Source organism: Nocardioides yefusunii (assembly GCF_004014875.1).
GTDB classification, from domain to species: Bacteria; Actinomycetota; Actinomycetes; order Propionibacteriales; family Nocardioidaceae; genus Nocardioides; species Nocardioides yefusunii.
Genome location: NZ_CP034929.1, coordinates 1374640 through 1488361, shown reverse-complemented (window position 1 = coordinate 1488361; position 113722 = coordinate 1374640). Strand labels below are relative to the sequence as shown.

The following is a 113722-nucleotide window of genomic DNA, read 5'->3' as shown; positions in this document are numbered from 1 at the left end:
CCTCAGGTCCGGCGAGACCCACGTGCACGGTGCCCACCGCCTTGCCCTCCTGGCGGTCAGGACCGGCCACTCCGGTGGTGGAGAGGGCCCAGTCGCTGCCCACCAGTTCCCTGACCCGCTCGGCCATCTGCACCGCGCACTCGGCGGAGACGACACCGTGGCGCGACACCACCAGGGCGTCCACCCCGAGCACGTCTGTCTTCACGTCGGTGGCGTAGGAGACCACCCCGCCCCGGTAGGACTGCGACGCCCCCGGAATCGCGGTGATCGCAGCAGCGAGCTGTCCGCCGGTCAAGGACTCGGCCGTCGCGAGCGTCGCCCGACGCGCTGCGAGGGAATGAACGAGGTCGCACGCGCCGTGATGCATGACATCGACACTAAACGTCGTCGTGCCCGGTGACCAGAGCGGTCACCAGTCCCGGGCCTCACGCGAGGCCGGGACGCACGACACCCCGCTCCGGCGAACCGGGAGCGGGGTGTCGAGAAGGCAGGTGGCGTGGGATCAGCCCTGGAGCTGCTTCCGCTGACGCCAGACCTCGCGGTAGAACTCGAAGCCGGACCACAGCGTCATCACCACAGCGGCGGCGAGCGCGGCCTGACCGACGTAGAAGATGCCTTCACCGACGACACCGAACCCGTCGAAGTTGCCGCCGTGGGCGTCGCCGTGGGGCAACGGCCACACGAGGAGGCCGAGCGCAACTGCCTGCAGGGCCGTCTTGACCTTGCCCGACTGGGCAGCCGGCATGACGACCTTCTTGAGGATCGAGAGACGCAGCAGCGTCACGCTCCACTCACGCAGCAGCACCACGATCGTGACCCACCACCAGATGTCGCCGGTGATCGACAGAGCGATGAACGCCATGCCCGTGATCGCCTTGTCGGCGATCGGGTCGGCGATCTTGCCGAAGTCGGTGACCAAGTTGTACTTGCGCGCCAGGTCACCGTCGATCTTGTCGGTGATCATGGCGACGGCGAAGATCGCGAAGGCGATCCAGCGCCACAGGGTGGAGTCGCCACCGTCCTGGAGCAGTGCCCAACCGAAGACGGGCACCAGGAGGATCCGCAGCGTGGTCAGTGCGTTCGGCACGTTCCAGTTGCTGGGCTTGGCAACGGTCTCGCTCACGGGTGGCTCTCCTCGACCTGGGCCACGAGGTCGACACCGGCGGAGTCGATCACCTCGGCCCAGAACATGTCGCCGATCTTCGCATCCTCAGGTGCGCCGACCAGTTCGGTGGTGCCGTCGACCTCGGGCCCCTGGAACGAAGCGCGCCCCTCGACGACGCCGTCCTCGACACGCTCGACGAGCACCTGGACGCGCTCACCGATGCGCTCCTCGGCACGCTGGGAGGTGAGTTCCTCCACGAGTGCGCTGAGGTGGGCGACGCGGGCGTCGATCTCGTCCTGGTCGAGCTTGGCCTCGTAAGTCGCAGCCTCGGTGCCGTCCTCGTCGGAGTAGCCGAAGACACCGGTGACGTCGAGGCGGGCCTCCTCGAGGAAGTCGCACAGAGCCTGGAAGTCCTCCTCGGTCTCGCCGGGGAAGCCGACGATGACGTTGGAGCGGATGCCAGCGGTGGGAGCCGCGGCCCGGACCTGCTCCAGCAGGTTCAGGAAGGACTGCGGGTCGCCGAAGCGACGCATGCGACGCAGCACCGAGGCGCTGGCGTGCTGGAAGGAGAGGTCGAAGTACGGGACCACACCGGGGGTGTTGGCCACGGCCTTGATCAGCGACTCGCGGGTCTCGGCGGGCTGCATGTAGGAGACACGCACCCACTCGATGCCCTCGATCGCGGTGAGCTCGGGCAGCAGCGTCTCGAGGAGACGCAGGTCGCCGAGGTCCTTGCCGTAGGAGGTGGAGTTCTCCGAGACGAGGAACAGCTCCTTGACACCCTGCGAGGCCAGCCACTGGGCCTCGTGGATCACGTCGGAGGGGCGACGGCTGACGAACGAGCCGCGGAAGCTGGGGATCGCGCAGAACGAACAACGACGGTCGCAGCCCGAGGCCAGCTTGAGCGGAGCCATCGGGCCGCCGTCGAGTCGACGACGCATGGCGCGGGGACCGCTGGCCGGGGTCTCGCCCTCGGCGAGGTCGGGGGCGGAGATGACCGGCTCGGACTCCTGGGCGTGCCCGGGCACCGAGATGGTGCTGGCGTCGCGCGAGGTCGGGGAGATCGGCAGCAGGCGGCGGCGGTCGGCCGGCACGTGCGGCTGGTGCTTCTCACCGGCGACGATGCGACGCAGGCGGTCGGCGATGTCGGGGTAGTCGTCGAAGCCGAGGACCGCGTCCGCCTCGGGCAGCGAGTCCTGCAGTTCCTTGCCGTAGCGCTCGGCCATGCAACCGACGGCGACGACGGCCTGGGTCTTGCCGGTCTCCTTCAGGTCGGAGGCCTGCAGCAGCGTGTCGACGGAGTCCTTCTTGGCGGACTCGACGAAGCCACACGTGTTGACGACGACGGTGTCGGCGTCCTCGGGGTCCTCGACCAGGCGGAAACCGTCGGCCTCGAGGCGCCCTGCGAGTTCTTCGGAGTCGACCTCGTTGCGGGCACAGCCGAGGGTCACGACGGCGACGCTCAGCAGCGTCTTCTGGTCGGGGGAAGTCTCAATGGTCATCAGGAACGAGTATGCCCGCCCCGGCTGCGAACCTCCGCATCACGCTCCGGAGGGAGTGCGTGCGGTGGGTCACGGCCCGGGCGGGCACATGGGGCTCGTCGTGGGAGCCACTCGGAGGGGGTGTGGGAGTCAGTTCCCAGCGTAGGTTCCCTGGGCGGGGTCGCCGGGCTGGCCGACCGCGCCGCGTTCCTTGCCGTCGACGCTCACCGTCACCGAACCGTCGGTGCTCTGCACACGGACGGGCGACTTGGCCTTGACCTCGATCTTCTCACCGATCGCGAGCGACCCGCTGTGCACGACCGTGCCGACGCCGTCACGGACGACGATCTCGGCGCCGGACTCGGGCGCGGTCACCACGACGGTGACGGGCTCGGGCTCCCCGACGCCACCGCTGACGCCACCGGAGCCGTTGAGCACCGGGGTGTCGGGCACCTCGGCCGGGGAGTCGGTGACGACCTGGACGACGGACCACACCAGGACCAGGCCCATGACGCCGGCGAGCAACAGGGACCAGTTGGGGCCTCCACGAGCGCCACGGATCGCACCGTGCGACCCCTTGGCCAGTTCGGCCTCGAAGACCTTGCGAGCTGCGACCGGAGCGTGGCCGTACCGTTCGTCGTAGGTGCGCAGCAGGGCTGCACCGTCAGCACCGAGGACCTTGGCGAGGGTCTGCAGGTGGCCCCGGGCGTAGAAGTCGCCGCCGCAGGGCGCGAAGTCGTCGACCTCGATCGCCTCGATCACGTGCGGACGGATCCGGGTGCGCTCGGCCAGCTGGTCGACGCTCATGCCCAGACGGGTGCGGGCCGCGACGAGTTCGGCACCGATGACGGGGTCGCGGGCAGGTTCCACGGCGAAGTCGTCGATGACGACGGGCTGCACGCCGAGCGGCTCCGCGGGCGCGAGATCGAGCATCCGCTCATCGGTGGCCTGCACGCTCGGCGTCACGCCGCCCTCACGCAAGACGTCGGCGCGGGCGGCCTCGGGGACCTCGCGGACCGGTGCCGGGGTCGGGCTGGGCTGACGGGCCGCCTCGATGGCGGCCTCCTCGGCCAGGCGCTCGGCCCGCATCCGCTCCAGCTCGGCTGCTTCTTCGGCGGCCTCCTCGGCGGCGATCCGCTGCTCCTCGGCGAGACGAGCGCGTTCGGCGGCACGTTCGGCACGCTCGGCGGAACGGAGCTCCCGGGCCTGGGCGGCACGGTCGAGGAAGCCCTTGAAGTGCTCGCCCCACGTGACCTTGGCCGGCGCGGTGACACGATCACCCGCGGGGGCAGCATCGAGAACGGGGTCGAGTGCGGTGACGTCGGCCGTTGCGTCCGCGACACCCGCCGCGCCCGGGGCCTCGGCCACGCTGACGACCTGGGGACGGACGACGACGGACGTCTCCGCCGCGGCCAGTTCGGCCAGGTCGGCACCGACCCTGACCTCGTCGCTGTGGACGACCTTGGTGCCCAGCCCCAGCGGCATCGCGAGCGGGCCGCCGTGCAACCGGGTGGCAAGGCGGGCCTGTCGCGCTGCCGCGGGGTCGAGCCCGGCGAGCAGCCGCTCAGGGTTGTGCGCCACGACCTCGAGCCGGCCGTCGCTGAAGAAACCGCGTCGTTCGGTGTGCTCGACCGCCGCGACGGCGGACCACGGCAGACCGATCCAGTTGCGGCCCAGGCGCAGCCGCACGCCCTGGGTGTCGGCCACGAAGAGCGGGGTGCGGGCGTCGAGGAACGCAGCGAGCCAGACGACTCCCAGCGCCCCGGTGATGAGCACCAGGACCCAGTCGAGGACGGAGGCGGTGGCGATCGCACGGCCGAACCACGCGATCGCGACCGCCGACGACGCAGCACCGATCGCTCCCGAGACGCCACCGTTGCGGCGGACCTCGACCACGTCGGGACGGGCCTCCGTGAGGAGGTCGGCGTCGGTCGCTGCTGTCGGAGCGACGTCGGGGTGGATCGGTTCGGGCTGCGTCGGATCCGGGTGGGGGACGAAGTCCTCGGCAGTGCTCATCGCTCTCCCTCCAGGACGGCGATGATGCCGTCGAGTTCGTCGGGCTTCACGAGCACGTCACGCGCCTTGGAACCCTCACTCGGTCCCACGACGCCGCGGCTCTCCATGATGTCCATGAGTCGTCCGGCCTTGGCGAACCCGACGCGCAGCTTGCGCTGCAGCATCGAGGTCGAGCCGAACTGGGTGGAGACGACCAGTTCGATCGCCTGGATGACCAGGTCGAGGTCGTCACCGATGTCGTCGTCGAGGTCCTTCTTCGCCGTGGCCGAGACGGTGACGTCCTCGACGTAGGTGGGCTCCAGCTGTCCCTTGCAGGCCGCGACGACCTGGTGGATCTCGGCCTCCGAGACCCAGGCACCCTGGATACGGATCGGCTTCGAGGAGCCCATCGGCAGGAACAGACCGTCACCCTGGCCGACGAGCTTCTCCGCTCCCGGCTGGTCGAGGATGACGCGGGAGTCACCGAGGCTGGAGGTCGCGAACGCCAGACGGGACGGGACGTTGGCCTTGATCAGACCGGTCACGACGTCGACCGACGGGCGCTGGGTGGCGAGCACCAGGTGGATACCGGCGGCACGGGCCAGCTGGGTGATGCGGACGATCGCGTCCTCGACGTCGCGGGGCGCGACCATCATCAGGTCGGCGAGCTCGTCGACGATCACCAGCAGGTACGGGTAGGCGGAGAGCTCACGCTCGGAGCCCGGGGGAACCTCGACCTTGCCCGCACGCACGGCCTTGTTGAAGTCGTCGACATGACGGAAGCCGAAGTTGGCGAGGTCGTCGTAGCGCATGTCCATCTCGCGCACGACCCACTGCAGCGCCTCGGCGGCCTTCTTGGGGTTGGTGATGATCGGGGTGATGAGGTGCGGGATGCCCTCGTAGGCGTTCAGCTCGACGCGCTTGGGGTCGACCATGATCATCCGGACCTCGTCCGGGGTGGAACGCATCATGATCGAGGTGATCATCGAGTTGATGAACGACGACTTTCCCGAACCGGTGGCACCGGCCACCAGCAGGTGCGGCATCTTCGCCAGGTTGGTGATCACGAAGCCACCCTCGACGTCCTTGCCGAGTCCGGCGATCATCGGGTGGTGGTTGTTTCGTGCCGTCTCCGAGCGGAGCACGTCACCCAGGGTGACGATCTCCTTGTCGGTGTTGGGGATCTCGATGCCGATCGCGGACTTGCCGGGGATCGGACTGAGGATGCGAACGTCGGCCGACGCGACGGCGTAGGCGATGTTCTTGCTGAGCGCGGTGACCTTCTCGACCTTGACCGCGGGGCCGACCTCGACCTCGTAGCGCGTGACGGTCGGGCCACGGGTGTAGCCGGTGACCTGGGCGTCGATGCCGAACTCGTCCATCACCTGGGTCAGGCGTCCCACGACGTCGTCGGAGGCCTTGGTGCGGGCCTTGGCGACCGTGCCGAACTTGAGCAGGTCGCTGCTGGGCAGGGTGTAGGCGATGTCGCCCGAGAGCGCCAACTGCTCCACGCGGGGCGGGATCGGGGTGTGCGGCGGCGGCTCGGGAGCGGTCTCCTCGGGCGGCACGAACGACGCAGGCAGCGGGGACGCCACGGTCGGGGCGGCCGGGACGGCGACACCGGCAGTGGTGGTTCCGGTGAGGGAGGCACGCTCCTCGTCCTCGACGTAGGGGTCGAAGATGTCGACGCCGGCGTCCTCGAACGGGTCGACGGCCTCGAGTTCGCCGGTGGCACCGAACGGGTCCTCGGCGTCCTCGGCGATCGCGACGTCGATCGGGTCCGGCTTCGAGCGGCTGCGCTTGCGCGGGGCGGGTTCGTCGACGACCGGGGTGTCGTAGGCGGGGTCGCCCATGTCCTCGTCGATGTCGTCGGGGTCGAACGCACGACGACCGCGGACGAGCGGCTGACCGTCCTCGTCGTACTCACGGCCGAAGAGTCGGTCGCGGGCGTCGGCCAGACGCGTGGGCACCTGGTAGATCGGGGTGGCAGTCACCACGAGGGTGCCGAAGACGACCACCAGGACCAGCAGCGGAGCGACCACGAAGGACGAACGCAGCAGGTCGAGGAGGAGGTCGCAGACCACGTAGCCGACCACGCCACCGGCGCTCTCCAGCGAGGCGGCGTCACCCATCTCAGGGCGCGGGTTGCCGTTGGCCATGTGGATCAGGCCGAGCACGCCGAAGGCGATCGCTCCCCACCCGATGGCACTGCGTCCGGCAGGCGCCTGGTGGTCCGGGTCGCGCAGGGTGCGCCAGCCCAGCAGGGCGAACCAGATCGGGACCAGCCAGGCGACCTTGCCGACCGTGCCGGCCACGCCGTCGCGGACGAAGCCGAGGACTCCCCCGTCGACGGGGAACCAGACGGCGCCCGCCACCAGGAACCCCAAGGCGAGCAGGAACAGGCCGATGCCGTCACGACGGACCTCGGGGTCGATGTCGCGGGCACCGTGACCGATCGAGCGGGCCACCGCACCGATGCCGTGGGCGATCCCGAGCCAGACCGCTGCGAGCGCACGTCCCAGGGCCACGAACATGCGCTGGACCGGACCGGGTCCGGTGCGCACGGCACGCGGGGCGGGACGCGCAGAAGCGCCCGCCGACTTCGCAGCAGGGCGCTTGGTGGTCGCAGAGGATGAAGCAGTCTTGGATCGCGCAGTGGAAGCAGGCTTCTTGGAGCCGCTTCCGGAGCGCGAACCCGGTGGGGAAGACGTACGGGTCGCCATGATTCGACAGTAGTTGAGCCACTGCGCGACTCACCGGACCGACACGGTGCGTGTCGACATCCGTCACAACTCACACCCACTCCCCCACCGGTGTCCGTCCGGACGAACCGAACCCGGGGCAGGCGTCAGAGCGAGATCAGCCAAGGCGCGACGACGAGAGCCGTCGGCACCACGACGACGGCCCACGCGGCACCCAGCAGGGCCGCTGCCTGGACGCGGCGCGGCCGGAGGTCGGCCAGCAGCCGGACTCTGACGACGAGGTCGCCGTGGGCGGCGGCGTGCGCGGCCCCCATGGCACCTTCGGGCGCACGCCCTTGGGCCATGGCGAGCAGCGCCCGGCCCAGTTCGGCGGGCGAGCCGACCTTGAGGGCGGCACGGTCGGCGAGCACCTCGACCAGGAGCTTCACCTCCCGCAGGGCCGCATCGCTGGAGACCCAGTGCGGGAAGGCGCGGTGCAGGACCGTGAACGCCTCGAGGACGAGGTCGTGGCGGGCGTTGAGGTGGGCCCGCTCGTGGGCGAAGACGGCATTCAGTTCGCCCGGAGCCAAGGTCTGGACGGCAGCTGCGGAGAGCACCACCCGCGGCTGGGCCATGCTCGGCAGGCAGTAGGCGACAGGGACATCGTGCTCCACCACCAGCACCCGGCCCGAGTCAGAGCGAGTGGAGACGAGGTCGAGGGTCTCGCGCTGACGTCGCCGTTGAGCACGCAGCTTGACGCCGACCAGGTGCCCGCTCAGCAGCAGGCGTCCCACGACCACGCCGGTCAGGGTGAGGGCGAGCAGTGCGACCACGAACGCAGCAGGGCCGTGGTCGTCGCCGTGGGTCCACCGGGTCACGGTGGCCAGCCCTGCTCCCACGGCCGCCAGCACCGCGGCCGCAGCGACGGCCTGCCACAGCAGGATCGCGGCGAACGGGGTGCGTCGCAGCCAGGTCATCCGCGCCATCAGGGCAGGGACGGGCCCTGCGAGGAGGACGGCCAGGACGGCCAGCAGGTACGGGGTCATGTCAGACCATCATGACGCGGGAGTCGTCTCAGCCTGCGTCCAGGGCGGCCAGCGCCTGGCGCAGGGCGGCGATCTCCTCGGCCGAGGCGTCCTCGACGAACGCCACCAGGGCGGGGCCGCGGTCGAACGAACCGAGGTCGTCGAGGGTGCCGCGCATGAGGTCTGCAGTCATCTCCGCACGAGTACTTGCGGCCTGGTAGCGGTAGGCACGCCCTTCCTTGTGCTGGACGGTCATGCCCTTGCGCGCCAGTCTGTCCATGACGGTCATCACCGTCGTGTAGGCCACGTCGCGGCTCTCTGCAAGGACGGCGTGAACCTCACGGACGGTCATCTCATCCGCAGGAGGGAGGTCCCAGAGGACGTCCATCACTGCGCGCTCGAGGTCTCCGAGGGCGTTCTTGGTGTTGCGCACTCCTCAAGTCTACCTGCGAGCGGTCGAAGTACTACAACGTGAAGTACTACACAGATTCGTACTACTTTGGAGAGTACTACGGCACGTAGTAGGTTCGCGGCAGTAGGCGCCCGGGTTCCGACCAGCGGCGCACCCACTCTCACGTGACGGTCACACCGGCCGCCCTCTCACACCCGGAGGAACAAGGTGGAAGTCCTCGACATCGCTCGGTGGCAGTTCGGCATCATCACCGTCTACCACTTCCTCTTCGTGCCGCTGACGATCGGACTCACGTTCCTGATCGCCGTCATGGAGACCGTCTGGATCAGGACCAAGAAGGAGGAGTACCTCCGACTGGTCAAGTTCTTCAGCAAGCTCTTCCTGATCAACTTCGCACTCGGCCTCGTCACCGGCATCGTGCAGGAGTTCCAGTTCGGCATGAACTGGTCCGACTACTCCCGCTTCGTCGGTGACGTCTTCGGAGCCCCGCTGGCCGTGGAGGGACTGCTCGCGTTCTTCCTCGAGTCGACCTTCCTGGGACTGTGGATCTTCGGTTGGGACAAGCTCCCCCGCGCCCTGCACGCGGGCTGCATGTGGCTCGTCCACCTCGGCACGCTCGCGTCGTCGTGGTTCATCCTGGCCGCGAACAGCTGGATGCAGCACCCTGTGGGACACACCTACAACCCCGAGACCGGCCGCGCAGAGATGGTCGACTTCGCCGCCGTCATGTTCAACAAGGTCCAGTTGGTGACGTTCCCCCACGTCATCATGGCTGCCTACATGACTGCCGGCGCGTTCATGCTCGGCGTCGGTGCCTGGCTCTACAAGAGCCGTCGTCCCCAGCACCGCAAGGACCGCGACCTGCACCGCCTCACCATCCGGATCGGGGCGTGGGCCTGTCTGCTGGCCGGCATCGGCGTGGCGATCTCCGGTGACTTCCAGGGCAAGGTGATGACCGAGGTCCAGCCGATGAAGATGGCCGCCGCCGAGGGCCTGTACGAGACCACCTCCACCGCGCCCTTCAGCGTCCTGAGCATCGGCAAGCTCGACGGCTCCGAAGCCACCGAGATCATCCAGATCCACGGACTGCTCTCGTTCCTGGGCACCGGAGACTTCAACGGCACCGTCGAGGGCATCAACCCGCTGCGCGAGAAGTACATCGCCGAGTACGGACAGGACCCGGGTGCGGCCTACTTCAGCGCCGGCGACTACACCCCCGTCATCCCGATCACGTACTGGTCGTTCCGCTTCATGATGGGCCTGGGCATGGCCACCGCCTTCGGCGCCGCCGTGATCCTCTTCGTCACCCGACGCGGACGCCGCGTGCAGCCCGGCCGTTGGGTCGCCTGGGCCGGCATCGCAGTGCCACTGTTCGCGATCTTCGCCAACTCCTTCGGCTGGATCTTCACCGAGATGGGCCGGCAGCCGTGGGTCGTCTACGGACTGATGACCACCGAGAACGCCGTCTCGCCGGGCGTCAGCACCACCGAGGCGTGGATCTCACTGATCACCCTCACCCTGCTCTACGCCGTGCTCGCCGTGGTCGAGGTCGGCCTGCTGATGAAGTACATCAAGAAGGGTCCTGAGGCGTTCCACGAGCCACCGGACGTCAAGGTCGGCGGCAACGACGACGACAAGCCACTGGCCTTCGCCTACTGAGAGAGGAGCAACGATCATGGAACTCACCACCGTCTGGTTCTCCCTCATCGCGATCCTGTGGATCGGGTACTTCGTGCTCGAGGGATTCGACTTCGGCGTCGGCATGCTGCTGCCGTTCCTGGCGCGCAGCGAGAAGGAACGCCGCGTCATGTACAACACCGTCGGCCCCGTCTGGGACGGCAACGAGGTGTGGCTGCTGGTGGCCGGCGGAGCGACCTTCGCCGCCTTCCCCGAGTGGTACGCCACCCTCTTCAGCGGCTTCTACCTCCCGCTGTTGCTGATCCTGGTGGCGCTGATCATCCGCAACCTGGCCTTCGAGTACCGCGGCAAGAAGGACGACGACGCCTGGCGCCGCCGCTGGGACATCTGCCTGGTCATCGGTTCGTGGCTCCCCGCCGTGCTGTGGGGCGTCGCGTTCGCCAACATCGTCGCCGGTGTCCCGATCGACGCCGACAAGGAGTTCACCGGCAACCTGTTCACCCTGCTGAACCCGCTCGGTCTGCTGGGCGGCCTCACCACCGCGGCCCTGTTCGCCACCCACGGCGCGATCTTCGTGGCGCTGAAGACCGACGGCGACATCCGGCACCGGGCCCGCGCCACGGCCACCCAACTGGGTCTGGTCGCGGCCGTCCTCGCCGTCGCCTTCATGGTCTGGATGCAGGTCAAGACCGGCGACGTCGCCTCCGCGGTCGCGTTCGCCGTCGCCGCAGTGGCCCTGCTCGGCGGTCTGGCCGCCAATCGTGCCGGACGTGAGGGGTGGGCCTTCGTGGGCACCTTCATGGCCATCGCACTGGCTGTCGGCGGTCTCTTCCTCGCGTTGTTCCCCGACGTGATGCCCTCGACCACCGACACAGCGTTCTCGCTCACCACCACCAACGCCGCAGCCACTGCGTACACGTTGAAGGTGATGACGTGGGTGGCGGTCGTCTTCACCCCGATCGTCCTGATGTACCAGGCCTGGACGTACTGGATCTTCCGCAAGCGCATCACCGTGGCTCACATCCCCGAGCCCACCGGTCTGCGCCCCGAAGACTTCGTCGACGCCCCCGCAACCGCTCGGGAGGACTGAGCACCGTGAAGCCACTGGACCCTGCACTGCTCCCCCACCTCGCTCCCGCGAGGCGACCTCTCGTCCTCGGGCTGGTCGCCGGAGCGGTGCAGGGTCTGCTGGCCGTCGCGCAGGCGTTCGCGATCGGGGCACTGATCGTCGCTCTGGTCACCGACCCCGCCTCGCAGGCCTGGCACACCCCCGCCCGGTGGTTCGTCCTCGTCCTGGCGGGCCGGGCCGTGACCACGTGGCTGGTCACCGTCACCGGCGCCGCCGCTGCGTCCCGGGTCTCCACGGTGCTGCGCCGTCGTCTCCTGGAGGCAGCCGCACAGCTCGACCCGCTCGAACTCTCCGGGCGACGCACGGGTGAACTCACCACGCTTGCGACCCGCGGCGTCACCGCAGTCGAGCCCTACCTGACCCGCTACCTGCCCTCGCTGGTGCTGGCCGTCGTGCTGCCGGTCGCCACCCTGGGGGCAGTCTTCGCGCTCGACTGGATCGCGGGTCTCGTCATCCTGTGCACACTGCCACTGGTGCCGGTCTTCGCGATCCTGATCGGTGTCAGCACCCGGGAGAAGGCCGACGAGCAGTGGCAGGCGATGTCAGCCCTGGCCGGCCACTTCCTCGACGTCGTGCGTGGTCTCCCCACCCTCGTCGCCCATCGGCGGGCCACCGCCCAGTCGGCGCGCGTACGTGAGGTCACCGACCGACACCGGCGCGCCACCCTCGACACCCTCAAGGTCGCGTTCGCCTCCAGCGTCGCTCTCGAACTCATCGCGACCATCTCGGTCGCACTGGTCGCGGTCACGGTCGGCCTGCGCCTCGCGGCCGGCGGGATCGGATTCGAGACCGCCCTCGTCGTGCTGCTGCTCGCACCCGAGGCGTACTGGCCCCTGCGCCGGGTGGGTGCTGAGTTCCACTCCGCAGCCGAGGGAACCACCACCTTCGTCGCCGCCACCGCGCTGCTGGCCGATGCCACCGCCCACGCCACCCACGTGCCCGCCGACGTCCGCCGGCCCGCGGCGCTCTGCCCCGGCAACGCCGTCAGCGCGCGTCCACGGATCGTGCTGCACGACGTCAGCCTCACCTACCGCGGACGCTCCACGGCGGCGCTCGCCCCGATCTCGGCCGCCCTCCCCGAGCGTGGACTCGTGGCGGTCGCAGGGCCCTCGGGCGCCGGGAAGTCGACCCTGCTCGCGGTGATCGCCGGCGAACTCACGCCCAGCACCGGCATGGTGACCGTCGACGGCACCCCGCTGGAGTTCGTCGACCCGGCTTCCTGGCGACGCCGCGTCGCGACCGCGCCCCAGCGGCCGTGGCTGACGGCGGCGACGATCAGCGAGAACCTGCTGATCGGGCGGCCTGACGCTGCGCCTGCGGACCTGTACGCGGCTCTGGCCACGGTCGACCTCGACACCGTGGTCCGTGCCCTCCCCCTGGGTCTGGACACCCCACTCGGTGAGGACGGCGCAGGGCTCTCCGCCGGTCAGCGTGCCCGCCTCGGGCTGGCCCGCGTGGTGCTCTCCGAGCGCCCCGTCGTCCTGCTCGACGAGCCCAGCGCGCACCTCGACACCGCGTCCGAGTCAGTGCTGCTGCGCACCCTCGCCCGACTCGCGCAGGACCGCCTCGTCGTCGTGGTCGCCCATCGCGACAGCGTCGTGGACGCGGCCGACGTGGTGATGCGAGTTGCGGCGCCGATCCACCGCAAGGACCTCCCGGCCGCCGTCACACCGCCCCTCGCGGACCTCCGCACAGCCGCTCAGGCTCCGGCGCCCGCCAGCGACATCCCTGACCTCGTGCCGTCGCGCTTCGGGCTCCGCACCGGCATCGTCCTCGGTGCCCTCTCCACCCTCTCGGGAACTGCACTGACCGCCACCGCCGCGTGGTTGATCACCCGCTCCTCAGAGCACCCGCCGGTGCTGATGCTGATGGTGGCGATCGTCGCGGTCCGTACCTTCGGGCTGGCTCGTCCGGTGCTGCGCTACGCGGAACGCCTGGTCTCCCACGACGCCGCGTTCCGCCAGCTCGCGGAGCGCCGCGCCCGGATCTACGACGTCCTCGTGCCGCTGGCTCCGGGCCGTCTGGGTGTGCGACGCGGTGACGTGCTGACGCAGGTCGTCGACGACGTCGACCTGCTGGTCGACGAACAGCTCCGGGTCCGTCAGCCGCTGTGGACTGCGCTGCTCGTGTGTGCGGTGGCTGCCACGTTGGCCGCGATCCTCGACCCCACGACCGGACTGGTCGTTCTCGGTGTCTGCGTCGTGGCAGCCACCGCCTTCCTGCTGACGCGGCGCGGCGTGGCTGCTGCCGAGACCGAGTTCGTCACCGCCCGGGCCGAGGTGTCGGTGCAGAGCGAGGACTGGTTCTCCTCGGTCCGCCAGTACGTGGCCTGGGGCGCCCAGGACCACGCTCTCGACCGGGTCGACGTGGCCGCCCGTCGGTTGGGATCCGCCGCGGCCCGCTCAGCCCGGGCCGTGGGCCTGGGACACGCGGTCGTGGTGCTCGCCACCGGCCTGGGGGTCGTCCTCGCGGCCCTCACCACGCAGGACGCCCTGGCTGCAGGCACTCTGTCGGGCCCTCTGGCAGCGCTGCTGGTGATGCTGCCGCTGGCGCTGGCCGACGCCCTCGCTCCGCTCGTCGACGCCGCCGCGGTGCAGGTCCGGACCCGCACCGCGCGGGCCCGTCTCGACGCCGTGGAGCAGATGGCCCCGACCGTCGCTCCCGACGCCCCGGGAGCAGTGGACGTCCTCGGACAGCACCCTTCGCTCGCCGTGACCGACCTGACGGCCGGGTGGGGCACCACGCCTGCGCTGTCTGGCGTTTCTCTCGATCTCACACCCGGCGCCCGGGTCGGACTGGTCGGCCCGAGCGGCTGCGGAAAGTCCACCCTCGCCGCTGTGCTGATGCGCTTCCTCGACCCCGCCGAAGGTCAGGTGACCTGGGACGACGCACCCGTGCAGACGCTCACCGCCGACGCGGTCCGGAGCCGGGTCGGTCTGGTCGACGACGACCCCTACGTCTTCACCTCCAGCGTCGTCGAGAACGTCCGTCTGGCACGCCCGACCGCGAGTGACGCGGAGGTCGAGACCGCTCTGCGTCAGGTCGCCCTGGGCGACTGGATCGACGCGCTCCCCCACGGCATCCACACCCTCGTCGGCGAAGGGAACGCGCACGTCTCCGGTGGCGAACGGGCCCGGATCGCGCTGGCCCGTGCCGTGCTCGCCGACCAGCCCGTGCTGGTGCTCGACGAACCCACCGCACATCTGGACACCGACACCGCGCGCGCCGTCACCGCCCAACTCCTGGGTGACGACGTCGCCGGAACCCGGCGTTCGGTGCTCTGGATCACTCACGGCACGGTGGGGCTGGACCAGATGGACCACGTCCTGCGGCTGGGGCCAGTGGCCGAACCGGTCGCCTGATCGCTCGTCACGGCCGAGAACGGCGAAGGGCCCGTCCCCGGAGAACTCTCCGAGGACGGGCCCTTCGCGTCACGTCAGGCGCGGATCAGCCGCAACGCTCGTGACCGATCTCCATCACGACGGGGACGATCATCGGGCGACGACGGTGTGCCTTGTTGACCCAACGACCGATCACGCGACGAGTGTTCTGCTGGAGCGTGTAGGCGTCGGTGACGCCGTCGGCCAGCGCAGCCTCGAGACCCTTGATGATCTGCGGCTTCACCTGGTCGAAGGTCGACTCCTCCTCGGCGAAACCGCGCGCAACGATCTCGGGACCCTTGACGACCTGCTTGGTCTCGAAGTCGACCACCGTGATGATCGAGATGAAGCCCTCCTCGGCGAGGATGCGGCGGTCCTTGAGCGAGGACTCCGATGCGCCACCGACGGTGCGACCGTCGACGAAGACGTGTCCGCACTCGACCTTGCCGACCACGGAGGCCTTGCCGTCGACGAGGTCGACGACGTAACCGTCCTCGGTCAGGACGACGTTCTCGGCCGGGACGCCGGTCTCGATCGCGAGGTCGGCGTTGGCGCGCAGGTGGCGCACCTCGCCGTGGACCGGCATGACGTTGCGCGGCTTGACGATGTTGTAGCAGTACAGGAGCTCACCGGCGCTGGCGTGGCCGGAGACGTGCACCAGGGCGTTGCCCTTGTGGACGACGTTGGCTCCGAGCTTCTGCAGGCCGTTGATGACGCGGTAGACCGACGTCTCGTTGCCCGGGATCAGAGAGCTGGCGAGGATGACGGTGTCGCCCTCCTCCAGGTCCACGAAGGAGTGGGTGCGCTGGGCGATGCGGGACAGCGCGGAGAGCGGCTCGCCCTGAGAACCGGTGGAGATCAGGACCTGACGCTCCGGGGGGAGCTTGGCGAGTTCCTTGGCGTCGACCAGCACGCCGTCGGGGACGGTCAGGTAGCCGAGGTCCTTGGCGATCTGCATGTTGCGGACCATCGAGCGACCGACGTAGGCGACCTTGCGGTTGTGCGTGACGGCCGCGTCGAGGATCTGCTGGACGCGGTGGACGTGGGATGCGAAGCAGGCCGCGATGATGCGCTGCTCGGACTTGTAGAACGCACGGTCCAGGACCGGGCCGATGCTCTTCTCGTGGGTGGTGAACCCGGGCACCTCGGCGTTGGTGGAGTCGGTGAGGAACAGGTCCACACCCTCCTCGCCGAGGCGGGCGAAGGCACGCAGGTCGGTGATGCGACCGTCCAGCGGGAGCTGGTCCATCTTGAAGTCACCGGTGTGCAGCACCATGCCGGCGCCGGTGCGGATCGCGACCGCGAGGGCGTCCGGGATGGAGTGGTTGACCGCGACGAACTCGAGGTCGAAGGGACCGAACGCGATGCGGTCGCCCTCCTTGACCTCGTGGTGGACGGTCTGCTTGAGGCGGTGCTCACGCAGTTTGGAGTCCAGGAGCGCGAGGGTCAGCTTGGAACCGACCAACGGGATGTCCTGACGCTCACGCAGCAGGTACGGGGAGGCACCGATGTGGTCCTCGTGACCGTGGGTGAGGACGAGCGCCTCGACGTCGTCGAGGCGGTCACGGATCGCCTCGAAGTCGGGGAGGATCAGGTCGACGCCGGGGTGGTGCTCCTCGGGGAAGAGCACGCCGCAGTCGACGATCAGCAGGCGACCGCCGTACTCGAAGACGGTCATGTTGCGACCGACCTCGCCCAGACCACCCAGCGGGATGATGCGGAGCGCGCCCTCGGCGAGCGGCGGCGGGGTGGTCAGGTCAGTACGGGCGTAGGTCATGCAGTTCCTCAGATCAGGCCTGCGGCCGCGAGGCCTTCACGCAGGGCTTCGTGTTCGGCATCGTCCAGTGCGACCAGCGGTCCACGGACGGTGCGGTTGTCGAGGACCCCCAGCAGCTGCAGGGCGGCCTTGGCGGTGGTTGCGCCGTAGTTCGGGACGCCCATGACGGCGTCAAATGCCGGCATCAGCCGGCGGAAGATCGTGAGCGCGCCGACGTGGTCGCCAGCGAGGAAGGTCTCCATCATCTGCTTGATCTCGGTGCCGGCGACGTGGCCGACGACGGAGACCAGGCCCACGGCACCGTGGGCGAGGAAGGAGAGCGTGGCCGGGTCGTCGCCGGAGTAGACGGCGTAACCCATGTCGGTGAGGCGGGTGGCGCGGACCATGTCACCGTACGCGTCCTTGACGGCGACCACGCGCTCATCCTGGATCGCCTTGGCGTAGGTCTCCTCCGAGATGGTGATCCCGGCGCGGCCGGGCACGTCGTACAGCATCACCCGGAGGTCGGAGGACGCGGTGACCTGGGCGAAGTGCTGCTGCACGCCCGCCTGCGACGGCTTGTTGTAGTACGGGGTGACCAGCAGGATGCCGTCCACGCCGATCTTGGCGGCGTTCTGCGCCAGCTCGATCGAGTGGGCGGTGGAGTTGGTGCCGACACCCGCGATGACGCTGGCGCGGTCACCGACCGCGTCCTTGACGGCGGCCAGGATCTGGGCGTCCTCAGCGACGGTGGTGGTGGGTGCCTCGCCGGTGGTGCCGGAGACGACGACTCCGTCGTTGCCGTTGTCGACCAGGTGGGCCGCGATCCGGGCGGTGGCGTCGAGGTCTACCGAGCCGTCCTCTTTGAACGCGGTGGCCATGGCGGTCAGCAGACGTCCGAAGGGGGCAGCGGGTGCAGTGCTCATGAAGGACAGGTTATCGCTCCTTCCCCCGTCCGCTGCGACCGCCACCGCGCTTGGGCCACGTCGTGCACGAGTCGTTACCCCGTCCGGGGGCCCGACAGGTGCCCGTCGGGCCCCGGCCGGGTCGCGTCCGGACGAGGTCGGCGACCTCAGTCGAGGTGAGCCATGACCTCCGCAGCCACCAGACGGAGGTGGTCGAGGTCGCCCAGGTCGAGCACCTGGAGGTAGATCCGGTCGGTGCCGATCGAGCGGTACGTCCCGATCTTCGCGAGCACCTCCTCCGGCGTGCCGGCCAGACCGTTGAGGCGCAGTTCGTCGACCTCGCGGCCGATCGCGGCGGCGCGACGGGCGATCTCGGCCTCGTCCCGACCGACGCAGAGCACCAGCGCGGCAGAGCGCACCAGCGTCGCCGGGTCACGCTCGATCTCCTCGCAGGCGCGGTCGACTCGGGCGTAGGCCGCAGCGGTGTCGGTGACGGAGGCGAAGGGGACGTTGAACTCGTCCGCGTACCGCGCTGCCAGCGCCGGGGTGCGCTTCTTGCCGTGGCCGCCGACGAGCACGGGCACCCGCTCCTGGGTGGGCTTGGGCAGGGCCGGGGAGTCGGTGAGCGTGTAGTGCTCGCCGACATGGGTGAACGTCTCCCCCGCCGGCGTGGCCCACAGACCGGTCACGATCGCGAGCTGCTCGGCGTAGCGGTCGAACCGCTCACGGGTGTCGGGGAACGGGATGCCGTAGGCGGAGTGTTCCTCGCCGAACCAGCCGGCACCCAGACCGAGCTCGACCCGGCCGTTGCTCATCTGGTCGACCTGGGCCACCTGGATGGCCAGGACGCCGGGGTGGCGGAAGGTCGCCGAGGTCATCAGGGTGCCGAGGCGAATGCTGGTGGTGTCACGCGAGAGACCTGCGAGGGTCGTCCAGGCGTCGGTCGGACCGGGCAGGCCGTCGCCGCCCATCGTCAGGTAGTGGTCGGACCGGAAGAAGGCTCCGTAGCCGAGTTCCTCGGCGGTGCGGGCGACCGCGAGGAGGTCGTCGTAGGTGGCGCCCTGCTGGGGTTCGGTGAAGATGCGCAGTTCCATGGCCCAAGCCTGCACGGTGCCGGGGACGGGGCCAAGCCTGCGCGGACAGAACCGTCCCCCTGAGCACCGAGGACCGAGGACCGAAGAGCACACACGCCGCAGCCCCGGTCGGTACGGACCGGGGCTGCGGTGTTGCTGGGGTGTTGCCGGGTGCTGCTGGAGTGCTGCGCCGCTAGCGGACGCACACGCCAGACATCACTTGGTGGCCTTGCGCCAGGCGACCGCCACCGAGCGGTGGGTGTTGGCGGTGCTCGGGGTGAAGACAGCCTCGACACCCACGGTGCCGGCCTTGGAGCGCGCCGGGAGCGTCGTGGTGACGCGCCCCTTGGCAGTGGCCTTGAGGGCGACGGTCTTCTTCTTGGCGCCGTTGACCTTGAGAGTCACCTTGCCGACGGGAGCCTTGCCGTCGGTGCCCTTGACGACGACGGTGACGTTCATCTTCTTGCCGACCTTGACGGCACCGGTGACCTTGACGGTCGTGGTGGTGACGACGGGGACGGGCTTGGCCGGAGTGGTCGGCGTCGGCTTCGTGGTCGGAGTCGGAGTCGCGCTCGGCTCCGGGGTCGGCGTCGGCTCCGGAGTCGGCTCGGGGGTCGGCTCGGGGGTCGGCTCTGCGGCCGGCTTCCAGACCGCGGGCGAGTTGCCGATGGTGTCGAACCAGGTGCGAGCCTGGGCAATGTCGTCGGTGGCCGCGCGGGAGAGCAGCAGCAGGAGACGCGCCTTGGGACCCTGCAGGTCTCCGGCGGAGATCATGCCCTTGGCGCTGGAGCCGGACGCGGTGCCGGTGCCGGTGCGCGACGTCGTCGTGAACCAGACGTCCTTGGCGATCGCCGCGGTGCGCGAGGCGCCCATCGTGCCGCTCAGGCCACCGGTGCCGGTGCCCATGGTGACGATGCCCTTGGCTCCGTCGGCCACGAAGCCGTCGATCATCGAGCCGGAGGCTTCCTGGTAGACGTAGGCGATCTCGACCTTGGGCAGATCGGCCGCGGCGATCTTCGCCATGTCGAACGGCGTGAACCACGCGTCGGTGTCACAGTCAGCGGCACGCGAGGGAGCGTGGTTGATGACCGTGGCCTTCTCGTCGACGTAGCCGAGTGCGCCACCGGACGGGGACTCGAAGGTGTCCATGCGGGTCGTGCTGCCCTTGCGGACCTCACGGGCGGCGTGGATGGTGTCGTTCAGCATCAGGACGGTGCCGAAGCAGTAGGTCTCCTGACCTGCTGCGAGCTTCACGGCGTTGAAGAGGTTGGCCGGGCCGTCGGTGCCGAGCACGATCGAGTCGGCCGGCGTGGCGCCAGCAGCCCAGGGGCGCATGGCACCAGTGATGACGACGGGCTTCTTCGACTGCACGGTGAGGTCGAGCCAGTAGGCGAACTCCTCCATCGTGTCGGTGCCGGTGGTGACCACGACACCGTCAGCGGTCTCCAGGGCCTTCTCCACCGCGATGGTCAGTTCGCGGTACTTCTCGATGGTGTACGAGGACGAACCACCGTTGCCGAACTGCACGGAGTCGACGTCGGCGACGCCGTCGAGATCGGGCTTGAGGACGTCAAGCATGTCGCCGATGCCGTAGGTGCCGGCGGCGTAGGAGCCGAAGCTGGCGCGGTCGCCGCGGGCCTTGCCGGCCAGGGTGCCGCCAGTGGCGACGACGGTGACCTTGGGCTTGACCTGCGGGTCGGCGGCCATGAGGACGGCCTGCTGGTAGCTGGTGGAGGGCAGCGTGATGCCGGCGCTGACGCCTGCCTGCGCGCTCTGGGTGAGCAGCGCCGGGAGAGCTGCGGCGACGAGGCCTGCGGTCACGACGCCCGCGGCGAAGGTGCGGGTGCGGCCACGGCCGATGCGGAGGGTGGTGTTCATGTCATTCACCGTTCGTCTCGTCCCGCTCACTCGGCGGAGTAGGTGGACTGGGGGTTGCCGATGGTGTTGAACCAGGTGCGGGCCTGGGCGATGTCGGCGGTGGCAGCACGCGAGAGCAGCAGCAGGAGACGAGCCTTGGGCCCCTGCAGGTCGCCGGCGGAGATCATTCCCTTCGACGACGACGCCGAGGCGGTGCCGGTTCCGGTGCGGGACGTCGTCGTGAACCAGACGTCCTTGGCGATCGCAGCAGTGCGGGCTGCGCCCATGGTGCCGCTCAGGCCACCGGTGCCGGTGCCCATGGTGACGATGCCCTTCGCTCCGGCATCGACCGCAGCGGTGATGCCGGCGCCGCTGGCGCCCTGGTAGGCGTAGGCGATCTCGACCTTGGGCAGGTCGGCGGCAGAGATCTCGTCCATGTCGAACGGCGTGAACCACGCCTTGCTGTCGCAGTTCTCCATCCGGGCCGGGGCCCGACGCAGGGTGGTGGCGCTCTGGTCGATCCAGCCCGCGGGGCCCAGCAGCGGGGTCTCGAAGGTGTTCATCCGGGTCGTGTTGCCCTTGCGGACCTCACGGGCGGTGTGGATCTCGTCGTTGAGCATCAGCACGGTGCCGAAGCAGTAGGTCTGCTGACCTGCTGCGAGCTTCACGGCGTTGAAGAGGTTGGCGGGACCGTCCGTCCCGATCACCGGGTCCTTGTCCGGGGTCGCGCCGGCAGCCCAGGGACGCATCGCACCAGTGATCACGACCGGCTTCTTCGACTGCACGGTGAGGTCGAGCCAGTAGGCGAACTCCTCCATCGTGTCGGTGCCGGTGGTCACCACGACACCGTCAGCGGTCTCGAGAGCCTTTTCCACCGCGATGGTCAGTTCGCGGTACTTCTCGATCGTGTACGACGACGAACCGCCGTTGCCGAACTGCACGGAGTCGACGTCGGCCACTGCATCGACCTCGGGACGCATGACGTCGAGCATGTCCGCGATGGCGTAGGTACCCGCACGGTAGGAGCCGTAGGCGGTCCGGCCGTTCGCCTTGCCGGCCAACGTCCCGCCGGTGGCGACGACGGTGACCTTGGGCTTGACCTGCGGGTCGGCGGCCTTGAGGACGGCCTGCTGGTAGGCGACGCTGCGGATCTGCAGTGCCTCCCCCGCCGGGGGCTCGCCGTGGTCGGCCACGTCGCTGTTGCTCACCAACGCCACCGCACAGGTCGCGCCGACTGCGGCGGCCGCGGTGGCGGCGCAGGCGCGACGCACCAGACGTGCTGCCCTCGTCTTCTTCACATCCATGCGAACTCCATCCTCGATCGACGAAGTCCCGTGTGCCGGGACCTCGTTGGTCCCCCCACGGATGAAGGTAGGCAGCCGCCATGACACCTCGACGTCATTCCTGATTCATTGATGTTTCAAAAAGACTGGGTTTGTTTCAGGAGATCGTTCCCACCCGGAACCACACGGAACAGCCTCCGGAAACAGCAGTGACGGCGCGGATCCGGCCCGTGAACGGCACGCCGGTAGCGTGGTCACCGTGATCCAGCTCGAGCACCGTTACGTCGACGACGTCCCCGAACTCACCGTTCCGGCGACCGCCGCCCCTGCCCCCGCACCGCGTCTCCTCGTCCTCAACGAGGCCCTGGCCGTCGAGCTCGGACTCGACGTCACGTTCCTGCGCAGCGACGCAGGACTGCAGTTCCTCCTGGGCCTGGCTCCCGTCGAAGGCTCCAAGCCCGTCGCGATGCGCTACGCCGGCCACCAGTTCGGCGGCTACTCCCCCGCCCTCGGCGACGGTCGCGCGATGCTGCTCGGCGAACTCCGCACCGACACCGGACTCCGCGACCTCCACCTCAAGGGCTCGGGCCCCACCGAACTCTCCCGTGGCGGCGACGGACTCGCCGCCGTCGGCCCGATGCTGCGCGAGTACCTCCTCAGCGAGTCCATGCACGCCATGGGCATCCCCACCACCCGCGCACTGGCCGTCGTGGCCACCGGCGAGCAGGTCGTCCGCGAGGACGGCACCCACCCGGGCGCCGTCCTGGTCCGGGTCGCCGCGAGCCACATCCGGGTCGGCACCTTCCAGTTCGCCCGCGCCTCCAACCAGATGCGCGTCCTGGTCAAGCTCACCCGCCACGCCTTGGAGCGACACCTGCCCGATGCCGTCCAGGCCGACAACCCGCCGGTGGAGCTCTTCGACCACGTCGTCCAGGCCCAGGCCGCCCTGATCGCGAAGTGGATCAGCGTCGGCTTCGTCCACGGCGTCATGAACACCGACAACATGACCGTCTCGGGCGAGACCATCGACTACGGCCCGTGCGCCTTCCTCGACGGCTACGACCCCGCAGCCGTCTTCTCCTCCATCGACACCGGCTCGCGCTACGCCTTCGGGGGCCAGCCCAGCGTCGCCCAGTGGAACCTCGCCCGATTCGCCGAGGCGCTGCTCCCGATCGTCACCGACAACGAGGCCGACGCCGTCGAGGCACTGACCCCGATCCTGGAGAACTACCCGGTCCACTTCAACGCCGCATGGCTGGCCGAGATGGCTGCCAAGCTCGGCGTCGAGCTGGGTCGCGACGGCCTCGACGAGGACGCCCTCACCACGCTGGTCACCGACCTGCACGGCTACCTCGAGGCCTCCGGCGTCGACTTCACGTCGTTCTTCCGTCAGCTCTCCGGCGTGGCTCGCGGCGACCGTTCGTCGCTGATCGTCTCCGACGGCAACCGTGAGCGGATGGACCTCTGGCTCGACGCCTGGCTCACCTTCGCCCCCGACGCCGACGCGATGGACGCCAAGAACCCGCTCCACATCCCCCGCAACCACCTCCTCGACGCCGCCCTGCTGGCCGCCGAGGACGGCGACCTGACCCAGTTCGAAGCACTGCTGGGCGCGGTCACCGCCCCGTTCACCGCGATCGAGGGCGGCGAGCACTTCGCCCAGCCCGCACCGGCGGAGTTCACGGCGAACTTCCGCACCTACTGCGGCACCTGAGCAACGGACGATGCGATGACGAAGGGCCCCGCCGTGGTTGCGGTGGGGCCCTTCGTCGTCAGCTCACGCGCGGTCGCGCACTCCATCCATCACGCGCGGTCGCGCAGCAACGGCAGCACGTTGAACTCCAGCATCGGTGCGAGGTCGTCGTAGGTCTCGTCGAACGACGTCCAGCGCATCTCCTCGATCTCGGCCGCGATCACGGGCTCGGCGTCGAAGGCCGCGGTGTAGACGGTGGAGTTCAGCAGGTGGCCCGGCTCGTTGGCGGCGTCGGAGGTGAACTCGCCGAGCAGCTCGACGTCGGTGAGCTCGAGCCCGGTCTCCTCACGCGTCTCCCGCAGGATGCACTCCAGCGGGGTCTCCCCCACCTCGGGCTTGCCACCCACCAGCATGAACCGGCTGGTGTTGCGCTTGCGGACGGTGAGGACACTGCGGTCGCGGACGAGGGCTACGGCGGAGACGACGATCGTGGGCACCTGCCCATTCTCCCCCGCGACATGTGCGTGGCCACGGGCGGTGCTCAGGTCCGGTAGGCCTGGGTGAGCAGTCCCACTGCGTCGGCCTCGCTGAGCCCCAGGGTGCGCACGGTCCGGGCGTAGACGGCGGCAGCCTCGCGCGCCGCTCGGTCCGCACCCGCACCGAGCACGGTGGTCCCGGCACGTCCACGGGTCGCGACGACTCCCCGCGCCTCGAGTTCCTTGTACGCCTTGGCGACGGTGTTGGCCGCCAGCCCGAGGTCCTCGGCCAGACGTCGCACCGGCGGCAACTTCTCGCCCGGGGCAAGGCCACCGGAGTCGATCACCTCGGTGATCTGGCGGCGCAGTTGCTCATACGGCGGCTCGGCGGCGTCGTGGTCGACGATCAGGAAGTTCAGGTTCATCGGCGCTCCCACCAGACCCAGTCCAGGGCCGGCTCCAACTCAGGGTGGTGCTCGCGGCGGGTCTCGGCCCACGCGTCGAGCTCGAAGGTGGGGTACAGGGCGTCACCCTCGACCTCCAGGTGCATCTCGGTGAGCACCTGGTGGGTCGCGAACGGCAGTGCGGCGGCGTACACCTGTGCACCACCGGCGACGAAGACCTCCCCGTCGCTCAGCGTGGACGGCTGAGCAGCGAGGGCGAGGGCCTCGGGGAGGGAATGGGCGACCTCGACGCCGTCGGCGACCCAGTCGGCGTCGCGGGTCAGGACGATCGTGCGGCGTCCGGGCAGGGGCCGTCCGATCGACTCGTGCGTCACGCGACCCATGAGCAGGGTGTGGCCCACGGTGTGGGCCTTGAAGTGGGCGAAGTCCTCGCGGCTGCGCCACGGAATGTCGGGGCCGTCACCGATCACCCGGTTGCGTGCGTACGCCGCGATCAGGGTGAGGCGGGCAGGATTCTCCCCCGCATGCGTCTGAGGCTGGGTCTGCGTCATCACTCAGACCGCGATCGGGGCCTTGATCACCGGGTGCGGGTCGTAGCCCTCCACGGCGATGTCGGTGAGTTCGAAGGCATCGATCTCGGTGACGTCGGGGTTGAGCACCAGCCTCGGCAGCGGGCGCGGCTCACGGGTGAGCTGCAGCTCGGCCTGATCGAAGTGGTTGGAGTACAGGTGAGCGTCACCGATGGAATGGACGAAGTCGCCCACGCGCAGGCCGGTCACCTGCGCCACCATGTGCGTCAGCAGGGCGTAGGAGGCGATGTTGAACGGCACCCCGAGGAACACGTCGGCCGAACGCTGGTACAGCTGGCAGGACAGCTTCGCAGGCCCGCCGTCAGCAGCCGGGGCCACGTAGAACTGGAACAGCGAGTGGCACGGAGGCAGGGCCATGTCGTCAACGTCGGCAACGTTCCATGCCGAGACGATGTGACGACGCGAGTCCGGGTTGTTCTGGATCCCGTCGACGAGCTTCGCAATCTGGTCGACGGTTCCACCGTCCGGGGTCGGCCAGGAGCGCCACTGGTGGCCGTAGACGGGACCGAGGTCGCCGTTCTCGTCGGCCCACTCGTCCCAGATCGAGATGCCACGCTCCTGGAGCCAGGCGACGTTGGTGTCACCGCGCAGGAACCACAACAGCTCCCCGAAGACGCTACGGGTGTGGATCTTCTTGGTGGTGACGAGCGGGAAGCCAGCGGAGAGGTCGAAACGCATCTGGTGGCCGAACACCGATCGGGTGCCGGTACCGGTGCGGTCGGACTTGTCCACGCCCTCAGTGAGGATGCGCTGGACGAGGTCGAGGTACTGCTGCATGAGCCGACCTTATCCGTCGACCCGCGAGGCTCAGCTCGCGACCACACGCCCTGAGATGCGGGTGCGGGTCGAGCCGCCCACCCAGACCTGGCCTTCGACGCTGCTGACCTGCACCCGACCTGTGCGCCCCAGCACAGTGCCCTGGCGCGCGACGTACGACGTCGGCACCAGCCCCTCCCTGATCAGCCACTGGCCCAGGGAGGCGTTCAGGGATCCGGTGACCGGGTCCTCGATCCGTCCGAAGATGCCACGGACCTCGATCGTGCAGCCGTGCTCGGCGACGTCGGCGGGCGTGTGCTCACCCACCAGACCGATGTTGAGTTCGCGGTGTCCGGCCCAGGGCAGGGTCATCAGGTCGAGGTCGACCTCCACGTCCAGCACCGCGGCGGCGTCACGCAGACGAACCCCGATCCAGCCCGGCCCGTTGTCGACCCACTGCACGTCGAGGAGGTCGTCCGGCGTCAGGCAGACCGCGCGGGCCACGTGGTCGCGGGTGCCGAGGTCGACCGGGCCGCTGCGGAGCAACGGCGGGGCTGCGAACGACAGAGCGCCCTCCGCATCACGACGCACCGTCACCAGACCGACCGTGCACTCCTGGACGACGTCGTCCCCACGCGGCACTCCCCCGGCAGCGAGCCACGCGTGGGCGGTGCCCAGCGTCGGGTGCCCGGCGAACGGGAGTTCCGCCTCAGGGGTGAAGATCCGCACCCGGTAGTCGGCCTCGGGTGAGGTGGGGGCGAGCAGGAACGTCGTCTCGCTCAGGTTGGTCCAGTTCGCGATGCGCTGCATCTCGGCGTCGCTCAACGCGTCGGCGTCGTGCACGACGGCGACGGGGTTTCCGCCGAAGGGCTCCGTGGAGAACACGTCCACCTGGGTGAAGGGCAGGCCTTGGGGCTCGTTCATGGGGTTCTCAGTCCTGGGTGGAGGTGTGTCGCGACGTGCGTCCGAGGGCGAGCAGGGCGTCTCCGTGGAGACGTTGGGTGGTCCACTCGTCCATCGGCTCGGCGCCGATCGCACGGTAGAAGGCGATGGAGGGCGCGTTCCAGTCCAGGACCGTCCATTCCAGACGCGTGTACCCTCGCTCGACGCAGAGCGCGGCCAGCCGGGACAGCAGCGCCTTCCCCAGGCCGGTCCCTCGGTGTTCGGGCAGGACGAAGAGGTCCTCCAACCAGATGCCGTGCTTCCCGGTCCAGGTGGAGAAGTTCAGGAACCACAGCGCGATCCCGACGACCTCCCCGTCCACCTCGGCGACGTGGCAGAACGCTGCGGGTGCGGTGTCGGCCGGGAAGAGTGCGGCCATGAAGTCGGCCTCGGTGGCGACGGCTGCGTCGGGCTCCTTCTCGTAGTCGGCCAGGGCCTGCACGAGACGCAGCACGGCGGGCACGTCCGCGAGGGTGGCCTCGCGGACCGTGCCCGCCGTGTCAGAGATGTTCATGACGGAGAGTGTCCCGTACGCCGGGACGCCGTCACTCCGCAGGGTGCAGCGACATCGGTCCGTAGACCTTCGTCTCACCTCGATAGAGATGGATGTCGTCGACGCCCTCGGCCAGCAGGTCGGAGAACACGTCACCGATCCACGACTCGGCCTCGGCCTGGTCGAGGAAGAACTCCTCGGCGAAGTCCGCCGAGACCGCGACGTCGTCACCGGCGGCGTTGGTGTACGCCCACCGGAACATCTCGGCCATCAGGACTCCCGCACCGCGGTGTCGACGAAGGGAGGCTTGACGACGGTGAAGATCTCACGGCGTCCGCGGACATCGACGCCGACCTCGACGCCGAGGTCGATCGTGGCCGGAAGGAGCGCCAGGCCGACGCCCTTCTTCAGCGTCGGGGAGAACGTGCCGGAGGTGACGTCGCCGAGCGGGACGTCGGAGACCAGGGTGACGGCCATGCCGGGACGCGGGATGCCGCGGCCGACGGCGAGCAGACCACGCAGGACGCGCTTGGGGCCGTCCTCCTTGGCCTTGAGCAGTGCGTCGCGACCCCAGAAGGAGTCCTTCTTCCAGCCGACGGCCCAGGAGACACCACCTTCGAGCGGGGTGATCTCGGGGCTGAGGTCCTGGCCATGGAGCGGGTAGCCCATCTCCGTGCGCAGGGTGTCACGGGCGCCGAGGCCGCACGGCGCGACGCCGAACTCCTCGCCGTGCGTCATCAGGGCGTCCCAGACCTCGCCGGCCTTGTCGTTGCGGACGATCAGCTCGTAGCCGCGCTCGCCGGTGTACCCCGAACGGCACACGACGACGGCTGCGGACTCGTCACCCTGCCAGGGCGCCTCGACGAAGCTCATGTACTCGTGGCCGGCGGGCAGGTCCAGCTTCGCGAGGAGCTCGTCGGACTTCGTGCCCTGGACGGCCAGCACGGCGTAGTCGTCGTGGTGGTCGGTGATCTTGACGCCATCGGGGGCGGCGGCCACGAGACGGCGCACGACCTCCGCGCTGTTCGCGGCGTTCGGGACCAGCAGGACGTGCTCGTCGTCGGAGTAGTAGGCGATGAGGTCGTCGACGACGCCACCGGTGGTCTCGTCGAGGCAGAGCGTGTACTGCGCCTGGCCCGCGGAGACGCGACGCAGGTCGTTGCTCAGGGTGGCGTTGACGAACTCGGCGGCACCGGGGCCGCTGACGAGCACCTTGCCGAGGTGCGAGACGTCGAAGACTCCGACGGCCTGACGCACGGCGGTGTGCTCCTTGACGATGCCACCGCGGTACTCCAGCGGCATCGACCAGCCACCGAACTCGGAGAACTTGGCACCGAGCTCTTCGTGACGCGTGTGCAGCGGGGACTGCTTGAGATCCTGGGTGTCGGACATGGCCATGAGAGTAACCCAGCACACGTTCGCGGCCGCGCGCCAGCACGTGAACCCACGAACCCGTGGCCCGGCGGATATCCTGCCGAGGTGACGACGACGTACACCCTCAGCAGCGCCAATCCCGCCAAGACCCGAGCCGACGCCGTGGTCGTCGGTGTCCTGCGCACCGCGGAGGGCCCCGTGCTCGCCGAAGGCGGCGCAGAGGTCGAGGAGGCCTACGGCCGCAAGCTGCGCCCGATCCTGACCACCCTGGGCCTCACCGGCCGTGCCGGCGAGAGCGCCAAGCTGCCCACCGCCGGTGCCCTGACCTCCCCGTTGCTCGTCCTCGTGGGTCTGGGCGACGAGGCCACCGCAGTCACCGTGCGTCGTGCCGCCGGCACCGCTGCCCGCGTGGTCGCCGACGCCACCTCGGTCGCGCTGGCCCTGCCCGCGGACTCCGACGACCTGCTCGACGCAGCCCTGAGCGGCTTCGTCCTGGGCGGCTACACCTTCACCGCCTACAAGTCTGGCGCCAAGGAGGAGACGAGCCGCGAGGTGACCGTCCTGTCCTCGGTGGCCCGCACCGAGTCCGCCAAGCGCACCTTCGCCGAGACGCAGGTGCTGTTGGAGGCCGTGACCACCGTGCGCGACTGGGTCAACGAGCCGCCCGGCGAGTTCACCCCTGCCCTCTTCGCCGCCGCGGCCGTGGACGCCCATGCCGAGGCCACCTCGGGCGAGAACGCTCCCGAGATCGCGATCGAGGTCCACGACGAGATCAGCCTGGCCGAGCTCGGCTGCGGCGGCATCCTGAGCGTCGGCAAGGCCTCGGACGCTCCCCCGCGTCTGGTCAAGGTCTCCTGGAACCCCGAGGGCGCCACCCAGCACCTCGCTCTGGTCGGCAAGGGCATCACCTTCGACTCCGGCGGCCTCACCATCAAGCCGGCCGGCTCGATGACCACGATGAAGTCCGACATGGCCGGCGCTGCCGCCGTCATCCAGGCCACCATCGCGATCGCCCGCCTCGGCCTGCCGATCAAGGTGACCGCCTGGGCCCCGATGTCGGAGAACATGGTCTCCGGTTCCGCGACCCGCCCCGGTGACGTCGTCCGGATCCGCAACGGCAAGACCGTCGAGATCTCCAACACCGACGCCGAGGGCCGCATGGTCCTGGCCGACGCGCTCTCCCTGGCCGTCGAGGAGGAGCCCGACGTCATCCTCGACGTCGCCACCCTCACCGGCGCGATGATGGTCGCCCTGGGCGACAAGATCACCGGTGTCGTCGGTTCCGACGACGTCGTCGCCAAGGTCGTCGAGGCAGGCGAGCGTGCCGGTGAGGCGCACTGGCCGATGCCGATCCCCGAGGAGATGTCCGAGCGCATCCGTTCCTCCAAGATCGCCGACCTCGCCCAGCACGACTGGGTCCGTTGGGGTGGCGGTCTGTACGCGTCCGCGTTCCTGCGCGAGTTCACCGGCGGCCTGCCGTGGGCACACCTCGACATCGCAGGTCCCTCGTTCCACTCCGGTGGCCCGACCGGTGAGATCACCACCGGTGGCACCGGCGTCGCGGTCCGCACCATGGTCGAGTTCGCCCGCGACATGGTCGCCGACGACGCCCCGGCCGAGGACGAGGCGGACGCCGAGGCCTGAGGCCCGGACCACGTAGCCAGAACCACGTCCCCAGAACAGACAGAGGCCCCTGCACCGAACCGGTGCGGGGGCCTCTGCCGTTGTCCCCGCTACGTCAGATCTCGCCGGCCTTCTTGCGACGGTTCCAGTCACGCATCCGCTGCGGGACGCCCACGACCGCTGCGTCGTAGGACGGGATCTGGTGGTGGTTGCAGAACTCGTGGGCCCACTTCGCCGACGGCACCCGACGACGGGTCCATTCGCCGTCGTGAGCGACCAGGAGAACCGTGACGTCGTTGACCGCGGTGCGCGGCTCCACGAACCCTTCGATGCCGCGTCGGGTCGCCACCCAGTCGTTGAGGTGCTTCGCGTCAGCGGCGTCGGCAGCCCGCACCGTGGTCGATCCGGTGCGCGCTGCGTCCTTGGCCGGACGGTTCATGCGTGGACGCCCGCGGCGCCGCAGCTTGTCGAAGAGTCCCATGGGGACAGTCTGACCCCTCACCGGTGACACCACGCACACCCCCGTGCCGCGGACCCGACGCAGGCCCCTCCACGGCGCGAGAACCCGGGCGGACGAGGCCGGTTGCTGCGCCCGATGGGTGCAGGTGACAAGATGGAGTCATCAACACCGACGACCGCGCGTTGACGCGCGGACCGAGCGAGGACCTCACCACAGTGGCGGCGGCCGAACACGACGCTCTGGAGCACCAGAGCCAGCACCCGGGCTTCTCCGGCGCTGTCGACGTTCCCCCCTCCAGCTCGCCGTGTGCCCCGCCCGCTCGCGTCGCCACCGCGACGATCCGTCAGCGGATCGCCGCCCGCACCCGTAGCGTCGGCACCGCACCGCACTCGCGTCCCCGAGACGCGGGTGTCTCCCGTCCGACCCGGACTCCCTCTTACGGCTTCCCCCACGAGGTGGACGCCGCACCGGCCCAGCAGCTACCCGGCTGAGCCGATCCCGACACCGACACCCACGAGACGACAGGAATCCCATGGCCTCCGAAGTCACCCTCCCCGCACTCGGCGAATCCGTCACCGAAGGCACCGTCACCCGCTGGCTCAAGCAGGTCGGCGACACCGTGGCCGTCGACGAGCCGCTGCTCGAGGTCTCGACCGACAAGGTCGACACCGAGATCCCGTCCCCGATCGCCGGCACCATCATCGAGATCCGCGCCGCCGAGGACGACACCGTCGAGGTCGGCGCCGTTCTGGCCGTCATCGGTGAGGCCGGCGAGGCTGCTGCCCCGGCCGCCCCCGCTGCTGCTGCCGCTCCGGCCGCCCCCGTCGTCGAGGCCCCGGCTGCGCCCGCCGCCCCGGCCGCTCCGGCCGCGCCTGCCGCTCCGGCCGCTGCGCCCGCCGCCCCGGCTGCTCCGGCTGCTGCTGACACCGGCGACGCCACCTCCGTGACCCTCCCCGCCCTGGGCGAGTCCGTCACCGAGGGCACCGTCACCCGCTGGCTCAAGAAGGTCGGCGACACCGTCGCCGTCGACGAGCCCCTCCTCGAGGTCTCCACCGACAAGGTCGACACCGAGATCCCGTCCCCCGTTGCCGGCACCCTGGTCGCCATCAAGGTCAACGAGGACGAGACCGTCGAGGTCGGCGCCGAGCTCGCCCTCATCGGCTCCGGCGCTGTCGCCGCCCCGGCTGCTCCCGCCGCCCCGGCTGCCCCCGCCGCGCCTGCCGCCCCGGTTGCTCCCGCCGCCCCGGCTGCCCCCGCCGCGCCTGCCGCCCCGGTTGCTCCCGCCGCGCCTGCTGCCCCGGCCGCTCCGGCCGCTGCTCCCGCTGCGCCCGCTGCTCCCGCCGCCCCGGCTGCTCCGGCTGCTGCCGACACCGGCGACGCCACCTCCGTGACCCTCCCCGCCCTGGGCGAGTCCGTCACCGAGGGCACCGTCACCCGCTGGCTCAAGAAGGTCGGCGACACCGTCGCCGTCGACGAGCCCCTCCTCGAGGTCTCCACCGACAAGGTCGACACCGAGATCCCGTCCCCCGTTGCCGGCACCCTGGTCGCCATCAAGGTCAACGAGGACGAGACCGTCGAGGTCGGCGCCGAGCTCGCCCTCATCGGCTCCGGCGCTGTCGCCGCCCCGGCTGCCCCCGCCGCGCCTGCCGCCCCGGTTGCTCCCGCCGCGCCTGCCGCCCCGGCCGCTCCGGCCGCGCCTGCCGCCCCGGCCGCGCCTGCCGCTCCGGCCGCTGCTCCCGCCGCCCCGGCTGCTCCGGCCGCTGCTCCCGCCGCCCCGGCTGCTCCGGCTGCCGCCCCGGCCGCCCCGAAGCCGTCGCGCAGCGACGACCAGTCCGCCTACGTGACCCCGCTGGTCCGCAAGCTCGCTGCCGAGAACGGTGTCGACCTGAGCACCGTCACCGGCACCGGCGTCGGTGGCCGCATCCGCAAGCAGGACATCCTCGAGGCAGCTGCCGCGAAGAACGCTCCCGCCGCCCCGGCTGCTGCCGCTGCTCCGGAGGCCCCGGCTGCCCCCGCCGCCTCCCCGCTGCGTGGCCGCACCGAGAAGCTGACCCGCCTGCGCAAGGTCATCGCCGAGCGCATGGTCGACTCCCTGCAGACCGCCGCCCAGCTGACCACCGTGGTCGAGGTCGACGTCACCAACATCTCGCGCAAGCGCGACGAGGCCAAGGGTGACTTCCTGGCTCGCGAGGGCGTCAAGCTCTCCTTCATGCCTTTCTTCGCCAAGGCTGCCCTCGACGCCCTCAAGGTGCACCCGGTCCTCAACGCGCAGATCGACATGGAGGCCGGCACGGTCACCTACTTCGACCACGAGAACCTCGCGATCGCCGTCGACTCCGAGAAGGGTCTCCTGACCCCGGTCATCAAGGACGCCGGAGACCTCTCGGTCGCCGGTCTGGCCAAGAAGATCGCGGACGTCGCGGACCGCACCCGCACCAACAAGATCGGCGCCGACGAACTCGCCGGTGGCACCTTCACGCTCACCAACACCGGTAGCCGTGGTGCCCTGTTCGACACCCCGATCCTGAACGCCCCGCAGGTCGCCATCCTCGGCACCGGCTCGGTCGTGAAGCGTCCGGTCGTCATCACCGACCCGCAGCTCGGCGAGACCATCGCCGTGCGCCAGATGGTGTACCTCGCCCTCACCTACGACCACCGCCTGGTCGACGGTGCGGACGCTGCTCGCTTCCTGAGCGACGTGAAGGCTCGTCTCGAGTCCGGTGCGTTCGACATCTGAGCAACCGCTCCTGAAGTCCTGATCACCCTCGGGTGATCCAGGCAACACGACAGCCTCGTGGGTCCTCGGACCTGCGAGGCTGTCGTCATGAACCCACCTGTCGAACGATCACTGACCGTCGCCGTCGCTGGCTCGTCAGGATTCCTCGGCACCCATCTACGACGGCGCCTCACGCTGCGCGGACACACGGTGGTGCGTCTGGTCCGCGCAGCCCCCGACGTCACCTCCGAGACCCGGGAGATCACGTGGAGCCCGGGCGAGGTGCTCGACCCGCACGCCCTCGACGGGATCGACGTCGTCGTCAACCTCGCCGGGAGTCCCCTCATCGGCAACCCGCATTCCCGACGCTGGGCCCACGCCCTGATGACCTCACGGGTGGGATCGACCACCACCCTGGCCACCGCCGTGGCAGCGAGGGCGGCCCATGGCCTCTCCACCCCCGCCCTCGTCCAGGGCAACGGAATCTCCTGGTACGGCGACCACGACACGGAGGCACTCACCGAACGCTCCGACAGCCGCGGCGAGGCACTGCTCACCCGCGTCACCCGGGCCTGGCAGGCCGCCACCGAACCGGCCGTCGCTGCTGGGGCCCGCGTCTGCGTCCTGCGGACCGCAGTGGTGATCGACGCCGACTCGATGCCCTACCGAGCCCTGCGGCCCCTCCACCGCGCCGGTCTGGGGGTCAGGATCGGCGACGGGCGACAGTACTTCCCGGTCATCTCGCTGCGCGACTGGGTCAGCGCCGCAGTCCGTCTCGTCGAGGACACCGACGCCTCCGGCGTCTTCAACATGACCTGCCCGACACCGCCCACGTTCACCGAACTGGGGAACGCGCTCGGAGAGGGCCGACGTACCCGCCTGGCGGTGCCGGCCGGACTCGTCCGACGCGTGGCCGGCGAGATGGGGCCGGAGCTCGTGAACTCCGTCCGCGCCCACCCCGCCGCACTGCAACGCCTGGGCTTCACCTTCGCCGACCCCGACGTCACCGCGATCGTCTCTTCGGCACGACGTCGGGCTCGTTGACCTCCAACACCGCCCATGCCTCGCCGGGCGCGTCCGCTCCGCCCGGGACGAGCACCAGACGTCGCTCCCGGACGGCCCCGCGGGGCAGGGCCCGCTCCTCGTCACCGTCCGTGCTCCGAGCCACCGCGCCCTCGAACTGGTCGGTGACATCGAGGACCCAACGTCGCTCCGTGCGTTCGACCTCCCTCACCGCAACCACCCGGGGCGCCACACCGTGCACCCGCCAGCCCGCGTCGATCCACCGGCGCAGGGCCGCTGCATCGGCGGCACCCGCCTCGGCCTCGTCGGCGTAGAGGCGCAGCAGCGCTGCCTCGTCCCCGGCCTCCCACGCGTCCTGCCGAGCGAGGTCCCAGGCCTTCAACACCTCCACCGGTGAGTCCGCCCCGGCCACCGGTTCTCTCGGATCCGGTGCGGGCGACCCGGTCGGTGCCGTCGCCGCCGACTCGGCCGCCATCGACCCTGGACCGTCGAACTCCCAGGTCCACCAGACGTACAACGCTGCGGCCACGACTCCCCCGACGACGAGCGCCGTCGTCACCGCCCTGACCCTGCGCAGCACGCGCCCCCAGACGGCCAGCGGGTCCGGCGCCGCGCAGGTCTCCTGCTCATCGATGTCCACGCAGACATGGTGACCGGTCGGTAGGCCCTCGGTCGGTCACTGTCCACAGGGCCAGCACTAGCCTGTGGCCCATGACACTGCAGTTCAAGGTCGCCGGTTTCGGTGCCGACGCCGTCCCCTACATGGAGGCGTGGGACCTCCAGAAGGACGTGCACGCCACCGTCGTGGAAGACCCCTCAGCAGCCACCGTGCTGCTGCTCGAGCACCCCCCCGTCTACACCGCCGGCAAGCGGACCGACGCCCACGAGCGCCCCGCCGACCCCGGTGGCGCCGACGTGATCGACGTCGACCGAGGCGGCAAGATCACGTTCCACGGCCCGGGCCAGCTGGTCGGATACCCGATCCTCGCCCTCCCCGACCACGTCAAGGTGGTCGACTACGTACGCCGCGTCGAGGAGGCCCTCATCCGGGTCTGTGCCGACTTCGGTGTCGAGACCGCCCGCGTCCCGGGGCGCAGCGGTGTCTGGCTGCGCGCCGACGGAGGCCGCCCTGAGCGCAAGATCGCCGCCATCGGCCTGCGCGTCTCCCGCGGCGTGACCATGCATGGCTTCTCGCTCAACTGCAACGTCGAGATGAGCTGGTACGACCGCTTCGTCGCCTGCGGCATCGCCGACGCCGGCGTCACCTCGCTGAGCCTCGAGCTCGGACGTGACGTCACCGTCGAGGAGGTGACCCCAGTCGTGGAGCGTCACCTGCGCACCTACCTGGCCTGGACCGACTACGACGCGACGCCCGACTACGAGGCCAGGCCGGAGCCCCCGCGTGCTCCGCGCATCGCCCTGATCACGCCCGGCGGCACCGGCGACTCCGCCCTCGCCTGATCCCCACCTCCCCCCCTCCGGACGGGGGTGTCGACGGCTCCCCGAGACAGCCGACGACGCCCCCGAACGGGTGCACACCCCTGCGACGTAGACTCGCCTCGTGACTGCTCCTCAGCCCGAAGGCCGCAAGCTTCTCCGTCTCGAGATCCGCAACGCGGAGACCCCCATCGAGAAGAAGCCCGAATGGATCAAGACCCGCGCCAAGATGGGTCCTGAGTACACCGCCCTGCAGAGCCTGGTGAAGTCCGAAGGACTCCACACCGTCTGCCAGGAAGCCGGCTGCCCCAACATCTTCGAGTGCTGGGAGGACAAGGAAGCGACCTTCCTCATCGGCGGCGAGCAGTGCACCCGTCGTTGCGACTTCTGCCAGATCGACACCGGCAAGCCCAGCGAGCTCGACCGTGACGAGCCCCGCCGCGTCGCGGAGTCGGTCCAGAAGATGGGCCTCAAGTACGCCACCATCACCGGCGTCGCCCGCGACGACCTCCCCGACGGCGGCGCCTGGCTCTACGCCGAGACCGTCCGCGTGATCAAGGAACTCAACCCCGGCACCGGCGTCGAGAACCTGATCCCCGACTTCAACGGCAAGCCCGAACTCCTCACCGAGGTCTTCGAGTCGCGTCCCGAGGTGCTGGCCCACAACCTCGAGACCGTGCCGCGCATCTTCAAGCGCATCCGTCCCGCGTTCCGCTACGAGCGTTCCCTCGACGTCATCACCCAGGCCCGCGAGTTCGGCCTGGTCACCAAGTCCAACCTGATCCTGGGCATGGGCGAGACCCGCGAAGAGGTCTCCGAAGCACTCCAGGACCTGCACGACGCCGGCTGCGAGATCATCACGATCACCCAGTACCTGCGCCCCTCCAAGCGCCACCACCCCGTGGAGCGCTGGGTGAAGCCCGAGGAGTTCGTCGAACTCCAGGCAGAGGCTGAGGAGATCGGGTTCACCGGAGTCCTGTCCGGACCGCTCGTGCGTTCGTCCTACCGCGCCGGACGCCTGTACCGTCAGGCCATGGAGGCCCGGACCCCCGCGGTCTGATCCTCCCTCCGTCCGAGTCGTACCGGCACCGCCGGACACCAGCAGCAAAGGCAAGAGATGTCGACCCCCGTCCCGCAGAACCTCAACCGACGACAGCAGCTCATGCAGTCGTACAAGATGGCCAAGCAGCACGACCCCGCGCTCGGCCTCTGGATCGCCGGTGCCGCCGTTCTGGGCGCCGTGATCGGTTTCGGTCTGATCGCCGTCGTGCCCGGTGGCATGGGAGTGTTCTCCTGGATCTCCGCGGTCATCTGCGCGGTGCTGGGTGCCTTCCTGTTCGGCATGATCATCTTCGGCCGTCGCGTCCAGAAGGCTGCCTACAAGCAGATGGACGGCCAGATCGGCGCCGCCGCAGCCACCCTCGGCATGCTCCGTCGTGGCTGGAAGATCGAGCCCGCCGTCGGCTTCACCAAGCAGCAGGACGTCGTGCACCGCGTCATCGGCCCGCCCGGCGTCATCCTCGTCGGTGAGGGCAACAGCCACAACCGGGTCAAGGGGCTCCTGGCCACCGAGCACCGCAAGCACTCCCGCGTGCTGTCCGAGACCCCGATCTTCGAGGTCGTCTCCGGCAAGGACGCCGACAACGGCGAGGTCGACCTCCCCGACCTGATCAAGCACGTCCGCAAGCTGGGCCGCAACATCAAGCCGGCCGAGATGACCGACGTCATCAACCGACTCAAGGCCCTCGACGCCCAGCGCGGTCAGCTCCCGATCCCCAAGGGACCGATGCCGACCAGCATGAAGGGCCAGCGCGGCAACCTGCGCGGACGCTGAGGCACAGCACCAGCGTGCTCGGCACGCACCCGCACGGCGACGAGGCCCCGGACCATCACTGGTCCGGGGCCTCGTCCTTTCTCAGCCCTGCGTCGGCCCCCTGTCAGGCACCGGGCAGCTCCAGCACCTTGTCGGCCGGGGGTGCGGAGACGGTGTGCTTCTTCCCCCACTCCGAGTACGTGGTGACGGTCGACACCTCGGGACCCATCTCGATCTCCACCCGCGCGATCTGACCAGAAGCGTTGAAGTAGACGACGTAGGTGAAGGGGTCGGCCACACCGTCCGCGACCGCCTCGGGCTGGACCGTGACGTCGTACCGTGTCAGTTTCTTCCCGTCCTTCTTCTCCTTGCCGACGTGGACGACCTGGGTGATCGCGTCGGCGTAGGTCTCGAGCGCAGCGACTGGATCGAGGTGGGCGAGGTTGACTGCGGCGCCGCCGTCGCCCACGGTCGTGCGCGTGTACTGGTCGCCGCTCATCGCCGAACGCTGGTAGAGGTGGTCGCCCACCAGCACCAGGTGGACCTCCAGCGCCGCGAGTTCCTCCGTGCCCTCGACGGTGCTGCGCACGTCCAGGGCCACCTTGCCGTCGCTACGCGAGTACACCCCTTCGCTGCGGCTGACACTCCCCGGCGTGGTCTCGACGCCCTTGATCCGGGCAGTGCCGTCGGCCGCCAGCGTGGCCAGGAGCATCGCCTTGAGATCCTGCTGGGTCATTTCTTCACCCGGTGCCACCGGAGGGACCGCCGAGTCCTTGGCGATCGGCACGGACGCGGCCGGCTCGTCGCTCGTGCCACCCTTCGTCGGGGTCTTGCCCACGCCGGCCTTCGTCCCGGACGTCGACGGAGTCGCCGCGCTGGGTGTGTTGCCCCCGCCTTCTTCGGCCTCGGCCCCACCGCCACAGCCCGCCAAGGTGAGAACGAGGGCGAGGGCGAACAATGCTCCGGCGGCTGTACTGGTGGGGTGGCGACGCATCGGTGGACCTTCCGTCGGGCTCGGCGTGCAGGGCTTCCTGCAGCCGGTCCGACGTGGCACGGGCTGCAGGTGCGCCAGACGTTACAAGTGATCGTCGTCACCACGGGGTCGCGCGGCGAAGGTGCCCGGCAGATCCCCCAACTTCGATGAGCAGCCTTGTCCGGTGACGACACCCGAGAACGACAACAGCGTGGTCCCCGGCCGGGAACCACGCTGTCGCGAAGGTGTCAGGGGGTCAGCGACGCAGGTCAGCCATCTTCACCGTCGCGGTCTTCATCGCCAGGTCGTGGAGTCCACGGCCGTCCGGGCGGAAGATGAGTGGCGGGATCACCAGGATGATCAGGACCTGTCGCGCCAGTGCACGCAGCAGGTCAACCGGCTTCGCGACACCGTCCCAGCGGACGACACGCAGACCCGTGACGAGCTGACCGAACGAACCTCCGGCGAGGGCCATCAGGATCGCGGACTCCAGGACGAAGACGCCCATGGCGCCGAAACCACCCCAGGCGTCCGATCCCAGGAAGAGCATCAGAACCAGGTTGGACGCGAGCCAGTCGATGACGAGAGCACCCGCACGACGGCCCCAGGAGGCGGTTTCAATCACTGCGCGAGTCTACCCGGCTGCTCCCCGATGACGACGCCGAGGAACGTCTGACCCGAGCCGAAGGGCAGCCCGAGAAGGGTGGCATCCGTCGCGGATCCCGTCTCCCCCTTCCCTCCCGCGCCCTCAGGTGCCACCGTCAGTGACCATGGAGATTCCCATCACCGAGTACCTCGAGCAGCTCGTCGCCGCGAACCGGGAGGACTCCGGCGAGACCGCCCAGTACATCCCGGAGTTCGCCCAGGCCGATCCGGACCGTCTCGCCGTCGCGTTCGCCACCCCCGACGGGCGGGTCTACTGCGCCGGCGACGTCGAGACGGAATTCTCCATCCAGTCCATCTCGAAGCCGTTCACCTACGCCCTCGCCATCATCGACCACGGCCTCGCACACGTCCTGGAGCACGTCGACGTCGAGCCCTCCGGTGACGCGTTCAACGAGATCTCCCTCGACCCCGAGACCGGCCGTCCGATGAACCCGATGATCAACGCCGGCGCGATCGCCGTCCACGGGCTCCTCACCGGAGCCGACCGGGAGGCGCGGGACGAACGTCTCCTCTCCTTCTACTCACGCCTGGCCGGTCGCCGGCTCGAGGTCGATGAGAAGGTGCACGCCTCCGAACTGTCCGAGGCACACCGCAACACCGCGATCGCCTACATGCTGAAGTCGCTGGGCAAGTTGGAAGGTGACCCGGTCGACGTGGTCCATGGCTACACCCGGCAGTGCTCGGTCAACGTCACCGTGCGCGACCTCGCCCGGATGGCCGCCGCGCTCTCCGCCGGCGGACGCGCACCGGACGGGACCCAGGTCATCGACCCGGGCGTGAACCGGCATGTACTCAGCGTCATGGCCACCTGTGGCATGTACGACTCGTCCGGCGAATGGCTCACCCGGGTCGGCATTCCCGCCAAGAGCGGCGTCTCCGGCGGGCTTCTCGGCGTCCTCCCCGGCCAGGGCGGCATCGCGGCGTTCAGCCCACGCCTCGACGCCCACGGCAACAGCGTCCGCGGAATCCGGATCTTCGAGCGCATGAACCAGCACATGGGACTGCACCTGATGGACGCGATCGACGTCCCGCGCCTGGTGAATCGCAGACACGTCGTCAACGGTGTCCCGGTGCACGAGGTGACCGGCGACCTGCGCTTCGTCGAGGTGGAGCGCGTCATGCGTTCCTTCGAGTCCGAGGCCCCCGGAACAGGACCGGTCGTGGTCGACCTCAGCCGGGTCCACCGGGTCAAGGACATCGCTCGACGCGTGATGCTGGAGTCGCTGCGCCGATTGCACCTGGACGGACACGAGGTGCGACTCGTCGATCCCGACGAGGTCCTGGGCACCGCCCACACCGGCAGCGGCGAGATCGTGCGCGGAGAGGACGCCGTGGGCGGGTACACGCCACGGCTGTTCCACGACGTTGTGTCGGCCACGGGCGACGCCACAGCGGACAGCGCAACAGGGGACAGCGCAACAGTCGTGAACCAAACGTGACCCCGCACCTGTCGACCCAGGCCGTCCCCGTGACGGATGCTGCTGGGGACGACCCACTCAGACCGAGGAGCACTGCATGAGCGACGAGCCCACCGAGACACTGCGTGACCACCTGAACGGTCAGCGGTTCGTCATGCTGACCTCACTCGCCGAGGACGGACGTCTGGTCAGCCGACCGATGACGGTCCAGGAACTCGACGGCTGGACGCTCCGGTTCATCGCCCAGGACGACAACGACGTCGTCGTACAGAGCGAGGGCCAGCAAGTGAACCTGTCGTTCAACTCCGGCGGGACGTACGTGTCCCTCTCAGGAACCGGCGCGGTGTCACGCGACACCACCGCGAAGCAGGAGCTGTGGAACCGCCTCAACGAGGCCTACGCCGGGGACGCCGATGACCCGTCCAACGTCATCCTCGAGGTCACCGCCGACGAGGGCGAGTACTGGGACGGAGGCGGTCCCGTCGCACGGGTCCTCGGGCTGGCCAGAGCCGCAGTGACCAGGGAGGCCACGGGCGGCGAGCACGAGGTCGTGGACCTGTAGTCCACCCAGCACCCAGCACCCAGCACCCAGCACCCAGAGGAGGCTTCCCCGGGATCCAGTCAGGCGAGCGGGCGTCCCTGGGAGTCGTCGAGCTTGCGCAGCGCGATCAGGATGATGTCGATCAGGGACCAGACACCACAGCCGCCGAGGGTGACCAGCTTGAGGATGCCCAGACCGATCTGCCCCAGGTAGAAGCGGTCGACGCCGAGGCTGCCGAGGAAGACGGACAGCAGGAGCGTGACCAGCCACTGCTTGTCGGAGAAGACCCCGGGGACCTGCTGTGCGGGGAAGTACTGGGACCCGGTGACGGAACGGACCGGGGTGTCGGCCTTGATCTGACCGCTGCGGGCCAGGGCGCCCAGCTGGGCAGCGTCGAGAGGGCCCTGCTCCTGACCCATGACCTGGAAGACGAACGGACCGATGTTGTTCGGCCCGGCGGACTGGGCGTAGGGATTGCTCATGGGGCCAAGATAGGTGGGGTTCACGGTGGCCATCGGACTTTTCCACCCACAGAGACATCGCCCACACCTGGGTCTCGGCGTGTACGTCAGTGGACGACGAAGCCCCGTCGGCCAGCTGGCCGACGGGGCTTCGTCGTGTGAGAGCTCAGATCACTTGATGAAGAGCATCTCGCTGTACTTCGGGAGCGGCCACGCGGCGTCGTCCACGATGGTCTCCAACGTGTCGGCGGCGAGGCGGGCCTCGTCCATCAGGCTGCGGATCACGGTGGCGGAGTGCTGCATGTGGGCCTGGACGTCAGCGAAGTCGTGGACCTCGAGGGCCTCGGCCAGCTTGTTGGCAGCAGCCAGCAGCGCGTTGGCGTTGTCGGCGATCTCCTTGACGGTGGTGGTGTCGAAGGAGGCACCCAGGTCGGCGGCGACCGTGTAGGTGTTGGCAAGGTCAGCGGCGTAGCGAAGGGCGGCCGGGTAGATGACCGTCTTCGCCATGTCGATGACGAGCTTGGCCTCGACGTTGACCGAGTTGATGTACTGCTCGGCGTAGACCTCGTAGCGGGAGTTGAGCTCGACGGCCGAGAGGACGCCGGTGGACTCGAACAGCTCGACGACGGCGGGCTCGGTGAAGACCGGGAGGGCGTCGGCGGAGGTCGGGAGGTTGCGGAGACCGCGCTCCTCGACAGCAGCCTTGTGCCACTCCTCGGAGTATCCGTCGCCACCGAAGACGGCGGAGCCGTGCAGCTCCATGATCTCCTTGACGACCGCGGCGACGGCGGCCGGCTGGGCCAGACCCTCGTTCAGGCGGGCCTCGAGGGTCTCGGCGACCCAGTTGAGGGAGTCGGCGAGGATCGTGTTCATCGCGATGATCGGGCCCGAGATCGACTGCGAGGAGCCGACGGCACGGAACTCGAAGCGGTTGCCGGTGAAGGCGAACGGCGAGGTGCGGTTACGGTCGCCCGGGTCACGCTTGAAGTTGAGGATCTGCGACAGGCCGAGGTCCATCTCGCCACCGTCGGTGGAGACGGAGACCTTGCCGTCCTTGATGTCGTTGAAGACACCCTCGAGCTGGTCACCGAGGTAGACCGACAGGATGGCCGGCGGGGCCTCGTTGGCACCGAGACGGTGGTCGTTGGACGCGGTCGCGATGACGGCGCGCAGCAGCGGACCGAACCGGTGGACACCGCGGATGACGGCGGCGCAGAAGATCAGGAAGTTGAGGTTCTGCTCGGGCGAGGTGCCCGGGTCGAGCAGGTTGCCCTGGGTCTCGTTGCCGACCGACCAGTTGACGTGCTTGCCCGAACCGTTGAGGCCGGCGAACGGCTTCTCGTGCAGCAGGCAGACGAAGCCGTGCTCCTCGGCGGTGGCCTTGAGCGTGGTCATCACGATCTGCTGGTGGTCAGCAGCGACGTTGGCGGCCTCGTGGTACGGGGCGATCTCGAACTGGCCGGGGGCCACCTCGTTGTGGTGGGTCTTGGCGGGGATGCCGAGACGGTAGAGCTTCTCCTCGGCGGCCTGCATGAAGACCTGCACGCGCTCGGGGATGGCACCGAAGTAGTGGTCGTCGAACTCCTGGCCCTTGGCCGGAGCGGCACCGAAGAGGGTGCGACCGGCGAGGAGCAGGTCGGGACGCTGGGTCGCGAAGTGCTTGTCGACCAGGAAGTACTCCTGCTCGGGACCGACGGTGGAGTTGAGGGGAGCGATCTCCTTCTCACCCATCAGGGCCAGCACGCGGCGAGCGGCGGCGTCCATCGCGGCGTTCGAGCGCAGCAGCGGGATCTTCTTGTCGAGGGACTCACCGGTCCAGGACATGAAGACCGACGGGATCATCAGGGTCGCACCGTTGGGGGTGTGCTTGATGTAGGCCGGGGAGGTCGGGTCCCAGGCGGTGTAACCGCGAGCCGCGTTGGTCATGCGGAGCGAACCGTTGGGGAACGAGGAGCCGTCGGGCTCACCCTTGATCAGGAGCGAACCGGTGAACTCGGTGATCGCCTTGCCGTCGGAGTTGGTGACGATGAAACCGTCGTGCTTCTCGGCGGTGATGTTGGTCAGCGGGTAGAAGACGTGCGAGAAGAAGTGCGCACCCTTGCCCATCGCCCAGTCCTTCATCGCCGCGGCGACGATGTCAGCGGTGGCCTTGTCGAGCGGCTCGCCCGTGCGGACGGTCTTCTTGACCGCCTTGAAGGCGTTCTTGGAGAGTGCCTCCTCCATCTTGGCGAGGTCGAAGACGTCGGTGGCCCAGATCTCGCTGAGGGGGGTGATCTCAGTGGACTCAGCACCGGAGCGGTTCAGCACCTCAGTGATGGCCTGGCTACGGACTTCATTGGCAGTCATGTTCCAACTCACAATCGTCGAGTGTCGATGGAGCAACCATAGGCCCGCCCTGTTTCCTGAAACTGACGGCATGTTTCCAGTTTGTTTCAAAATAAGAGACTTCTGAGTAACGTCCTACGCCCATGTTTCACCCACACTTCGCACCAGGAGCTTCACGTGATTCGAGTACAGGGACGCGAAATCCCTGAGTCAGAGCTCATCTGGCGGTTCTCCCGCGCCTCAGGGCCCGGCGGACAGCACGTCAACACCACCGACTCCCGCGTGCAACTGACATGGTCCCCGGCCGAGTCGAAGGCCATCCCCGAGCCCCTGCGCGAGCAACTGATGGCCAAGCTGGGCACGTCGGTCACCGTGGTCGCCTCCGAGCACCGCTCCCAGTGGCGCAACCGTCAGGCGGCCGAGGAGCGAATGACCGCGATGCTCACCCAGGCACTCGTCCGGGTCGCGTCCCGACGTCCCACGAAGCCGACCCGCGGCTCCCAGCGACGCCGCCTGGACGCGAAGAAGCAGCGCGGCGAGACCAAGCGCCTGCGCGGACGAGTCCAGGACTGAGTGCCGGAGCGCACCCATCCACGGACGACTTGATTCAACTCTCAAGCAGACCTACTGTTGTTTGAAAGTTGAAATCAAGGAGTTCTGGTGTCCCCTGCAGTCCCCGCCCCGCACCTCCCGCTCGCCCCGGCCGACGTGCGTCGCGCCGTCAAGGTTCCCGTCGAAGCCCCCCGCATGGAGCGCGAGGTCGCCGATGTCCTCACCTTCACCGGACTTCTCGACAGCCAGGAGCACCTGCTCCTGGGCTTCGGAGGGTGGCGCGAGAGGGCAGCGGCCGGGAAGACCGTCGAGATCCGGATGCACTCCGAGTGCCTCACCGGCGACGTCTTCGGCTCCGCCCGGTGCGACTGCGGCCCCCAGCTCCACGAGGCCATGAAGGCACTCGCCGAGAACGACGGCGTGCTGCTGTACCTGCGTCAGGAGGGACGCGGCATCGGCCTCTACAACAAGCTCGACGCCTACGCCCTCCAGGACACCGGCCTCGACACCTACGCCGCCAACGAAGCGCTCGGCCACGGCGCCGACGAACGCGACTACACCGCAGCGGCGCAGATGCTGGTCGCCGTCGGGATCACCGACGTCGACCTGCTGACCAACAACCCTGACAAGGTCGCCCAGCTCCGCAGCCACGGCATCACGGTCTCCCACCAGGTGCACACCGGTGTCCACGCCAACCCCTCCAACGTGGCCTACCTGAGGGCCAAGCGTGACGTCACCGGGCACACGCTCGACCTCTCCCCCGCCATCGCGGCAGGCTGAGGTCATGAGCACCTCCCTGCCCGTCATCCCCACCGATGTCGACGGCGTCCGGCGGGCGCTGGCGGTCGCCGCGACCGCCCGCGTCCGTGCACACCCCAACCCGTGGGTCGGGGCCGTTCTGATGACCACCGACGGTCAGGTGTTCACCGGTGCCACCGGTGAGCCCGGAGGACTCCACGCCGAGGCAGCCGCGGTGGCCGCCGCTCGCGAAGCGGGAACCGACGTCGCCGGCGCCACGGTGTTCGTCACGCTCGAACCGTGCGTGCGGTTCGAGGGCAAGCGGACCCCGTCGTGCGCCGAGACCCTGCGCGACGCCGGCGTGCGCCGCGTCGTCGTGGCCATGCTCGACCCCGACGAACGCGTCAGCGGCCACGGCGTCGCCCTGCTCCGTGAGGCAGGCGTGGAAGTCGTCACCGACGTCCTGCGCACCGAGGCCGAGGCACTGCTGCGTCCCTACGTCCATCACCGCCGCACCGGCCGCCCGTGGGTGCTGCTCAAGATGGGCGCGACCCTCGACGGACGCACCGCTGCCCCCGACGGCACCAGCCAGTGGATCACCGGCCCCGAGGCCCGCGCCGACGCCCACCAGCTACGCGCCGAGAGCGACGCGATCCTGGTCGGCGCGGGCACCGTCCGACTCGACGACCCCGCGCTCGACGTCCGGCACGTCGACGGTCCCCACCCGCGCCGGATCGTGCTCGGACATGCACCCGAGGGCGCCAAGGTGCACCCCTGCACCGAGATGTCGGGGCCGCTGACCGACGTCCTCGACACCCTCGGCGCCGAAGGCGTCGTCCAGCTCCTCGTGGAGGGCGGAGCCGCCGTGGCCGGCGACTTCCACCGCCAGGGACTCGTCGACCAGTACGTGCTCTACCTCGCCCCCGCTCTCTTCGGAGGGAGCGACGCCCGCGGGCTCTTCACCGGTGAGGGCGCCCCTACGATGGCCGAACTGTGGCGCGGCGAGATGGTCGACCACCGCCGCGTCGGAGCCGACCTGCGTGTCGACCTGCTCGCCGCGCGCACCCAGGAGGAGATCCGATGACCAACGACGTCGACTGGCTCTCCGACGACGAGATGGACGCCTGGCTCGGCCTGGGCGCCGTCGCGTACCTCCTCCCCCAGGCACTCGACCGTCAACTGCGACGTGACTTCGGCATCAGCCACTCCTACTACACGATCCTGGCCTGCACCTCGGATGCTCCCGACGGCGCGATCACCATGGGCGAGCTGGCCCAGCGCGCCTGGGTCAGCCCGTCGCGGCTCACTCACGCCGTGGGCAAGCTCGAGGAACGCGGCTGGATGGAGCGCGTCACCTCACCGACCAACCGTCGGGTCCAGATCGCCCGCCTCACCGAGACCGGCTGGGGAGCGCTGCGTGAAATGGCCCCGACCCACCTGGCCGAGGTCCGCCGCGCGGTCTTCGACCACCTCGACGCCGAGGACGTGGCTCATCTGGCGCGGATCACCGGACGAATTCGGGACGCCCTGCAGACAGACGAGACCTGACCCCGAACGGGCGACGTCGAGCACCGCTGTCGACAGCCCGAATGACGGAGGCTCCTGCGCGGCGCACGCCACCACTTCCGCTCGGGAGGAGGCGGGAGTGTTCGCGGTGCACTCGTCCGCCTCAGCACGCTCTCGGTCTCCACTCGGTCCACACCCTGAGCATCCCCGAGTCCTCCGACACGTTCGCTCCACCCCTCAGGCAAGGCCGAGATCAGGCCTCCTGACTGCTGAGTCGGTGGTTGTCACTCCCGGGCGGTAGATTCGTTCGGTGCTCGACACCCGACCCCGCCGTACATTCGCCGTCATCAGCCACCCTGACGCCGGTAAGTCCACCACCACCGAAGCGCTGGCGCTGCACGCGCGCGCCATCAACGAGGCCGGCGCAGTGCACGGCAAGGGTGACCGCAAGGCCACCGTCTCGGACTGGATGGCCATGGAGAAGGCCCGAGGCATCTCCATCACCTCCGCCGCACTCCAGTTCGACTACCGCGGCCACGTGATCAACCTGGTCGACACCCCGGGCCACTCCGACTTCTCCGAGGACACCTACCGCGTGCTCTCCGCCGTGGACTCCGCGGTGATGATGATCGACGCCGGTAAGGGTCTCGAGCCGCAGACGCTCAAGCTGTTCCGGGTCTGTGCCCTGCGCGGCATCCCGGTGATCACGGTCATCAACAAGTGGGACCGCCCCGGTCTGTCCCCGCTGGAACTGATGGACAACATCCAGGACCAGATCAAGATCCGTCCGACGCCGCTGACCTGGCCGGTCGGCGAGGCCGGCGACTTCCGAGGCGTGCTGGACCGCCGCAGTGGCGAGTTCATCAAGTACACCCGCACCGCCGGTGGCGCCACGATCGCTCCCGAGACGCGCATGTCGTCGGAGCAGGTCGGCGAGGACGACCGTCTCGTCTGGGAGGCCGCCTTCGAGGAGCACCAGCTGCTCGACCTCGAGGAGGCCAACCACGACCAGGCCACGTTCCTGGCCGGCGAGACCACCCCGGTGATGTTCGCCTCCGCGCTGCAGAACTTCGGCATCGCCCAGCTCCTGGAACTGCTGCTGGAGCTCGCTCCTGCCCCTAGCCCCACCCCCGGCGTCGACGGCACCCTGCGCAACCCCGAGGACGAGTTCTCCGCCTTCGTCTTCAAGGTCCAGTCGGGCATGAACTCCGCCCACCGTGACCGTCTGGCGTACGCCCGCATCGTCTCGGGCGAGTTCGAGCGCGGCATGGTCGTGACGCACGCCGAGACCGGCCGTCCGTTCGCGACGAAGTTCGCCCAGACCGTCTTCGGGCGCGAGACCACCTCGGTGGAGCACGCCTACCCCGGCGACATCATCGGTCTGGTCAACGCCAACTCCCTGCGTGTGGGCGACACGATCTTCACCGGCGACAAGATCGAGTTCCCGAAGGTTCCCTCCTTCGCCCCCGAGCACTTCATGACCGCATCTGCCGGCGACATCTCGCGCTTCAAGCAGTTCCGCAAGGGCATCGAGCAGCTGGACCAGGAAGGCGTCGTCCAAGTGCTCCGTTCCGACCTGCGTGGCGACCAGAACCCCGTCCTCGCCGCGGTCGGACCGCTGCAGTTCGAGGTTGTCGAGGACCGCATGCTCAACGAGTTCAACTCCCCGATCCGCTTGGCGCGCCTCGACTACAAGGTCGCCCGGGTCACCGACGCGGCCGGTGCCGAGGCGCTCAAGGGAGCCCGCGGTTGCGAGGTTCTGCAGCGTCGCGACGGCACCCACGTGGTGCTCTTCGCCGACCAGTGGCGGGCCAACGCGACCGCTCGTGACAACCCGGACGTGCGACTCGACGCGCTGCCCGCCGGCGGCGTCTGAGACGAGGACAAGACATTCTCCCGCCAGTGGGCTACGGTGGGACTTGTTGAAGGGATGACGCTCGCGTTGTCCTGGCCGCGCGGAAGGTTGCGTGGCGGTATCGGTTGCAGTTCTGGTCTTCGGTTCGCTGGACATCAGCTCGGTCAGATGTCTTCAGCACGACCCGGTCGCACAGTGCGACTGGTTTGAACACAAAGGATCAGAAACATGGCTACTCAGGGCACCGTCAAGTGGTTCAACGCTGAGAAGGGCTTCGGCTTCATCGCTCAGGACAACGGCGGCGACGACGTCTTCGTTCACTTCTCCGCCATCCAGAGCAACGGCTTCAAGTCGCTCGACGAGAACCAGAAGGTCGAGTTCGACCTCGCCCAGGGCCCCAAGGGTCCCCAGGCTGAGAACGTTCGCCCCCTCTGATCTCTCTGAGATCTTTGCCGAGGCCCTGATCCGCTCTGCGGATCAGGGCCTCGTGCCATTTCCCGGTTGATCGAACGCCCGGACGCCGGACGTCAACCCACCGCCGGACGTCATCAGGATCGAGGGCTCAAGCCCTCGATCCTGATGACGTCCCGGGGTGGACGAGAGGTCACTCGGGGAAGTTCTCGCCTCGGGCGATCCGCACCGGGCCTGACCCCTCGCCCCGCGCCACGGGCTCACCGCCTCGGGTGACCTGGACCATTCCTTCGTCAGCCAACGCGAATGCCACCTCGCGGACCAGGTCCATCCGCTCGCGCCAGGACTCACCACCCACCACACGCGCAACGTCGCTGGGGCAGATCGTTCCTTCACGATGGCGCAGCAGCGACCGGGCCGTCGCCGCCACGCGGACCCGCAGCGCCTCGTCGTCGACCGTCTCCCACCACGCCTGGCCGCGTTCCCCCAACGCAACCTTCGCGTCCTGGACCCGATGACGCGCTCCGTCGCCCTCGGTACGCACCGCCCGACGTGCGGCCATCAGCACGTTGACGAGTTCCTGACGCAGTTTCTCGGGGATCGAGGGGTCACTGGCTCGCCAGCGTCGTCCGTTGACGACGATGTAGCGGCCGTCCTCGGTGCGTTCGACGCCGTCATCGTCCGTGGGCATCTGCCCACTCTGACGCGTTCATGCCCCCGACGGAAGGGGCATACGATCAGCGACGCGCGGCCGCCACGAAGGCGCGGATCAGGTCCGAGGACTTCTCCCCCGGTTCGACCTCCACACCACTGGAGACGTCGACGCCCCACGGCTTCACGACGTCGACGGCCTCGGCGACGTTGCCCGGCGCCAGGCCACCGGCGACGAGCCAGTGTCCCTGCGGTGCACTGCCGGCCAGGACCGACAGGTCCCAGCGCTCACCCGATCCCGGCTTGGGAGCGTCGAGGAGCAGCATCTCCTCGCCCCACGCGCCGACGGTGAGCGGCGGGTCGAGATCGAGCGAGGTGGCGCGCCAGATCCGGGGCAACACGGCCCGAGCCGCGGCGAAGTCCTCCTCGCCGTACGCCTTGCCGTGCAACTGCAGCACGTCAAAGCCGAGCCGAGCCGCGATCTCCGCAGCCTCGACGGCCGCCATGTCGTTGACGACGAGCACGGTGTCGACGACGCGATCAGCCACGTGCGCGGCGGCGCGGGTCGCGGTGATGACCTCACGCGCCTCGTCCTCGGTGGCCCGACGGACGCTGGTGCGGTTCATCACCACACCGACGGCGTCGGCTCCCGCCTCCACCGCCACCCGGGCGTGGTCGGAGGTGCGGAGGCCACAGATCTTCACGTACACATCCCCGATTCTCGCAGAGGCACGGCTGCACCCCGATCCCGGCGCAGCACGCATGCCCCATGCCCGCAGGGGTACCTGTGAACCATGAACGACAGACCGGCTGCGTGGACCGCTGCCCTGCGTCGTCGGGGCCTCCCACTGGTGTTCACCGTCCATGACCTGCGCAACCCGCACCACCGAAACCGCGGCGCCCACGACGCGGCCCTCGACGTCCTTGTCCCGGCAGCCGATGCGCTGATCACGCTGCCCCCCGGAGCTGCCGTGGAGATCCGTCGACGCTGGGGCCGGGAGGCGCTGGTGCTCCCCCAGTTCCACGTGATCCACAACCACAGCCTCTCCCCCGTGCCGATCACCCGCGCGCACACCATTCCTGCGCCCATGCTCACCGCCCTGCACACGCCGCTGACGGGTCGACTGCGCGACGCCGTCACGGGTACGCGTGCCCCCGGCTCGTTCGTGGCCGTCTCCGGCGACACCGCGACTGCGTGGTCACGGGTGCTGCGCGGCGGCTGGGTCCCGCATGTCTCCAACGGGGTCGACGTCCTGCGCTGGCAGCCCCCGGGCTACGAGCCTCACCCCACGGCTGCGGGCGTGACGGGTCGGCACCACGCCGTCTGGTCGGGACGGATCGTCCCGGAGAAGGCACCACACGATGCCATCGACGCGGCGCGCACCGCCCGGACCCCGCTGGTGCTGGCCGGGCCGGTGGTGGACGCCGAGTACCACACCACCGAGGTGGTTCCCCGACTCGGGCGTGGCGCCCGGTTCCTCGGCCACCTCCCGCAGGAGGAACTGCGCCGCTGGGTGGCGTCGGCCGACGTCGCCGTGGTGAGTCCGGCTTGGGAGGGGCCGTTCGGGCTGGTGGCCGCCGAGGCCCTGGCGTGCGGCACCCCGATGGCCGGCTACGCCCGCGGCGGTCGCCCCGAGTTCGTCACGCCGGCGGTCGGTGTGCTGGTTCCCGGCGGCGGCGTCGGGGCACTGGGCATGGCGATGCGTCGTGCCGCCCGCCTGTCCCGTGCCGCAGCCTCGCCCGGGAGGCGGTGGCATGATCGGCCACTACGTGCACCACGTCGGCAGCGGGCATCTCGTGCGCGCCCAGCAGCTGGCGCGGAGCGTCGCCGAGCATCTCGGGGTCGGGGTCATCGGTCTGTCCTCGCTCCCTCACCCCCAGGCCTGGCCCGGTGAGTGGATCCAGCTGCCCCGCGACGACCACCCCACACCTGCCGGTCCCGGGACCGGCACGGCGCCGCTGCACTGGACGCCCACCCACCACCGCCGACTGCAGGGTCGGGCCGCTCGCACCGCCGGGTGGGTCGCCGACACGCACCCCGCGGCACTGGTCGTCGACCAGTCGATGGAGGTGACCGACCTGGCCCGTTTGCTCGGGTGCCCGCGATGGGGATGACCGCACCTGGACGACGCGACGACGACGCCCACACGCTGGGCTTCCGGTGCGCCGACGCCCTCGTGGGCGCGTGGCCCGACGCCTTCACCCCCGACCTCCTGCCCGGCCTAGCGGCCTCGACCGTGAACCGGTTCCTAGGCGTGGGAGCCGTGTCCCGGTTCTCCCCCGCCCCCCCCTGACGCCGTCGTGTCCCGCTCGGCGAGGACGGGGCGCGGCGGCTCCGCGACCCTGCTGTGCGGTGACGGCGGGGACGTCTTCGACGCCGCGACCGTCATCGCGCTGCAGGAGGCGACCCGGCACTGGGATTGGACAGTGCTGAGCCGTCGGTGCTGGTGCCCGCCGAGCGACCGTTCGACGAACAGGCCACCACCGCCCACGTGGTCGCCGAGAACCTTCCCGCCGTGCTGGTCGGCGACACCGCAGGAACTGCGTGGGACGACGTCGTGCGCAGGGCCGCCGCCCTCGACGGGAACGACTGGGAAGGGTGGTGCGACGGGCGTGCCGTGGACCGGTTCGCCACGATCGTGGAGGAACTCCTGGACACGTCCGTGCGTCGGGACGAGGCGTGCCGGTCGCCGTGGTCACGGTGGCATGGGGGCGGCACGCGCACCTGGCGGTCCAGGAACGCAGCCTGCGCGTGGAGGTGCCGCACCATCGGGTCGTGGTGGCGATGGACGATCCCGACCTGGTGAGCAGCGGTCGGGCCTGCGCGGCGGTCCCGCTGGTGGACGGCGAGTTGCCGTTGGCGCCGGCCCGCAACGTGGGTGCCCGGTACGCTCTGGAGCGTGGCGCCCGGGTGCTGGTCTTCCTGGACGTCGACTGCCTCGCCCTGCCGGGCCTGGGCGAGGGCTACCGCGACGCCGAGCGCGCCGAGCCCGACGTCGTCTGGTCCGGACCGGTGACCTACCTGCAAGCACCCTTGAAGAAGTACCCCGAGCACCCCGAGCACTTGGACCGGCCCCACCCCCCGCTCGCCCGGCTCCCGCGCGGGGCGAGCGTCTACGTGGGCAGGACCCCGACCTCTTCTGGTCATTGTCATTTGCCTGTTCGTCCTCCGCAGGGGAAGACGCAGGCGGTTTCGACGACGAGTACGTCGGGTACGGAGCAGAGGACACGGACTTTGCGCGCAGCGTGACGTCCAACGGACTCAGACTGGGATGGGTGGGATCAGCGAGGGCACTGCACCAGTGGCACCCGGTGTCCAGCCCTCCCTTCGAGCACCTGCACAGCATCGTCCGAAATGCGCGGCTGTTCCGAGAGATGGGGTGAGGATCCGATGAAGGGTTGGTTGGCCGTCTTCGCACGCGAGGGCCTGGTCCGTGAGGACCCCGCGCTCGGATGGGTGAGCACGTGAGGACCGCTGGCCCCCCGCCGGGTGGGCAGGACGTGGCTGCGTGGTTCGCGCAGATCAGCCAAGAGCTGCACGCCCAGCCGGCCGAGGAGCCGACTCTGGAGCGTATCCTCGAGCAGGCCCTCAACGTCGTGCACGGAGACTGGGCAGGCATCGCGCTGCGGCGCCGCCGTGGTCGGTGGGAGTCGGTCGCCGCCAGTGCGCCAGTGGTCACCGAGTGCGACGAGATCCAGGCCAAGCTGGGTGACGGACCGGCGCTGGCGGGAGAGCCCGACCAGGTCGGCCTCCTGTGCCGCAACACGCTGACCGATCCCCGGATGCCGGTGTGGGGTCCGTTGGCAGCGTCCAAGGGTGTCCGCTCGGTCCTCAACCTGCGACTCGTGCTGCCCCGACCCGACGGCGACCCGCGCCTCCTGGGCGCGATCAACATCTACGATTCGCGCATCTCCGCGTTCACGCGGGACGACCTCGACCGTGGCCTGGTCTTCGCCACGCACGCCACCCGTGCACTGGCCACCGCCCGCGAACTCGAGGGCTTGGAGGCCGCGATCAGCTCCCGGCACGTCATCGGGATCGCCCAGGGCATCCTGATGCAGCGCTACTGCTTGGACCAGGTGAACGCGTTCGAGGCGCTGCGGCGCTACGCCAGCGCATCGAACATGAAGTTGCGCGACGTCGCCCGGACGGTGATCGACAACGGCGCGCTCGAGACACCGCACGTGCCCGCGCACCGTGAGCCGGACCCGCTCGGGTCACGCCCGGTGCTCCCCAAGGAAGAGCTCCGGCCGTGACCCGCCCGTCGCCCCGGCGCTGGCGTCGTCAGGCAGCCAGGGCCTGACTCGACCCGGCGATGCTCTCGCGCATGCGCGCCATGAGCGACGACAGCAGGCGCGAGACCTGCATCTGCGTGACTCCCAGACGACGGCCGATCTCAACCTGGGTCAGGTCCTCGACGAACCTCCAGCGCAGAAGGTCACGCTCGCGCGGGCTCAGCGTGCCGATCACGGGTTCGAGGAGGAGGCGTGCCTCGACCGCGGCGAACCCGTCGTCAGGGTCGGGCAAGACGTCAGCGAGCGTCGCGCCGTCCTCGCGCAACGGTCGGTCGAGCGACGACGGGGAGAACTGCCCGAACGCGGTGACCGCCTCGCGGTACTCCTCAGCGGTGGTGCCCAGCGCGGCGACGGCCTCCTGCTCGCTGGGTTCGCGCCCGTCACTCTGGGCGACCGTCTCCCGCAACCGCGTGATGCCGGACTGGAGCTCCTGGACGCGGCGGGGAGGCCGGACGAACCAGGCGTGGTCGCGGAAATAGCGGCGGATCTCGCCGCGGATGGTGGGAACCGCGAAGGTGAGCAGGTCCTGGTCGCGGGTCGGGTCGAAGCGCTGGACCCCCTTGACGAGGCCGACGGCTGCCACCTGCCGGACGTCGTCGACGGAGACGCCGCGCCCGGTGTAGCGGTGGGCGATGGAGTCGGCGACACCACGGTTGACGAGGATCATCTCGTCGACCAGTCGTTCACGTTCGTCCGGACAGCTCGTGGACCGGAGCTGGAGTGCGAGCTGTCTGGTCCGGCGGCTGCGTTCCTCGCGCGACAGGTCGAGAGGGGTGGGAGCGGACAGGGACTTCTGGAACTGCGAGTGGTCCATGATTCGGCCACCTCGTGGTGAGAGTGTTCCCCCGCCGTGGGCTCCAGCGGGAAGGAGGAGGTGCGTCGGGGTGTCGCACCTTTTCCAACGTAACGCGCTGTGACGGAACGTCAAGTACTTCAGTCGGAGGACCTCATCCGGCCGAACTATGAATGAGACCGGACGGTACTGGGTACAGACGTGCCCATGGAACCCGTGGCCCGCCCCCGCCCGCGAGGACCGCTCACCGGTTGGCTCCTCGACGTCCTGACCGTTCCACCCACTCCTCGCGCCCCCGGTGCCGGGCGTGCTGTGCCCCTTCTCCCGAGGTCCCGGACCCGGACGGCACCGGCGCCTCACTGCACGACGCAGATGTCCAGACCGCTCTGTGGATCTGCCACCAGTTTCAGGTCGCCGGCGTCGAGGGGGTCGACGACGCGCACGAGTACTCCCCCGTCGTCCTGGAGCTGCGACGCAGGCTGGAGGCCCGGTTCGAGGCCGACCTGCGTGCCCTGGCCGCGCCGGTCCTCCCCGGAACCGTCGGAGCCGTCGGGGATGGCCCGGTGGAGGTGGTGCGCGAGCTCGTGGCCGCCGCCTCACGTCCGGACCAGGCCCGTAGGGTCTCGCTGACCCCCCATCTGCGCAGCACGGCCGACCGGGACGAGTACCTGGACTTCCTCATGCACCGCAGCATCTACCACCTCCAGGAGTCCGACCCGCACAACTTCGTGCTGGCTCGCGTCGCCGGGCCGGCGAAAGTGGCCCTGCCCCGGCGGGCCGTTGCTCGTCCGTGGAGCGAGGTCATGGCCGGGGCCCGACGGCGAACAGGTACCGGTGGACCGCCCGGCGGTGGCCGTGTGCCGCTGCCTGCGATCCTCGTTGCTCCCGTGGTGCGACGGCACCCACAAGGTGCTCTCGGCGCGCCTGCTCCCGGAGGACTGACCTCCTCCTCACGGCGTGGAACGCCGAACGGCCCCAGGCAGCTTCGCTGCCCGGGGCCGTTCGGCGTCACCCTCAGGTGAGCGGGACGGCAGGGAACCGGTCCCAGACCCGGTGCGCGGCCAGGTGCTCGACCAACCCGTCGATCACCTCGGAGGCCTGGCCGGCCACGACGACTCCGACAGCGTCCTCCGGCACGCCCGCGACGTGGACCGCCTCGCCTCCGAGACCCCACGCACCGATCGCCTTGCAGTGGCGCCACGCCTCTTGGGCCATCACCAGCACGCGGGGGTCGACGTCGGACTCGCGGAACGTCGCGGTGCGCACGTCGATGCCGGGCCGGGCGTCGGCCAGCGTGAGCGGCGCCCCGGCGAACAGCACCGCGTCGAACTCTACCGAGCGAGCCGTGGTCAGGGTGCGTCCGATCTCGATGCCCTCAACCGTTCCGCCGTGCGGCGCGACCACCACCGGGACGACCCCGGCGGCGTGCAGCTGGTCGAGCCAGGCGCCTAGGTCGTCGAGCGGGTGGCCGGGGTCGACCACCAGGGCCACCTTGCGGCCCGCGACCGGCCACGTGCGTCCCACCTGCGAGAGCGCAGGGCTGGGCTCGGGCCGGTCCGGGACGCTCGCGTCAGCAAGTGCGGGAGCAGGGAGCCCCAGAGACGTGGCGACGGTCGTGGCCAGGTCGGTGGAGACCTGGGCAAGCAGGTTGACCTGGCGCTCCCGGATCACGGCCTCACGACACGAGGCGAGCTCGAAGGCGAACGCGCCCGCGACGTGCTCCCGCTCGACGTCGCTGAGGGAGTCCCAGAATAGGCGGACCTGCCGCAGCGGGTCGTCGGCCTCGTCGACGTCGGCACGTTCCTTGACCGACTCGGTGACCCGCACCGGGAGGTCGGTGAACGCCCCCGGCCCGGCCATGAACGGACACCCACCGTCGAGGGAGTTGGGCTTGTAGGGCGCGACGCCGGCGTGATCGGCCTGCTGGTGGAAACCGTCGCGCAGCATGTCGTTGACCAGGGCCTGGGGCCGGTTGATCGGGATCTCGCCGAAGTTGGGGCCACCCAGGCGGGTCAGCTGCGTGTCCAGGTAGGAGAAGAGCCGCGCTTGGAGCAGCGGGTCGTCGGTGACGTCGATGCCCGGCGGGAGGTGCCCGGGGTGGAACGCGACCTGCTCGGTCTCCGCGAAGAAGTTGCGGGGGTTGGCGTCCAGGGTGAGGCGCCCCACCCGTTGGACCGGAGCGAGTTCCTCGGGCACGAGCTTGGTCGGGTCGAGCAGGTCGATGCCCTCGAAGGTCTGCTCCGGCGTGTCGGGGAAGGCCTGAACGCCCAGTTCCCACTGCGGGTGGTGGCCCGCCTCGATCGAGTCGTACAGGTCACGGCGGTGGTAGTCGGGATCGGCGCCCGCCAGCGTCTGGGCCTCCTCCCACGTCAGGGAGTGCACCCCCAGCACGGGCTTCCAGTGGAACTTGGCCAGCGACGTGCCGCCCTCGGCGTCCACCAGGCGGAACGTGTGGACGCCGAAGCCCTCCATCATCCGGTACGAGCGCGGGATGCCGCGGTCGGACATGTTCCAGATGGTGTGGTGCTGCGCCTCGGGGTGCAGGGTGACGAAGTCCCAGAACGTGTCGTGCGCGCTCTGGGCCTGCGGGATCTCCCGGTCGGGGTGCGGCTTGGCGGCGTGCACCACGTCGGGGAACTTGATCCCGTCCTTGATGAAGAAGACCGGGATGTTGTTGGCCACCAGGTCGAAGGTGCCCACCGGCGTGTAGAACTTCGTAGCGAACCCACGAGTGTCACGCACGGTGTCGGCCGACCCGCGCGAACCGAGCACCGTCGAGAAGCGAACGAAGACGGGGGTGACCACGCCCTCGGCAAGGAACGGTGCGCAGGTGGCGTCGGTGGCGGTCCCGTAGGACTCGAACCGACCGTGGGCGGCCGCCCCGCGGGCGTGGACCACGCGCTCGGGGATGCGCTCGTGGTCGAAGTGGGTGATCTTCTCCCGCAGGTGGTGGTCCTGGAGCAGCGTGGGTCCCCGGCGTCCGGCCTTCAGGGAGTGGTCGGTGTCGCGCAACCGGGCTCCCTGGGCCGTGGTGAGGTACGCCCCCTGCTGGGTGCGGCCGGGGGCTCGCGCGTCGTTTCCCGGCGCGGAACAGGGTGCCCCCGTCGGGGAGACGTCGGCGGCACCGCGCTGGTCGGGCCGTGGCGGGAGCGGGTCGCGGGGCTCGGTCGGCTCCTCCAGCGACGGCTTGGCGCCTCCCACGTGGGCGGGGTCGTCCAGTCCGTGGGTGGTCAGGTCGGGGTTCTTCTCGTCGGGGTCACCTCGCAGCGCGTCGGTGATCCTCCTGCCGAGGTCGGACGGTTCCATGGCGTGCTCCTGGTCAGGGCTCGTGGTGCGGTGTGGTGGTGAGTCGGTCCGGTACCCCGAGTGACGCACCTCATTCCCCGACGTCCCCGGGAGCGACCGATCGTGGACCTGCCGGGCTCCGCACGGTGCATGCACCGGCGCCCGGCCCGCGCATGGAGGCAGGTGGGGCGGGTACTGGGACGGCATGGACGAGAACACCGAGAACGCCCAGGCCCAGCAGGGCACCAGCCAGCAGCAGAGCGGCCGCGTCGAGAAGCCGGAGCACGGCCGCACGCTCGCCCCTACCCCCGACGAGGCGAAGGACGAGGCAGCTCGTGAGGAGGCGGAGAAGAACACGCCGGCCAGCAGCCAGTCGGGCGGCTCCGCCAACGACGAGGTCGAGGAGTGGGGCGAGGAATCCTTCCCCGCCAGCGACCCACCGCAGAGCTGGGCCGGGCACGACACCTCCCACCGCTGACCCGCGGACGTGGGCGCACCCCGGCGTCGAGTGACGCCGGGGTCCTGACGTGCGCCTCGACCGATCCGCAGAAACGGCAGCACCTCCTCGCCGTACACCGTGAGCGTCTTCGCGCAGTGCGGCCCCATGCCGCCCACGTAGACCTCGTCGAACCCGGCCTTGACGCCCTTCTCCATCACCGCGACGTGGTCCACGACGTCCGGCCCGCAGACCACCTTCTTTGCCGTCGTCTCCTCGGTCACCAGCTGGGCGGCCTGCTCGAAGTGCTTGGGTGAGGGCAGGGCCTGCGCTCGCCGAGGAGCCCCGATGCGCCCCAGGTGCGGTGCACGGACCGAACGTGGAGACGATCACCGGCGGCGGCTTCTCCGGCAGCGTGTAGATGCGGGCGGCGTCGACGACGCAGTGGCGTCCTCGGTGAGCACCTCACCGGTGCCGACGCCGAGCCGGAACCGTCCCTTCAGCAAGACCGCGCTGGTCGCGGCCGGTGGGACAGGTGACGCCGGTGGTGACGGACAGGTCGGGCTCGACGCTGATCGCGCCGATCATCGACCAGACGAAGGGCTCTGGCCCTGGATGTCGTTCCAGCGTGGAAGTGGTCGCTGATCCACAGCTCGTCGAAACCTTCCTCCTGGGCGAGGACTGCCTGTTCACGCAGCGGGTCGGGGGGTGTACTCCTCGATGGAGAGGAAGTAGCCGAATCTGGTCATGGCTCATCCTTCGTCCTGCCCGGCACCCCGGGTGGGGCGGCATGCACCGGGTCGGTACCGGACCTGACCGCCTCAGTCGGTGCGGGCGAGCCGACGGAAGCAGTCCTCCACCTCCCCCCGTTCGACGCCCACGGCCAGCGCGACCCGCAGCGTGAGTCGCGCACGTGCAGCGTCGAGGGTGCCCGAAGGCACCAGTCCGGCCTGGGTCAGATCCACGTCACCCCCGGGATATCCGTAACTGCGCGAGAGGGTCTCGCCCGCGCCGGTGCGGGAGGCCAGGACGACCGGGACACGGGCGACCAGGTCACGCAGCGCCGGGACCAGCGCACGCGGGACGTGACCACCGCCGACGCCTTCGAGGACGACGCCGGCAACGCCGGGAACCGCCCCGGACACGAGGGCGCTGAGGAGCGCGGGGCTCTCCCCCATCCCCACCCGGACGACCAGGACCTCGGGCAGAGGGGTGTCTTCGGCCAGGTGCACTGCTGCGGGCCGGCGTGGGGTCAGGGCCAGGGCGGCGCGCCCCTCGACGAGCCATCCGATCGGGCCGGTACCGGGCGAGACGAACGCCGACGGCGCCGAGGTGTGGGCCTTGTGCACGTAGCGGGCCGCGTGGATCTGGTCGCCGACGACGGCCAGCACGCCGGCGCCCCGGGCAGTGTCGGACGCCGCGACGGTGACGGCTCCGAGCAGGTTCGCGGGGCCGTCGGCCCCCGGCGCGTCCGGTGTCCGCATCGCTCCGGTGACGACCACCGGCGCCTCGCGGTCCCAGAGCAGGTCGAGCAGGAAAGCGGTCTCCTCGAGCGTGTCGGTGCCCTGAGTGACCACGCATCCGGCTGCTCCGGCGTCGACGGCGGCACGCATCCGGGCCGCGAGCTCGACGACGTCGCCCGGCGTCACCTCGCAGGAGGGAACCTGCAGCACCTGCGTGGCACGCACCTGCGCCACCGCGACCAGCCCGGGAACCGCCGCGACGAGGTCCTCGACCCGTACCGTCGGCGAGACTCCCTCGCCGTCGGTACGCGGAGCACTCGCGATCGTTCCGCCGAGGGCGAAGAGTTCCACGACGGGGAGAGAGTTGTCACCAGCCGCGGTCGACGTGGTCTGGGCTGTCTGAGAGGTCACGTGGGGGTCCTTCCGAGAACGTCACCGGGTGAGACGTCCACGCTACGACGACGCGCCACCGTGACAGGATTCCAGCGCCGCGTCCCCCCAGGACAGCGCCGGTATCAGGTGCGGAGACCGTCGTCGTCCTCTAACGTCACACCATGACGCTGCTGAGCCACGGGACCACCGCCTTCTCCGGGAGTCTGCGCTGGCCCGACGCCGTGCGCGGCGTCGCCGCCGGGAGCGTTCCTGTCGCTGCCTCGACCGACGGGTTCGTGGGAGCGGCGCTGCTCCTCCTCGTCCTCGGAGGGTGCATGGCGCCGGTCCTTCTCGGGGCTCCGGCGGAGTTCGACGTGGCGTTGTGCAGCGTGATGCTGTCGGCCGCGTGGGCAGCGCTCCTGGATGCCTACGTGACCGTCCCGTGGCTGGACCTCGCCGTGCACGGGGTGCTCACCGGACTCCTGGCCGCCACCGTCGGGCTGACGGTCGTCCACTACGGCCTCCTGGCGCCGGACCTCCCCGCCCCGCTGCGGCGCACCGCCCTCGGACTGCTGACCTTCCTGGCCGGGCTGGCGCTGGCCACCGTGTGGGAGCTCGGCGAGTGGTGGGGTCACGAGGTCGTCGACGCACGGATCCAGGTCGGCTACCGCGACACGATGTCCGACCTCGCTCTCGGGGCTCTCGGTGCGGCAGTGGCGGGTGTCGTCGTCGCTGCCAGGCTCCGGAGCCCCCTCACCCACCCGAACGGATCTGATCTGTGACGGGTTCGTGCGTGAGCTCGGGGCTCCGGATCTCGGTGGTCATCCCCGTCCTCGACGACGCCGACGAACTCCGCGAGTGCCTGCGTCTCCTCGCCGCTCAGGAGGTCGCGCCCTACGAGGTGGTGGTGGTCGACAACGGCTCGACCGACGACTCTGCGACCGTCGCCGTCGCCGGTGGGGCACGCGTCGTGCCCGAACCTCGCCGCGGGATCCCGCGGGCGTCGGCGACCGGCTACGACGCCTGCGCCGGTGACGTGCTGGCGCGTCTCGACGCCGACTCCCGTCCCCACCCCGACTGGACCCGCCGGATCGGCGAGACACTGGCCGACGACACGGTGGACGCCGTCACCGGGATCGGCCTCTTCCACGACCTGCCGTGGCCGCTGCGTGTTCCGGTCTCCGCGCTCTACCTCGGCGCCTACTACCTCCCTACATGGGCCGCGCTCGGACAGGCACCGTTCTGGGGTTCCTCGATGGCGATGCGGCGTGAGGTGTGGGAGCAGGCCCGGGACCGCGTTCACCTCGACGACGACGTCCACGACGACATGGACCTGGCCTTCGCCGTGGGGCCACGGCCGTCCGCACCGGACGGACGGGGCGAGAACGACGTCGTCTGGGCCCGGACCGTGTTCAACCCGTGGTTGCGTGCCGACGTGTCGTCGCGCTCGGTCACCGGCACTGCTCAGTGGCGGCGGCGGTGGGCGCGGGGTGCGGAGACCGTCAGGATCGGATTCGCGGACGCACCAGCCTGGCAGCGGTGGCAGGTCCGTCTGGGACGCTGAGTGCTCAGGCGGCGGGCGTCGAGGACGCCGTGCGGGGGTCCAGAGCGCGTGCCCCCGTGGCGGTGAGCAGTTCGGCCTCTGCCACGAGTGCGGCCACGTCGCGGGTCGGCGGCAGCGTCGTGGGACCGGGGTCGCGTTCGGTGACGACGACTCCGGTCAGGGCCTGCACCCGATCGGCCCAGTAGTGAGCGGAGGCGGTCTCCAGGTCCCGGATCCGGGCCAACGTCGCTTCGCGTTCGCGCACGTGGGCACGCGCCCGTGCTTCCAACGTCGCCTCGTTGCGCAGCAGCAGGGGGTGTGCCTCGTGCTCCCACGAGGTGTGTTCCTGGGCCCACAGGGCTCGGGTCAACGCGACCAGTTCAGCGACGCGGTGGTGGTCCTCCCCCGTGCTGAGCTCGGGTGCGGGGAGCCGGGCGACGTCGCCCACCTGGTAGTTCAGCGTCGGGGCGAGGACGTCCATCGCGGCCCGCACCAGCGGTGAGTTGAGGTAGCCGAGCAGGTTGAGCCGGGTTCGCTCGTCGTCGACGAAGGCACTCATCCCGGCCACGTCGAAGACGAACCCGTCGGGGTAGATCCGGAACTGGACGCCGTTGCGACCGATGTTGGACCACGACACTGACGAGCGGAAGAAGTCCTGGTCCTCGATCGTCGCGGCCGGGCGCACCTCACGCAGCGCGCGGGCGTCGTCCTCCCAGAGCACGACGTACTCCTGGTTGCCCCACCAGCGCACCGCCGAACCGCCCTTGTTGTAGGGCACCCACCGCGCCGAGTGGTGCCGCTCCCCCGGCCCCAGGCCCCGCTGCACCTCGTCGGCCGGGACTTCCCACCAACGCCGGACGAAGCGGGCGTTGTCGGTGGTGGCCATGCCCTGGCGCAGTCCGACGACGTCACCCAGCACGACTCCCTTGGCGTAGAGGGCGAGCAGCGAGGGCGGGAGGTCGAAGACGAGGACCCGGTCGGGGACAGCGTCGAACGCAGAGACGTGACGTCGCTGGACGGTGCGACCGGGCACCGGGAGTCGCTGAGGGGTCGCGGCGGCAAGGTCGTCGCGGCCCACCCGGGTGAACAGGGTGTCGGGAGCCGGGTCGCCGGCACGGACAGGAACCTGCAGGACGGTCGCGACGGTGTTGAGCCGGACCCCGAACGCTGCTGCGTCGATGCACACCGCGGTGCGCAGGTGGGCACGCGAGAGCAGGAGATCACGGACCCGGCGGGTGCGGGTGGTGACGAACCAGGACTCACTCGCCACGACGGCGGCAAGTCCCCCGGGGACGAGGAGTTCCAGGGTGCGTTCCAGGAACATCGTGCAGAGGTCGCCCTTGGTCTCCGGGTAGAGAGCCGTGGCGAGTGCGCGCAGCCGCGGACCCATGTGGCGGGTGCCGAGGTAGGGCGGGTTCGCGACGACGACGTCGTGGCGGCGGGTCAGCAGGCGGGCCTGGTGGAGCACCCTCCGGACGCGGTCGCGGAGTTCCGGTGCGAGGGTGGAGAGGTCGGTCTCGGTGAGCAGGGTCGAGGCGGTCTCGGTGTGGGTGACGTCGGAACGCACCAGTGGTCCGAGCACGTCGGCGTCGGCGAACTGGTGCCAGAAGGTGTCGCTGAGCGTCCGGTCTGCCTCGGGGTCGAGGTGTGGGAGGCGGCGCAGTTCGGGGCGGGTGAACCGGATCGGGAGCAGCGTGTGGACCTGCGGTGCGGGGAGACCGTCGACCGGGCCACCGAGGCGGTCCCAGGCCCGTAGGGTGAGGCTGGTCGAGGCCAGCGCCACGACGCGGGGGTCCACGTCGAGGCCCCACAGCCGATCGGTGAGCGTGGCCTCGACCGCAGCGCGGGCGTCGAGGCCTCGTGCTTCGTGGAGGTCGCAGAGCTGGTCGAACGCGGGCAGCAGCAGGTGTCCGGCTCCGCAGGCGGGGTCGAGGACGCTTGGCACGCCACCGTCGGGGACGGAGCGGTCGGGCTCAGCCGGGCGTCCGGCGTCCGGGTCAGCGCGGAGCAGATGGCTGCCGGGCACCTCAGGCGTGTGCAGCCCCACGGAGTTGTCCAGGAGGGTGCGTGCCACCCACTCCGGGGTGAACACCTGGGTGACGGCCGCGAGGTTGGGGCCGTCGACGGGCGCCGAGGCCAGCCGGGCGTAGGTGTGTCGTCGGTGTTCGGTGAAGTAGTGCTGGTGCAGCCACCCCAGGGTCGCGGGCGCGTCGTGCTCCCCGGGCGTGATCAGTGCCCGCAGGCGTCCGGGCACTCCGGTGGGTCCCCAGTGCTCGGGCGGGGTAGCGAGCGCCAGCAGGGCAGTGTCCTCGCCGATCACGCGGAGGGCTGGCAGGCGGGAGCTCCACGTCGCCCAGGCCCGGGCGGAGGTTTCTGCGTCCGTCACCGGTTCCTGCCACCCGCGCACCGTCAGGAGGTGCAGGACGACGGCGCGGACGAAGAGGGCGTAGGCCAGGTCCTCGGCGACGACGGCGCGGCCACGGGCGTGCCGGCCCGCGCGGCGGACCCGTTCGGCGAGCGCAGCGTGCGCGGTGCACGCCGCGAGAGGCGCCTTCGTGGCCAGCAGGTCACGTAGGCGTGCTTCGACGCCCCGGGTGAGTTCCTTGCGTGCCGCGACCGCCAGGCGACGAGGTTCGCGGGGATCGGACACGGACCCAGCGTAGGCGTTGTCGCGTGGAGCCGGACCACCCGAACACCTCATCGGGCGCCACCGCTGCAGGAAATGCGGATCGACGCTGGGGCAGCGGGTCCTGGCGGGCATCGTGATGGTCCGCGTCCACCCCCCGAACAGTTCGGTGTGCTCGCGATCGCTCTGAGGTCCAGACGCTGGGCGTGAACCTCGGCGACCTCGCCCTGGGCACCCAGCTGATCCGCCCACGTGACTTCGAACGCGAGGCGCCCAGCGTGTCCAGCGTCGGGCTGGTCAGCGGCCTCTCGTCCACCGGACCGATGGCGCGGTGATCCAGCACGCAACCTTGACGGCAGGCTTGACGGCAGGCTTGACGGCAGGCGTGATCGCAGCGTCAGACGATGCGGAACGAGGCGCGGCGCAGCGCAGCCTGCTCGTCGCTCTCGGCCCGCGCCGAGCCGAACTGGAGGAGCAGCGCCATCAGTTCCGAGGAGGACGACGGGGTGAATCGGCCGTTGGTCGCATACCCGCCTCGTACCGCATACAGGGCATGGCGGACGGCTCCTCCGTGACCGTGTGTTTCAGCCAGTGCCCAGGCGACGGCCAACACCCGCGCTGCCGAGACCAACGTGCGGGCGTCCACAGGGGCGTCGACGGGAGTGGACGGAACTCGCCACGACAGGCGGAAGGGCCCTTCGGCTGGTTGGGTCACGTCCACGTGGACGGCTCCGCCCAGCGTTGCGGGAGGGGGGGCTGCCTGCACCACCTCGACGACGCCGAGGTCACGTGCGAACCCCGAGGCGGACTTCGCCGCACACGCGCCGGCGAGCAGACGCTCCACCTCGTCATCGGCGAAACCCGTGCTCGCAAGCGTCGCACGGAGTGCCCAGTCAACGGCGGCCACCGTCGCGAGGCGACCGAGGTCGACGTCCTGCACCTCACCACCCGCAGCAGTGATCCAGCGGACGTAGGCCCTTCGGTCGCGACTCAGCAGGATCTGCAGACACCCGACCTCCACGTCGGGCTGACGCCGTCGTGTTCTCACCTGACCCCCAGGAGTGCGCGACGCCCGGCACGGAGCGCCGGGCGTCGCAATGATAGGACAGCCTGAATCAACAGGGAGGCCTATGAATCAGTCCTCGACGTCTCCGTCCTCCACCCGATTCCCGCTCTGCTGGGTGCGGGTGAAGTCCGTCAGGTCGAACCCCTGCTCCCGAGCCGTGGCCAGGAACTCCTCGACGACCGCTTCAGGGAGTTCGTGACGGCGAGCCAACAGCCACAGGTGGGCGTGGTCAGGAGTTCCCACCAACGAGACCGAGTAGTCCTCGGTCAGCCGCAACACCCAGTAGTCGCCGTCGGTGAACGGCAGCCAGCGCAGGTACTTCGGCAGGAAGTTGACCGTCAGCTGGCCCACCTCCCCCTCCACGACCGAGCCCTTGGCAAGGGTCTGGGTGGGCTTGCCCTCGCCGTCGATGCACCGGTTGTCGACACGCACCGATCCGTCGTCGTTCAGCGAGTACTGAGCGGTGACATCACGCGACTCCTCGTCCTGGTACTTCAGCGGCAGCCGGCCGATCTCGTACCAGAGCCCCAGGTAACGCTCCAGGTCGAAGGCATCGACCGAGGTGACGGTTCCGACCTCGCTCACGCGATCACTCCCCATCCTTGAGTTCTGCCACCGCAGCGGCGATCCGGTCACCGATCTCGGTGTCGACGTTGCGCCAGTACTCGAAGGCGCGTTCGAGGATCGGCTCCGAGACCCCGTCAGCAAGGTGCCCGGCGGCGTTGTCGACGAGACGCTGTCGTGCAGCGTCGTCCATGACCTCGCGCACCAGCGTGCCGGCCTGGCCCCAGTCGTCGTCCTCGGCGTGCAGCGTGTAGGCCGAACGGACCAACTCGCCGTCGGAGTGCCACACGGCGTCCTCGGGGTACTTCTCGACGTCGGGCGCAGGACCGCCGTAGGAGTTGGGCGAGTAGACGGGATCAGCGGCGAGGTCGATCCGCATCGCGCCGTCCTTGGAGTAGGAGTTCACCGGCGACTTGGGACGGTTGACCGGGATCTGCTCGTAGTTGACCCCGAGCCTGGCCCGATGGGCGTCGGCGTAGGAGAAGCCACGCGCGAGCAGCATCTTGTCCGGACTCAGGCCGGTGCCGGGCACCATGTTGTTGGGCTGGAACGCGGCCTGTTCGATCTCGGAGTGGTAGTCGGTGACGTTGCGGTCCAGGGTCAGCCTGCCGACCTCCTGGAGCGGGTAGTCGCCGTGTGGCCAGACCTTGGTGAGGTCGAACGGGTTGAAGCGGTAGTCCTTGGCGTCGGCGTACGGCATGACCTGCACCTTGAGGGTCCAGGAGGGGTGGTCGCCCTTCTCGAGGGAGTCGAAGAGGTCGCGTTGGTGGTAGTCACCGTCAGCACCTGCGAGACGGTCTGCCTCGTCCTGGGGCAGGAAGTCGATGCCCTGGTCGGTCTTGAAGTGGTACTTCACCCAGAATCGTTCACCTTGAGCATTGACCCACATGTAGGTGTGGGAGCCGTAGCCGTTCATGTGGCGCCACGTCTTGGGGATGCCGCGGTCTCCCATCAGCCACGTCACCTGGTGGGCCGACTCGGGCGAGAGCGTCCAGAAGTCCCACTGCATGTCGTGGTCGCGCAGGTTGTTGGCGGCGCGACGCTTCTGGGAGCGGATGAAGTTCTGGAACTTCATCGGGTCCCGGAGGAAGAAGACCGGGGTGTTGTTGCCGACGAGGTCGAAGTTGCCCTCGGTCGTGTAGAACTTCAGCGAGAAACCGCGCGGGTCACGCCAGGTGTCCGGTGATCCGCGCTCACCCGCCACGGTCGAGAAGCGGGCGAGGACGTCGGTCTTCGTGCCCGGCTGCAGGAATGCAGCCTTGGTGAATCCGGAGACGTCGTGCGTCACCTCGAAGTGGCCGTGCGCACCGCCGCCCTTGGCGTGGGGCTGACGCTCAGGGATCCGCTCACGGTTGAACGTCGCCATCTGCTCGAGCAGGTAGTGGTCGTGGAGGACGATGGGCCCGTCAGGACCCACCGTCAGGGAGTGCTCGTTGCTGGAGACCGGTATTCCGGAGTTGGTGGTGGTCGGTTCGGGCTTCTGGTTCGTCACTGCATGCAACCTCCGTCGGGGCGGACATGACGCTCCCCACCCTCATCCGCGACGACGTGCGACGTCAACGGTTGTCCGTACCACGAACAACGCGCGTCACGCCGACGAGGTCAGACTGCGAGCGGAGCCTGAACCACCGTGGCAACGGCCACCACCCGGGCGCGCTCGGAGAGCCAGGTCGCACCGTGGTCGGTGAGCAGGGCCGGACGCCCTCGATCGACCCCGAAACAGCCCACCCGGATCACCCCTCCTTCGGAGACGAGCACGAGATCCCCGCGACCGGCGCGGCTGGCGGGCTCGACGTGCAGCACGGTTCCGGCAGGCCACCCGCGCCCTGCGAAGTCGTCATCACGCAGCACGTACGTGGAGTCGCCAACCACCCAGGCCGGCCGATCGGACGTCGCACTCGCTCGCGCGACTGACCGCGGCGCAGCGGATCGTCGCGACGGGCGGCGCGCAACCGGCTCACCCCACAACACCGCCTGCTCCTCAGCCGTCTCCTCAGACATCCGCCCCACCACCACCCTCACATGCCTTCGAACAGGTGTTCGACACTCTAGACCGGAGTGAGGCTGCAGGTGCGAAACCGGCCGAGGCGTCCCATCATGAGGACGCGGAGCACGTCGACTCGGAGAACCGGCTCCCCATCCCGGCGCGCACCCGCGCGCGCGGCCGCCTCCGAGGAGTACCCGTGGACCCACTCGAACCGCCCACACACCCCGCCGCGGACCACCGCAACGACCGCAAGGCGTGGCTGATGATCGGCACGGCCGCCGTGGTCAGCCTGGTCGCTCTGGCCGGGGCGGGTCGCGCCGTCGCCTACCGTGACCCCGGGTCATTCAGCTCCGTGGCGCAGCAGGAGTTGAGGATCCCGGCCCTGCAGGAGCTCACCCCGCGGGAGGTACGCGCGGTGGGCCGCGACCTCTGCGACGAACTCGGCGGCTCGGCCACCGTCCCCGGCAAGCCGGCCTCGAAGGTCGGCGAGGAGGTCGCCACCGCCTACGCCGTGGCCCGACCCACCGGCGACGCGCTCGTCAAGGCGGCCCTCACCCACCTGTGCCCCGAGGTCGTGCCCGTTCAGGAGGCGTCAGACCTCTGAGCACGCGATTCAGCGGGTCCGGTTCATCACCGAGTGATCAGTCGACATGACCTGCTCCAGACGCTCGGCGTCGAACTCCTCGCCCAGCCACTCGAAGAGCCCTCGCAACGCTTCAGGGTTGCCCTTGTAGTCGTCGTAGTGGACCCGGTATGCGGCGTCACCGAGGCTGTCGGCGAGCGCCAGCATCCGGGTCTCGATGTCCGCCAGGGTCGCCGCAGCGTCCGGGTCGTCGCGCCACCACCCGGACCGGGCGACGTCGCCGAGGTTGCGCGTGTTCACCACGAAGCGGGCGCCGGGGAACACCTCACGCACCCACGCGACGTAGTCGGCCACGTCGGCGTCGTACCACCGGATCTCCTTGAAACCGGTGACCCGGACGTCCTTGGCGGGACGCAGCATCGAGTCGAGCACCAGACGGCGAGCCGCGGCGAAGGAGGCGGCGCGGTCGTACCGGTCGATCCCGAACCACGGATGGGTGACCTGCTGGGCCTCGTGGAGCGGCACCCGGTCCTGCTCGATCACGAGCGTGCGGTGGTAGTCGTAGAGGCCACGCAACGCGTGCCGGTTCTCCCCGTGCAGGCACCACCCGGGGATCGAGTTGAGGATGCCCATCATCAGGGTCGAACCCGAACGGCCGTAGGTCAGGACGAAGACGTACTGCAGGTCGTCGTGACGAGCGCGCCGCCTGGCCTCACCCAACGCGGAGGCGGAGACGCGTCGGCGGGCGCCGTCCAGGCTGCGACGCAGCGTCACACGGACGGGCACGGGGAGGAAGCGGACGAGAGCGGTACGAGCAGCAGAACGTTCGGGCACGGGGCAACCCTACGCATCTGCCGCGGAGTGCAGTGAGCCCCGGTCCAGGCGGACCGGGGCTCACCGACGACGTGCTCCTGACGCCGTGGGGCGCCCTCTGTCTCCTCGACGTGGGGCGCTCTGTCTCAGCGGCGCAGTGCGCGCCGGGCTGCCCAGTTGCCCAGCCCCTGACCGACCTGGACGATGAGGACGATCAGGACCACGGTCGTCCACGTCACGACAGTGTCGGACTGGCGGTATCCGTAGACCTGGGCGAAGGCGCCGAGGCCACCGCCGCCGATCACTCCTGCGATCGCGGACATGTCGACGATCGCGACGAAGGCGAATGTGTAGCCCAGGATCAGCGGGCCGTAGGCCTCCGGGACGACCACCTGGAACAGGATTCGCATCCGGGAGGCGCCCATCGACCGGGCCGCCTCGATCACGCCGGGCTGCACGGTGACGAGGTTCTGCTCGACGATCCGGCCGATGCCGAACATCGCGGCCAGGATCAGCGCGAACACGACGGCCTTGTTGCCGATCCCGATGCCCACCACCGCTCGCGCCAGCGGCTGCACCGCGGCGATGAAGATGACGAACGGGATCGGTCGGAAGAAGTTGACGAAGAAGTTGAGGACCGCGCTGACCACCCGGTTGCCGTAGATCCCGCCGGGGCGGGTGGCGTACAGCGCCAGGCCGAGCAGCAGCCCGAGGGCACCACCGATGGTGAGCGTGAGCGCCACCATCCAGAGCGTCTCGACGAAGGCGTCCTGCAACTGGTCGGTGAGATCGGGAAGGCGCGTGGGACGGCCCTCGGCGCGCAGCACCTGGTCGCCGGCCACGGAGGCCTGGACGAGCAACGTGTTCAGGGCGTTCATGCCAGCACCTCCACACCGGCGAGCGCGGCCACGGCGGCCACGGCCGCGTCGGCCTGCTCTCCGTCGAGGCTGAGCACGACGTGTCCGAACGACGAGGCGCCCACCTGGTTGACGCCTCCCTGCACGACCTTGACGTCGACGCCGTGGGCTCCGACGAGCGCGAAGACCTTGCTCTGGGCACCGCCCTCGGCGAGGTCGACGCTGATGAGTCGACCACCGACACGGGCCTGCAGCTCTGCGATCTCGTCGCCGGCAGGGACACCGTCGACGAGGGTGGCGACGAAGCGGCGGGTGACGTCGGCCTGCGGGCGTGCGAACACCTCGGCCACGTCGCCCTGCTCGACGACTCGGCCCTTCTCCATCACGGAGATGCGGTGCGCGAGCGCCTTGACCACGTCCATCTCGTGGGTGATGACGATGACCGTCAGACCCATCTCCACGTTGACCCGACGCAGCAGCGCGAGGACCTCGCGAGTGGTGTCGGGGTCGAGAGCACTGGTGCACTCGTCGGCGAGCAGCAGTGAGGGTTGGGTGGTGAGGGCGCGGGCGATGCCGACGCGCTGCTTCTGTCCACCGGAGAGCTGGTCGGGGTAGCTGTGCGCCTTGTCGGCGAGGCCGACGAAGTGCAACAGGTCGGAGATCCGACGCTGGCGCTCCTCGGGGGCGACACCGGCCACCTTGAGCGGGAACTCGAGGTTGCCCCACACGGTGCGGGAGTTGAAGAGGTTGAACTGCTGGAAGACCATGCCGATGTCGCTCTGCACGGCGCGCAGGCCCTTCTCCCCCAGCCCGGTGATCTCGGTGCCGTTGACCTTGACCGATCCCGACGTCGCTGGCTCGAGGCCGTTGACGAGACGGACGAGGGTCGACTTGCCGGCACCGGAGTAGCCGACGATGGCGTGGATCTCCCCGGCCTCGACCGTCAGGTCGACACCGTTGACAGCCCTGACCGGCTCACCTTTGCGGGTGGGCGCGGGGTACTGCTTGTGGACGTCGCTCAACTCGACGACTGCCATTGATTCCTTCTCTCCACACACGCTGCTGAACACACGCCGACAGACGCAAGGTGCGCCGGGCCCTGGGAGGACCCGGCGCACCCGCTGTTCAAGCGTGAGGTCAGTTCTGCTTCTTCGAGTCGGCCTCGACGGTGGCCAGCGACGTGCGCAGGTCCTCGACGGGAGTCTGCACCAGGGTGGCGGTGTCGGACGAGGCCTTCAGGACACCGGCCTGGACGTCCTTGTTGGTCTGGTAGATCTCGACGAGCTTCTTCAGCGTGGCGTTGTCCTTGTCCTCGCCGCGAACAGCGAAGACGTTGACGTAGGGCAGCGCGGACGGGTCGGTCGGGTCGTCCTTGAGGATGGCGTCCTCGAACTTCAGGCCGGCCTTGGAGACCCAGTCGTTGTTGACGAAGCCAGCGGCGACGTCGGCGAGAGAGGCGGGGATGAGGTCGGCCTGGAGGGCCTTGACCTCGACCTTGGAGGCGCCCTTGTCGATGTCGGCGAGGGTGGAGTAGATCGAGCCGCCGTCGTTGAGCTTGATCAGACCGGCCGACTGCAGGACGAGCAGGGCACGGGCCTGGTTGGACTCGTCGTCGGGGACGATGACGGTCTCGCCGTCCTTGATGGCAGCGACGTCGTCGTACTTGTCGGAGTACAGGGCCAGCGGGTAGATCGCGGTGGATCCCAGGACGGTGAGGTCGTCGCCAGCCTTCACGTTGTGGTCAGCCAGGTAGACGATGTGCTGGAACTGGTTGATGTCGATCTCGCCCTCGGACAGCGCCGGGTTGGGCTGCGGGTAGTCGGCGAAGTTGACGATCTCGAGGTCGATGCCCTCCGCCTTGGCGGCGTCCGCGAGGGTGTCCCAGTAGTCCTCACCGGCGGAAACGATGCCGAGCTTGACCTTCTCGACCTTGACCTTCTCACCGGAGGAGTTGGTCGTCTCGTCGTCATCCTTCTGGGTGAAGAAGATGGCGAGTCCGACGATGACCGCCAGGACCACGACGACAGCGGCGATGATCGGGCCCTTCTTCTTGGGGGCCTCGATCAGAGGGGGCTGTGCCTCGCTCATGGGTATTTCCTCTCGGTGAGTGTGGCGTCGGCATGACCGCCGTGTGCAGCACTGGCGTCTGCGCGCCACGATGAAAGAAGAGTAAGTCGCAGGAGATTGCTCGCCAACCTTTGCGTCCACACTTCGGACGGCAATCTCAACCTGTGGGATCGCGCGCGTTTTTCACGCTCGCCAAGTGGCTTGGATCACTCTTTGTCGCAACCCCCTGTCGGCGCAAGACCTCACCTGAGGGCACGCGAAATGCCACGCGACGCCACCTTGAGGCCCGCCACCAAGCGAACGCGGTCCCTTCCGGGGGACGGCACCACCACTCCGAGGGCCGCCACCACCTCGTCACCACGCCACACCGGCACGGCCATCGAGCACGCCCCCAGCGTCATCTCCTCGTCGGTGGTCGCGACACCCTCCTCGCGCACCTTGGCCAGCTGCCGCGACAAGGCGGCCGGCGTCGCCACCGTGTAGGGCGTGATGCGCGAGAGCGTCCTCATGACCTCTTCGCGGACGTCGGCAGGCGCGTACGCGAGCAGCACCTTCCCGACGCCGGTCGCATGCAGCGGCAGCCGAGAGCCGATGGTGGAGACCACGGGAACCGACGCACTGCCCCGCAGTCGTTCCAGGTAGAGAGTCCGCACGCCGTCACGCACTGCGAGTTGGGTCGTGGCACCCGTGGCGGAGAAGACGTCGTGCAGATAGGGAGAGGCGACGTCGACGAGGTTGCGTTGCACCGGCGCCAAAAGTCCGATGTCCCAGAGGCGGCGCCCGATCACGTACGAGCCGCTGGGAGTGCGCGCCAACGCGCCCCACTCGACCAGTTCGCGCGCGAGACGCAGCGCCGTCGGCATGGGGAGCTCGGTGATCTCGCACATCTCGGTCAATGTCAGCGTGCGGCGAGCCTCCGAGAAGGCTCCCAGCAGCGAGAGGGCACGCGAGGTGACACTGGGGCGCTTGGCGGATCCGTCAGGAGTGACGCTGGTCATGTGCTCGTCGCCACCTTTCTCGCGAGTAACTTTCACTCAATGAAAGTACACCCTTTCGTGACCGGGGTGTCCCGGCCCACACTCGTCCCATGACGACCCCCCTCCAGACTTCGCGAGTCCCCGTCGCAATCGTCGGCGCCGGCCCCGCCGGACTCATGCTGTCCCACCTGCTCGCCCGTGTGGGCATCGAGTCGATCAACATCGACATCCGATCCCGCAAGGAGATCGAGGAGACCCATCGCGCGGGCATCCTCGAGCAGGGTTCGGTCGACATGCTGCTCGACGGCGTCTCGGACCGCGTGCTGCGTGACGGTCACCGCCACGACGGCATCGAGCTGGGCTTCGGTGGCGAGGGCCACCGCATCAACTTCCGCGAACTGGTCGGCGCCTCGGCGTACCTGTACCCGCAGACCGACGTCTTCATCGACCTCGCCGACGCACGCGAGCGCGACGGCGGCGACGTCCGCTTCTCCGTCACCGACGTCTCGGTCGACGACCTCCTCGGCTCCCCCGTCATGCGATTCACCGACGCCGACGGTGTCGCCCACGAGGTCCGCGCCGACTACCTCGTCGGTGCCGACGGCTCCCGCTCCATCTGCCGCCAGGCCGTCCCCGAGGCCGAGCGCACCCAGTACTTCCACGAGTACCCCTTCGCCTGGTTCGGCATCCTGGCCGAGGCCCCGCCGTCGTCGCCCGAGCTGATCTACTCCCGTTCCGACGACGGCTTCGCCCTGATCTCCCAGCGCACCGAGACCATCCAGCGCATGTACTTCCAGTGCGACCCGAAGGCGAACGTCGACGACTACTCCGACGACCGCATCTGGGACGAGCTGTCCAAGCGCGTCGAGCCCAACGGCTTCACGCTGAAGACCGGCCCGGTGGTCCAGAAGACCGTCCTGCCGTTCCGTTCCTTCGTCCAGACCCCGATGCGCTACGGCAACATGCTGCTCGCCGGCGACGCCGCGCACACCGTCCCGCCGACCGGCGCCAAGGGCCTCAACCTGGCTCTCGCCGACGTCAAGGTGCTGGCCGAGGAGCTCGAGATCGCGATCAAGGGCAAGGACCTCTCCGCCCTCGACCGCTACACCGAGCGCGCTCTCGACCGCGTCTGGAAGGCCCAGCACTTCTCCTACTGGATGACCTCGATGCTGCACACGCACGAGAACGCCACCGTCTTCGACAACCGTCGCCAGCTCGGCGAGCTCGCCATGGTGACCGGTTCCGAGCACGGACGCCGCTACCTGGCCGAGGCCTACACCGGTTGGCCGATCGCACGTAAGGACGCCTGATGAGCAAGATCAACACCAACCCCGACGCCGCGGCCAACACCCAGGCCGAGATCAACGCCGAGATGGCCGAGGTCTCCCGCGCCTACGAGGCAGCCGGCGTGGTCGAGACGCAGACCCGTCTCAACTACCCGCCGTACCGCTCCTCGATCCTGCGCTCCCCCACGAAGTCGATGCTGCACCCCGACCCGGAGGGCATCGAGGTCTACTCGCCCGTCTTCGGTCACCGTGACGTCGACCCGCTGGAGTCGAACCTGACGATCGTCGGCAACGGCGACCCGTTGGGCGAGAAGATGGTCGTCACCGGCCGCGTCACCGACGGCGAAGGCCGCCCGGTCCGCAACCAGCTCGTGGAGATCTGGCAGGCCAACTCGGCCGGTCGTTACGTCCACAAGCGCGACCAGCACCCCGCGCCGCTCGACCCCAACTTCACCGGTGTGGGTCGCTGCATCACCGACGACGAGGGCAACTACCGCTTCACCACGATCAAGCCGGGTCCGTACCCGTGGCGCAACCACGCCAACGCGTGGCGTCCGGCCCACATCCACTTCTCGCTCTTCGGCACCGACTTCACCCAGCGTCTGGTCACCCAGATGTACTTCCCCGGTGACCCGCTGTTCGCGCTGGACCCGATCTTCCAGTCGATCGTGGACCCGGCTGCCCGCGAGCGTCTCGTGGCCACCTACGACCACGACGTCACCATCCCCGAGGTCTCGACCGGTTACCGCTGGGACATCGTCCTGACCGGTGACCGCAGCACGCCGCTCGAGGCCGACATCGAGAAGGACGAGGAGCACGCATGAGCAAGCTCGCCCCCACCCCCGCCCAGACCGTCGGTCCGTTCTTCCACTACGCGCTGCCCTACGACGGTGACCGCGACCTGATCGCCCCGGGCACTCCGGGTGCGGTGCAGTTCTCCGGCGTCGTCTACGACGGCACGGGTGCTCCGGTCCCGGACGCCCTGGTGGAGATCTGGCAGCCCGACACCGAGGGCAACGTCGTGCAGGAGCACGGCTCGCTGCGTCGTGACGGCTACACGTTCACCGGCTTCGGCCGCGCCTCGACCGACCGCACCGGCAAGTTCGTCTTCTCGACGCTGCGTCCCGGTTCGATGGCCGAGGGTCGTGCCCCGTACTTCGCGGTGGCCGTCTTCGCCCGCGGTCTGCTCAACCGCTGCCTGACCCGCGCGTACCTTCCCGGCGAGCTGGCCGAGAACGACGCGTTCCTCACCTCCGTGCCGGCTGAGCGCCGTCACACCCTGATGGCGACCGAAGAGGGCAACCGCATCGTCTTCGACATCCGCCTCCAGGGCGAGGACGAGACCGTCTTCTTCGGTCAGTGATCGCTTGCCCCCGCGCGGCCTCTCGGGCGTCGCGCGGGGGCTTCGGCACGCCCAGGCCTTCGCACCTCGCACAGAGAGAAGACAGACTCACCTCATGGCAGATCTGTTCTGGCCCGGCGCTGAGCGCGCCGGCACCCACTTCGACGCTCCTTCGTTCCTCAACGCCATGGTGCGTACCGAGGAGGCATGGCTGCGTGTCCTGGGCCGTCAGGCCGACCTGACGGGCACCCTCACCACCGAGGACCTGCGCGACCTCGCTCTCGGCGCGGAGGCCGGCGGCAACCCGGTGCTCGACATCGCCAAGCTGGTGCGTGAGCGCAGCGGCGAGTCGATCGCGCACCGTGGCCTCACCAGCCAGGACGTCGTCGACTCCGCGTTGATGCTGCTGGCCAAGGAGTCCACCGAGACGCTGCGTCAGGACCTGGCCGCCGCGATCGAGGCTCTGATCTCTCTCGTGGTCACCCACGCCGACACCCCGATGGCTGCGCGCACCCTCACGCAGCACGCCGTCCCCACCACGTTCGGTCTGCGTGCAGCGACCTGGCTGACGGGTCTGCTCGACGCCACCGACGACGTCCTCGCCCTCACGTTCCCGGTGCAGTTCGGTGGTGCCGCGGGCACCCTGGCCGCAGCGGTCGAGCTGGGTCTGGACCCGACGCTGTCGCGCAGCAAGTTCGCCGGCCTGCTCGGACTCGAGCCGGCGCTGCCGTGGCACACGACGCGTCGTTCGATCACCCGCATCGGTGACGCGTACACCGCGACCACCGACGCCCTGGCCCGCATCTCCAACGACGTCCTGGCGCTGGGTCGCCCGGAGGTCCGTGAGCTCTCCGAGGGCACCGGTGGTGGCTCCTCGACGATGCCGCACAAGCAGAACCCGGTGCTGTCGACGCTGATCCGTCGCGCCGCGCTCACCACGCCCCAGCTCGCTGCTGCCCTGCACGCCGCGTCGGCCGACCAGGTCGACGAGCGTTCGGTGGGCGGCTGGCACGTCGAGTGGTCGACGCTGTCGGAGCTGGTCCGGCGCACCTTGGTCGCGACCTCCCAGGCCGTCGACCTGCTGACCGGACTCAAGGTCCACACCGAGCGGATGGCGGAGACCGCCGCCGCGTCGCGTGAGGACCTGCTGGCCGAGCAGCGCACCATGGCCACGATCGCCGGGCACGAGCCGACCGGTGACTATCTGGGTGCCGCCCGCTCGATCTGCGACGACGTCGTGGCTCGGGCCGAAGCCCTCCTCCCCAGGCTCGACTGACGGATCAGGCCCTCCTGCGATGTGCTTCGCAGGAGGGCTTGGCCGCCTCTCCCCCGCTACTCCCACTCACACGGACTCTTCGAGGAACCATGAGCATCGTCACCGCCGTCCAACTCGCCGGAACCCCTGACCTCCCGCTGCTGGTGGTCGTCCCTTCGCTCGGCACCTCCGTCACGACCCTGTGGTCGCGTGCGGCGCAGGCGCTGGGCAACGAGTTCCACGTGGTCGGCATCGACCTGCCCGGTCACGGCACCAACCGTGCGCCCGCCCCGGAGACCCTGACGATGGCCGACCTGGCCGCCGCTGTGATCGAGGCCGTCGACGCGCACGTCGCCCCGGGTGCCACGTTCCACTACTCGGGTGACTCCGTCGGTGGTGCGATCGGTCTGCAGCTGCTGCTCGACGCCCCCGACCGCGTCCGTTCCGCCGCGCTGCTGTGCACCGGCGCGAAGATCGGCTCGGCCGAGGGCTGGGCCGAGCGCCGTCGTCAGGTGATCCAGCAGGGCACCGCGTCGTTGGTGGCTGGTTCGGCCCAGCGCTGGTTCGGTCCGGGCTACCTGGAGCGTGACGGTGAGACCGGCGGCCAGATCCTGCACGACCTCTCCCACACCGACGCCGCTGGCTACGCCGCCGTCACCGACGCCCTCGCGACGTTCGACGTCCGTGAGCGTCTGGGGGAGATCACCGCTCCCGTGGTCGCTGTCGCGGGCACGTTCGACGTCGCCACTCCCCCGGCCGACCTGCAGGTGATCGCCGAGGGCGTCCAGAAGGGCCGCCTGACCACGGTCACCGACATGGGTCACCTGGCTCCGGTCGAGGAGACCGCGCTGGTGGTCCGCACGATCCGCGACCTGGCGTTCACGAGCGTGCGCAACGCGATGACGCGTGACGAGGTCCGCGACGCCGGTTTCGTGGTGCGTCGTGAGGTGCTCTCCGACGAGCACGTCGACCGTTCGATCGCGCGCACCACCGACTTCACGCGTGAGTTCCAGTCGATGATCACCGAGTACGCGTGGGGCACGATCTGGACCCGTCCGGGCCTGGACCGTCGTTCGCGGTCACTGATCACGCTGATGGCGATGATCGCGCGCGGGCACCACGAGGAGTTCGCGATGCACCTCAAGGCGGCGCTGCGCAACGGGGTGACGGTCGAGGAGATCAAGGAGGTCATCCTGCAGAGCGCGATCTACTGCGGCGTGCCCGACGCCAACACCGCCTTCCGGATCGCCCAGGAGACCCTGGGTGAGGAGATCAACGACGTCCGTCGTCCCTGACGCACACCTCCATGCCCCGGCGGTGATCCGTCACCGCTGGGGCCTGCAACGACACCGGGCCGCTGCCGCTGGGCTACTGCTCGGGGCTACTGCCCAGGGCTACTGCTCAGGGCTGCGACCGCGCAGGAAGGTCAGCACCGCAGCGACCCGGCGGTTCTGGTCGTCGTTGGGCGGCAGGTCGAGCTTCATCATCACGTTGCCGATGTGCTTGACCACTGCCGCCTCGGAGATGACCAGACGTCGGGCGATCGCGGCGTTGGAGTGCCCCTCGGCCATCACGGCCAGGACCTCTCGTTCCCGCGGGGTGAGTCGCTCGAGCGGATCCCGGCGACGCTTGATCATCTGGGTGATGACGGCCGGATCGACCGCTGTCCCCCCGGCGTGGACGCGGCGGAGGGTGTCGGCGAAGTCGGCGACGTCGCTGACCCGGTCCTTGAGGAGGTAGCCGACGGCGGCCCCGTCGGCGCTGTCGAGCAGCTCCGCGACGTAGCTCTGCTCCACGTACTGGCTCAGGACGACCACGGGGAGCCCGGGGTTCTCCTCCCGGAGCGTGACCGCGGCTGCGAGGCCTTCGGAGCGGAACGTCGGTGGCATCCGCACGTCGGTGACGACGAGGTCCGGCTCCATCACGCGTCCGACCTCGAGGAGTCGCTCGGCGGTGTCGACCGCCGCGACGACCGAGAACCCGCTCCGCTCGAGCAGCAGCTGAAGTCCTTCCCGCAGCAACGTGTTGTCCTCGGCCAGGACCACGCGCAGCGGTGCTCCGGCCCGAGTTGGCGTCGATGCGTCCTCAGTCATGGACGGTCCCTTCCGGCGCGGTGACGGTGATGGCGACGACCGTCGGCCCGCCCAGGGGTGAGTCGATGCTCAGGGTGCCGTCGAGTGCGGCGACACGGTCCGCGATGCCGTCGAGCCCGCTGTTGTCGTTGCGTCCGATGCCCGCTCCTCCGTGCCCGTCGTCCTCGACGACGACCTCGACGGCTCGCGGCCCGGGCCGGCCCAGGCGGACCACGGCGTGGGTGGCCCCGGAGTGCTTGACCACGTTCGTGAGGAGCTCCGCGACGCAGAAGTACAGGTTGGTCTCGACCTCTGCGGGCAGCCGGTCGCCGAGTCTGTCCTCGATCCTGATCGAGATCGGGAGGGTGTCGGCGAGCTCCCCCACTGCCGCGCCCAGACCGTGGTCGATGAGCACCTGGGGATGGATGTTGCGCACGAAGCGGCGCAGTGCCTCCAACGTGTCCTTCGCCTGGTGCTGGGCACGCATGACGTCCGAGCGCCCGGGAGCATCGGGTGGCATCATCGCGAGGGCGAGCCCGAGCGTCATGCTGATGGACATCAGCTGGGGCTGCACACCGTCGTGCAGGTCGCGCTCGATCCTTCGCCGTTCGACGTCGAATGCTCGCACCAAGCGGGCGCGCGAGCGCACGGTCGCAGTCAGGTCGCTCTGGAGCCGCTGCTCGGGGCTGGTCAGCAGCTGGAGCACCACCGCGCAGTGCACCCGAGCCAACCTCGAGGAGGCGCTGACGAGTCCGGTCAGCAGCCCGACCGCGCACACCGCGGCCAGGACCGACTGCGGCGTCGTGCTGAGGGTGACCGGCCCGATCACCACTTCGTCGCCTCCGGCAGTCAGCCACGGGCTGAGCAGTGCCACCACCGCCGCGATCACCAGCAGGAGGACGACGAGTGCGACGACGCCGCCGATCGTGACCATGACGACGGCGTAGGCCAGCGGTCGGGTGAGGGTCCGCAGCTCACGCAACCGCACCTCGAAAGGTTGGCCCGGGGAACGTTCGAGGAGAGCGGCCGCACCGTTCCAGCCGAGGCGCGCGAGGACGATCGCCACGCACGGGAGTCCCAGACCGAGCAGCGCGAGGCCCGCGACGACCCAGGCTCCGGCCGCCGCGCTCCCCCGTGCCGGACCTGCCAGCCCGAGGCCCACCGGGGTGCCGAGCGCCACCACGACGGCCAGGGCCACCAGGGCCTGCGTCCCCACCGCTGCGCAGTAGACCGAGCCGCGCCATCGTCCGATCTCCGGCACTGCCCGGGGCGCGGGTTCTCGTCCACTCACCGCGTCATTGTACGAACCCAGATCCGCCAAAGAGGTAGGGCTACCCCTACCTCGAACTGACCGTCCGGCCCCACTGCCCGGAGGGTGCCTCCCGCGATGGACTGGGCCCCATGACCGAATCTGCTGCGCACGCCACGGTGTTGCACCTCCAGGACGTGACCCGCACCTACCAGTCAGGAAGCTCGACCCTCACGGCCCTCGACCGCATCACGCTCGGCTGCCGACGCGGTTCGTGGACGGCCGTCATGGGTCCCTCCGGGTCCGGCAAGTCGACGCTGCTGAACTGCGCGGCCGGGCTGGACACTCCCGATTCCGGACAGGTCTTCCTCGACGGCCGTGACATCGCGAGCCTGAGCGACGACCTGCTGACCCGGATGCGGCGCACCGAGATCGGGTTCGTGTTCCAGCAGTTCAACCTCGTCGCTGCCTTGAACGCGGTGCAGAACGTCTCCCTCCCCCTGCGGCTGGCGGGCCGCAAGGGAGCCGACCGAGCCGCGCTCGATGCCCTGGGATCACTCGGTCTGGGCAAGCACGCCCGTCACAAGCCGAGGGAACTCTCCGGGGGCCAGCAGCAGCGGGTGGCGATTGCGCGCGCTCTGGCCACCCGGCCGAGCATCCTGTTCGCTGACGAACCGACCGGAGCGCTGGACAGCGCATCCGCCGCAACGGTGCTCGACCTGCTCCGTACGCTCGTGGACCAGCAGGCACAGACCATCCTGATGGTCACGCACGACCCGGTGGCGGCCGCTCGAGCGGACCACGTGGTGTTCCTCCGTGACGGCCGTCTGGTCACGACGCTGAGCGGCGCCGACGCGACTCAGATCGCGGCCACCCTGGCCGATCTCGAGACCCCGGCGCTGTCGGGAGCGCACGGATGATCCGCCTCGCCCTCCGCACGTTCGTCGACCGCTGGCAGCTCTTCGTCGGAACGGTCCTGGCCGTCACCGCCGGCGTCGCCATCGTCCACGCCGGGATGACGATCATCCTCGGCGTCGAGAACTCCGAAGCGCCAGCTGGGGCGAGCGTCGAGCAGGCTGAAGCCTGCCAGGAAGCGGTCAGCGCGACGGGCACCCTGACCGGGATGACGGTGACGCTCGGTGCCTTCCTGACGATCTTCGTCGTCGGTTCGACCTTCGGATTCGCCGTCGACCAACGCCGGCGTGACCTGGCCGTGCTCAGGCTCGGCGGGGTCACCGCCAAGCAGATCCGTGGGCTCCTCCTCGCCGAAGGCTGTGTGGCTGCCGTGCTGGGTACGCTCGCGGGCGCCGTGCTCGGCACCGGCCTCACGACGGTGCAACGGGCACTCCTGTCCGGGCTCGGTGTCTTCCCCGACGGAGCTGCCACCCCCGTCCGGACAGCCGTCCTGGTCATCGACCTGGTGGTTGCCTTCACGGTGTGCTTCCTCGGAGCCCGGGGCACGGCCAAGCGCGCCACCCGGCTGAAGCCACTGGATGCGCTCCGCCGTACCGCTGACGAACAGCGGGTGATGACGGTGCGGCGGTGGATCGTCGCAGTGACTGCCCTGGTGCTCACCGCCCTGCAGACCTATGTCGCGGCCGCGGGGGGCGGCCTGCTCCTGACGATCCTGCTGGGGCTGGGAATCATCATCACCGGTTCCGTCGCGACGAGCCGACTCGCTCCGCTGCTCGTGCCGGCCGCCGCAGGAGTCCTCACCGCGTGGGCGCGACGCTCGGTGGTCGTCGAGGTGGGGGTGGCGAACCTGCGTGACTCCGTGCGCCGCACTGCCTCGTGTGCCGCGCCGATGATCGTGCTCGTCGGTCTGGTCATGGGGCTGCAGGGCATCCTCGACACCCAGAGCAAGGCGACTGTCGTCGAGGCCGAGACGCTGCTGGCGGCTGACCTGGTCGCCACCGGCGACAGCATCGACCTGGCCGCCGTCAACGCCATCGAGGGCGTCGCGCTGGCTGCACCCGAGACAGTCATTTCCCCGGAGATCCAGCTCACCACCGGACGCACCACCACCCCGGGGCTGGGCACCGTGGTGGCCGTCGACCCCGATGCCTTCCGCGCCACCCACCTGCAGCGGCCCGACACCGGAGACCTGTCGGACTTCGGGCAGCGCTCCGTCGTGTTCGGCCCCGGCCTGGACTCCACCTCGGTCAGCAGCCACTACGACGAGATCACGCTCGACGTCGGCAACGACACCGTCAGGCTGGACGAGGCGGCCCGCATGTCGGAGACCCTCGCCGGTGTCGACGGCTTCTACGTCGACCGTTCCGTGCTGCCCGCAGAGATGCTCGAGGGCCCCACGTCGGTCCTGATCCAGCTCGCCGGCGACGCCGACCGGGACGTGGTGGAGCAGTCGCTGGCGGCTGCGGGCGCCACCAGCGTGCTGACGCCGTCGGAGTCCGCGGTGGAGCAGACCAGCGCGAGCGAGGCGGAGAACAGGGCGGTGATGGCGGCCATCGTGGGTCTGGGCAGTCTGTACGCCCTGATCAGCGTGCTGAGCACCGTGGCCATCTCCATCGGTCAGCGCCGCAGCGAGCTCGCCACGCTCAGGCTGAGCGGCCTGACCCGGCAGCAGATCCACGGGGCGACCGTCCTCGAAGCCCTGGCGGCCACCACCATCGGTCTGGTTCTCGGCGCGATCACGGCGGTGCTCGCCCTCGTCGGGATCTGGGCAGCGACCGAGCGTGTCTACGGAACCGCCGTGGTCGCGATTCCCTGGGGGCTGCTGGCCGCCATGACGGTGCTGACGGCGGCGTTGACGACCGTGACCGCCCTCCTCGCCACCCGGTCGGCCCTGAGACTCCCCGCGATCCGGGCGCTGGGAGCGCTGGACTGAGCACTGGAGTGGGCACTGGAGTGATGCGCAGCCGCTGATGCACCCGGCGGAGGCAACTGCTGCACGACGGAGGTGGCATCTGCCGCCGGGCCGTGCAGCGCAGCCGTTGAGTCCAGCAGCCGTGGAGTCCAGGGGCTGCGACGGTGACCTGACGCCCGGGAGCCCTTGGGCGGTCGCCCCGTCATCCCTGACGTCCGCCCGGCGGGGACCGCCGATAGGGTCTGCCCCGTGAGTGAGCACCCCATCCCCGACGCACCGCAGCGGCGCACGCCCGGGGACGAGTTCGTCCAGGCGCTTGCCCGCGGGCTCGAGGTGATCACCAGCTTCGACGCCGAGCACGCCACGATGACGCTCAGCGACGTCTCGAAGCGAACCGGCCTGTCCCGGGCGACCTGTCGGCGGCTGCTGCTCACCCTGGTCGAGCTCGGCTACGTCCGCACCGACGGCAAGGCGTTCACGCTGACTCCGCAGGTGCTCAAGCTCGGCACCGCCTACCTGGCCGGTCTGGGTCTGCCGCAGGTGGCGCACCCGCACCTGGAGAAGCTGTCGGCCGCGCTGGGCGAATCGACCTCCTGCGCGGTGCTGGACGGCACCGACATCGTCTACGTCGCCCGCTGCTCGACGCGCCGGCTGATGACGGTGGGCATCACCGTCGGGACTCGATTCCCGGCCCACGCGACGTCGATGGGCCGCGTGCTGCTGGCTGCCGAACGCGACCTCGCGCTCCCGGAGACGTTGCCTGCACTCACCGCCCACACCGTCACCGACCCTGACGTGCTGCGGGCCGAACTGGTGCAGGTGCGCGAGCAGGGCTACGCAGTGGTGACCCAGGAACTGGAACTCGGCCTGCGCTCGATCGCCGTGCCGGTGCGGACCAGCGACGGGAAGATCCCGGCCGCGATCAACGTGTCCCTGCCGATGAATTCGCCCCTCGACCCGCTCGACCGTCTCGACCAGGTGCAGGCCACCGCGCGGGCGATCGCCGAGGATCTCGACCACCTGCACTGACCCCGGCGCGGCTCGGCGTGCGCCCCCGGCGCGGCTCGGCGTGCGCCCCCGGCGCGGCTCGGCGTGCGCCTCGGCCCGTCACCACTCGACGGTGGTGACGACCCGGGTGATCGAGGGTGTGGTCGGCGTGGAGGAGAACCCGAACTGTGGTGACGGCAGGACGGGGCGCAGCGTCCCGAGTGCCGCCCCGTCGAAGGTGCCCGACACGGCGGTGACGGCGTGGTGGTCGGTGGCTCCGTACCACTCCCGCCGTCCCTCGTTCGCGCTGCCGCGAGTGCGTACACCCCGCATGACGACGCGGGCCACGGGGTCGGTGACCGTGCACCAGGCCGGGCTCTCGGCGATGCGTGCCGGGACGAGTCGCAGGACCTTGCCGAGCGCGGTGCGACCGCCGAACGTCAGGTGGAGGTCGAGGGAGTCGGACCACACCGACCACCGCTCCGCGCCCTGCCCCACGGCGTACTCGTCCACGTGCACGTCCTCGGTGCGGATCGAGTCGAAGGAGTACGTGGCCGAGACGAACTCGGCGACCTCGTCGTTCGGCGCCAGAAGGATGCGGTGACCGTCGGCGGTCTCCACCATGACGTCGGCGAAACTGCCCAGCGGTGACGAGTGCCATCGCCCTACGACGATTCGCACCCCACGCGACGTGCCGACGCCCACGATCGCGCCACGGAACTGACTGCGGACCATCTCCACCTCCACACGGGACGAGCCCGTCACTCCATGAACGGTGAGCACCGAACAGCACCCCCGTGGGCCCAGAATTCGGCGTCAGGTGCTTCGCGCCGCCTGACGGTCACGCAGACCCGTGACAGCAAGGGTCACCACTGCGCCGACGAGCGCCCACACGACGATGACGAGGATCGGGCCGGACGCCCCGTTCCCGTCGAAGTAGACGATGTCGCGCAGCGCGGTGGTGCCTGCACCGTTGGGCAACCACTGCCCCACACCGCGCCACAGACCCGGCAGGAGCTCGGTCTGGTAGGCGCCACCGGCACTCGGATTGCCCAGCACCACGAAGAGCAGGACAGTGATGCCGATGCCGATGGTTCCGGCCAGGACCTCCAGCGCCATCGTCACCGTGGCCGAGGAGAGCACGAGCAGCATGCCGACCCCGGCGACGGCCCAGAAGTGACCTTCGAGCGCCCCGATGAGCGGGCCCACGACGACCGCACCCAACAGGCCGGACGCCACCGCGTACGGGACCATCGCTCCCAGCCGGATCACCGCTCGGTGCCTGTTCGCAGGGCGTGCTCCCTTGGCGACGCCCAGCAGCGCAGCGACCAGGTACCCGCCCACCAGCCAGCCGATGACGAGGTAGAAGCCGCTCATCCCACGAGCGTCGCCGTCCTGCAGTGGCACGACGTCCTCGCTCGCCAGGGTGCGTTGCTGCTCGGTCTCCACGGCCGTCAGCACCTGCTGCACCGCGCCCTTGAGCGACTCGCCACGAGCACTGGCCACCAGCAGGGTGTCCTGGGTACCGGCGGGGTCGACGACGAGCGCGGCCACGAGCTCGCCCCGCTCGATCTGGTCTCGCGCCTCGACGTCCGACGCCATGGCCGTGGCGTCCAGCGGTTCCCCGTCGAGGCCGTTGAGGCGCTGTGCGAGCGCCTCGGCCTGGCCGCCGGGGGCCACCACCCCGATCTCGATCCCGCGTGGTTCCTGATGGTGGAACGCGCCGACGTAGGACGCGATGAAGGCGACCTGCACGAGCAGCACGCCTGCGATGAGCGCAACCGTCCGCAACGAGATGGCGTCCTTGATCTCGTCGATGAACCCAGGGTCGTTGTTCGACATGGAAGGAATCTACGTGCGGGGCAGGCGGTCCGACACCTGACACGCACGAGTTTCTGGGCGATGACCCGTCACCGGGTCACGGCAGGCGGCAGGACGAGAGGCCGGGCGAGTCAGAGACCCATGTCCTTGGCGATGATCGACTTCATCACCTCGGACGTGCCGCCGTAGATCCTGGAGACGCGGATGTCGGCGTACTGCCGGGCGATCGGGTACTCCCACACGTAGCCGTAGCCGCCGTGGAGTTGGACGCACTTGTCGATGACGCGTCCGGCGACCTCGGTGCAGAGCAGCTTCGCGCGGGCTGCGTCGGCGACGGAGAGCTCGCCGTCGTCGTGAGCCTGGAGACAACGGTCGGCGAAGACCCGGGCGGCGACCACCTCGGTCGAGCACTCCGCGAGCACGAACTTGGTGTTCTGGAACGCGGCGACGGGCTTGCCGAAGACCTGACGTTCCTCGACGTACTGCTGGGTGAACCGGATCGCCGCCTCCGCGGTGGAGATGGTGCCGAGCGCGATCGTGAGGCGTTCTTGGGCGAGGTTCTGCATGAGCATGCTGAACCCGTCGCCCTCATTGCCGAGCAGGTTCTCGACCGGCACCTTCACGTCTTGGAAGGAGAGTTCGGCGGTGTCGGAGGTCTTGAGGCCGACCTTCTTGAGCATCTTCCCGACACTGAAGCCGTCGGAGTTGCTCTCCACGGCCAGGATCGACAGACCACCGCGACGGTCGGCGGGGTCGTAGGGCGAGGTCCGCGCGACGACGAGCACGAGGTCAGCCAGGACACCTCCGGTGATGAACGTCTTGGCACCGTTGAGGACGTAGTGGCTGCCGTCCCCCGACAGCACCGCGCGGGTGGAGATGTTGGCGAGGTCGGAACCGGTGCCGGGTTCGGTCATGGCGATGGCGGTCATGATCTCGCCGGACGCGAACCCGGGCAGCCAGCGCTTCTTCTGCACGTCGTTGCCGCGCATCAGGTAGGGCAGGATCAGGTTGGTGTGGGCGGAGTAGTTGCCGAAGGTGACCCCGGCCCGGTTCGTCTCCTCCATGGTGACGGCCGCCCACTTGAACGAGTCCGAGCCACCGCCGCCGTACTCCTCGGGGACCTGGACGCCGAGGACGCCGATCTCACCGAGGCGGCGGTAGAAATCGCGCGGCGGGTGCCCGACCTCTTCCCACTCGGGGTAGACGGGGACGACTTCCTTGGCGATGAAGTCACGCAGCATCTGGCGGTAGGACTCGTGGGTCTCGTCGAAGATCGTGCGGCGCATCGGCGCTCCTCAGGTCGATTCGGTGCAGGTCAGTGCGGGTCAGGGTCAGCGGGGAGCCATGCGGATGGCGCCGTCGAGGCGGACGGTCTCCCCGTTGAGGTAGCCGTTCTCGAGCATGTGACTGGCCAGGGACGCGAACTCGTCGACGTGGCCCAGACGGTGAGGGTGAGGAACAGTGGCTGCGAGGGAGGTGCGGACGTCGTCGCGGAGTCGTCCCAGGAGCGGGGTGTCCATGATTCCGGGGGCGATGGTGTTGACCCGAATACCGCGGGAGGCGAGGTCGCGGGCGGCGACAATGGTCATGCCGACGATCCCGGCCTTGGAGGCGGAGTAGTTGATCTGGCCGATCTGGCCCTCGAACGCTGCGACCGAGGCGGTCAGGACGACGGCTCCCCGTTCGCCGTTCTCCGCGTCGTCGATGCGGTCGTGGCGGGCGATGCGTTCGGCCCCGAGCCGAAGGGCGTTGAAGGTGCCGACGAGGTTGAGGCGGATCACGAACTCGAAGTCCTCCAGTGACCCCGGCGAGCCGTCCTTCTCCAGGACCCGCATCTTGCGCCCCGACCCCGCGCAGTGGACGACGCCGCGGAGCCCGTCGGCCTGGGCGTCGGCCTCGTCGAGAGCCTCGCCGAATGCGCCTGCGTCGGTGATGTCGGCAGGGGCGAAGAGGACGCGGTCCCCGAGCTCTTCGGCGACGGCCTTCCCGTCGCTGCCGGGCAGATCGATGATCGTGACGTGTCCCCCGGCCCCGACCAGTCGCCGGGCGGTGGCGAGTCCGAGCCCGGAGGCTCCTCCGGTGACGGCGGTGGTGATGCGGGCGAGATCCATCGGTGCCTCCAGCGTTGAGTGGTGGCCGGGCAGCCCGTGATCGTTCTGCCCGGCGTGGGCAGCGAACCACCTGACGTGCGACGAGCACCAAGACCTGCAGGTGATCTAGCCGTAAGGCGCTGCCTATGGATTGTGGGGGCGCATTCCCCTAGCGTCCGGCGCATGGATCCGCAGCAGCTGCGCTACTTCTTGGCGGTCGTCGACTCCGGCAGCGTGCATGGTGCCGCGGGGACGCTCGGGGTGACACCACCGTCGGTGTCGCAGGGCCTGAGGGCCTTGGAGCGCGACGTGCGGACGCCGCTGTTCCGGCGGGTGGGGCGTGGCATGGTGCTCACCTCGGCCGGGCAGGCACTGGTCACGCCGGCCCGTCGGGTGCTGCACGGGCTGGCCAGTGCGAGCGGGACCGTTCGCGACGGCGAGGGGTGTCTGCGCGGCCAGGTACAGGTGGCCTGCCAGGCGGCGTTGGCGACGGGCGTGGTGACGCAGATCGTGGCCGCGTTCCGCTGGCGTCACCCGCGGGTGAGCCTGACGGTCTCAGGGTTGGACGACGCCGCGGACGCCGCTGACCTTCTGGGGCGCGCGGTCTGCGACCTGGTGATCACGCAACTCCCGCTGGCTGTGGCCGGCGGTGACCTGTCGGTGCTGGAGTTGGGTCGGCAGGAGTACTGGATCGCGTTCCCACCCGGCACGGAGTTGTCCGGGCCGTCGGCCGGACGGGAGTGGTTGCGATGGGACGAGATCGACACGGACGTGATCGCGGTGCCCCCGGGCGGACGCCAGACCTCTGAGATGTTGGCGGCGCTCTCGGTGCGGCAGCAGGCTCGACCACCGGCGATGGTCCTGACCAACAGGGAGTCACGTCTGGCGTTCACTGCTGCCGGTGTGGGCGCGACGTGGTTGGAACGCGCGCAGGCAGAGGCAGCACGGCGCTCGGGGCTGGTGGTGCGCGAACTTCGCCCGCCACTGGGTGCAACGTTCGGGGTGGCGCACTCCCCCGCCACCCAGTCGCCTGCGGCAGCTGCGTTCGTGCAGGTCGCGACCGAGGTCGCTCAGGCCGACGTGGCCTGAGTCGCGAGGTCGATGAAGACCGCGGCGGCAGGACCGAGGGGGCCCGGCCGGTGCACGACAGCCACCTCTCTGCTGATCGGTGGTGTGGTGTGCCGTTCGACGATGCCGCGCAGGTGCCGCGCCGCGAACCCTTCGGGCATGAACGCGGCGCCGGCCCCGGCCATGACGAGTTCCCACAGCATCCGCCGGTGAGCGGTGACGAGGCTGCCGGGGCGTGGCGCGAGAACTGCGGGGTCGTCGACGAGGTCCGCGAGGTGGTCGTCCTGTTCGCGCAGCAGCGCGATCTCGCTGAGCAGCGCCTGCGGGACAGGATCCGGCAGCCCCGAGGCCGTGGCCTCGTCGAGGACGAGCACCAGGTTCTGCCGCCTCAGATTCACGACCGCGAGCCCGTCGGTGCGTGCAGGCAGGGTGGTGAATCCGAGGTCGACGGACCCGCCGCGCACAGCCCCGACGACGCCACCCGGGCCACCGAAGTCGTCCACGTGCAGCTCGACGCCGGGGTGCAGGGCCCGGAACTCGGCGGCAAGCCGTGGCAGTGGGCTGAGGTGGAGGTCGTGGGTGGCTGCGAGGCGGAGGCGTCCCCCTTCCACCGCACGGACTGCCTCGACCCGGCGTCGCGCTTCAGCGACGTCGGCGAGCACCCGTCGGGCGTGCCCCTCGAACCGACGCCCGGCGTCGGTGAGGTGCAGCCCGCGACCGCGGCGTTCGAACAGATCCGCTCCGAGCTGGGTCTCCAGCGACCGGATGGCTTGGGACAAGGACGGTTGGGCGATGAACAGCGACTCCGCCGCCCTGGTCACGCTTCCGTGCTCGACGACGGCGACGAAGTACTCCATCAGCCGTGGCTCCATCCGGAGAGCATAGGCAGCGCCCCGGACACTTGACCCCCATTCAGCAGGCAGTTCGCAGCCAGCGGTCCCGCGAGACGCTGCGCGCACCGGCCAACCGTTCGAACTGCCTGTCCAACCGGGATACGGGTCCAGTCCAGTACATCCGCGTTCCCACCTCAGGAACGTGTGACACGGACGACTCTTGAACGTGACGACGACCACGCGTACGCTTGCGTTCGTCTACTGAACGATTGTTCGCTATACGAACGGAAGTCATGAGCGCCTACATCTACGACGCCGTCCGCACCCCCTTCGGCAAGTTCGGCGGAGCCCTCGCCGACACCCGACCGGACGACCTCGCCTCCACCGTCATCGCCGCCATCGCGGAGCGCAACGACTCTCTCGACCCCGCCGCCATCGGCGAGATCGTCTGGGGCTGCGCCAACCAGGCCGGCGAGGACAACCGCAACGTCGGACGCATGGGTGCCCTGCTCGCAGGTCTGCCCACGTCCGTGCCCGCCACCACCGTCAACCGTCTGTGCGGCTCCTCGCTCGACGCGCTGATGATGGGCTCGCGCATCGTCGAGACCGGTGACGCCGACATCGTCCTGGTCGGCGGCGTCGAGTCGATGTCCCGCGCCCCCTGGGTCCTGCCCAAGCCGTCGCGTGCCTACCCGGCCGGTGACGTCACCGCCGTCTCCACCACGCTCGGCTGGCGCCTGGTCAACAAGGCGATGCCGAAGGAGTGGACCGCCTCTCTGGGAGAGTGCAACGAGCAGCTCCAGGAGCGCTTCGAGATCTCCCGTGAGCGCCAGGACACCTTCGCTGCCCGCTCCCACACCCTTGCCGCCCAGGCCTGGGAGAACGGTTTCTACGACGACCTCGTCGTGCCCGTCGGTGAGTTCGCGAAGGACGAGGGCATCCGCCCCGGCACGACGGTCGAGAAGCTCGCGAACCTGCGCACCGTCTTCCGCCCCGAGGGCACCATCACCGCCGGCAATGCCTCGCCGCTCTCCGACGGCGCCTCCGCGCTGCTGATCGGCTCCAAGGCGGCGGGAGAGAAGATCGGCAAGGCTCCGATCGCCCGCATCGCCGGTCGCGGCACCCACGCCCTCGACCCGCAGGACTTCGGCTACGCCCCGACCGAGGCAGCCAACAAGGCCCTCGCCGCCGCAGGCATCACCTGGGACGACGTCGCCGCCGTCGAGGTCAACGAGGCCTTCGCCGTCCAGACGCTGGCCTGCGCCGACGCCTGGGGCATCGACCACGAGATCGTCAACACCCGCGGTGGCGCCATCGCCCTGGGCCACCCGCTGGGCGCGTCCGGCGGACGCATCCTCGGCACCCTGGCCAAGCGCCTGCGCGAGGACAACCAGCGTTGGGGCGTCGCCGCCATCTGCATCGGCGTCGGCCAGGCCCTCGCCGTGGTCCTCGAGAACGCAGCCTTCGAGAACGAGGAGGCCAACTGATGGCTCTCACCCAGATCCTTGACACCCACGACGAGGCCGTCGCCGGCATCCACGACGGCGCGACCGTCCTCGTCGGCGGTTTCGGCATGGCTGGCATGCCCGTCCAGCTCATCGACGCCCTGATCCGTCAGGGCGCCACCGACCTCACGATCGTGTCCAACAACGCCGGCAACGGTGACACCGGACTCGCCGCGCTGCTCAAGGCCGGCCGCGTGAAGAAGGTCATCTGCTCCTTCCCCCGCCAGAGCGACTCCTACGTCTTCGACGAGCTGTACCGCGCCGGCAAGATCGAGCTCGAGGTCGTCCCCCAGGGCAACCTCGCTGAGCGCATGCGCGCCGCCGGCGCCGGCATCGGTGCCTTCTTCTGCCCCACCGCCGTCGGCACGCCGCTGGCCGAGGGCAAGGAGACCCGCGAGATCGACGGACGCACCTACGTCCTCGAGATGCCGATCAAGGGCGACTTCGCCCTCATCGGCGCCCACAAGGCCGACGAGATGGGCAACCTCGTCTACCGCAAGACGGCCCGCAACTTCGGTCCCGTCATGGCCACCGCCGCCGCGACCACCATCGTGCAGGTCAACGAGATCGTCCCCACCGGCGCCCTCGACCCCGAGACCGTCGTGACCCCGTCCATCTTCGTCGACCGAGTGGTGAAGGCATGAGCGAGAACCAGATCACCCTGGCGGACATCCCCGCCGACCGTCCCCTCACCAAGGACGAGATGGCCGTCGTCGTCGCCCGCGACATCGCGCCCGGATCCTTCGTGAACCTCGGCATCGGTCAGCCCACGCTGATCGCCGACCACCTCCCGGCCGACTCCGGCGTCGTGCTCCACACCGAGAACGGCATGCTCAACATGGGTCGCGCCGCCATCGGCGACGAGATCGACGGTGACCTCACCAACGCCGGCAAGGTCCCCGTCACCGAGCTGCCCGGTGCGGCCTACTTCCACCACGCCGACTCGTTCGCGATGATGCGCGGCGGCCACCTCGACGTCTGCGTCCTGGGTGCCTTCCAGGTCGCCGTCAACGGAGACCTCGCCAACTGGCACACCGGTGCCCCCGACGCGATCCCCGCCGTCGGCGGCGCGATGGACCTCGCCATCGGCGCCAAGCAGGTCTTCGTGATGATGACGCTCTTCACCAAGAAGGGCGAGGCCAAGCTCGTCGAGGCCTGCACCTACCCGCTGACCGGTGTCAACTGCGTCAACCGCGTCTACACCGAACTCGCGACGTTCGACATCACCCCCGATGGTGTCGTCGTCCGTGAGACCTTCGGCACCACCGTCGAGGAGCTCTCCGAGCGCCTCGGCCTGGAGCTCAAGAGCGCCTGAGGCACTCCCCCTGCTCCCACGGGCATGAACCACACATGACACCACCACCCCAGATGTGACGCCAGTGACCACTTTCAACCGGTCTCGCGTCACACTTGGGGTGGTGTCCTGACACCCTTGCAGGAACAGATCCCTGAGCCGAGTGCCCTCTCGGCCGAACGTCTGGAAAGGACGTACTCATGAGCAGCACACCCGACATCGTCGTCGCTGGTGTCCCGCACGTCTCCGTGTCCGGAGCAACGTTCGAGAAGACCAACCCGTACACGGGCAAGGTCGTCTCGGTCGCCGCTGCCGCGACCGTCGAAGACGCCGACAACGCCGCCGCTGCCGCCCACGCAGCGTTCCCCGCCTGGGCCGCCACCCCGGCCGCCGAGCGCTCCGCACTCCTCAACAAGGCCGCTGACCTCCTGGAGGAGCGCGCCGAGGAGATCACCATCACCATGGCCGAGGAGGTCGGCTCCACCCACGGGTGGGCCGCCTTCAACGTGCACGTCACCACCGGTGTCCTGCGCGCTGCCGCCGAGCTCCCGGGCCAGGTCGTCGAGGACGAGATTCCGTCCGGTGTCCCCGGCCTGAAGGCCTACGGCGTGCGCAAGCCGCTCGGTGCCGTCGTCGCGATCGCCCCGTGGAACGCCCCGCTGATCCTCGGCACCCGTGCCGTCGCGATGCCGCTGGCCCTGGGCAACACCGTCGTCTTCAAGGCCTCGGAGGAGTGCCCGCGCACCCAGGCCGCGATCGTGCAGGTCCTGCGCGACGCCGGCGTCCCCGCCGGTGCCGTCGAGCTGATCACCAACCGTCCCGAGGACGGCAAGCTGATCGTCGAGCGTCTCATCGACAACCCGAAGATCCGCCACATCAACTTCACCGGTTCCTCCGGTGTCGGCCGCTCCATCGCGATCCGTGCCGCCCAGTACTTCAAGCGCACCGTGCTCGAGCTCGGCGGCAAGGCCCCGTTCGTCGTCCTCGACGACGCTGACGTCGACGCCGCTGTCGCCGGCGCCAACTTCGGTGCCTTCATGAACTCCGGCCAGATCTGCATGTCCACCGAGCGCGTCATCGCGCACACCTCGGTGGTCGAGGAGTTCTCGGCGAAGCTGGCCGCCAAGGCCGCCGCCATGACCGTCGGCGACCCGTCGCTGCCCACCACCCACATCGGCCCCGTGGTCTCCATGAAGGCCGCCACCCGCATCCGTGGCCTGATCGCCGACGCCGTCGACAAGGGCGCCACCCTGCTCACCGGTGGTGGCGGCGAGGGTGTCCTCATCGAGCCGACCGTCATCGCCGGCGTCACCCCGGAGATGGAGATCTACCGCGAGGAGTCCTTCGGACCCGTCGTCACGATCACCTCCTTCGAGACCGAGGACGAGGCCGTCGAGCTCGCCAACGACACCGACTTCGGTCTGTCGTCGGCCGTCTACGGCACCGACCTGGACCGCGCCCGCGCGATCGCCGACCGCATCGAGTCCGGCATCATCCACATCAACGGTGCGACCGTCCACGACGAGCCGGCCATGCCGTTCGGCGGCGTCAAGGACTCCGGCTGGGGCCGCTTCGGTGGCAACTACGCCATCAACGAGTTCACCGACCTGCGGTGGCTGACCTACTCCACCGAGGAGCGCCACTACCCGATCTGATCCCTGCCGAGCAGAACGATCCGATCGGGCTGACGCCTGACGTGACCCGGACGCCGTCGACGAGCACTGCTCGTCGACGGCGTTCGTCGTGCGTGCATGAAAACCACCACGACGGGTACCTGAGAAGGGTCCGGTGCCGGCACGGCACCGGACACCACCACGGCCGACGACGAGGGGAACACCATGCCGCACTCTGCCGAGGACCCCACGCCGGAGGCAGCTGAGCCCGCCCAGCCCCTGGACGTCGACGAGATCCAGCTCGCCCACGAGAACGCCGAGGCGGAGGAACGCGCCGAGGACGACGAGGTGGCCGCTCGCCCACGGCGCCTGCCCGGCGCAGGGACAGGCGACCCCGTCTCCACCTACGTCCAGATCCATCTGGCGGGCGCCGCGGCAGGCATCGACCTGTTCGCGCACGCGGCGGCCCACGTCGACGACGCGGCCGCGTCGGAGGTGATCGACGCGATCAGAGCCGACCTGATCGGCGAGCGCCGTCAGCTGCTGGGGATGGCGCACCGGCTCGGCGCCTCCGACCCGCACATCCTGTCGTCCGCAGCCCGCCTCGGCACCCTCGCAGCCCGGGTCAGTCCGCGTGGTCTGTGGTCGAGCCACACGCCGGTCGCCGATCTGATGCGCATCGAGGCCCTGCTGGCGGCCGTCACCGGCAAGATCGCCGGCTGGGACTCCCTGCTCACCGTCGCCGACGCGTTCGACGCCCTCGACCCTGCCGAGCTGAAGCAGCTCCTGGGGCAAGGGATGCAGCACCGCAGCGCGTTGGAAGAGGTCCACGGAGTCGTTGCCGACCGCGTCCTGCGCACGAGTTCGCCGCGCCAGGACCAGGCGCCGGCCGAGTCTGCTGACGACGACGCCACCTCGCCTCGTCCTTGGCCGCCCAACTGGTGAGGTCAGCACAGATGGACAGCACCACGGCGCAGGGACTGGCAAGCCTGCTGCTCGTCACCTCGATCTGGTTCGCGGCCCACGCCGCGATCCGTGTGACGGCCTCCCACCGGATCAGCAGGCCCGAAGCACTGGCCCAGCGCCGCGTCGCCGTCGTGTCGGGGACACTGGCGGGGGTCAGTCTCTGCGGTGCCGCCGTCCTGCTCGTGTGGGCCGTGGCCTGACACCAGAAGCGGTCTGAGGAGGGACACACAAATGAGGTGGTCCAGACCCTTCCGTCATTCCGCGGGTACGTGGCAGGGTGCCATGCATGGAACAGACAGCAGTCGGTCTCGGGCCGGCAACTTCCTCCATGCACACATCGGTCCCGATCCTCGGGGCGATGGGCATCACAGTCCTCCACGGGGATGCATCACGTGCCAGCGTCCTGCTCCCCCTCACCCCCAACAGCAACCACCTCGGCACCATCTACGCCGGCTCCTTGATGAGCGCCGCCGAATGTCTCGGCGGATCGATCGGCTTCGGCCAAGGACTCGACGGCTTCGTCCCCCTCGTCACCCGCGTCGAGATCGACTACCTCCGCCCGGCGACGACGGACGTCACGGCGTCCACCACCTTCTCCCCTGATCACCAGGCCACCCTGCGCGAGGACGCACTCCGCGACGGCAAGGCCCGCTACGTCCTGCACATCTCCCTCACCGACGCCCATGGCGTCGAGGTGGCCCGCGCCGTGGGCCAGTACCAGCTGCGGAAGTTCTAGACCCAGCCCAGAGCGGCCCTCCCGCCGACTCATCGAGCGGAACTGCCAGCCGCGAGTGGTTCCACGTCCAGGACCGTCCTGACGCCCCCATCTCTCTCCGCGCGCGTGCGCGCGCGTGTGTGAACGGGACCACCGAGTCGAGCACGGGACCACGCTTCCAACCGTCGCGTCCTCAGCGAACGCACGCATTCGCATGGTTGTGGGTAGGCCCACAGCGTCGCGCATGTGCAATTCGTTGAACAGTCCTTCACTCTGGATAACACCACGGCAGCAACGCCTGCCCCTCCTGTCACACGTGCAACACGTCGCAGCACAGGAACAACTGCATCAACAACAAGCCCTCGCCCACCGGTGAGGCCATCCCGGACCGCGCCGAGGCTCCACACGTCGCCGGGATGACTCGAAACGCAAGGATCGAGTGGTGTGGAGCACGGCTGACCCAGCAAAACTGCCGCCCTTCGGGGGCGGCTTGGGGTGAAGGCGGGAAACCGCCCGGGCACGGCAGCCCGAATCCGACAGGTCATCAGTCGTAGGCGTCCGCCGGAGAACTACACATGAAGACTCCCCTGACTCTCGTCAGCACCTTTATCGGGGCCACCCTCGCGACCTCCCTGCTTGCAGCACCCAGCCAGGCAGCACCGGTCGCCGAGACCCCCACCACGACCAAGGTCTCCGCGACCAAGGCCAAGACCGCAGCAGAGAAGAAGGCCGCCAAGAAGGCAGCCGCACTCAAGGCCAAGAAGAAGAAGGCCGCTGCGATCGCCAAGAAGAAGAAGATCGCCAAGATCCGCAAGGCCCGCGCGATCAAGACCCGCGCCGTCCGCGCACTCAAGGTCGCCCGCACCAAGAAGGGCGCCCGCTACGTCTACGGCGCGACCGGCCCGAGCGCGTTCGACTGCTCCGGCCTGACCTCCTGGTCGTACAAGAAGGTCGGCAAGAACCTGCCCCGCACCGCGGCCGCCCAGGCCAAGGCTGCCAAGCGCACCAAGAACCCGCGCCTGGGCGACCTGGTCTTCTTCTACAGCGGCAGCCGCGTCTACCACGTGGGCCTCTACGCCGGTAAGGGATACGTGTTCCACGCCTCCCGCCCCGGCAAGCCGGTCAAGACCGAGAAGATCTGGACCAACAAGGTCTTCTACGGCCGCGCTGCCTGACGCACCACCCGCACTTCCCCACCCGGCGTCGCATCCCCGCCCTCCGCGGCGCCACCGTCCCGGCACGGTGCACTCGATCCGCCTGTGCCAGGACCCCTCGCCCGCGTTCCACCGGATCCTCCGGAACGCGGGCGGGTTGCGTCCCGCTCCCCCGCACCGCACCCGGCGAACCCGGACGCGGGGGGCGGGACAGGGGACGTTTTCCGGCGTCGTCGGGGTGGGCACCTGACAGCTCCGTGACCGTCCTGTGACAGCGTTCTCCCATGAGCAACTACGAGAACGTCACCCTCGACCCGACCGCCAACGTCTACTTCGACGGCGGCTGCGTCTCGCACACCTTCTACACCGCCGAGGGCGTCCGCAAGAGCGCCGGCGTCATCTTCCCCAACACCTTCAACTTCGGCACCGCGGCCCCCGAGGTCATGGAGCTCAACGGCGGATCGTGCCGCGTGCGCCTCGCCGGCTCCGAGGACTGGAACACCTACTCCGCCGGTGAGTCCTTCTCCGTCCCGGGCGACTCCTCCTTCGACATCGAGGTCACCGAGACCCTGTCGTACGTCTGCCACTACGGCTGAGCCACTCTCTTCACCCGCACCCCACCGGTTCGGGTCGCGATTTCACTGAATTCACGACCCATACCGGTGGGGTGCGGCGTTCCCGGAGGCACGCCCGCACCGAAACGACTCCTGAGCACCACGGAACCTAGAATCTTCCGGTGACTTCAGACGCCCAGGTGCTCAACATCTCCGCCTACCTGTTCGTCGAGATCGACGACCTCGACGCTCTGCGCGCCGCCCTGCTGCAGCGCTGCAACGACGCCGGTCTGCGGGGCACGATCCTGCTGGCCCGCGAGGGCATCAACATGTTCCTCGCCGGCGACACCGAGCCGCTGCGCGGTTTCCTCGACCTCCTCCGCACCGACGACCGGTTCGCGACGCTGGAGGCCAAGGAGTCATGGAGCGACACGCAGCCGTTCCGCAAGATGCTCGTCAAGGTCAAGAACGAGATCATCCGCATGGACCACCCCACGATCCGCCCCATGGACGGGCGTGGCCGCTCGGTGGCTCCCACGACGCTGAAGCGCTGGCTCGACCAGGGCCACGACGACGAGGGCCGCGAGGTCCTCATGCTCGACACCCGCAACGCGTTCGAGGTCGACTACGGAACGTTCCGCAACACCGTCGACTTCCGGATCGAAAAGTTCACGGAGTTCCCCCAGGCGGTGCTCGACCACCGCGAAGACCTCGAGGGCCGCACGGTCGTCAGCTTCTGCACCGGGGGCATCCGCTGCGAGAAGACCTCGATCTACATGGCCGAACAGGGCTTCGAGAACGTCCTCCAGCTCGAGGGCGGCATCCTGAAGTACTTCGAGGAGGTCGGCGGCGACCACTGGGACGGCTCCTGCTTCGTCTTCGACGAGCGCGAGGCGCTGCTTCCCGACCTCACCGTCTGGGACGAGCCGACGCGGCGCGAGCCGCGCGGCGGACAACGCGTCGAAGGCGGCTGCAGCGCCTGAGGGCACCGCAGCCACCCGGCGTCACTGCTGGCGGACGGTGCTCCACCCGCCCGGCGTGACGTCGACGTACAACTGACAGGCGATGGACTCCTTCATCGCGGCGACGTGGCTGATCAGGCCGACCGTGCGTCCGCCCTCGCGCAGACCGTCGAGGGTGGCCATCGTCGACTCCAGCGTCTCCGGGTCGAGGGTGCCGAAGCCCTCGTCGATGAAGAGGGTGTCGAGGCGCAGACCACCGGCACGCGCCGTGACGACCTCGGCGAGCCCGAGCGCCAGCGCCAAAGAGGCCTGGAACTTCTCACCGCCCGAGAGCGACTTCGGCGAGCGGGCCTCACCGGTGTGGGCATCGAGGACGTCGAGCCCCAGGCCGGAGGCGACGCGCTTGGAGTCCTCGGTGTCGCTGTGCCTGAACTCGAAGCGGCCCGCCGTCATCTTGGCCAGGCGCAGGTTGGCAGCCGCGACGATCTCCTCGAGCTCGGCAGCCAGGGCGAACGCCTCGATCGCCATCTTCTTCTCGTTCTGTCCCTGACCGCGCAGCGTCGCGGCGAGAGCATTGACCACCTCGTACTCCGCACGGGCAGCAGCCGAACCGGTCAGCGCCGCACTGATGCCGGCCACCACGTCCGCCACCGTCGCAGCCTTGTTCTCCGCAGCACCGAGGGCCAGCACGGCGTCGCTGTGCACAGCCGCAGCCCGCTCCAGCGCCGTCACAAGGTCGTCGAGCTGGACAGGATCGGCGGGCAGATTCTGCAGTTCCTCGGCTGCGAGACGATCCGCCACGGCAGCCGTCTGCTGGTCGTGGGTGGTGACCGCAGCAGCCAGCCGCTGGAGCTCCTCAGGAGCGAGCGAGGCCTCTGCCACGGCGGCAGCATCCGCAAAGCCCTGCTCACTCAGCGCCTCGGCCATCGCGAGGACCGCTTCGTCGCGGCGTCCCGCGGCCTCGACCCCGGCACGCACGGCGCTCTCGGTGCGCTGCGCGACCCGGTGACGTTCCTGCAGGTCGGCGCGTCGTTCAGCGACGGAGGTGAACTCCCCCCGCGCCGACTCCACAGCAGCGAGCGCGTCGACGACGGACTGCTGGGCGGAAGTGAGAACACCCGCGAGCCGGAGACGTTCGTCCTGGGCACCGTCCACCTGGGACGTCAGTGCAGCGATCTGGGTGGTGAGGTCAGCGCGGACGCCCTGCAGCTCCTTCGCCTCGCGCTGGAGTGCGGTGAGCTCCTCGGCTCGCACCGTGGCCTCCTTGACGCGCAGCGTCCAGGCCTCGACGTCAAAGCCCGCGGTCCGCTCCTCCATCGCCTCGATCTGGGCGGCGAGGCGTGCCACTTGCCCCGACGCGGCCTGCGCGACCGCCTGAGCACGGGCGACGGCCTCGTTCGACGTCTCCAGCGTGGCGGCGTCGACGTGGTCCTCGGCCAGCGTCGCCGGAGCGGGGTGTTCGGTGCCGCCACAGACCAGGCAGGGGGCACCGTCGACTAGCTCGGCGGCGAGCACCCCGGCGTACTCGGCGTACTGACGGGCAACGAGGGCGTCGCGGGCCTGTTGGGCCTGCGTCGACGCCTCGGCTGCCGCCTGCTGTTCGACGACGGCCGTGCCCATTCGCGTCGTGAGTGCGTCGTGGTCCTGTGCCGCCTGCAGGCCCTCGCGTGCTGCCTGCAAATCAGCCGGAGCATCGGAGAGCGCTTCAAGCAGATCGACCAGGGCAGCCTCACGCTCAGTGACGGCGTCGAGACGATCGGTGTGCTCGGCCCGGCGATCGGCCGCAGCGGTGAGCTTCTCCTCGAACGCGGCCAGTGCCTGGTCCGCCGCCACCACGGCGGCCTCCAGACCGGGAACCGACGTCTCGGTCCGCGCTGCGACTTCCAGAGCAGCGAGGTCCGCGGCGAGAGACTCCGCCGCGGTGCGGGCCTCCTGCTCAGACGGTCCGTCGTGCGGAGCATCCGGATCCAGCGCGGAACGCCACCCCGCTACAGCGAGCGACCGAGCAGCCTCGGCTTCGTGCAGCAACGACTCCGCGCGCGCGGCAGCGGCGCAGGCCTGTTGGGCCAACGCAGCACGCCGGGCGAGCACGACCTGCTCACGCTGCGCCTCGATGGCCTCGGCCTGCTCGGCGAGCGCGCGCTGGCGCTCGATCTGGACCGTACGCTCACGTTGGCGACGTGCGGTCTCCTGCGCGGCATCGTGGAGGGTACGAGCCGTCGTGAAGGCAGCCACCGCCTCCTGGGCCGCGACACGTACCTGGGCCACCTCGTCCTGCTGTGCGGCGAGGCAGACCGCTGCCCACTCCTGCAGACCGGCACCGGTGGCGGGTTCGACGGTTTCGGGGACGTCCTTTCCCACCTGCTTGGCCAGGGTCTGGGCGTGGGTTCCGAGCTGGGCGGAGAGCTTCTCCACGTCGCGGCGCAGCACGCGCGCCTGCTCGTCGAGGTCGGCGGAGTAGGCCGAGAACCGGCTGGTGTCGAAGAGCTTGCTCAGGACCTCGCGACGCTTCTCCGAACCAGCGACCAGGAACTCCTGGAACTGGCCCTGGGCGAGCAGGATGACCTGCTGGAACTGCTCGGCGCTGAGCGGCAGGACGTCGGAGACGTGCTTGTCGGCGTTGCCCTCCTTGGTCTCGATGACCACCCACTCGCCGTCGCGCAGGGCGGACATCTCGAAGAACGCCTTGACCGGCGTCAGACCCTCACCGCGTTGCTTGGGACGCATGAACGCCGGACGGCGGGTCACGCGGTGGCGCCCCTCGGTGACGGAGAACTCCACTGTCACCTCGCAGGGGTCGGTGGGCCCGAGGTGGTCGGAGCGCACTTTGTCGCCGGCGGCGGTCTCGTAGCGCGGGATCCGGCCGAAGAGGGCGTAGGTGATCGCGTCGAGGATGGATGTCTTGCCTGCGCCCGTGCGACCGGTGATCAGGAAGATGCCGTCGTCGGCGAAGGCGTCGAAGTCGACCGACTCGCTGCCCCGGAACGGGCCGAAGCCGGTGAGGGAGACGTGGTGGATCTTCATGCGTGCACCTGCTTGCTCTGGTGGGACTCGACCGCGCCGCGAACCAGCTCGCGTTCGGCCTCGGTGGCTCCCACGCCGTTGCGGACCTTGGTGAGGAAGGCATCGACGACCTCGTCGTCGCTGCGTCCACGCACCAGCTGGGCGTAGCCGTCGTCGGTGTCGGTGTGGACGACGGCTGGCTTGAACTCGATGTGGGCGCAGTGCGGGAAGCGTTCCTGCAGACGACGCATGGCGTCCATCGGTCGCACCTGGTCGGTCAGGACTGCGGCGACCCAGTGGTCGACGAGAGCCTCGTGGGCGGTGTCGGTGAGGAGTTCGTCGATGGTTCCGGTGATCCGGCGCAGCCGCCGCGGCACCACCACGTCGACCCACTCGACGTCACCGAGGCCGTCGGCGTCGAGCTCGACCAGCCACCCGCCGCGCGGCTTGTCGGCCTCGGAGAAGGAGTAGTGCAGGGGCGCACCGGAGTAGCGCACGTGCTCGGCGAGCCGCGACCGTCCGTGGATGTGCCCGAGCGCCGCGTAGGTGATGCCGTCGAACGCGTCGACCGGCACCTTGTCGACGCCGCCCACCTCGAAGGTGGAGACGATGTCGCGCTCGGACTCGCACGTCTCACCCTCGGCACCGTTGACGAAGGTGTGGGCCAGCACCACCGAACGTCCGCCACGCACGGCGAGATCGGCGCGGACCAGGTTCATCGCATGGGTCACGGCGTCGTGCTGGGAGCGCATCGGCTCGACGTTCCAGACGCTGCGCAGGCGCGACGGCTCCAGGAACGGAAGGCCGTAGAAGTGCACCTCGCCGTGGGCGTCGGAGAGCGTCACCGGCGTCTCGATCTGCTCGACCGCGGTGATCAGGTGCACGCCACTGGCCGCTGCGAACTCCTTGAGGCTGCCCAACCGCGTCGGGGAGTCGTGGTTGCCCGAGGTGAGCACCAGCGTCGCGCCGGTCGCGCTCAGGTCGACCAGGATCTGGTTGAACAACGTGACCGCGTCGGCCGACGGCGTCGAGGAGTCGTAGATGTCTCCCGAGGCCAGCACCACGTCGATCTCGCGCTCGCGCACGATCCGCACGACGTCGTCGAACACCTCCTTCAGCGCCTCGAGCGTCGAGTGCTGGTGGAAGGTGCGGCCGATGTGCCAGTCGGACGTGTGCAGGATTCGCATGGAGCGAAGCCTAGGAAGGACCACCGACACCTTTGGCAGGCGCCCACCTCCCGACGTCCCCGATCGAGGCGCCCGTCGCACCTGGGGGTCTGCGTCCTGATCCTTCAGTGCGCGAGAACGTCCATTCCTCCCGGCCGCGAACCGCCACACTGTGGCGCATGGGATCACGCAGGCCGAACACCGGACAGCTCTACGTGGTGCGCGGACACCTCGACTCGGTGCAGCACGACGCAGCCTTGTTGGGGCTCGACGAGGACTGCTGGGTCGATCCCCGCGACCGGTTCCTCCTGCCCGACGGCAAGGCCGAGCGTCCTCGCAGTTGGCCCGAGGGCTGGGGCCGCGTCCCCGAGCACCCCGTGTGGCTGGTGCAGAGCCACGACGGCACCCCTGACGAGGTGCTGCTGCGCCTCAAACGGGTGGTCTCCGCCGTGGCTGTGGCCCGCCTCCCGTCGTCAGCCGGGCGCACTCTTCCACTGCTCGCCGTCCCCGTGCTGCCTGTCCCGCGGCCGCGCCCGGACGCGACGCGCCGACCTGCGCTCCCCCTCGCAGCGCACACGTGGCTCAGCCTCCAGTTGGAGGCCCTGCGTGACCAGGCGGCCGAGCACGGCGTCGACATCGTCCTGCTCGCCCAGGACGCGGGCGAGTACGCCGCGGCGCAGTGGATCCGCCGCACCTGGCCGTGCGACCTCGGCCCCGAACTGGACCAGCACGCCCAGGTCCTCGGCGGGCGTGCAGCACTCGGGCAGGCCGCGCTCTTCCTCGGCACCGCCGCAGGGATCTCGGCAGGCCTCCCCGACCACACGAGCACACTGCGCGCCCTCCTCGCCGCGATCCCGTCCCTGTCCGGCGTCGACTCCGGTGCCGTCTCGCCCGCCGAGCAGGCCTCGCTGGTGCGTCTCCACGACCCCGACGGCAGTACACGACGCTGGGTCGAGACGGTCCGTGACGCCGGGCGTCCCGGCCTCCTGCACGCCCTCGTCGCCGGCACCGGCATCACCCAGGTCGTGACCGCCTGCCCCGACACGATGCTCGAACAGGCACTCGAGGAGGTCCACGACCACCCGCCGGCGGTCCTGCCGTGGCGCGCGGACGTCACCGCGACGGCGACGGTGGTGAAGTCACGCGGGGACGTCGAGCACCCCGGGGACCTCAGCCTCACCCCACCCAACGTGCACGCCCCCGCCGCGTCCGTCCTGCGCGGCCTCGCGACCACTCACCATCTGGTGGTGCTCGGGTCCCACCTCGACGAGACCGAACTGACCGACGCGCTGCGTCGCCCCGGAGACCCCGTCCCGGGCCAGCGGTGCGGAACACTGCTCGACCTCGCACCGACCGGGCGCGAGCACGTCAGCGCCCTCTGGGGCGACCGGCTGGCCCGGATACGCGTCAGCGACGACGGCTCCGGCGGACCGCACCGCACGTTGTTGCGCTTCCTCGACCGGGTGGGCGTGCATGCATCCGGACCTCAGCACTGGTTGCTCGACGAGAGGTTCGCAGGCCTGCTGCCGCCCCGCGACCAGGTGGTGGCCACCCAGGTCCGGGCCGTCCTCGACCTGCTGCCCGGCGACTCCACACTCTGGGCACCGTTGCTGCATCAGGCCGAACGCCTCGGCTGGATGCCGCCTCGCCCCTGAAACGCCGCGGGACGTCATAGGAATCGAGGGCCAGAGGCCCCGATCCCTATGACGTCCCGACGAAGCTGAGGCAGGTCAGCGACCCAGCAGCCCCAGGGAGGCGTCGACGATCGCGTCGGTGTCGATGCCGTGCAGTGCGTACGCGTCAGCCAGGTTGGACGACTGACCGAAGTCGCTGACGCCGAGGCACTTGATCCGGTCGCCGCGCACACCCGCCAGGTAGGAGAGCGTGTGCGGGTGGCCGTCCATGACGGTCACGATCGGTGCGCGGTGCTGCTCGGGGAACAGCACGTCGACGATGTCGTCGCCTGCCTTCGCGGCAGCGCTGCCGACCGAACCACGTCGGTTGAACGAACGGAACACCAGGTCGGGGCTGGTCAGGCAGACCACACCAGCGACGATGCCCTGGGCCTTCAGCGCCTCGGCGGCAGCGATGACCTCAGGCATGATCGCGCCGACACCGACGAGGGTGACCTGCTCGGTGGCCGGGTCGTGGTCGGTGAGGCGGTAGCCACCAGCGACTGCGTGCTTGCGACGACGCTCCAACAGCGTGGCGTCGGTGGGCAGGTTGGCGAGGTCCTGCGGCAACGGACGAGTGGTGAGGCGGAAGTAGGACGACGTGCCGCCCTCGACGCCGACCTGCTCCATCGCGGCCAGCATCGTCCACTCGAGGTCCTGGGCGAACGCCGGCTCCCAGGCGATGCACTGGGGCTGCTCCAGCCCGATGGACGGGGTGTAGATCGACTGGTGCGCGCCTCCCTCGGGGGCCAGCGTGACGCCGGACGGGGTGCCGATGATGATCGACTGACCGCCGGAGTAGATGCCGTAGGACCACGGCTCCAGGGCACGCGGGATGAAGGGGTCGTAGACGGTGGCGATCGGGATGAGGCGCTCGCCCCAGCGCGACCAGGTGGCGCCGAGCTCACCGAGCAGGCAGACCAGGTTGACCTCGGCGATGCCGAGCTCGATGTGCTGGCCGTCGGTTCCCTCCGACCACTTCAGGACCCGCTCGGCGTCGTCGGCGAACCAGTCACGACGGTCGTTGACCGACCAGACGCCGGTCTTGTTGATCCAGCCGCCGAGGTTGGTGGACGAGGCGACGTCGGGGGCGCAGGTGACGACACGGGCCGCGACCTCGGGGGCCTCACGCGTGAGGTCGGTGAGCAGACGTCCCAGTGCGGCCTGCGTGGAGATCGGGGCACGGTGGGCACGTCCCAGCGCTGCGGGGACCTTGATCTTCGGGGTGGGCGTGATCGCGTCACGCCTGAGCACCTCGCCACGGGCGCGGCACAGGTCGGCGGCCGGGCCGGCCGGAAGCGGCTCCCACGGCTGGGCCGGGTCCACCCCGGAGGCGGCGGCGAGCTCGAGCATCTGCGCCTCGGTGATGAGGGCGGAGTGGTTGTTGGGGTGGCCCTCGGTGGGCAGGCCGCGACCCTTCACGGTGTAGGCGAAGATGACGGTCGGGCGGGTGTCGTCGACGGCCCGGTAGGCGTCGGTGAGCAGACCGATGTCGTGGCCGCCCAGGTCACGGATCGCGATGGCGAGTTCGTCAGCGGTGACGCCGGCGAGCAACTCGGAGAGCGCCGCGGGGGCGTCGGAGCCGAGGATGCGGGCGGCGACCTCGTCCTGGGGGGCACGCAGCATCCGCTGGTACTCCTCGTTCGGCATGTCCTCGAGACGCTGGCGCAGCTCGTCACCGCCGGGGCGGTTGAAGAGCGCGGAGATCGTGGAGCCCCACTTGAGCGTGATGACCTGCCAGCCGGCGGCCTCGAACATGCCCTGCAGACGCTGGGTCTGGATGTCGGGAACGACGCGGTCGAGGGACTGACGGTTGAGGTCGACGATCCAGAGCAGTTCACCCAGGCAGGCGACGGCCGGGTCGGCGACGGCTTCCCAGATCGCGCCCTCGTCGAGCTCGGCGTCACCGAGCAGCGAGATGAAGCGGCCGGCCTTCGGGGTCTCGGGGAAGCGCGACGCGACGTAGCGGTGCCCCATCGCGGCCCAGAGCGCGGCAGTGGCGCCGATGCCGACCGAACCGGTGGAGAAGTCGACGGTGTCGGGGTCCTTGAGGCGGCTCGGGTAGGACTGCAGTCCGCCCTTCTCGCGCAGGGTGGTGAGGTACTTGACGTCGAGGTCACCCAGGAGGTGGTTGATCGCGTGCAGCGCCGGGGAGGCGTGCGGCTTCACCGAGACGCGGTCGTACTGCGTGAGCTCGTGGAACCAGAGCGAGACCATGATGTCGATCATCGAGGCGGACGACGCCTGGTGGCCGCCGACCTTGACGCCGGAGGTGTTGACGCGGCCGCGGTTGGCCTCGTTGATCATCGCCGACGAGAGCCACAGCACCCGCTGGGAGATCTCTCGCAGCGTGGCCTGTTCCGCAGCGGTGAGGCTGCTGGAGAGAACCTGGGGGGTGGGGTCGATCGTCACGACGGGGCTCCGTTCACTCAGTACAACATGTACAGAATTGAACGGCTCACGCACGCGCGCAAGCACGAGGCGCAAACCGCCCCCCATTTGCTCGCTTCCACCCTTGAATCCATCCCTGTGCGCCACATCTGTGCGCCAGGGAAGTAGATTCGGGCGCATGGCACTCACTGAGATCGACTCCGTCGACCGTCGTATTCTCGACCTCCTGATCGAGGACGGACGACGTTCCGTCAAGGAGGTCGCTGACATCGTCGGGCTCTCCCCCAGCCCGGTCCGTCGTCGGATCGAACGCCTCGAGGACCGCGGCATCATCACCGGCTACACCGCCGTCGTCGACGAGAGTGGCCTCTCCCCCACGTTCGAGGCATTCGCCGAGCTCCGCTTCGCCGGCGACACCAAGGTCTCCGACATCACCGCGTCAGTGAAGGGCATCCCCGAGGTGACGGCCGTCTACACCGTCGCCGGTGACCCCGACGCCATCGTGCACTTCCGCCTCGACGACCTCAGCCACCTGCACCAGGTGATCGACCGGATCCGACGCGGCGGGCACGTCATCGGGACCAAGACCCTGATGGTGCTGGACTCCTGGCAACGCGGCCGCGACTGAGCCGCTGGCCATTGAAATGCCCGTTGAAATGCAGAGTGGTCAGTTGTCGACGCCGGAGAGCCTCACGACGTCGACAACTGACCACTCGGTGGTTCTGAGGAGCGTCAGACCTTCTTGACGATGCTCGACTTGAGCTGCAGGACGCCGAAGCCGTCGACCTTGCCCTCGAGGTCGTGGTCGCCGACACCGTTGATGATGCGGATGCCCTTCGCGCGGGTGCCGACCTTGACGGTGCCGCCGCCGGCGCCCTTGACCTTGACGTCCTTGATGATGGTGACGGTGTCGCCTTCCTCCAGCACGTTGCCCACGGAGTCCTTCACCTGCGCGGCCAGCTCGGCCTCGGCCTCCTCCGACGGCGACCACTCGTGGGCGCACTCGGGGCAGACCAGGAGCTCGCCCATCTCGTAGGTGTACTCCGACGAGCACCGGGGGCACGGGGGAAGAGTGTCAGCCATGGCGGCGATTCTAGAGGGCTGCCTCCGCGACCCCTGAGCGCGCGGTCGACACCGCGTCGATCGGGTCGCGTTCCCACCCGCCCGCGGTGTGCACCAGCGTGGCCGCGAGCGGCAGCTGGTGCGAGGCGCTCTCCAGGATGTGCATCAGGTAGCCACCGGTGTTGGGGAACGCCAGGACGTCGTCGCGCGAGACCCCGTCGGGGAAGGTGAGGCGTCGTCTCAGGATGAGCTCTTCCTCGACGCAGTAGGCGCCCACGAGGAAGCCGTCCCCGGGCTGCGCCGCCGGGCGGGCGTCGGGCGGACGCACCAGCAGAGGATCGACGAGGAAGTCCGCCGACGTAGAACGCACCTGGGTCCGGTTCATGTGCAGCACCACCAGCGGCGTGCCGTCATTGGTCTCCTTGCGCGCGGCGACGGCGGCGAGCGTCATCCCGCATCCGTCGAGCAGGGCGCGACCGGGCTCGAGACGTAGTTCGAGGGTGCGGTCACGCAGCAGGTCGGCGATGGTGTCGCCGCCGACGTCACCGGGCACGGCCGGGGCCTCCAGCACCCGGTGGAGCCACTGCCCGCGGACCTCGCGCTGCCAGTACGGGTACAGCGTCGGCGAGGGACGTGGGGCGGACGGGTCGAGCAGACCGAGCCGATCCCCCCTCCACGTGATTTCGTCGCCCTCGGCCTGGGCCACCCGACGCCAGAAGGTGCGCCACTGCCGCTCGTCGACGAGGTAGCTCATCGGGACTCCGCCACCGATGTCGATCCACCGCACCGGGTGCCCCGCAGCGCGCAGCGTGTCGACGAGACCGACCGCTTCCCGCAGTCCCGTGGCCCGCTCGGCGGGGTCGTACCCGTTGAGGTGGAAGTGGACGCCCTCGATCCGTGCCCACTGCTGGGTCGACCGGTCGCGTTCGGCGAGCGCCTCGAGCCAGCGCTCTCCCGAGAGACCGAAACGGGTGGGCGCGACGTCCTCCACGGAGAGCCGCAACGCGACCCGGGCGACCCTGCGGCCCCTGCGCGCGGCGTCGACCAGGTCGTCGAACTCGTCGAGGTTGTCGACACTGACGGGAACGTCATGGGCGACGCACGTGTCGAGGAGCGCCATGCCCTTGACCGCCGCGGTGACCACCAGGTCCTCGCCGGTGACGCCGAGGTCGAGGCACTGGGTCAGCTCCCCCAGCGAGGCGACGTCGACCCCGAGGTGTGCCTCGCGGGCAGCGCGCACCAGGCCGATCGCCTTGTTCGCCTTGCGGGCCACGAAGAGTCGGGTCTGGACGCCGTGCGCGTGGCCCACCTGGAGCAGCTCGGAGGCGTTGCGCGCCAACGGAGTGAAGTCGAGGACGTTGACCGGCGATCCGTGACGGCTCACGAGGTCCGCGACCTGCGTCGGGTCCGACAGCAGATCGACAGCCCACTCCTCCAGACGCGCGTCCAGCGGCAGCACTCCGCGGCACCGCGCCCGGAGGTCTGCCGTACGGTGCTTCGGAGTCACGCCTCCCCCACCGCCGCCGTCGCGGCACCAGCAGCGGCCGTGCGGAGCTTGGCGCCGCGTTGACGAGGCATCACGGCCCGCCCGGCCACCATCTCGGCTGCGATCCGCTCGGCCCAGCGTTCCACGTCGGCGTGCAGCCGCAGCAGGGTGTCGTGCCCGATCACAGGGTCCTCCGTCGGCCGCCCCAGCACGCTGAGCCCCGGCGTCCCTCGGCCTTCGGGCGAGATGCACTGACCCGACGCGGTGGTGAGGACGCCGCGTTCGCCGGGACGCACCTGCACCTGGCCGAGGTCGAGCAGGGTGGCCCAGAGCGAGTCATGGGCTCGCGGTTCGGCCCCGTCCGCTCCGAGGTGGTCGTCCAGGACGCCCGGCCCACGAGTGATCGCGTCGACCTCGACCGTCGCCTCGGCGGGCACGGAGCGGGCCACGTCGAGCATCCCGGCCTCCCCCAACGCCAGGAGTTTCCGGACGGTCTCCGCCGGCGGACCGAAGGCCCAACGCTCGAGTCGTGCTGCCCGCTCACGCCACCGACGCCACTCGTGCTCGGGGCGGACACTACGGTCCAATGAGGCGACGACGTGGGCGTACCCGGCGGCCCAGGCCCGGCCGAGCCACCACGCTGCCTCGTCGAAGGAAGTGGTGGACGAGGCGCAGGGGTGGTTCCCCTCGGCTCGGTCGAGGTCGCGCAGCCAGCGTTCCTGCCACGGTTCCTCGTCACGTCCGCGGGCCAGGACGACGTGGGCGGAGTCCCGGACGAAACGGCGGCCGCTGGCGTGGGCTGCCGCAGCGGCGGCGTCGACCAGCACGTCCCACCAGCCGTCGTCGGGGACCGCGCCTGGACGCCAGCGGGACGTCACCGATCGCACGGCCTCCACCACGGCGGGGTCCAGCACGTCGGGCTTGGGCATGAGGAGCTCACCGGAGCGGGAGACGAGGGTGATCCGGTCCGGCTCCTGCCCCGAGGGCACCCACGTGAGCCCTGAACCGATCGGCACAGGGGCCTGCTCGGGCTCGGGTGAACCGTCGGCGAACCAGCGGCTGCCGCGGGCGGCCGTCAGGGTCAGGACGGTGTCGATCCCGGTGAGGGCGGCACCGCGAACCGCGACGTGTGCTCCGGGACCACGACGGGCCACGTCCGCGGCGAGCTCGGTGTGGTCGACTGCTCCGCCGCCGGCGTGCCCGGTGGCCAGCACGACCCGCGGGGCCACCGTGCGGGCGGCGCCCCCCTCGGTGAGGACGTCCCACCCCTCCCGGCCTCGCACGAGTCCGGTGACGGCCTCCCGTCGGTGCCTGATCCGCAGGCGTGGGGAGCGCTCGACGCAGCCGAAGACCCAGACCAGGTAGAGCCCCATCCGCGCCCGCGGCGGGTACCTCAGCGGCACGTACCGCACGCACCGTTCCCAGGCGCGGTAGTCGTGGCTGACCGTCCCGGACCGGGATCTGAAGTCGACGCTGCTGGGGTCGAGGTTCATCAGCAGGTGCGGCAGCTGGTCGGGACACCAGACGGCGCCGGCCCCGGGTCTGCCCGGTTCGAAGAGGTCCACCACGAGCTCCCGACCGAGTCCCTGACCGCGTTCCTCCGCCGCAGCCAGAGCGTCGTCGAGAGCCAGCAAAGCCTGCAGGGCACGTGGGCCGCCACCCACGACCACCAGGTCAGCTCGCACGATCCACTCCTCCAGTAGGTGTGTCGACCAGCGCCGCGAAGGGCCAGTCACCCGCGTCCTCGGCGAGAGCGCGGGCAGGGTCGGCCAGTTCGGCGCGGACCCACACGTCGTCGTACACGGTGTTCAGGTAGGGGGCTCCGCCGTCATGGACGAGCATCGCGACCAGCGCGTCCTCACCCAGGTGTGGGAGGTCGCGACCGACCGCGGCGACGATGGCACCGGTGGACGCGCCCGTGAGCAGTCCTTCGCGGCGCGCGAGCAGTCGGCAACCGCGGACCATGTCGGACTCGTCGACGCGGTGGACGACGGCGGGGGTGGCATGCAGGGCGTGCTCGGTGACGAAGCCGGCGCCCAGTCCGGGCATCTTGCGTTCGCCGGGTTCGCCTCCCCAGAGCGCGGACCCGGTCGCGTCGACCGCGACGAGGGTGGTCCCCCAGCGGTGGCTGCGAATGGCCTGCTGGCAGCCCAGCAGGGTTCCGGCGGTGCTGGTGGCGACATAGAGGTGGGTCGGAGGGCGCCCGAGCGCCGCGACCAGCTCGGGCAGGGTCCCCTCCTCGTGCGCCGCCGGGTTGTCAGGGCGGGCGTACTGGTCGGGGGTGACGGCGCCGGGGATCAGGTCAAGGAGTTCCCGGACCCGGGCCACCCGGGCCACGAGCCGGTTGCCACCTACGCCGACCTCGACCAGATCGATCTCGGCGCCGAAGGCCTGCATCGTGCGGACAGACGCCTCGTTGGCGCGGTCGTCGACGACGGCGACGAAGCGGTAACCTGCGACGGCACACCGACGCGCCAGCGCCACCCCGAGGTTGCCCGAGGTGGACTCGACGATCGTGCCACCGGGACGCAGGAGCCCGTCACGCTCGAGCCCCTCGACCATCGCGGCGGCAGGGCGTTCCTTGGCGCTGCCGGAGACCTGGAGGTTCTCCAGCTTGGCCCAGAGCTGGGGACGCGCAGCCGGGAAGATCCGGGTGAGCCGGGTGAGGGGCGTCGGTACCGCAGCCAGGTGGGGCGAGTCGTGGACCTCGGGAGACGGGGTCCGAAGGACACGGATTCCAGACCGCTGGAACTCGCCCGCCTGCCCCGTCATCTTCCCCCCTCGCGTCAGCCGCTCGCAGTTGCGCGACCACTGGCAACGTAACGGGCGACACAGCGCTTGGGAAGCAAGATGTCACACCTGGGGATGACTGTGACCCACTTGTGAGCAGGTCACAGTCATCCCCAGAAGGGGGTAAGCAGTGGGGGCGAATGGCCCGGAAGGTCAGGCCGAGTCGACCCTGTCGCGCTCGGCACGCCGCACGGCGTCCATAATCGGCGTGATCCACGACTGGTGCGTGGTGGCGTTCTTCGTGATCGCCAGCAGCTCGTCCATGTGCGGCTCCAGACCGGTCACCTTGTCGAGCGGGACACCGATGACGAGCTGGAAGCCCAGCTCCTTCCAGGCACGCACGGCGCGGCCGGCGAACTCAGAGTCGGCCTTGACGAAACCTTCGTCGAGGAACACCGGCGCGAAGCGCGGACGCGAGCGGGCCTCGTCACCGAGACGGAAGCGCAACGCCGAACCGACGATGAACGCCACCAGTTCCTGGGACTCACCACCGGACTTCTCCCCCAACGTGCGGTACGTCGCGGTGACCTCACCGGTGCCGTGGTCGTAGCGCTCGGCACTGATCTCCACGTGACGACGCACGTCGAGCAGACGGTCGCGGTCGGAGGTGCCCTCCAGCGTCGCGGACGGCTTGCGGAGCTGGTTCATGAACCGGCGCAGGTCCATGAAGCGCTTCTCCAGGTCGGCCTCGGCCAGGTCGGTCGGGGCCTCGGCGGCGAGGTGGCGCAGGTCCTTCATGAACGTCGTCAGGTGCACCGGGGAGAGGCGACGCAGACGGATCCGGAGCCGGTCGCCCGACGCACCGAACTCGATCCGACGCAGGATCTGGTTGATCGGTTCGAGACGGTCCTCGATCTCCTCCACCGAGGACGCCATCGCGCCCACCAACGGCACCAGGTCCTGACCGCTCCACTCGGTCAGACGACGACGCCACTCACCGCGGCGGGCTGCCAGACCGGTGCCGCGGATCTCGTCGAGGATCGCGGCGAAGTCGCTGTAGGCCTCCGGGCTCGCACCCAGGTTCGGGGAGTCCCACTGCATCTTGTAGAGCTTGAAGATCTGCGCGAGCTCCTCGTCAACCCGACGGACCTCGAAGTCGACCTCCTCCACGGCCGCACTCAGCCGCTGCGCCAGGCGCTGGGAGTTCTCCTGGAACCGGTCGAGCGCGTCGGGGTCGCCGGGCGCCACGGCGGCGGTGAACTCCTCGGCCAGC

At 69.7% G+C, this 113722-nt stretch carries 107 protein-coding genes (2 of these 107 running past the window's edge); 50 read left to right on the top strand and 57 right to left on the bottom strand.

The features are described 5' to 3' along the window. From EOV43_RS06725 to EOV43_RS06695, 7 genes are all read right to left on the bottom strand, one after another. Positions 1-367, bottom strand: the 5' portion of a protein-coding gene (locus tag EOV43_RS06725; RefSeq protein WP_128220399.1) for a CinA family protein. Its footprint begins 122 nt before the window's first position; the window shows 367 of its 489 coding nt (coding positions 1-367); the start codon lies at positions 365-367; its stop codon lies beyond the left edge, outside the window. Positions 368-502: 135 nt separating this feature from the next. Then, entirely contained in the window at positions 503-1123 is a 621-nt protein-coding gene (gene pgsA, locus EOV43_RS06720; protein WP_128220398.1) for a CDP-diacylglycerol--glycerol-3-phosphate 3-phosphatidyltransferase, read from the bottom strand. Further along, positions 1120-2571 carry a 30S ribosomal protein S12 methylthiotransferase RimO gene (gene rimO / locus EOV43_RS06715; RefSeq protein ID WP_206611459.1) on the bottom strand — a complete coding sequence of 484 codons (1452 nt, stop codon included), beginning with the start codon at positions 2569-2571 and terminating at the stop codon, positions 1120-1122. The genes pgsA and rimO overlap by 4 nt, the downstream gene beginning before the upstream one ends. 165 nt (positions 2572-2736) lie before the next feature. Continuing rightward, complete coding sequence (locus EOV43_RS06710) at positions 2737-4602, bottom strand: helix-turn-helix domain-containing protein (protein WP_128220394.1); 1866 nt, start codon at positions 4600-4602, stop codon at positions 2737-2739. Next, complete coding sequence (locus tag EOV43_RS06705) at positions 4599-7304, bottom strand: FtsK/SpoIIIE family DNA translocase (RefSeq protein ID WP_206611414.1); 2706 nt, start codon at positions 7302-7304, stop codon at positions 4599-4601. Before EOV43_RS06705 ends, EOV43_RS06710 begins: the two co-directional genes overlap by 4 nt. 125 nt (positions 7305-7429) lie before the next feature. Next, on the bottom strand, positions 7430-8308 hold the full coding sequence (locus tag EOV43_RS06700; protein ID WP_128220392.1) for a M56 family metallopeptidase: 879 nt from the start codon (positions 8306-8308) through the stop codon (positions 7430-7432). 28 nt (positions 8309-8336) lie between these two features. After that, positions 8337-8720 (bottom strand): BlaI/MecI/CopY family transcriptional regulator, encoded by a 384-nt coding sequence (locus EOV43_RS06695; protein ID WP_128220390.1) that lies wholly within the window; start codon positions 8718-8720, stop codon positions 8337-8339. 186 nt (positions 8721-8906) lie between these two features. On the opposite strand from EOV43_RS06695, the gene EOV43_RS06690 reads away from it, so the two are divergent. Genes EOV43_RS06690 through cydD form a run of 3 tightly spaced genes read left to right on the top strand, consistent with a single transcriptional unit; the run spans position 8907 to position 14828 of the window. Continuing rightward, a complete protein-coding gene (locus tag EOV43_RS06690; RefSeq protein WP_128220388.1) occupies positions 8907-10358 on the top strand; it encodes a cytochrome ubiquinol oxidase subunit I in 1452 nt (483 codons plus the stop codon). A gap of 16 nt (positions 10359-10374) precedes the next feature. Then, the gene (gene cydB / locus EOV43_RS06685) at positions 10375-11427 is read left to right on the top strand and encodes a cytochrome d ubiquinol oxidase subunit II (protein WP_128220386.1); all 1053 of its coding nucleotides are present in this window, start codon (positions 10375-10377) and stop codon (positions 11425-11427) included. A gap of 5 nt (positions 11428-11432) precedes the next feature. Continuing rightward, positions 11433-14828 (top strand): thiol reductant ABC exporter subunit CydD, encoded by a 3396-nt coding sequence (cydD, locus tag EOV43_RS06680; protein WP_128220385.1) that lies wholly within the window; start codon positions 11433-11435, stop codon positions 14826-14828. An 85-nt stretch (positions 14829-14913) separates the two neighbouring features. On the opposite strand, the gene EOV43_RS06675 is transcribed toward cydD, so the two are convergent. The 5 genes from EOV43_RS06675 to EOV43_RS06655 form a co-directional block, all read right to left on the bottom strand. Then, positions 14914-16623, bottom strand: coding sequence for a ribonuclease J (locus EOV43_RS06675; protein ID WP_128220383.1), 1710 nt, complete (start codon positions 16621-16623; stop codon positions 14914-14916). A gap of 8 nt (positions 16624-16631) precedes the next feature. Beyond that, entirely contained in the window at positions 16632-17528 is an 897-nt protein-coding gene (gene dapA / locus EOV43_RS06670) for a 4-hydroxy-tetrahydrodipicolinate synthase (protein ID WP_128220381.1), read from the bottom strand. A 146-nt stretch (positions 17529-17674) separates the two neighbouring features. After that, on the bottom strand, positions 17675-18601 hold the full coding sequence (locus EOV43_RS06665; protein ID WP_128220379.1) for an LLM class F420-dependent oxidoreductase: 927 nt from the start codon (positions 18599-18601) through the stop codon (positions 17675-17677). A 195-nt stretch (positions 18602-18796) separates the two neighbouring features. Beyond that, complete coding sequence (locus tag EOV43_RS06660; RefSeq protein WP_206611413.1) at positions 18797-20458, bottom strand: asparaginase domain-containing protein; 1662 nt, start codon at positions 20456-20458, stop codon at positions 18797-18799. A 26-nt stretch (positions 20459-20484) separates the two neighbouring features. Next, the gene (locus EOV43_RS06655) at positions 20485-21741 is read right to left on the bottom strand and encodes an asparaginase (RefSeq protein ID WP_128220377.1); all 1257 of its coding nucleotides are present in this window, start codon (positions 21739-21741) and stop codon (positions 20485-20487) included. Positions 21742-21979: 238 nt separating this feature from the next. Between EOV43_RS06655 and EOV43_RS06650 the strand changes: the two genes are divergently transcribed. Then, positions 21980-23434: a protein adenylyltransferase SelO gene (locus tag EOV43_RS06650; RefSeq protein ID WP_128220375.1), complete on the top strand. Its 1455-nt coding sequence runs from the start codon at positions 21980-21982 to the stop codon at positions 23432-23434. 89 nt (positions 23435-23523) lie between these two features. On the opposite strand, the gene EOV43_RS06645 is transcribed toward EOV43_RS06650, so the two are convergent. From EOV43_RS06645 to gcvT, 8 genes are read right to left on the bottom strand one after another with little or no spacing between them, the layout of a single operon-like run. Then, positions 23524-23910, bottom strand: a complete 387-nt coding sequence (locus tag EOV43_RS06645) for an NUDIX hydrolase (RefSeq protein ID WP_128220373.1) — start codon at positions 23908-23910, stop codon at positions 23524-23526. A gap of 44 nt (positions 23911-23954) precedes the next feature. Beyond that, positions 23955-24314: a GntR family transcriptional regulator gene (locus EOV43_RS06640; protein ID WP_128220371.1), complete on the bottom strand. Its 360-nt coding sequence runs from the start codon at positions 24312-24314 to the stop codon at positions 23955-23957. Further along, the gene (locus EOV43_RS06635) at positions 24311-24844 is read right to left on the bottom strand and encodes a dihydrofolate reductase (RefSeq protein WP_128220369.1); all 534 of its coding nucleotides are present in this window, start codon (positions 24842-24844) and stop codon (positions 24311-24313) included. The genes EOV43_RS06640 and EOV43_RS06635 overlap by 4 nt, the downstream gene beginning before the upstream one ends. 3 nt (positions 24845-24847) lie before the next feature. Beyond that, positions 24848-25660 (bottom strand): thymidylate synthase, encoded by an 813-nt coding sequence (locus tag EOV43_RS06630; RefSeq protein ID WP_128220367.1) that lies wholly within the window; start codon positions 25658-25660, stop codon positions 24848-24850. Between the two features lie 30 nt (positions 25661-25690). Then, positions 25691-26563: a PhzF family phenazine biosynthesis protein gene (locus tag EOV43_RS06625; RefSeq protein ID WP_128220365.1), complete on the bottom strand. Its 873-nt coding sequence runs from the start codon at positions 26561-26563 to the stop codon at positions 25691-25693. Between the two features lie 7 nt (positions 26564-26570). Further along, on the bottom strand, positions 26571-27095 hold the full coding sequence (locus EOV43_RS06620; protein WP_128220363.1) for a GNAT family N-acetyltransferase: 525 nt from the start codon (positions 27093-27095) through the stop codon (positions 26571-26573). 31 nt (positions 27096-27126) lie between these two features. Next, a complete protein-coding gene (locus EOV43_RS06615) occupies positions 27127-27345 on the bottom strand; it encodes a hypothetical protein (protein WP_128220361.1) in 219 nt (72 codons plus the stop codon). After that, positions 27345-28466: a glycine cleavage system aminomethyltransferase GcvT gene (gene gcvT, locus EOV43_RS06610; RefSeq protein WP_128220359.1), complete on the bottom strand. Its 1122-nt coding sequence runs from the start codon at positions 28464-28466 to the stop codon at positions 27345-27347. The genes EOV43_RS06615 and gcvT overlap by 1 nt, the downstream gene beginning before the upstream one ends. Positions 28467-28553: 87 nt before the next feature. Between gcvT and EOV43_RS06605 the strand changes: the two genes are divergently transcribed. Next, on the top strand, positions 28554-30092 hold the full coding sequence (locus EOV43_RS06605) for a leucyl aminopeptidase (protein ID WP_128220357.1): 1539 nt from the start codon (positions 28554-28556) through the stop codon (positions 30090-30092). A gap of 94 nt (positions 30093-30186) precedes the next feature. On the opposite strand, the gene EOV43_RS06600 is transcribed toward EOV43_RS06605, so the two are convergent. Further along, the gene (locus EOV43_RS06600; RefSeq protein WP_164878782.1) at positions 30187-30552 is read right to left on the bottom strand and encodes a hypothetical protein; all 366 of its coding nucleotides are present in this window, start codon (positions 30550-30552) and stop codon (positions 30187-30189) included. A 161-nt stretch (positions 30553-30713) separates the two neighbouring features. On the opposite strand from EOV43_RS06600, the gene EOV43_RS06595 reads away from it, so the two are divergent. The 3 genes from EOV43_RS06595 to EOV43_RS06585 all read left to right on the top strand — a co-directional run bounded on the left by EOV43_RS06595 (position 30714) and on the right by EOV43_RS06585 (position 34291). Further along, positions 30714-31022, top strand: a complete 309-nt coding sequence (locus EOV43_RS06595; protein WP_128220355.1) for a hypothetical protein — start codon at positions 30714-30716, stop codon at positions 31020-31022. Positions 31023-31063: 41 nt separating this feature from the next. Beyond that, complete coding sequence (gene sucB / locus EOV43_RS06590; RefSeq protein WP_128220353.1) at positions 31064-33268, top strand: 2-oxoglutarate dehydrogenase, E2 component, dihydrolipoamide succinyltransferase; 2205 nt, start codon at positions 31064-31066, stop codon at positions 33266-33268. Between the two features lie 87 nt (positions 33269-33355). Beyond that, entirely contained in the window at positions 33356-34291 is a 936-nt protein-coding gene (locus EOV43_RS06585) for a DUF1731 domain-containing protein (RefSeq protein ID WP_128220351.1), read from the top strand. On the opposite strand, the gene EOV43_RS06580 is transcribed toward EOV43_RS06585, so the two are convergent. Then, positions 34251-34910, bottom strand: a complete 660-nt coding sequence (locus EOV43_RS06580) for a hypothetical protein (protein WP_128220349.1) — start codon at positions 34908-34910, stop codon at positions 34251-34253. The genes EOV43_RS06585 and EOV43_RS06580 overlap by 41 nt on opposite strands. 71 nt (positions 34911-34981) lie before the next feature. Here EOV43_RS06580 and lipB point away from each other — a divergent pair, with 71 nt between their 5' ends. The 3 genes from lipB to EOV43_RS06565 all read left to right on the top strand — a co-directional run bounded on the left by lipB (position 34982) and on the right by EOV43_RS06565 (position 37541). Then, entirely contained in the window at positions 34982-35731 is a 750-nt protein-coding gene (gene lipB, locus EOV43_RS06575) for a lipoyl(octanoyl) transferase LipB (protein WP_128220347.1), read from the top strand. Positions 35732-35831: 100 nt separating this feature from the next. Continuing rightward, on the top strand, positions 35832-36767 hold the full coding sequence (lipA, locus tag EOV43_RS06570) for a lipoyl synthase (protein WP_128220345.1): 936 nt from the start codon (positions 35832-35834) through the stop codon (positions 36765-36767). A 57-nt stretch (positions 36768-36824) separates the two neighbouring features. Continuing rightward, a complete protein-coding gene (locus EOV43_RS06565) occupies positions 36825-37541 on the top strand; it encodes a DUF4191 domain-containing protein (RefSeq protein WP_128220343.1) in 717 nt (238 codons plus the stop codon). Between the two features lie 103 nt (positions 37542-37644). Here EOV43_RS06565 and EOV43_RS06560 read toward each other — a convergent pair whose 3' ends face one another. Beyond that, entirely contained in the window at positions 37645-38514 is an 870-nt protein-coding gene (locus tag EOV43_RS06560) for a LolA-like protein (RefSeq protein WP_128220341.1), read from the bottom strand. A 235-nt stretch (positions 38515-38749) separates the two neighbouring features. Beyond that, a complete protein-coding gene (locus EOV43_RS06555; RefSeq protein WP_128220339.1) occupies positions 38750-39118 on the bottom strand; it encodes an RDD family protein in 369 nt (122 codons plus the stop codon). Between the two features lie 145 nt (positions 39119-39263). Between EOV43_RS06555 and glsA the strand changes: the two genes are divergently transcribed. Beyond that, a complete protein-coding gene (gene glsA / locus EOV43_RS06550; protein ID WP_128220337.1) occupies positions 39264-40598 on the top strand; it encodes a glutaminase A in 1335 nt (444 codons plus the stop codon). Positions 40599-40674: 76 nt separating this feature from the next. Then, positions 40675-41139 carry a pyridoxamine 5'-phosphate oxidase family protein gene (locus EOV43_RS06545; protein ID WP_128220335.1) on the top strand — a complete coding sequence of 155 codons (465 nt, stop codon included), beginning with the start codon at positions 40675-40677 and terminating at the stop codon, positions 41137-41139. A 59-nt stretch (positions 41140-41198) separates the two neighbouring features. On the opposite strand, the gene EOV43_RS06540 is transcribed toward EOV43_RS06545, so the two are convergent. Beyond that, a complete protein-coding gene (locus EOV43_RS06540; RefSeq protein ID WP_206611411.1) occupies positions 41199-41600 on the bottom strand; it encodes an NINE protein in 402 nt (133 codons plus the stop codon). A 150-nt stretch (positions 41601-41750) separates the two neighbouring features. Then, positions 41751-43925 carry a glutamine synthetase III family protein gene (locus EOV43_RS06535; protein WP_128220333.1) on the bottom strand — a complete coding sequence of 725 codons (2175 nt, stop codon included), beginning with the start codon at positions 43923-43925 and terminating at the stop codon, positions 41751-41753. Between the two features lie 156 nt (positions 43926-44081). Between EOV43_RS06535 and arfB the strand changes: the two genes are divergently transcribed. The 6 genes from arfB to EOV43_RS06505 all read left to right on the top strand — a co-directional run bounded on the left by arfB (position 44082) and on the right by EOV43_RS06505 (position 48990). After that, positions 44082-44477 carry an alternative ribosome rescue aminoacyl-tRNA hydrolase ArfB gene (gene arfB / locus EOV43_RS06530; protein WP_128220331.1) on the top strand — a complete coding sequence of 132 codons (396 nt, stop codon included), beginning with the start codon at positions 44082-44084 and terminating at the stop codon, positions 44475-44477. An 87-nt stretch (positions 44478-44564) separates the two neighbouring features. Then, positions 44565-45236, top strand: coding sequence for a GTP cyclohydrolase II (locus tag EOV43_RS06525; RefSeq protein ID WP_239022253.1), 672 nt, complete (start codon positions 44565-44567; stop codon positions 45234-45236). 4 nt (positions 45237-45240) lie between these two features. Further along, entirely contained in the window at positions 45241-46278 is a 1038-nt protein-coding gene (gene ribD / locus EOV43_RS06520; RefSeq protein WP_128220329.1) for a bifunctional diaminohydroxyphosphoribosylaminopyrimidine deaminase/5-amino-6-(5-phosphoribosylamino)uracil reductase RibD, read from the top strand. After that, positions 46275-46742 carry a MarR family winged helix-turn-helix transcriptional regulator gene (locus EOV43_RS06515; RefSeq protein WP_128220327.1) on the top strand — a complete coding sequence of 156 codons (468 nt, stop codon included), beginning with the start codon at positions 46275-46277 and terminating at the stop codon, positions 46740-46742. Before ribD ends, EOV43_RS06515 begins: the two co-directional genes overlap by 4 nt. Positions 46743-47010: 268 nt before the next feature. Continuing rightward, positions 47011-48576 carry a peptide chain release factor 3 gene (locus EOV43_RS06510; protein WP_128220325.1) on the top strand — a complete coding sequence of 522 codons (1566 nt, stop codon included), beginning with the start codon at positions 47011-47013 and terminating at the stop codon, positions 48574-48576. Positions 48577-48783: 207 nt separating this feature from the next. After that, positions 48784-48990: a cold-shock protein gene (locus EOV43_RS06505; RefSeq protein WP_128220323.1), complete on the top strand. Its 207-nt coding sequence runs from the start codon at positions 48784-48786 to the stop codon at positions 48988-48990. Positions 48991-49159: 169 nt separating this feature from the next. Here the strand turns inward: EOV43_RS06505 and EOV43_RS06500 are convergent, their stop codons facing one another. Further along, complete coding sequence (locus EOV43_RS06500) at positions 49160-49657, bottom strand: DUF3253 domain-containing protein (RefSeq protein ID WP_128220321.1); 498 nt, start codon at positions 49655-49657, stop codon at positions 49160-49162. 46 nt (positions 49658-49703) lie between these two features. Beyond that, a complete protein-coding gene (locus EOV43_RS06495) occupies positions 49704-50321 on the bottom strand; it encodes a phosphoribosylanthranilate isomerase (RefSeq protein WP_206611410.1) in 618 nt (205 codons plus the stop codon). Positions 50322-50411: 90 nt separating this feature from the next. Here EOV43_RS06495 and EOV43_RS06490 point away from each other — a divergent pair, with 90 nt between their 5' ends. From EOV43_RS06490 to EOV43_RS06480, 4 genes are all read left to right on the top strand, one after another. Further along, positions 50412-51512 carry a glycosyltransferase gene (locus tag EOV43_RS06490; RefSeq protein WP_128220317.1) on the top strand — a complete coding sequence of 367 codons (1101 nt, stop codon included), beginning with the start codon at positions 50412-50414 and terminating at the stop codon, positions 51510-51512. A gap of 525 nt (positions 51513-52037) precedes the next feature. Beyond that, positions 52038-52424 (top strand): hypothetical protein, encoded by a 387-nt coding sequence (locus EOV43_RS15560; RefSeq protein ID WP_206611409.1) that lies wholly within the window; start codon positions 52038-52040, stop codon positions 52422-52424. Next, positions 52403-52867 carry a hypothetical protein gene (locus EOV43_RS15555; protein WP_206611408.1) on the top strand — a complete coding sequence of 155 codons (465 nt, stop codon included), beginning with the start codon at positions 52403-52405 and terminating at the stop codon, positions 52865-52867. The genes EOV43_RS15560 and EOV43_RS15555 overlap by 22 nt, the downstream gene beginning before the upstream one ends. Positions 52868-53070: 203 nt before the next feature. Further along, entirely contained in the window at positions 53071-53874 is an 804-nt protein-coding gene (locus EOV43_RS06480) for a GAF and ANTAR domain-containing protein (protein WP_128220315.1), read from the top strand. A 28-nt stretch (positions 53875-53902) separates the two neighbouring features. Here EOV43_RS06480 and EOV43_RS06475 read toward each other — a convergent pair whose 3' ends face one another. Next, entirely contained in the window at positions 53903-54727 is an 825-nt protein-coding gene (locus tag EOV43_RS06475) for a sigma-70 family RNA polymerase sigma factor (protein ID WP_128220313.1), read from the bottom strand. Between the two features lie 230 nt (positions 54728-54957). On the opposite strand from EOV43_RS06475, the gene EOV43_RS15965 reads away from it, so the two are divergent. After that, the gene (locus EOV43_RS15965) at positions 54958-55728 is read left to right on the top strand and encodes a hypothetical protein (RefSeq protein WP_421905821.1); all 771 of its coding nucleotides are present in this window, start codon (positions 54958-54960) and stop codon (positions 55726-55728) included. Here the strand turns inward: EOV43_RS15965 and EOV43_RS06465 are convergent. Then, positions 55721-58012, bottom strand: coding sequence for a catalase (locus EOV43_RS06465; protein ID WP_128222179.1), 2292 nt, complete (start codon positions 58010-58012; stop codon positions 55721-55723). The two genes, EOV43_RS15965 and EOV43_RS06465, sit on opposite strands and share 8 nt — an antisense overlap. A 184-nt stretch (positions 58013-58196) precedes the next feature. Between EOV43_RS06465 and EOV43_RS15385 the strand changes: the two genes are divergently transcribed. Then, entirely contained in the window at positions 58197-58469 is a 273-nt protein-coding gene (locus EOV43_RS15385) for a hypothetical protein (RefSeq protein ID WP_164878784.1), read from the top strand. A gap of 423 nt (positions 58470-58892) precedes the next feature. On the opposite strand, the gene EOV43_RS15840 is transcribed toward EOV43_RS15385, so the two are convergent. Then, positions 58893-59015 carry a hypothetical protein gene (locus tag EOV43_RS15840; protein WP_277871132.1) on the bottom strand — a complete coding sequence of 41 codons (123 nt, stop codon included), beginning with the start codon at positions 59013-59015 and terminating at the stop codon, positions 58893-58895. 233 nt (positions 59016-59248) lie between these two features. Next, positions 59249-60301 carry an asparaginase gene (locus tag EOV43_RS06455; protein ID WP_128220311.1) on the bottom strand — a complete coding sequence of 351 codons (1053 nt, stop codon included), beginning with the start codon at positions 60299-60301 and terminating at the stop codon, positions 59249-59251. 143 nt (positions 60302-60444) lie between these two features. Between EOV43_RS06455 and EOV43_RS06450 the strand changes: the two genes are divergently transcribed. Continuing rightward, a complete protein-coding gene (locus EOV43_RS06450; RefSeq protein ID WP_206611407.1) occupies positions 60445-61044 on the top strand; it encodes a DUF2238 domain-containing protein in 600 nt (199 codons plus the stop codon). An 11-nt stretch (positions 61045-61055) separates the two neighbouring features. Beyond that, the gene (locus EOV43_RS06445) at positions 61056-61826 is read left to right on the top strand and encodes a glycosyltransferase family 2 protein (protein ID WP_128220309.1); all 771 of its coding nucleotides are present in this window, start codon (positions 61056-61058) and stop codon (positions 61824-61826) included. 4 nt (positions 61827-61830) lie between these two features. Here EOV43_RS06445 and EOV43_RS06440 read toward each other — a convergent pair whose 3' ends face one another. Next, the gene (locus EOV43_RS06440; RefSeq protein WP_128220307.1) at positions 61831-64455 is read right to left on the bottom strand and encodes an Eco57I restriction-modification methylase domain-containing protein; all 2625 of its coding nucleotides are present in this window, start codon (positions 64453-64455) and stop codon (positions 61831-61833) included. Between the two features lie 182 nt (positions 64456-64637). On the opposite strand from EOV43_RS06440, the gene EOV43_RS15835 reads away from it, so the two are divergent. Beyond that, on the top strand, positions 64638-64766 hold the full coding sequence (locus EOV43_RS15835; RefSeq protein ID WP_277745811.1) for a hypothetical protein: 129 nt from the start codon (positions 64638-64640) through the stop codon (positions 64764-64766). Between the two features lie 62 nt (positions 64767-64828). Here the strand turns inward: EOV43_RS15835 and EOV43_RS06435 are convergent, their stop codons facing one another. The 4 genes from EOV43_RS06435 to EOV43_RS06420 form a co-directional block, all read right to left on the bottom strand. Beyond that, on the bottom strand, positions 64829-65479 hold the full coding sequence (locus EOV43_RS06435; RefSeq protein ID WP_128220305.1) for a hypothetical protein: 651 nt from the start codon (positions 65477-65479) through the stop codon (positions 64829-64831). A gap of 87 nt (positions 65480-65566) precedes the next feature. Beyond that, positions 65567-66082 (bottom strand): lipocalin family protein, encoded by a 516-nt coding sequence (locus EOV43_RS06430; protein WP_206611406.1) that lies wholly within the window; start codon positions 66080-66082, stop codon positions 65567-65569. Positions 66083-66086: 4 nt separating this feature from the next. After that, complete coding sequence (locus EOV43_RS06425; RefSeq protein WP_128220301.1) at positions 66087-67553, bottom strand: catalase; 1467 nt, start codon at positions 67551-67553, stop codon at positions 66087-66089. Between the two features lie 110 nt (positions 67554-67663). Further along, entirely contained in the window at positions 67664-67912 is a 249-nt protein-coding gene (locus EOV43_RS06420) for a hypothetical protein (RefSeq protein WP_128220299.1), read from the bottom strand. Between the two features lie 332 nt (positions 67913-68244). On the opposite strand from EOV43_RS06420, the gene EOV43_RS06415 reads away from it, so the two are divergent. Then, positions 68245-68652 (top strand): DUF732 domain-containing protein, encoded by a 408-nt coding sequence (locus EOV43_RS06415; protein WP_128220297.1) that lies wholly within the window; start codon positions 68245-68247, stop codon positions 68650-68652. A 9-nt stretch (positions 68653-68661) separates the two neighbouring features. Here the strand turns inward: EOV43_RS06415 and EOV43_RS06410 are convergent, their stop codons facing one another. From EOV43_RS06410 to EOV43_RS06390, 5 genes are all read right to left on the bottom strand, one after another. Beyond that, entirely contained in the window at positions 68662-69465 is an 804-nt protein-coding gene (locus EOV43_RS06410) for a sulfotransferase (protein WP_128220295.1), read from the bottom strand. A gap of 125 nt (positions 69466-69590) precedes the next feature. Next, positions 69591-70190, bottom strand: a complete 600-nt coding sequence (locus EOV43_RS06405) for an ABC transporter permease subunit (RefSeq protein WP_239022291.1) — start codon at positions 70188-70190, stop codon at positions 69591-69593. Positions 70191-70318: 128 nt separating this feature from the next. Further along, positions 70319-71338: a methionine ABC transporter ATP-binding protein gene (locus EOV43_RS06400; RefSeq protein ID WP_128220291.1), complete on the bottom strand. Its 1020-nt coding sequence runs from the start codon at positions 71336-71338 to the stop codon at positions 70319-70321. Between the two features lie 100 nt (positions 71339-71438). After that, entirely contained in the window at positions 71439-72389 is a 951-nt protein-coding gene (locus EOV43_RS06395) for a MetQ/NlpA family ABC transporter substrate-binding protein (RefSeq protein WP_128220289.1), read from the bottom strand. Positions 72390-72610: 221 nt separating this feature from the next. Further along, positions 72611-73366: an IclR family transcriptional regulator gene (locus EOV43_RS06390; protein ID WP_128220287.1), complete on the bottom strand. Its 756-nt coding sequence runs from the start codon at positions 73364-73366 to the stop codon at positions 72611-72613. An 89-nt stretch (positions 73367-73455) separates the two neighbouring features. Between EOV43_RS06390 and EOV43_RS06385 the strand changes: the two genes are divergently transcribed. The 5 genes from EOV43_RS06385 (at position 73456) to pcaDC (ending at position 78523) form a co-directional block, all read left to right on the top strand. Next, positions 73456-74655 (top strand): 4-hydroxybenzoate 3-monooxygenase, encoded by a 1200-nt coding sequence (locus tag EOV43_RS06385; RefSeq protein WP_128220285.1) that lies wholly within the window; start codon positions 73456-73458, stop codon positions 74653-74655. Further along, positions 74655-75455, top strand: coding sequence for a protocatechuate 3,4-dioxygenase subunit beta (gene pcaH / locus EOV43_RS06380; RefSeq protein ID WP_128220283.1), 801 nt, complete (start codon positions 74655-74657; stop codon positions 75453-75455). Before EOV43_RS06385 ends, pcaH begins: the two co-directional genes overlap by 1 nt. Beyond that, positions 75452-75994, top strand: a complete 543-nt coding sequence (gene pcaG, locus EOV43_RS06375; RefSeq protein WP_128220281.1) for a protocatechuate 3,4-dioxygenase subunit alpha — start codon at positions 75452-75454, stop codon at positions 75992-75994. The genes pcaH and pcaG overlap by 4 nt, the downstream gene beginning before the upstream one ends. Before the next feature lie 94 nt (positions 75995-76088). Continuing rightward, positions 76089-77249, top strand: coding sequence for a lyase family protein (locus tag EOV43_RS06370; protein ID WP_128220279.1), 1161 nt, complete (start codon positions 76089-76091; stop codon positions 77247-77249). A gap of 89 nt (positions 77250-77338) precedes the next feature. Then, positions 77339-78523 (top strand): bifunctional 3-oxoadipate enol-lactonase/4-carboxymuconolactone decarboxylase PcaDC, encoded by a 1185-nt coding sequence (gene pcaDC / locus EOV43_RS16010; RefSeq protein WP_128220277.1) that lies wholly within the window; start codon positions 77339-77341, stop codon positions 78521-78523. Between the two features lie 99 nt (positions 78524-78622). Here pcaDC and EOV43_RS06360 read toward each other — a convergent pair whose 3' ends face one another. Together EOV43_RS06360 and EOV43_RS06355 are read right to left on the bottom strand one after the other, a co-directional pair. Beyond that, positions 78623-79321 carry a response regulator gene (locus tag EOV43_RS06360; RefSeq protein ID WP_128220275.1) on the bottom strand — a complete coding sequence of 233 codons (699 nt, stop codon included), beginning with the start codon at positions 79319-79321 and terminating at the stop codon, positions 78623-78625. Further along, positions 79314-80591 (bottom strand): sensor histidine kinase, encoded by a 1278-nt coding sequence (locus EOV43_RS06355; RefSeq protein ID WP_128220273.1) that lies wholly within the window; start codon positions 80589-80591, stop codon positions 79314-79316. The genes EOV43_RS06360 and EOV43_RS06355 overlap by 8 nt, the downstream gene beginning before the upstream one ends. A 110-nt stretch (positions 80592-80701) precedes the next feature. On the opposite strand from EOV43_RS06355, the gene EOV43_RS06350 reads away from it, so the two are divergent. The 3 genes from EOV43_RS06350 to EOV43_RS06340 all read left to right on the top strand — a co-directional run bounded on the left by EOV43_RS06350 (position 80702) and on the right by EOV43_RS06340 (position 84405). After that, complete coding sequence (locus tag EOV43_RS06350) at positions 80702-81469, top strand: ABC transporter ATP-binding protein (RefSeq protein WP_128220271.1); 768 nt, start codon at positions 80702-80704, stop codon at positions 81467-81469. Beyond that, positions 81466-83397: an FtsX-like permease family protein gene (locus EOV43_RS06345; protein WP_128220269.1), complete on the top strand. Its 1932-nt coding sequence runs from the start codon at positions 81466-81468 to the stop codon at positions 83395-83397. The genes EOV43_RS06350 and EOV43_RS06345 overlap by 4 nt, the downstream gene beginning before the upstream one ends. Positions 83398-83625: 228 nt before the next feature. Further along, positions 83626-84405 carry an IclR family transcriptional regulator domain-containing protein gene (locus tag EOV43_RS06340; protein ID WP_239022251.1) on the top strand — a complete coding sequence of 260 codons (780 nt, stop codon included), beginning with the start codon at positions 83626-83628 and terminating at the stop codon, positions 84403-84405. 78 nt (positions 84406-84483) lie between these two features. Here EOV43_RS06340 and EOV43_RS06335 read toward each other — a convergent pair whose 3' ends face one another. The 4 genes from EOV43_RS06335 to EOV43_RS06320 all read right to left on the bottom strand — a co-directional run bounded on the left by EOV43_RS06335 (position 84484) and on the right by EOV43_RS06320 (position 88295). Further along, a complete protein-coding gene (locus tag EOV43_RS06335) occupies positions 84484-85098 on the bottom strand; it encodes a hypothetical protein (RefSeq protein ID WP_128220267.1) in 615 nt (204 codons plus the stop codon). Between the two features lie 81 nt (positions 85099-85179). Then, the gene (locus EOV43_RS06330; RefSeq protein WP_128220265.1) at positions 85180-86205 is read right to left on the bottom strand and encodes an ABC transporter permease; all 1026 of its coding nucleotides are present in this window, start codon (positions 86203-86205) and stop codon (positions 85180-85182) included. Positions 86206-86315: 110 nt separating this feature from the next. Then, positions 86316-87470 (bottom strand): acyl-CoA dehydrogenase family protein, encoded by a 1155-nt coding sequence (locus EOV43_RS06325; RefSeq protein WP_128220263.1) that lies wholly within the window; start codon positions 87468-87470, stop codon positions 86316-86318. 45 nt (positions 87471-87515) lie between these two features. Continuing rightward, positions 87516-88295, bottom strand: a complete 780-nt coding sequence (locus EOV43_RS06320; protein WP_128220261.1) for an SDR family NAD(P)-dependent oxidoreductase — start codon at positions 88293-88295, stop codon at positions 87516-87518. Between the two features lie 162 nt (positions 88296-88457). On the opposite strand from EOV43_RS06320, the gene EOV43_RS06315 reads away from it, so the two are divergent. Then, positions 88458-89363, top strand: coding sequence for a LysR family transcriptional regulator (locus EOV43_RS06315; protein ID WP_128220259.1), 906 nt, complete (start codon positions 88458-88460; stop codon positions 89361-89363). On the opposite strand, the gene EOV43_RS06310 is transcribed toward EOV43_RS06315, so the two are convergent. Continuing rightward, positions 89345-90214: a LysR family transcriptional regulator gene (locus EOV43_RS06310; RefSeq protein WP_128220257.1), complete on the bottom strand. Its 870-nt coding sequence runs from the start codon at positions 90212-90214 to the stop codon at positions 89345-89347. The two genes, EOV43_RS06315 and EOV43_RS06310, sit on opposite strands and share 19 nt — an antisense overlap. A gap of 254 nt (positions 90215-90468) precedes the next feature. Here EOV43_RS06310 and EOV43_RS06305 point away from each other — a divergent pair, with 254 nt between their 5' ends. From EOV43_RS06305 to EOV43_RS06260, 10 genes are all read left to right on the top strand, one after another. Next, a complete protein-coding gene (locus tag EOV43_RS06305) occupies positions 90469-91662 on the top strand; it encodes a thiolase family protein (protein ID WP_128220255.1) in 1194 nt (397 codons plus the stop codon). Next, positions 91662-92324 (top strand): 3-oxoacid CoA-transferase subunit A, encoded by a 663-nt coding sequence (locus EOV43_RS06300; RefSeq protein WP_128220253.1) that lies wholly within the window; start codon positions 91662-91664, stop codon positions 92322-92324. The genes EOV43_RS06305 and EOV43_RS06300 overlap by 1 nt, the downstream gene beginning before the upstream one ends. Next, the gene (locus EOV43_RS06295) at positions 92321-92995 is read left to right on the top strand and encodes a 3-oxoacid CoA-transferase subunit B (protein WP_128220251.1); all 675 of its coding nucleotides are present in this window, start codon (positions 92321-92323) and stop codon (positions 92993-92995) included. Before EOV43_RS06300 ends, EOV43_RS06295 begins: the two co-directional genes overlap by 4 nt. Before the next feature lie 179 nt (positions 92996-93174). Beyond that, positions 93175-94629, top strand: a complete 1455-nt coding sequence (locus EOV43_RS06290) for an aldehyde dehydrogenase family protein (protein WP_128220249.1) — start codon at positions 93175-93177, stop codon at positions 94627-94629. A 183-nt stretch (positions 94630-94812) separates the two neighbouring features. Continuing rightward, positions 94813-95532 (top strand): hypothetical protein, encoded by a 720-nt coding sequence (locus tag EOV43_RS06285; RefSeq protein WP_128220247.1) that lies wholly within the window; start codon positions 94813-94815, stop codon positions 95530-95532. Between the two features lie 11 nt (positions 95533-95543). Beyond that, positions 95544-95753, top strand: a complete 210-nt coding sequence (locus tag EOV43_RS06280) for a hypothetical protein (RefSeq protein WP_128220245.1) — start codon at positions 95544-95546, stop codon at positions 95751-95753. An 86-nt stretch (positions 95754-95839) separates the two neighbouring features. Then, complete coding sequence (locus EOV43_RS06275) at positions 95840-96289, top strand: YiiD C-terminal domain-containing protein (RefSeq protein WP_128220243.1); 450 nt, start codon at positions 95840-95842, stop codon at positions 96287-96289. Between the two features lie 554 nt (positions 96290-96843). After that, positions 96844-97443, top strand: coding sequence for a C40 family peptidase (locus EOV43_RS06270; protein WP_128220241.1), 600 nt, complete (start codon positions 96844-96846; stop codon positions 97441-97443). A gap of 263 nt (positions 97444-97706) precedes the next feature. Beyond that, positions 97707-98018, top strand: a complete 312-nt coding sequence (gene ppnP / locus EOV43_RS06265; protein ID WP_128220239.1) for a pyrimidine/purine nucleoside phosphorylase — start codon at positions 97707-97709, stop codon at positions 98016-98018. Positions 98019-98158: 140 nt separating this feature from the next. Further along, positions 98159-98959, top strand: coding sequence for a sulfurtransferase (locus EOV43_RS06260; RefSeq protein ID WP_206611405.1), 801 nt, complete (start codon positions 98159-98161; stop codon positions 98957-98959). 21 nt (positions 98960-98980) lie between these two features. On the opposite strand, the gene EOV43_RS06255 is transcribed toward EOV43_RS06260, so the two are convergent. Both EOV43_RS06255 and EOV43_RS06250 read right to left on the bottom strand, forming a co-directional pair. Continuing rightward, positions 98981-101962 (bottom strand): AAA family ATPase, encoded by a 2982-nt coding sequence (locus EOV43_RS06255; protein ID WP_128220237.1) that lies wholly within the window; start codon positions 101960-101962, stop codon positions 98981-98983. After that, the gene (locus tag EOV43_RS06250) at positions 101959-103128 is read right to left on the bottom strand and encodes an exonuclease SbcCD subunit D (RefSeq protein ID WP_128220235.1); all 1170 of its coding nucleotides are present in this window, start codon (positions 103126-103128) and stop codon (positions 101959-101961) included. Before EOV43_RS06250 ends, EOV43_RS06255 begins: the two co-directional genes overlap by 4 nt. Before the next feature lie 158 nt (positions 103129-103286). Here EOV43_RS06250 and EOV43_RS06245 point away from each other — a divergent pair, with 158 nt between their 5' ends. Next, positions 103287-104762: an SIR2 family protein gene (locus EOV43_RS06245; RefSeq protein WP_128220233.1), complete on the top strand. Its 1476-nt coding sequence runs from the start codon at positions 103287-103289 to the stop codon at positions 104760-104762. A 75-nt stretch (positions 104763-104837) separates the two neighbouring features. Here EOV43_RS06245 and EOV43_RS06240 read toward each other — a convergent pair whose 3' ends face one another. Beyond that, entirely contained in the window at positions 104838-107192 is a 2355-nt protein-coding gene (locus tag EOV43_RS06240) for a transketolase-like TK C-terminal-containing protein (protein ID WP_239022250.1), read from the bottom strand. Positions 107193-107349: 157 nt separating this feature from the next. Here EOV43_RS06240 and EOV43_RS06235 point away from each other — a divergent pair, with 157 nt between their 5' ends. Then, on the top strand, positions 107350-107799 hold the full coding sequence (locus EOV43_RS06235) for an Lrp/AsnC family transcriptional regulator (RefSeq protein WP_128220229.1): 450 nt from the start codon (positions 107350-107352) through the stop codon (positions 107797-107799). Positions 107800-107903: 104 nt separating this feature from the next. Here the strand turns inward: EOV43_RS06235 and EOV43_RS06230 are convergent, their stop codons facing one another. The 5 genes from EOV43_RS06230 to EOV43_RS06210 all read right to left on the bottom strand — a co-directional run. Further along, positions 107904-108254: a zinc ribbon domain-containing protein YjdM gene (locus tag EOV43_RS06230; RefSeq protein WP_128220227.1), complete on the bottom strand. Its 351-nt coding sequence runs from the start codon at positions 108252-108254 to the stop codon at positions 107904-107906. Between the two features lie 10 nt (positions 108255-108264). Next, a complete protein-coding gene (locus EOV43_RS06225; protein WP_128220225.1) occupies positions 108265-109740 on the bottom strand; it encodes an alanine racemase in 1476 nt (491 codons plus the stop codon). Continuing rightward, complete coding sequence (locus tag EOV43_RS06220; RefSeq protein ID WP_128220223.1) at positions 109737-111404, bottom strand: FAD/NAD(P)-binding protein; 1668 nt, start codon at positions 111402-111404, stop codon at positions 109737-109739. Before EOV43_RS06220 ends, EOV43_RS06225 begins: the two co-directional genes overlap by 4 nt. Beyond that, a complete protein-coding gene (locus EOV43_RS06215; RefSeq protein WP_128220222.1) occupies positions 111394-112491 on the bottom strand; it encodes a cysteine synthase family protein in 1098 nt (365 codons plus the stop codon). The genes EOV43_RS06220 and EOV43_RS06215 overlap by 11 nt, the downstream gene beginning before the upstream one ends. A gap of 171 nt (positions 112492-112662) precedes the next feature. Continuing rightward, a protein-coding gene (locus tag EOV43_RS06210) for an ATP-binding protein (RefSeq protein WP_128220220.1) crosses the window boundary here: on the bottom strand, positions 112663-113722 show its 3' end. The gene runs 2438 nt beyond the window's last position; the window shows 1060 of its 3498 coding nt (coding positions 2439-3498); its start codon lies off the right edge, out of view — the gene reads right to left on this strand; its stop codon occupies positions 112663-112665.

Coding starts and splice junctions, on each gene's coding strand:
- EOV43_RS06710 (WP_128220394.1), bottom strand. CDS start 4,602: ATGAGCACTGCCGAGGACTTCGTCCCCCACCCGGATCCGACGCAGCCC.
- EOV43_RS06705 (WP_206611414.1), bottom strand. CDS start 7,304: ATGGCGACCCGTACGTCTTCCCCACCGGGTTCGCGCTCCGGAAGCGGC.
- EOV43_RS06700 (WP_128220392.1), bottom strand. CDS start 8,308: ATGACCCCGTACCTGCTGGCCGTCCTGGCCGTCCTCCTCGCAGGGCCC.
- cydB (WP_128220386.1), top strand. CDS start 10,375: ATGGAACTCACCACCGTCTGGTTCTCCCTCATCGCGATCCTGTGGATC.
- EOV43_RS06675 (WP_128220383.1), bottom strand. CDS start 16,623: ATGACCTACGCCCGTACTGACCTGACCACCCCGCCGCCGCTCGCCGAG.
- dapA (WP_128220381.1), bottom strand. CDS start 17,528: ATGAGCACTGCACCCGCTGCCCCCTTCGGACGTCTGCTGACCGCCATG.
- EOV43_RS06665 (WP_128220379.1), bottom strand. CDS start 18,601: ATGGAACTGCGCATCTTCACCGAACCCCAGCAGGGCGCCACCTACGAC.
- EOV43_RS06660 (WP_206611413.1), bottom strand. CDS start 20,458: ATGAACACCACCCTCCGCATCGGCCGTGGCCGCACCCGCACCTTCGCC.
- EOV43_RS06655 (WP_128220377.1), bottom strand. CDS start 21,741: ATGGATGTGAAGAAGACGAGGGCAGCACGTCTGGTGCGTCGCGCCTGC.
- EOV43_RS06640 (WP_128220371.1), bottom strand. CDS start 24,314: ATGAACCTGAACTTCCTGATCGTCGACCACGACGCCGCCGAGCCGCCG.
- EOV43_RS06635 (WP_128220369.1), bottom strand. CDS start 24,844: ATGACGCAGACCCAGCCTCAGACGCATGCGGGGGAGAATCCTGCCCGC.
- EOV43_RS06630 (WP_128220367.1), bottom strand. CDS start 25,660: ATGCAGCAGTACCTCGACCTCGTCCAGCGCATCCTCACTGAGGGCGTG.
- EOV43_RS06625 (WP_128220365.1), bottom strand. CDS start 26,563: ATGAACGAGCCCCAAGGCCTGCCCTTCACCCAGGTGGACGTGTTCTCC.
- EOV43_RS06620 (WP_128220363.1), bottom strand. CDS start 27,095: ATGAACATCTCTGACACGGCGGGCACGGTCCGCGAGGCCACCCTCGCG.
- EOV43_RS06615 (WP_128220361.1), bottom strand. CDS start 27,345: ATGGCCGAGATGTTCCGGTGGGCGTACACCAACGCCGCCGGTGACGAC.
- gcvT (WP_128220359.1), bottom strand. CDS start 28,466: ATGTCCGACACCCAGGATCTCAAGCAGTCCCCGCTGCACACGCGTCAC.
- EOV43_RS06600 (WP_164878782.1), bottom strand. CDS start 30,552: ATGGGACTCTTCGACAAGCTGCGGCGCCGCGGGCGTCCACGCATGAAC.
- sucB (WP_128220353.1), top strand. CDS start 31,064: ATGGCCTCCGAAGTCACCCTCCCCGCACTCGGCGAATCCGTCACCGAA.
- EOV43_RS06585 (WP_128220351.1), top strand. CDS start 33,356: ATGAACCCACCTGTCGAACGATCACTGACCGTCGCCGTCGCTGGCTCG.
- lipB (WP_128220347.1), top strand. CDS start 34,982: ATGACACTGCAGTTCAAGGTCGCCGGTTTCGGTGCCGACGCCGTCCCC.
- EOV43_RS06565 (WP_128220343.1), top strand. CDS start 36,825: ATGTCGACCCCCGTCCCGCAGAACCTCAACCGACGACAGCAGCTCATG.
- EOV43_RS06560 (WP_128220341.1), bottom strand. CDS start 38,514: ATGCGTCGCCACCCCACCAGTACAGCCGCCGGAGCATTGTTCGCCCTC.
- glsA (WP_128220337.1), top strand. CDS start 39,264: ATGGAGATTCCCATCACCGAGTACCTCGAGCAGCTCGTCGCCGCGAAC.
- EOV43_RS06545 (WP_128220335.1), top strand. CDS start 40,675: ATGAGCGACGAGCCCACCGAGACACTGCGTGACCACCTGAACGGTCAG.
- EOV43_RS06540 (WP_206611411.1), bottom strand. CDS start 41,600: ATGAGCAATCCCTACGCCCAGTCCGCCGGGCCGAACAACATCGGTCCG.
- EOV43_RS06535 (WP_128220333.1), bottom strand. CDS start 43,925: ATGACTGCCAATGAAGTCCGTAGCCAGGCCATCACTGAGGTGCTGAAC.
- ribD (WP_128220329.1), top strand. CDS start 45,241: ATGAGCACCTCCCTGCCCGTCATCCCCACCGATGTCGACGGCGTCCGG.
- EOV43_RS06515 (WP_128220327.1), top strand. CDS start 46,275: ATGACCAACGACGTCGACTGGCTCTCCGACGACGAGATGGACGCCTGG.
- EOV43_RS06505 (WP_128220323.1), top strand. CDS start 48,784: ATGGCTACTCAGGGCACCGTCAAGTGGTTCAACGCTGAGAAGGGCTTC.
- EOV43_RS06500 (WP_128220321.1), bottom strand. CDS start 49,657: ATGCCCACGGACGATGACGGCGTCGAACGCACCGAGGACGGCCGCTAC.
- EOV43_RS06490 (WP_128220317.1), top strand. CDS start 50,412: ATGAACGACAGACCGGCTGCGTGGACCGCTGCCCTGCGTCGTCGGGGC.
- EOV43_RS15555 (WP_206611408.1), top strand. CDS start 52,403: ATGGACGATCCCGACCTGGTGAGCAGCGGTCGGGCCTGCGCGGCGGTC.
- EOV43_RS06480 (WP_128220315.1), top strand. CDS start 53,071: ATGGGTGAGCACGTGAGGACCGCTGGCCCCCCGCCGGGTGGGCAGGAC.
- EOV43_RS06475 (WP_128220313.1), bottom strand. CDS start 54,727: ATGGACCACTCGCAGTTCCAGAAGTCCCTGTCCGCTCCCACCCCTCTC.
- EOV43_RS06465 (WP_128222179.1), bottom strand. CDS start 58,012: ATGGAACCGTCCGACCTCGGCAGGAGGATCACCGACGCGCTGCGAGGT.
- EOV43_RS15385 (WP_164878784.1), top strand. CDS start 58,197: ATGGACGAGAACACCGAGAACGCCCAGGCCCAGCAGGGCACCAGCCAG.
- EOV43_RS15840 (WP_277871132.1), bottom strand. CDS start 59,015: ATGATCGGCGCGATCAGCGTCGAGCCCGACCTGTCCGTCACCACCGGC.
- EOV43_RS06450 (WP_206611407.1), top strand. CDS start 60,445: ATGACGCTGCTGAGCCACGGGACCACCGCCTTCTCCGGGAGTCTGCGC.
- EOV43_RS06405 (WP_239022291.1), bottom strand. CDS start 70,190: ATGGTGGCGCTCACGCTCACCATCGGTGGTGCCCTCGGGCTGCTGCTC.
- EOV43_RS06400 (WP_128220291.1), bottom strand. CDS start 71,338: ATGGCAGTCGTCGAGTTGAGCGACGTCCACAAGCAGTACCCCGCGCCC.
- EOV43_RS06395 (WP_128220289.1), bottom strand. CDS start 72,389: ATGAGCGAGGCACAGCCCCCTCTGATCGAGGCCCCCAAGAAGAAGGGC.
- EOV43_RS06390 (WP_128220287.1), bottom strand. CDS start 73,366: ATGACCAGCGTCACTCCTGACGGATCCGCCAAGCGCCCCAGTGTCACC.
- EOV43_RS06385 (WP_128220285.1), top strand. CDS start 73,456: ATGACGACCCCCCTCCAGACTTCGCGAGTCCCCGTCGCAATCGTCGGC.
- pcaH (WP_128220283.1), top strand. CDS start 74,655: ATGAGCAAGATCAACACCAACCCCGACGCCGCGGCCAACACCCAGGCC.
- pcaG (WP_128220281.1), top strand. CDS start 75,452: ATGAGCAAGCTCGCCCCCACCCCCGCCCAGACCGTCGGTCCGTTCTTC.
- EOV43_RS06370 (WP_128220279.1), top strand. CDS start 76,089: ATGGCAGATCTGTTCTGGCCCGGCGCTGAGCGCGCCGGCACCCACTTC.
- pcaDC (WP_128220277.1), top strand. CDS start 77,339: ATGAGCATCGTCACCGCCGTCCAACTCGCCGGAACCCCTGACCTCCCG.
- EOV43_RS06360 (WP_128220275.1), bottom strand. CDS start 79,321: ATGACTGAGGACGCATCGACGCCAACTCGGGCCGGAGCACCGCTGCGC.
- EOV43_RS06350 (WP_128220271.1), top strand. CDS start 80,702: ATGACCGAATCTGCTGCGCACGCCACGGTGTTGCACCTCCAGGACGTG.
- EOV43_RS06345 (WP_128220269.1), top strand. CDS start 81,466: ATGATCCGCCTCGCCCTCCGCACGTTCGTCGACCGCTGGCAGCTCTTC.
- EOV43_RS06335 (WP_128220267.1), bottom strand. CDS start 85,098: ATGGTCCGCAGTCAGTTCCGTGGCGCGATCGTGGGCGTCGGCACGTCG.
- EOV43_RS06330 (WP_128220265.1), bottom strand. CDS start 86,205: ATGTCGAACAACGACCCTGGGTTCATCGACGAGATCAAGGACGCCATC.
- EOV43_RS06325 (WP_128220263.1), bottom strand. CDS start 87,470: ATGCGCCGCACGATCTTCGACGAGACCCACGAGTCCTACCGCCAGATG.
- EOV43_RS06320 (WP_128220261.1), bottom strand. CDS start 88,295: ATGGATCTCGCCCGCATCACCACCGCCGTCACCGGAGGAGCCTCCGGG.
- EOV43_RS06315 (WP_128220259.1), top strand. CDS start 88,458: ATGGATCCGCAGCAGCTGCGCTACTTCTTGGCGGTCGTCGACTCCGGC.
- EOV43_RS06310 (WP_128220257.1), bottom strand. CDS start 90,214: ATGGAGCCACGGCTGATGGAGTACTTCGTCGCCGTCGTCGAGCACGGA.
- EOV43_RS06305 (WP_128220255.1), top strand. CDS start 90,469: ATGAGCGCCTACATCTACGACGCCGTCCGCACCCCCTTCGGCAAGTTC.
- EOV43_RS06300 (WP_128220253.1), top strand. CDS start 91,662: ATGGCTCTCACCCAGATCCTTGACACCCACGACGAGGCCGTCGCCGGC.
- EOV43_RS06295 (WP_128220251.1), top strand. CDS start 92,321: ATGAGCGAGAACCAGATCACCCTGGCGGACATCCCCGCCGACCGTCCC.
- EOV43_RS06290 (WP_128220249.1), top strand. CDS start 93,175: ATGAGCAGCACACCCGACATCGTCGTCGCTGGTGTCCCGCACGTCTCC.
- EOV43_RS06285 (WP_128220247.1), top strand. CDS start 94,813: ATGCCGCACTCTGCCGAGGACCCCACGCCGGAGGCAGCTGAGCCCGCC.
- EOV43_RS06280 (WP_128220245.1), top strand. CDS start 95,544: ATGGACAGCACCACGGCGCAGGGACTGGCAAGCCTGCTGCTCGTCACC.
- EOV43_RS06275 (WP_128220243.1), top strand. CDS start 95,840: ATGGAACAGACAGCAGTCGGTCTCGGGCCGGCAACTTCCTCCATGCAC.
- EOV43_RS06270 (WP_128220241.1), top strand. CDS start 96,844: ATGAAGACTCCCCTGACTCTCGTCAGCACCTTTATCGGGGCCACCCTC.
- ppnP (WP_128220239.1), top strand. CDS start 97,707: ATGAGCAACTACGAGAACGTCACCCTCGACCCGACCGCCAACGTCTAC.
- EOV43_RS06255 (WP_128220237.1), bottom strand. CDS start 101,962: ATGAAGATCCACCACGTCTCCCTCACCGGCTTCGGCCCGTTCCGGGGC.
- EOV43_RS06250 (WP_128220235.1), bottom strand. CDS start 103,128: ATGCGAATCCTGCACACGTCCGACTGGCACATCGGCCGCACCTTCCAC.
- EOV43_RS06245 (WP_128220233.1), top strand. CDS start 103,287: ATGGGATCACGCAGGCCGAACACCGGACAGCTCTACGTGGTGCGCGGA.
- EOV43_RS06235 (WP_128220229.1), top strand. CDS start 107,350: ATGGCACTCACTGAGATCGACTCCGTCGACCGTCGTATTCTCGACCTC.
- EOV43_RS06230 (WP_128220227.1), bottom strand. CDS start 108,254: ATGGCTGACACTCTTCCCCCGTGCCCCCGGTGCTCGTCGGAGTACACC.
- EOV43_RS06215 (WP_128220222.1), bottom strand. CDS start 112,491: ATGACGGGGCAGGCGGGCGAGTTCCAGCGGTCTGGAATCCGTGTCCTT.